We start from the raw sequence: 112,027 nt of genomic DNA, 5'->3' as shown, positions 1-112,027 counted from the left end.
CACCTACGACGCGGCGGGCGAATTCGCCTACCGTGTCGGGCTTCCCGGCAAGAGCGGCGTCGGTGGCGGCATCGTCGCGATCGTCCCCGGCCGGTGCGCGGTCTGCGTGTGGAGCCCGTGCCTGGACGCGCGCGGCAACTCCGTCGCGGGTGTCGCGGCGCTCGACCGGTTCACCACCTTGACCGGCTGGTCGATCTTCTGAGCCTCAGGTACTGGGCGGGCCCATCTCGTGTCCCGGCCGCCCTTCGGTACGCCGTCGCCGTTTGATGCGTTCTTCGTGCAGATGCCGCCGTCCGCCGGTCAGGTCGCCGGTGACGTCCCGCGTCATCCCGCGGAAGGCCGCGTAGTAGCCGTCGTCGTACTCCTCGATCAGCTGGAAGGTCCACCGCTCCGGCAGCACGTTGAGCCCGATCAGCTCGGTCCGGATCCGCTCGGCCCACTCGGCGTGCCCGGCCTTCTCGAGCGCCTCGGCGGCCTCGTCGAGCGCGAAGTCGGCGCTTCCCGTCAGATGATGGAAGGCGTACAGATGCCCTCGTGCCTGTTCGACCGTTTCGAGTGCGGCGACCAGCTTTCCGACGGCGTCGGCGGTCGCGTCGTCAGGTTCCGAACGTGATTCCGGCATGCCGGTGGATTCCCCGGAAACGGCGGTTCCACACCACCCTCACCGGTGACTTTCGACGGCGATCCGGGCGAACGAGCGGATCAGCGGGTTCTCCTGCCCGGTCACCCACGCGACGACCAGCCGGCTCGGCGGCATGTCGGTCAGGGGGACCCAGGTGAGCCCGTCGGGGAGGGTGTGCCCGAGGGGCGCGATCCCGGCCGAACCGTTCCACAGGACGGCCTGGAGACATTCGCTGACCGTGCGCACCACCGGACCGGCGGGCCGCGCGCCGAGGGGCGCGGCCCCGTTCCAGTACTCGCGCCACAGCGGGTCCGTCCCCTCCGGCAACTGGAACCAGGGCCGGTCGGCGACCTCGGCCAGCCGGAGCGAGGCACGACCGGCGAGCGGGTCGCCGGTGCGCAGGACCAGCCCGACCGGGTCGGAGCGCAGGACGCGGACGCTGATCCCGGTTTCGTCGAACGGCGACCGGGTCAGCGCGACGTCGGCCAGTCCGGCGCGCAGGCCGGTGGTGGGATCGGTGAAGTCCGCCTCGCGGAACCGGATCGAGACCTCGGGATGACGACGCCGGAACGCCGCGGCCAGCCGGGTGCCCGCCTCCCCCGCCCCGTCGGCGAGGGTGCCGACGGTGAGCGTCGCGGGCCCCGCGGCCGCCGTCACGCGAGCCCGGGCGCGGTCTGCCTGGTCCAGGAGGGCGCGGGCCTCGGCGTACAGGGTGGTTCCGGCCTCGGTGGGTTCGACGCCGGCGGCCGAGCGGAGCAGCAGGACGACCCCCAGGTCGTTCTCCAGTTGCTGGATCGCGCGGCTCAGCGGCGGCTGGGTCATGTGCAGCCGCGCGGCGGCCCGGCCGAAGTGTCTCTCCTCGGCGACGGTCACGAAGTAGCGCAACAGACGAAGCTCCATCACCAGCGATGATACCCAGCCGGTATCGGGCCTCGAAGATCGGTCTTGGACGACGGACGGAGCGCGGCGCGACAGTGGGGTCATGCCTTTCGAACCACTGACCCACGAGCCCGCCGTCGACCCCGGGCAAGCCCGTGAGATCGCCCGCGACCTCGTGGTGATCCCGAATCTCGGCGTCGACCTCGTCCCCAACATCGGGATCATCGGCGGCGAACACTCGGTGCTCGTCGTCGACACCGGGCTGGGTCCTCGCAACGCCGAGAAGGTGCTCGCCTTCGCGGCCGAATACGCCCGCGGCCGCAAGCTGTACCTGACCACGACGCATTTCCACCCCGAACACGCTTTCGGCGCGCAGGTCTTCGCGGACGAGGCGACCTATCTCGTCAATCGCGCGCAGGCGAGCGACCTCGTCCACAAAGGACCGAGCTATCTCGACATGTTCCGGGGTCTCGGGACACCGGTCGCACGGGCACTGGACGGCGTCACGCTGATCGCCCCGGACGAGATCTACGACGACGCGTACGACCTCGATCTCGGCGGGCGGGTCGTCCGGCTGGAGGCCACCGGGCGCGCCCACAGCAAAGGCGATCAGGTGGTGACGGTGCCCGACGCGGGCGTGCTGTTCACCGGGGACCTGGTCGAGGCGGGCCAGTTCTCGATCTTCCCGTGGTTCCCGCCGTACGACACCGATGTCTCCGGACGGCGCTGGATCCAGGTCCTGCGCCGGCTGGCCGCCACCGGCCCGGACATCGTCGTCCCCGGCCATGGCGACGTCTCCGGACGCCGGATCCTGACCGACGTCCGCGAGTACCTCGAACTGCTGCGCGACGAGACCTGGAAGCGACGAGACTCGGCTCTCCCCGAAGAGACGATCGCCGCGGAGGTCGAAGCGCTGATGATCGAACGCCATCCTGAATGGGAAGGCCGGGACTGGATCACGAAGGGCGTCGGCTGCTTCTGCGCGGACCACTCAGGCCATGAGGCAGCAGGCGCCGGTGAAGCAGCCGAAAGCGCCTCCGCTTGAGGCGTTCTTCCAGTTGTCGAAGTGATCGATGACGACGTCGACCTCGGTCTGTCCGGCCACGGTGACGTCGACACCGGAGTCGGCGAAGAAGCTGCGGATATCGTCGGAAACGACGTTCTTCATGCGAATCTCCCTGAGAACCTGCGGTGTTGGATACCGAAATCGTGCAGGTTCGTCCCCACCCGCCGACAGTGCGAAGCACCACGGACGACGTGTGGCTTTCGTCTGCTCCACTCGTGTCATTCGCATGGCGCGAGTGGAGCAGACTGCCGGGAAAAGTCACTTGAAGATGGCGATGGGATGAACCACGAGTTCACCGGTCTCGGGGTCCCAGTCCTCCACCTTGCCGAGGCACCTGGCCCGGAACGCCCCGGAGGGCACGGAATCCCGCAGATCGCTGGTCAGACAGGTGAACCGGATCCGCCTGCTTCGCTCAGGATCGTCCGGATTTCCGTACGGTGCGAAAAAAACCGTCTCTTCGTCGGTCTGCGACCTCTTGCGGAACAGGCCCTTCACGGAGACGAACGCCTCGACGCCGCGCAGCCGGGTCTTGAGCTGGCGGGTGCTCTCGTGACCGTCGGACCAGCCGAGTTCCTTGACCAGCGCCCGATTGTGGGCCAGCTCCTGCTTCGCGAGATCGACGTAGATGATGTCGTGGTGCTTCTCCAGCACCTTCATCACGATGCCGATCACGGTGATCGGTTCGGCCTTGCGGATGTACCGCCGGAACTCCTCGTCGGTGTCGGTGCGTTCCGATTCCCCTTTCAGCGGACCGAATCCACCCGATCCCCCGAACCGCCGACCCCGGCTCCGCCGCTTCTCCACCTCCTGTTCCAGCGCCTCGTTGTAGCGATGCAGCTGGTAGAGGCCCATCACGGATTTCGTGTGCAGGTAGAAGCCGATGCCCCGGATCATCCCCTGATCACCGTCGGATCGCGCGCGGCGCCAATGCCGGACGAAGACGACCACCGCGACGAGGAAGGCGACGACGGTCAGCACCCAGACCGCGAGCCACATTCCCCAGACTTCCCACCACAGATTATCGGCAGCCACGGATCTCCTTGAAGGCGTCGAGCAGGGACGTCGCGTTCGCGTCGACCATGCGGCCGCCGGTCGCCGCGGCCGCGCGGGCCAGCTCGGCGGGATCGGCCTCGCCGAACCGGATGGTGTACGTGTGCACGCCGGATTCCCTAGGCGCGCGGAGGAATTCGTCGATGCCGGGGCCGGTGTTGCTCTCCCCGTCGGTCATCAGCACGATCGAGACGGCACGATCCGGCTCGGCCCGGCGATCGGCACCGGCCCTCGCGTAGGCCTCGCCGAGCGCCGCCCAGACCGCCGTGCTGCCGTCGAAGTCTTCGGCCGCGACGAACGCCCGCAAGGCGTCGAGATCCTGGGGTCCGTTGACGGTGAACTCCTTGTCCCCCAGTATCTTCCCGCCGAAGCGGAGGACCGTGAGCCGCTCGCCGCGGTAGAACCGGTCGAACCCGCCGTCCGGACCGCCGCTCAACCCGGCGAATGTCGCCCGGAGCGCGGCGATCCTCGCGCCCTTCATGGAACCCGAGAAATCGAGCACGAAGATCACGTGGCCGGGTGCCTTGTCGGCGTAGTCCTCCAGCAGTTCGTCCACGACGGCCGGATCGTCGGGGAAGTACAGCGAGTTCCCGATCGACGCGGGCAGTCTCGGATCGAGCCCCACTTCGCCGGTGATCGGCCGCCGGAGGGTCCTGTCCATCAGTTTCTTCTGTGTCGCGGGACTTTTGACCCACGAGACGAGCTTGTCGTAGGCCTCCCGTTTGGCCGGGTCGAGCAGCAGGATCGGGTAGTCGGCCTGGACGATGCCGTCGCGCGGGTACACCAGTTCGAGCGGCGTCTTGAGCCTGCCGCTCGCGTTGAGGGTGAGCAAAGTGGACTCGTAGCCGATGATCGCGTCGGCGTCCTGGCGTTCGGCGAACCGGTCGACCAGCGCGGCCGAGGTGTCCGCCGTGAGCGTGTGCCCGGTGCGGAAGCCCCGCAGCTTGTCGCATTTCACGTCTTCGAGCCGCAGCGCCGCCCCGGTGCCGGCGGCGGCCGTCGCCACCCCGACGAGCGAGGTGAGCCCGCTGGTCGACTTGGCCGGATCCGCCATCGCGAACCGGAACCGACCGCCCGCCGCCGCGTCCGCCAGATCCGCCCACGACAGCTTCCCGTCCGGCTTGCCGCGGCGCAGTTCCGCCGCCTTGGCCGGGGTCAGCCCGACGACGACCGGGGAGATCATGGTCTTCGTGGCCAGTGGCCGCTCCCCCTTGTCCGCGGCCCGCCGGAAATCGAGCTGGAAGAACCGGTCGGTGGAAAGCCAAGCGAGATCGTGCGAAGCCCGGCCCGGGATCAGGGCCGTGCTTTCGTTGACTGTTCCCTGGAAATCCATCTCCAGTTCGATTCCCGTTTCCTCGCGGAGGTCGTCGAGGATCGTCCCCAGGTCCGCCAGTTCGGGACTGGCCAGCACGCGCAGCTTCACCTTCTCGCCGCCGCTCGTGCAGGCGGCGACCACCAGCAGCAGACAGCACAAGCCCGCGAGAAGCCGCTTCACGGGCAGTCCCCGACGGTCTTGATCATCTGTTCCAGCACCAGGTTGTCCGGCAACGGCGTGGTGCTGTCGTTGTCCGCGACCTCGGGAGCCGTCAACCCCTGTTCGCGGAGGAAGTCGTACAACCGCGCGCTTTTCGTACTGCCGGCGGGGGTCGCGACGCCGAATCCGAGCTCCATCGCGCGCCTCTGGAGATCGGGATCGAACGTGATCAGTTCGCCGAGCCGTTCCGCTTCCGGCTTCAGGGCCAGAAACTGGGGCTTCGTCAGGATGTTGTCCTCCGGGTACAGCAGGACCCGGTCGAGGTCCGGTTGCCCGCTCTGCGCCTTGGCCCGCAGTTGCATGGCGAGGTACTGATGCTCGTAGATGACGACGATCGGTTTGTCGCCCTCGGCGAGGTTCGCATAGGACTCGGACAGGTCGGCCGACGAGAAACCCTGCGCGGCGACGAGCGGTTTGATCCGGTTCGCCAGTGCCTGCGCGGCCGAGAGGTTCGGCGGGCCGGCGGGTGCACCGGCCGGGCGGGGATCGACCACCGGTACCTGGCGGCCGTTCTCCAGGAACGCCAGCAGGACCAGGTACGTCGCGCCCGAATTGGAATCGCAGACGTTCGAGGTCTGGGCCAGCACCCGGTTCCCGTTCGCCGCGCCGAAATCCCGGACGCCCAGTGAGTCCCAGGTCTGTCCCAGCCGCATGGTCTCGATGAATTTCCCGGTGTGCAGCGTGTAGTACAGCGAATCCGGCTGTCCCGCCGGTTTCGAGGCGATCTCCTTGCGTGCCAGCGTTTCCGCGTAACGACGATAGGTCGCGAGGACGATCGGGCTGGTGAACGGCTGCCGCGCACTGCCCGTCCACTGGTCGGCCCTGGCCCGCCGGACGAGACCCGCGGCGGGTTCGCCGGACAGGAACACGAAGTCGAACTGGCTGAGGTCGTGCGTGGCGACGTCCCGTGAGCCCGTCCTGGTCACATGGACCCGGATGTGATGGCGCATCAGGATTTCCTGGATCTTCGGATCCTCGAAGAGATCCGATTTGGAGCCCATCTTGCCGCGCAGGACCAGCGTCTGCTGGAAGGGCACCACGATCGTCCCCGTCAGGAGCAGGACGACCAGCCCGCTCACGGCGAGGGCGAGCGCGGGCCCGAAACCACGGAGAAATCGACGGCGGAGAAAGAACGCCGAAGGTTTTGGTCTGATGGTGAGCTGGGGTTCTTCACGAAGCGAGCTATCGGTGGTCACCGATTTCCTCCCCGAATATCCGGCAAGACCCATTTTACCGGGGACCACCGACGGAAAAGCACGTCTCGATTCGGCTTCGGACCCACCCTCACCAGGCCGGGAAGCCGGACCGGTTAGGCTCTTCGGTGGCGAAAACCGCCATGCACCACGACGCCGGGAGATCTGAACCGCCATGCTGGACCGAGCAGTCATCGACGCCCTCTTCCCCGCCGACCTGCCCGAGCCCGAGCACTGGGAACAGCGTTACCCCGCCCGCGAGCTCCCCGAGGGCGCCAAGGTCACCCGTTTCGGCCCCTCGCCGACCGGGTTCGTCCACATCGGCGGCGTCTACGTCGCCACCATCGACCAGGACGTCGCCCGCCGCAGCGGTGGCCGCTACCTCGTCCGCGTCGAGGACACCGACCGGTCCCGCGAGGTCGAAGGCGCCATCGACCAGTTCGAGCGCGGCTTCGCCTACTTCGGCCTCGCCGCCGACGAGGACATCCACCGCGGCGGCGACTACGGCCCGTACCAGCAGTCCGAGCGCGAGCAGATCTACCTGACCTACGTCCGTCACCTGCTCCGCCTCGGCCGCGCGTACCTCGACTTCGCCACCAAGGACGAGCTGGCGGCGATCACCGCCCGCCAGCAGGCCACGAAGCTGCCGACCGGTTACTACGGCTCGTGGGCCATCTGGCGCGACGCCGACCCGGCGGACGTCCAGGCCAAGCTCGACGCCGGCGACCCGTACGTCGTGCGGTTCCGCGCCCCGGACGACACCGGCGCCCGCGCCCGGTTCACCGACGCCATCCGCGGCCCGCTGGAGGCCGAGGCCAACCGCAACGACGTCGTCATCCTCAAGAGCTCCGACCAGAGCCCGCGGCTGCCGACCTACCACTTCGCGCACGCCGTCGACGATCACCTCATGCGCGTCAACCTGGTGATCCGCGGCGACGAGTGGATCTCGTCCGTGCCGGTGCACCAGCAGCTGTTCGAGGCGCTCGCCTTCGAGCCGATCACCTACGCGCACATCGCGCCGCTGATGAAGCAGGAGGGCGGCAGCAAGCGCAAGCTGTCGAAGCGCAAGGACCCGGAAGCGAGCGTCGACTTCTACATCGAGTCCGGCTACCCGACCAAGGCCGTCCTCTACTACCTGCGCGGCCTCGCCAACGGACGGCTCGCGGAGCTGCCGCTCGACCAGGCCCTCGCCGAGCCGATCAACCTGGACGAATGCGGTGTCGCGGGCCCGCTGGTCGACCTCGTCAAACTCGACGACATCTCGGCCGACCACATCGCCACGCTGTCCGGCGCCGAGATCCTCGCCGAGGTCCGCACCTGGGCGGAGCGTTTCGACCCCGCGCTGCTCGCCGTCCTCGACGCCGAGCCGGACCTGGCGCTCCGGGCACTCGCCGTCGAACGCGACGGTGCCGAGAACCCGCGCAAGGACCTGAAGAAGTGGAGCGAGTTCCGCGCCGTCTACGGCTTCTTCTTCCCGCAGCTGCACGCCGCCGTCGCCGGGCCCGACGACGAACGGATCGCCGCCCTCGGTGTCGACCGCGAGGTCGTCCAGGCCGTCGTGCGGGACTTCGTCGGGAACTACCAGCAGCTCGACGACGGCCAGGAGTGGTTCCAGCAGATCCGCGATGTGGCCGCGAAGCACGGTTTCGCGAAGAACGCCAAGGAACTCAAGAAGAACCCCGAGGGCTTCCCCGGCTCGATCCGCGAGGCTTCGCAGATCATCCGGATCGCGATCACGGGCTCGACCCGGAGCCCGGACCTGCACTCGATCACCCAGGCGCTGGGGCGCGAGGAGACGCTGGGCCGGTTCTCCGGTCTTGTGGGCGAGTGAGTCGTTTCGCCACCTTCGCCGGAGGCCCCGGCGGTGGTGTTGCGAAAGCCACTTTCGCAACGTTGAAGGTTGCGAAAGTGGCTTTCGCAACACCCCGAAACCGGCAGCCTGCTGAAATCCGTGAAGGCCTCCTTTCCTACCCTCAAGGTAGGCAAGGAGGCCTTCACGGACAGCCGTCCTCAGATCACGACGCCCTAGAACTGGTCGTAGAACGCCGTCTTGATCGCCACCACGGCCTTCTCCGTCTCACGGAACCGTTCCCGCGCCTCCTCCGAGTCGAGCAGCTGCACGAGACGCAGCCCGAGCTGATCGGAATGCGTGAGCGAGAGCGGGGACGCGGCGGCCAGCGGGCGGGATTTCGCGTCGTGCACGTGGTGCGGGTAGTAGAAGACGGACTTGTCGCCGAGGACCGGGCCGATCCGGCGCCACAGCTCGCCGTACTCCACGGAGACGAGGACCTCGCCCCAGAAGCGCAGGATCGTCAGCAGTTCGACATCGGCGTGCTTCGAATCGCCCGCCGACGAGATCAGCTCCATGGTGGTGTCGAGGCAGGCCGTCGTGGCCAGTGACCGCCGGGACCGCACCAGCGTTTCGCGCGGGACGCCGAGGGCGAGGATGTCCGTCATCAGGTCCTCGCGGTGCGAAGGCGTGCTGCCGGGCGAAGAGTTGTCCGGGTACTCCTCCCGGACGATGACGCGGGCGATCCGGACGGACTGTTCGTCGGTGAGCAGGTCGATCGCCAGGTCGTACGCCATCGTGAAGGCCAGCGACAGGAAGCGTCGCTGCAGCAGGACGGCCTGCAGGTCCTCCTGCGAGAGTTCGGTGACGCCGCGCAGCGTCGGGTGATTCCGGAACCCGTCGATCAAGCCGTCTTCGAACTCGTCAAGGTCTCGCATCACTACACCTTTTGCTCAGAAACGGATCATGTCGATGCTTCGGTTCCAGTCGCCGAGGTCGACGTCGCGGCCGATGTCCCACAACGTGTCGAGCTCGTGCTGGATCTGCTCGCCGAGCACGGTGTCGTGCGTGCCCTCGATCTCGAACTGCGGCGAATGGATCGCCAGCTGGCCGTGCAGGAACATGCTGACCAGGTAGCGCCCGTCGGCCCGGTACACCGCGACCGAGGCCTGCGAGTTGAACACCCGTACCTTCAGGTTGCCCTGTCGTTTCCCCAGCCGCCCGTGCAGCCGCGAGAGTGTCTCCAGGCAGTTCGTGATCCCCGTGCTCACGAAGGCGTTGCCCGCGCCGTCGGACCGGCCCAGCGCCGCCTCCCGCAACCCCACCAGCATCGAGTTCGGGTGCAGCAACATGATCCGCACTTCGGCCCGGTGTCCGGCGATGGCGGTTTCCAGTTCGTGTTCCAGCAGACCGAGGTTCGGGATCCAGGTGTTCAGGATCGTCACCTGTTTGGCCTTCGCGACGCGGGCGGCGAACGCGTCGTCCGGGAAGCGTTTGTGCACTTCGACCACCCCGCCGTAATGCGTACGGCGGAGGCTCGAGGCGATGGTGTCGATGTCGAGACCGGCGAGGCGATCGCGGATGTCTTCCAAGGCGCGCAACGGGGTCAGCTCGATGAGCAGCACGACGACGACCCCGCTGACCATGATCAGGGTCAGGGTGGTGACGCCTTTCGGCGCTACTTTGTCCAGCCAGCCGAGCTGTTCCGCGATTCCGACCGCGAAGCCGACCACCGCCAACCCGCCGAGACTGAGCAATTCGAGCCAGCGACGCATTCTGCGGAGCATTCACCCTCCGGGATCCGGCAGCCTGTGCCTCATGTTCTCACGATCCGAGAGGTCACTGTGATCGGGGTCACCGCCTTGGCGCAGCAGCGTTTTTCCCGTGAAATCCGCGAAAAGAGCCGAATCCCGCGCAGGAATCCGCAGTCTGACGGCTAACCCCGGCTCACTCGTCGCCCGATTTGTACCTGCGCTGAAGTTCCTCGTCCTGCTCACGCGGCGACTTCTCCACCCAGCGCCCGTGCACGAGATCGTTCTCCGTGTAACCGGCACGCCGCGAGGTCCAGCCCGGCAGCATGACCTTGCGGGTCCCGCCCCTGCCCCGATCGCGCAGATCGGTGAGCACGGCGACACCGATCACCACCAGCAGGACCCCGAGCGCTATCCAGATTCCGACCATGTCCGCTCCCCCGCAGATGAAGTCGTTTCCGCCAGGCTAGCGTGCCGAGGGATGCCGGGACACGGGATTTCCGACGCCGCACCTTCGCCTCCCTTACTCCGTTCGGGCTAGCCCGACGGGCGTAGCCGGTTTCAGCCCCCATGGCGAGGTGACGGCGGCGCCCGCGGTCATAGGGTGACGACGTGCTCGGTGAACGACTCGATTCCTGGCTGCGTGGACACGAGTCGCTGGTCGACGTCCTGATCGCGCTGACGCTCGCGGCCTGCTGCGTCCTTTTAGGACTATTCCTCCGGGCGGAAGCGGCCTATTTCCTGTTTTCCCTGCTCCTTTCGCTTCCGCTCGCCTTGCGGCGGCGCGACGCCGCGGTGTGCGCGGCGCTGGTGCTGGGAGCCGCGGGCGTCCAGTGGCTCGTGATCCGGGACGACGTCGGCGCGCTGCCCGCGGACCTCGCCGTACCGCTGGCGGTGCACGCCGCGGCGGCCTACGGACCACGACGGGCGGGCGGCTGCGCTCTCGCGATCGGCCTCGCCGGTTCCGTGCTGGGCGGGCTGAGCTGGCCGATGCTGCCGTCGTCCGCGACCGCGCACCTGCTCGTCGGCGCCTTCCTGGCCAGCACGGTGGTGGCCGCGTGGGCGACCGGGACCTTGCGCCGGGTGCGGCTTTCCCACCGCGAACAGCAGGCGAGGCTCGCCGTCCTCGCGGAGCGGACCCGCATCGCCCGCGAGATGCACGACATCGTCGCCCATTCGCTCGCGGTCGTGATCGCGCAGGCCGACGGTGGCCGGTACGCGGCGTCGCCCGAGGCCGGGAAGTCGGCGCTGGTCACCATCGGCGAATGCGCCCGGCAGGCGCTGGGCGATCTGCGGCGGGTGCTCGGCGTCCTGCGGGACGGCCGGCCATGACCACGCCGGTCCGTGTCCTGCTGGCCGACGACCAGGCGCTGGTCCGGGCGGGCTTCCGGATGGTCATCGAGTCGCAGGAGGATCTGACCGTGGTCGGCGAGGCGGGTGACGGTCTCGCCGCGTTCGAGCACACCCGGCGCCTGCACCCCGACCTGGTGCTGATGGACGTCCGGATGCCGGTGCTCGACGGCATCGAGGCCACGCGGCGGGTGCTCGCCCTGCCTGACGCGCCGAAGGTCCTCATGCTCACGACGTACGACCTCGACGAGCACGCGCTGGCCGCGATCCGCGCCGGGGCGAGCGGTTTCCTGCTCAAGGACGCCACCCCGGAGGAGCTGCTGGCCGCGATCCGGACGGTGCACGCCGGGGACGCGGTGATCGCCCCCACCACCACCCGCCGGTTGCTGGACCGGCTGGCGCCCCCGCTCGACCCCGACGCGGCCCGGTCGGCGGCGACGCTGACCGGGCGCGAACGGGAGGTGCTGGCCGGGATGGCCCGCGGCTGGTCCAACGCCGAGATCGCGGAGCGGCTGGTGGTCGCGCCGGGAACGGTGAAGACCCACGTGGGCAACATCCTGGCCAAGCTGCGGGTGCGGGACCGGGTGCAGGCGGTGGTGCTCGCCTACGAAGCGGGAGTGGTCCGTCCCGGCGAGCGGTGACGCGCGCAGGTGACGTCGGTCCGGGGCAGGGCTCCCCCGAGAAGGTACGACTCGACGGCTTCGGTGACGCAAGGCGCCGGGTCGAAAAGGTAGACCCCGTGCCGGAAGGCGCCGTCCAGCGTGACCAGGCGCGATCCCGTCAGGGCGCGGCGCAGGGCCAACTGCCCGGCATACGGCGTGACCGGGTCCCCCAAGGCGCCCACGAGCAGCGCGGGACGGTCGTCGCCGATCGGTACGGGTCCTTCCGAGGGCGGGACGGGCCAGAACGCGCAAGGCGTGATGTGCCGCGCCAGCGGGCCGAAGAGGGGCTCACTGGCCCGGTGCGCCTGGATGTCCCGGTAGTAGCTTTCGGGATCGCGGGACGCGGCGCGGTCCGCGCACTGGTTCGCGACCGTGGCGCTGAACCCGAACGACGGCTCGACGTCCGGGTCGGTGTACAGGGACAGCTTCCACTCCTGCGTGGGTGTCGGCGTGACGGCGAGACCGCGGGCGGCGTCACGCAGCACGACGACCTGGGAGCTGAACTCCGCGTAGAACGCGTCGCTGTCGTCGACGGTGAGCAGCAGCCCGGGGATCATCGCCGCGTCGATCCGGTGACGGCCGACGCGGAACGGTTCGCGTGCGGCGGCGCGGGCGATCCGGTCGACCGTGGCCAGGACGTCGTCGGCGGTGGCGCCGAGGTGATAGCGCCCGTCACCGCGGGCGGCCCACTTCGCCCAGTCCCGCAACGCCGCGGCGTCCGCCGGCGCGGTTTCCCGGGTGAGCGCGGGACCCGCGGCTCCGGGAGCGGCGGCGCTGTCGAGCACCATCCGCTCGACGCGCTGCGGGAAGAGCCCGCGGTAGACGGCGCCGAGATGGCTGCCGAAAGACCAGCCAAGGTAAGAGATCTTCGTTTCGCCGAGGGCGGCCCGCACGACGTCCAGGTCACGCGCGATGTCGCGGGTGGACGCGTGTGCGAGGAGGTCACGACGGTCCGCGCATTCGGCCGCGAGTTCCCGCGCGACCGCCACACCGCGTTCGAAGGAGGCCCGGTCCGGACTCGCCAGCTGGGCGCTGTGCAGGTATCGCCCGGTGGGCCAGCCGCATTCCAGCGGTGAGCTGAGCCCGAAGAACCGCGGGTCGATCCCGACCAGGTCGTATCGCGCGGCGAGCGACGGCGCCCCGGACGGGACTTCCGGTGGCAGGCCTTGTGCCAGCAAGGCCACGCCGTCACGGGACGGGCCGGGACCGCCGGTGTTGACCATCAGCGTGCCCAGCCGGCGCGCGGGGCCGGTCGCGGCACGGCGCGCCACGGCCACCGAGAGGGTCCGGCCGCCCGGATCGGCGTGGTCCAGCGGAACGGTGACCTCACCGCAGGTCGCCCCGGCCGCCGCGAGCCGTTGCCCCGTCTCGTCGTCCGGCCCGGTGCGGCAGTCGTGCCAGGCGATCCGCTGTGCCGGGGAAGCCGCGACCGGTTGTCCGGCGCCCGCCAGGAACACGATCACGAGGCCCGCGGCGAGTACTTTCCTTCGCTTGCTCATACCTCGACGCTATGCGCGGCAACTCGCGGAAACCTCTGCTCTCAGGCCGAAATCCGCTCCTCGCGGCTACTCCCGGAGGCATAGACGTCGCTGCCAGGGCTTTTGCGCGTGGCCGCAAAAGTGTCGTCCCGCTCGTCCGCACCGGGCAGGCTTTCCCCGGTACGCGAGGGGGAGAACATGAAGATTCAGCCGAGGAGCGCGGCGCCCAACGGTGTCAAGCCGTGCAGCACCATCGCGCCGTCACGCGAACTGGTGATCAGGCCGGCCTCACGCAGGACGGTGGTGTGGCGCGAAACCGCGGTGGCGGAGATGCCCAGTCTGTCGGCCAGTTCGCCGCCGTGGCAGGAGCCCGCGACGGCGTGCAGCACCGCCGCCCGCGTCCGCCCGAGCAGGACCGCCAGTTCGCGGGAGACCGGCGTGCCTTCACTGTCGTGCGACACCGGGAAGACGACGACCGGATCCAGGTCGTCGTCCACGAGCGCGACCGGGGTGTCCCAGCAGAAGTAGGACGGGACGAGCCGGAGCCCGCGTCCGCGCAGGTACAGATCGCGGTCGATGGGGTACCGGGCGGTCAGCACCGGCGCCTCCCACCGGAAGACCGGGCGGAGCGAGTCGAGGAGACCGAGCGCGCCACCCTCGCCTGCCCGGCGGGAACGCAGCGCCCGGTCGGTGTCGACCCGGGTCCGCACCGCCGACCACTGGGGTACGACCAGTGTGTCGTGCGCGAGACGGAGGGCGTCCGAGACCTGGCGGAGCGCGGCGGGATCGCCCGCGACGACTCCGCTCGTCCACCGCGGAAGCCGTCGATCTCTTTCCAGCAGCGCGATTTCGTGACCGAGGCGCCGCACCGGCGTGCCCAGCAGGGCGTCCAGTCCGGCGGCGAGTCCACCCGCCGATTCGGGCGGGGTAAGGAAATCCGGGAAATACCTGGCGGGCGGGGCGAGCGCCAGGAGGAACCGAAGCGCCCCGCGCGAGCCCTGTTCGTGCACCTCGCGCCGTACGCGGCGCCGCCAGTGCGCGAACACCGGGATTCCGTCCAGGACGAGTTTCTGCAAGGCCAGCACCGTTTCCCACAGCGGATCCGGTGCCGCGGCGACGCGGACGCGTGCGAGGTCCTGGTCGGTGAAGTGAATACGAAGCAAGACGCCTCCCCCACGGAGTCGTCTTTGTCTACCACGAGGAGGGGACCATGAGGAGTTTCGCCGTCAGGAATCTGCGACGGGCAGGGGTCGTGACAGCCGCCGCTTCGATGGCGCTGATGGGACTCACGGGAGTCGCTTCGGCGGCTTCCGGCGAGGCCTACGCGTCCGGGACCGGGGTTTTCGGCTCCGCCAACTGGGTGTGGACCAAGAGCGGGTTCACCACCGCCAACGTCGCGGTGCGGGACACCAAATGCGACGCGCACAAGGTCTTCATCTTCTTCGAGGTGAAGCGGACGACCGGGCAGGTCTACCAGACCAAGCACCGCGAGAACGGCGGCGGTTGCGGAAGCACGGCTTCGTGGAGCGACCTCAGCTACGACGCCGGGTACCACGTCGGCGCCGTCCGCGTGGTGACCTGCGTCGACGGGGGAAACTGTTACCGGAGCGCCTATCAGGACAATCCGCTCACCTGATGAAGGCATGACGGAATCCCCCGGTATCCGCGGATACCGGGGGATTCCGGGGGCGGTCAGCCCCGGGCGTTCGGGTCGATCACGCCGCCGGCCAGCCCGGTCGCGGCGTCGCCGAAGGCACCGGCCGAGTCGACGGCGCCCTGACCGGCCGCGGTGGCCGAGTCGACGGCACCCTGGCCCGCGGCGGTGGCGTTCTCGGCGAGGCCCTGTCCGGTCTCGGCCAGGTCGCCTGCCGACTGGGTGACCTGGTCGGCGGCGCCGGAAAGGTCGACACCGGTCAGTTCGCCGACCTTGTCGCCCGCACCACCCAGCAGCTCGGCGGCCTTTTCCTTCAGCGAGTCGAACAGGCTCATCAGGGGTACTCCTCGGATCGGTCGTGCGGAGGCGGCTGAAAGTTCACCGTACAGGACAAATCGGGCACGGTGCGCGACAGCGGTCACTCCGGACAGGTGAAAACCGAGAAGCGGTCAGAGGCAGGGCGGCTGGTAGCGATCGATCGCGAGGCCACGGAAGTCGATCTTGTTGGGGGTCTTGCCGACGAAGACCAGACCCCGGGCCTCGGTGAGCGCCGAGGCGAAGGAGTAGTTCGGCTTACCCAGCTCGGGCAGCGTCGTCCACGCGTCGGGGGCGAAGCTGAAGAACTTCTTGACCATTTTGCCGCCTGTCGACGGCACCTTGGTCAGCCACTTGTCGCCGCCGCTCCAGTGCGAGGCCGGGCGAAGCTGCACGTAGAGGTCGTCGGTCGCGCTGTAAGTCATCCAGAAACCGGCGGATTTCGTGAGATCGGCCTGCGCCTCGAACTTGTTCCCCAGCCAGACGACGACCACGTGCCATTCGGCGTTGAGGAAGGTCACCTTGGCCGCGTAGCCGCCGCGTTCGCGGACGAGCAGGCTGCCGGTCGCCGGGACCGTGGTGCCCTCACCGGAGGCGAGCCACTGCTGCAACCGGTCTATCGACGGGGTGGCGCATTCGCAGACATGTCTCGACGGGGCCGCGTTCGCGACGGCGCCGGGGCCGATCAGCGAAGCCAGGAGCACCGACGCGATCACCGCGAGCGTACGACTGAAGGGGACTCTGGATCCTCCGCGCATTCCCGGAAGCTAGCACGGCGATCACCGGAAACCCGCTCCACAGCAGGAAAGTACCACACTATGCCCCACTCAGCGGGAACCGTCCTTTGTGGAGCAATACCAGTGGCGCGGGTGGTCCAGGTGGTCGCGAGTGGCGATTCGGGTTCCCTTGAGGGGTAAGGCAAACGTGCCGGGTGGGCGAGTGCGTCCCGAGCGCCACGCTTGGGACGTTCATCGTCTCGAACGTGGCGCTCGAGTCGTACCGCCCTGACGCTCGGTACAGCGCACACGAGCCGGCCGGGCCCGACAGACGCGATCCGCCGCCCTCGCCTCCGAAGTCCGTGAAGGCCTCCTTGAGGGACCCTGGGTCCCTCAAGGAGGCCTTCACGGACTTGCGACAGACGGGCGACGCGCGCCGGCCGGCAGGGCGTCCAGTTCGGCGTCGAACAGCACGGCGGGATCGAACCCCATACCGGCGAAGTGCCCGGCCAGCTCGAGAGACAGCACGCCGTGCAACCGGGTCCAGAACGTGACGGCCCGGCACAGGACGGCGGACGACACCGGCAGCTCGCCCGCCCACGCGCGATGGTCGTCGAGATGCGTCTCGAACGGCGTGACGGACCCGCCTTCCGGAAGAGCGGCGTGGACCTCCACGAGCACGGTCATGATCTCGTTCGAGATCCGGGTGGTGTCGCCCGGCGCGCGGTAGCCGGGGATGGGTGTGCCGTAGAGGAACAGGTAGCGCTGCGGATCCGCCAGCGCCCAGTCCCTGATCGCGTGGGCGACCGCGGACACGCCACCCGGCCCGGCGGCGCACACGACGTCCGCGAGGCTCCGGTACGCGTCGCGGATGAGGTCCGTGATCAGGTCGTCCCGGCTGGGGAAGTACCGGTACAGCGCGGGGCCGCTCATGCCCACGTGTTTGGCGATCGCGTTGAGGGACAACGCGGACACGCCCGTCGTGGCCAGCTGCTCCCACGCGTACCGCTTGATCTCTTCGCACACCTGAGCCCGGTACCGCTCACGCGAGGTCTGCCTGCCCGTGTCCATCGACCACTCCTTCCGGACTCGATGGTTAGAGGTTATCACTTTCCCTATTGACACTCACTCGGTTGTAGTTATAGCTTCTAACTATCGCAAGCAGCACTAACCGAGGAGCAGAACGATGACGGACGACCAGCCCCGCCGCCGCACCGCCGCCCGAGCCGCCGCGCTCGCCCTCCCGCTGGCCCTCGGCCTGCTGGGCGGCGCGGTGACACCCGCCCAGGCCGCCACCGCCCCCGCTCCGCTGTCCTGCCAGGGCAGGACCATCGACACGAAGGCCCCGATCCACTACCGGACCGAGACCCTGATCAACGCTCCCCTGAGCAAGATCTGGCGCTTGCAGACCGACGTCGAGCGCTGGCCGTCCTGGCAGAAGCCGGTGCTGACCAACGAACGCCTGGACCGGGGCCCGCTCCGGAAGGACTCGCGGTTCCGCTGGACCACCCCGGTGCCCGCCACGGCCACGACCCCCGCCACCACGCTGTCGATCACCTCGACCGTCCACCAGATCCAGCGTGGCAAGTGCGTCCGCTGGAGCGGGCCCGCGATCGGTGAGGGCCTCCGCATCGACAACGGGATCCACGTCTGGAACTTCACCGAGGTCAAGGGCGGCGTGCTCGTCCGCACCGAGGAGAACTGGTCCGGCGCCCAGGTCGAGGCGGACGTGCCCACCTCGACGCAGTTCCTCGGCATGGGCCTCGAAGCCTGGCTGAAGGACCTCAAGGCCACCGCCGAATCCCACTGCTGACCGAAACCGAAACCTCAGGAGGAAACTCGATGTCCGCTCAGCCGCTCGCCCGCGAAACCCCCGTCCGCCGCGCCCCGCGGTCCGTCATCATCTCGGCCTGGGCCGTCCCGATCATGGTCCTCGGCCAGTTCGCGATGCTCGCCATCGTCCCGGTCGCCCTCGTGCTGATCGGCACACTGCGCGACGCGCGGCTGAAGGCACTCCGCTGGGGCGCGATCGCGCTCACCGCGGCCTACGCCACGCCCTTGGCGCTCTGGGCGATCGGGCCCGAACGCGCGCAGAGCCTCTCCAAGGACATGCATCCCGTGTTAGCCGCGATCATCGTGGCCGTGGGCGTGACGTTCGCCGTCGCCTACCACGTCCTTCGCCGCAAGAGCCGCTGAACGCCGAGGGCACGCCCGCATCCAGAGGACTAAACGCGGGGCGTGCCGTCGGTGAACGAGGGGATCACGCCGTAGGAGGCCTTCCGCGAGGCGCGGCGCAACGTCGCGAGCACGGCGGGCCCCAGTACCAGGATCGCCACGGCGTTGGTGATCGCGCGGCCGGTGTCCCAGCCCGCCGTCGACGTGAGCAGAGTGAAGACGGCGAACCGGTGCAGGTTCTCCAGCAGCGGCGCGCCGGGAACGTAGGAGATGTGCCCGTCGTGGTACGGCACTTCGGCGTCGGTGATGAACGGCCAGAACCACAGGTTCATCAGGAACCCGAACACGTATGCGACGAAGACGCCGTACACCACCAGCATCGCGATCTCGGCCTTGCCGGTGACGCGGCGCGGAAGCAGTCCCGCGCCCATCCCGATCCACGCCGAGCACATCATCTGGAACGGCAGCCACGGTCCCACCCCGGCGGTCAGCAGCGCCGAAGCGAACAGCGACGTACAGCCCAGCACGAAACCGAATCCGGGCCCGAGCACCCGGCCCGCCAGCACCAGCAGGAAGAACACGGTCTCGATCCCCGCGGTCCCCGCACCGAGCGGGCGCATCGCGGCGTTGACCGCCGAGAGCACGCCGAGCATCGCGAGGGCCTTGGAATCCATGCCCCCTTCGGACATCTCGGCCAGCACGATGACGATCAGGATCGGCAGGATCCCGATGAACACGAACGGCGCGTCCGGGCCGTGCTGCATCGACTGCGGTTCGACCCGGACCAGGAGCGGCCAGATGAACATCATCAGTCCCGCCAGGGACGCGAGGCCGAGCACCGTCGCCGAGCGCGGGCCCAGCCGGACGGCGGGGGCCGTGCTCACGGGACCTCCTGCGGCAGCGCCGAGCGAACCTCGTCGACGGTGAGCCACGGTTCCCCGAGGATCTTCGCGACCTGGGTGGCGAACGCCGGTGAGCCGCCGAGCACCTCGCCGGTCGGGCCGTCCGAAACGACCTCCCCCTCCGCCATCACGAGGACGCGGTGCGCGATCGTCGCGACGAACTCGACGTCGTGGGTGGCCACGACGACCGCCCTGCCCTCGGCGGTCAGCGACGCGATCATCTGCGCCAGCGCGGCCTTCGCGGTGTAGTCGAGACCGCGGGTCGGCTCGTCCAGCAGCATGATCCGCGGGGCGGCCGACAACTGCACGGCGAGCACGAGCGCGAGCCGCTGCCCCTCCGAAAGGTCACGCGGATGCGACGCGGGATCGATGCCAGGCGCGAGCCTGTCGAGCAGGCCGCGGCTGTGCCCCGGCTCCGCTCCCGATTCCGCGTCGGCGGCCTCGCATTCGGCGGCGACGGTCTGGAGATACAGCAGATCGCTCGCGGTCTGCGGCACCATGCCGACGAGTTTCCGCGCCGCGGCGCTGCTCAGCGTCTTCGGATCCTTGCCGCCGACGGTGACCTTGCCGCCCTGCCGGGGGCCGGAACCCTGCACCGCCCACAGCAGCGACGACTTCCCGGAACCGTTGCGTCCCATCATCGCCAGCACCTCGCCGGCGCGCAGGGTCAGGTCGACCTCCCGCACCGCGACCTTCGGCCCGTATCGCACGACGACGCCGGACGCGGTCAGCAGCTCGTCGCCCGTGGTCGTGTCCCGCGCGGGCGGGGTCTCCAGAGTCAACGAAGAGGCGCGACGCCGGGCATCACGGACCGTCATCGGCAGCGGGTCCCAGCCCGCCAGCCGTCCCAAGTGGACGATCGGGGGCGCGATGGGCATGTCCTTCAACACTTCCGGCGGGGTTCCGTCGACCACTCCCCCGGTGCCCGGGACGTGGATCATGCGGTCCGCGAACGGGATCACGCGTTCCATCCGGTGCTCGGCCATCAGGACCGTCGTGCCGAGGTCCTCCACCAGCCGGGCCAGCGTCGCCAGCACTTCCTCGGCGGCGGTCGGGTCCAGCGCCGACGTCGGTTCGTCCAGTACGAGCACCTTGGGATGGGTGGTCAGCACCGAGCCGATCGCCACCCGCTGCTGCTGCCCGCCGGACAGTGTCCGCAACGCGCGCCTGCGCAGTTCCGCGATGCCCAGGAGGTCGAGCGTCTCCTCGACCCGGCGGCGCATCACCTGTGGGTTCAGGCCGAGCTGTTCCATGCCGTACGCGAGTTCGTCCTCGACGGTGTCGGTGACGAAGCCCGCGAGCGGGTCCTGGCCGACGACGCCGACCAGGTGCGCGAACTCGCGCGGCGGCCGGGAGCGCGTCGTGACGCCGTCGACGGAGACCGTCCCTTCGAGGTGGCCGCCGGTGAAATGCGGGACGAGACCGTTGATCGTGCCGAGCAACGTCGACTTGCCCGCGCCGGTCTGGCCCGCGAACAGCACGAGTTCGCCCTCACCGATGGACAGCGTCACATCGGACAGCACGGGCTCGGAGCGGCCGTGGTAGGTGAAGGAAACGTGGTCGAGTTCGATCATGCGGTGGCTTCTTTTCCGGGCGCTGCTTCTTCGAGTGCGGCGTAAGGGGGCTCGGGGACCGGGGTCAGGAAAGCGGGCAGGACGCCGATGAGCACCGCGAACAGCGGTCCCCACGAAAGCGGTGGCCAGGACAGGTTGATCAGCGACGGGTTCATGTTCATCGGATTCACCTCCGACGTCGTGAACAGCAGCGCCGCGACGGCGATCCCGCTCACGGCGACGACGATCTCCGGCAGATGCCAGCGGTCGGGCCGGTACCGGGTGCGCTGGACCCGCTTGCCCGCCGACCAGAAGCCGACCAGCCCTACAACGAGCCCCGCGGAAAGCACCGGTGCGGCGAGATAGCGCGGCGTCGAACCGTCCAAAGTGGCGTAAACACCGACGCAGACGCCGATCAGGCCGACGATCATCAGCGTTCCCGTGATCAGCCTGGCCCGCGCTTCGACCAGTCCCGCGCGGCCGTAGCCCCGCGAGTCCATCGACGCGGCGAGCTGCAGCGAACGGGAAAGCGCGTCCTCCAGTACCGGGATGAGCACGGTGTGGAGGGCTTTCACCTTCTTCTTGCCCGATCCGCCGCGCAGTTTGCGGGCGCGCCGGACCCGCAGCACGCTTTCGGCCAGCTGCGGGAACACGGACAGCGCGACGATCACCGCGGTGCCCACTTCGTACAACGCCGGCGGCATCGCCTTGAGCAGCCGTTTCGGGTTCGCGAGCGCGTTGGCCGCGCCGAGGCAGATCACCATCGTCGCCAGCCGCATCCCGTCGTAAAGCCCGCCCAGCAACGATTCCGCGGACACGTCGCCGAAGAGGCGGATACCCGCCGCCCATTCCGGCAGCGGGATTTCGGGCAGCCGCAGGATGATCGTGGACCCCTCGGCGCCGCCGAACACGACACGGAAGAACACGCGGATCAAGACGATGAACGCGCCGAGGTACAGGTAGAGCCGGAAAGCCAGCGCCCATGGCGCCTCGCTGCGCCGGGCCACGACGACGTAACCCGCGACCGCCACGATGGTCAGCAGCAGCCACGGGTTCGTCGTGCGGGTCGCCGCGACGGCGAGCCCCAGCGCCCACACCCACCAGGCGGCCGGATGCAGGTCGCGCGGCAGGAAGTAGGACGTCATCAAGCTCCTTGTGCGCGTTTGCGTCTGCGTGCCACCAGGAATCCTGCCACGCACAACGCCAGCACCGCGGCACCGGCCGCCCAGGGCGCCCAGTCGCTGGCGCCGGACTCGCGCTCGATCGCCGCGTTGACGTCCTCGGCGTTCTCACCGCCGGTGAACGCGACGTTCAGCGACGGGTCCTGTGCCTTCGGCCTCGCCGACGCGCTCGGACGCGGCTTGGGCGGCGGCAGGGCTCCGGAACTCGGGCCCGCGACCGGCGCCTCCCCGGGCTGGACTTCTTCCGTCGCTTGAGGACCGTCGCCGTCCTGCTGTCCGTTCCCCGTCTGCGGTCGCTGCTGCTGCCGCTCGTTGGGATCGTCGGTGACGGGCTTGGCCTCCTCGCGCGGCACGCACGGCCGGCCCTCGGTGCCCGGCCGTACGGCGGAGATCCGCGGCACCGGGTTGGACTGGGCGGTGGCGTTCAGGGAGAACGACCAGCCCTCGAAGCCGCCCGGGATGAAGTCGCGGTTCTTGATGCCCCACTGGCTGTAGTCCCACGCGCAGTTGTTCGAGGCGTGCCAATAGGACCAGTAGGCCTGCGCCGGGGGCGTGTCGACACACAGCTCGCGGTACTTCTCGCGGCCGGAGATCGGGATGTTCTCGGTCGCCGACGGGCGGTTCTCGACCCGGCAGATGAACGACTCGCCCCAGCGCTGCACCCCGGCGATCTGGAAACCGGCGCCCTTCAGCGCGTCCAGTCCGGTGCCGCGGGTGGTCTGGGGATTGCAGCGCACGATGGTCGTGCCGCCGAGTTTCTGGAAGTCGACGACGACGGTGACCCCGGTGGCGTCCTTGCAGAACCCGGGATACCCCTTGCTCTGATCGACCGCGTGCGCGGACGGCGCCGTGGCGGCGATCAGGAAGATCGCCGCCACCACTCCGAAGAGCCTTTTCACGGGATGGCCGGGTTCCTCGGCGTGACACCGGGAACCGGGTTGGTCGTCGCGGACTTGTTCAGTGAGAACGACCAGCCCTCGAAGCCGCCGGGAACGACGTTGCGGTTCAGCGCGCCGTAGCTGCTGTAGGTCCAGGTGGTGCCGGAACCGTCGGCGTGCCAGTAACCCCAGTACGCGCCGGCGGGCGGGGTGTTGACGCACGGCTCCTTGTAGTTCGGGTTGCTCGACAGCGGGATGGTCTCCGTCGCGGCCGGGCGGCCTTCCAGGCGGCAGACGAAACCGAGGCCCCAGCGGGCGGTCCCGGCGACCGCGATCCCCGCGTCCTGCAACGCCTTGATGCCGGTGCGGGCGGTGCCCGGGCTCGCGTTGGGCGAGCAACGGGTGATCGTCGGCGCGGCGGTGCCGCCGTTGCCGTCCAGCTCCTGGAAGTCGACGACGACGGTCGTGCCGGTGAGCGCGTCGCTCCCGGTGCAGATCCCGTCGTAGCCCTTGGTGGTGTCGACCGCGTTCGCGGGTGCGGCGGAAAGCCCGATCAGTCCGATGAGGACGGTCGCGACGGTGAGCAGTTTTCTCATGGTGTAGCCCCCTTTGTCTTGATGAACCGGCGAAGCAGGAAGAGGAGCGCGATCGCGGCGGCCAGCAGGATCCCGGCCAGTCCGACGAGTCCCCAGATCAGCCAAGTGGGCTGAGCGGGCTGGGCGGCGGCCGCTTGCAGCTGTGTTCCGGCGACGGCGTCGGCGACGGTCGTCTCCGAGAGCGGCAGCCGGATCGCGGGCGACAGCGGCGAATCCGCGGCGGTGAGCCAAGACCGGCCGGCGACCCCTTGCGCGGCGGCGAGGCTCGTCGGGAAGTCGGTCTTCCCGTCGCTCGCCGCGACGCTCCCCTTGACGAAACCGCCGTCGGCCTGGACCAGTTTGCCCAGCGACCGCGCGGTTCCGCTCGCGTCGAGGCCGGCGATCTGCCGCGCGGCGGCGACGGCGGCGCTGAGCGCGACGTCCGGTTCACCCGCCTCACCGGTCACCATGCCCTCGCCGGTCGGCCGGACGCCGAGCGCGCCCACCGCCGAGACGAACGCCGACACGCGCCGCTCGGTCCAGCCGTCGGGCCGTTTGGTCGACGGCGCGGCGTCGGTGTGCGGGCGGGCGGCCAGCGCGGTGACCGCGGCGGCCGTCGCACCGAGGTCGCCGGAGCCGCACTGCGCGGTGTCGAGGTGTTTCGGGAAGGTCCCGTCGGAGCACTGGCGCGAAAGGAGCAGTTCGACCGCGGGGCCGGGATCGGCGGCGGTGGCGAGAACCGCCCACGCGTGCCGTTCGACGGTCTCGTCGGCATCGGCGAAGGACCCGACGTCGGTGAACTTGCCGTCCGCGTCACGCAGCTTCACCAGGTCGGCGCGCAACTGACCGGCGACGTCCGCCTTCGCGAACTCGGCGACGAGCACGAGCTTCGCGAGAGGTTCAGCGTAGGAGGCTCCAGCCTGCTCGTACGGCGCGCCATGGGCGTAGGCCTGCACGGCTTCCGGCGTCAGCAGGAACTTCGACGCGCGAGCGACCGTGTCCGGCTGTTCGTCCAGTGCCCGCAGGGCCAGCACCAGGTCGGCGGTGGCGTCGTAGTCGACGTAGGTCTTGCCGTCCTCGGTGACCTCGACGTGGTCGCCGCCGACGAGCCGGTTCGTCAGGTACGCGCCGAGCCGGGAAGCGGCGGGGGCCGTGCCCGGGAGCGCGACCGGCGTCGAGATCGCGGTCGGCGGCGGGACCCGGGCGCCGGTCGACGCCCTCGGGGTGACGGTCTTCTTGGGCTTCGTGGTCTTCGGTGCGGGGGTCTTCGGAGCGGGCTGATCCGGCTTGGCCGCGGGCGGGGTGCTCGTCACGGTGACCGTGCTCGGCGTGGGCGGGCCGGCCGACGGCGACGAAGACGTGCCCGGCGTCGGCGTCACCGACGTCGTCGTCGTGGTCGTCGTGGTCGTCGTGGTCGTCGTCGTGGTGCTGGTCGCCGGTTCGCTCGTGGTCGAGGTGGGGGTGCTCGTGGGCGAACCCGTTTCGGACGACGACGTGGTCGTGGTGGTGGTCGGTGTTTCCGAGACGCTGCTGGTCGGCGGCTGTCCGCCGCCCTTGGCGAGCGAGTAGAAACCGACCTGCGACAACCCGAGCGACGCCTGGGCGCTCGCGCGGATCCAGGTGTCGAGCCCGCTGATGCCCGAAGTGCGCGCGGCCTCGTAGGAAGCGGGGTTGTAGGCGATCGCGCCGAGGTCGCCCGCGAGCCTGTTGCCGGAGTCGGCCGCGGCGTTCGCCTGCGCGGACTTGAGGTACCGCACGCCCTTGTCCACCGCCGCGTCCGCGCCGCCCGCGTCGGCGAGCCCTTGCAGGATCATGCCGGTGCTGTTGGTGTTCGGCGCTTCGGTGCCGACACCGCCACCCCAGCCGCCGCCCGGGGTCTGGTTCGCTTTGATCCACGAGACGGCCTTGGCGATCGGGGTGTCGAGCCCGGCCGCTCCCGCCTTCTTCGCGGCCAGCATCGCCGAGAGCGCGATGCCGGTGGCGTCGCCGTCGGTCGGTGAGAGGTCGAACGGTTTGCCCTCGTCGCAGGTCGAGATCTTGTGCCCGTCCGGCGTGACGTGGTCGCCGGTCTCCGTCGTCGGGATGTAGGCGAACATGACCCGGAAGTAGCCCTCGGAGCACTGCTGGCTCACCAGTTTGTCGATGGCGAGCTGGTCGTTCTCGCCCACCGCGGCGAGCCCGATCACGCCGAGCGACTGGCCGAACATGTTGGCGTTGTTGATCACGTCGCCGGTGATGTCGGGTTTCTTCGTGTAGTCGCTGATCCGGCCCTTGTCGGGGCCGTTGCGCATGATCGCGTTCTTGGTCTCGGCGACCAGGTCGTACCCGTCGAAGTTCCGCGGGTTCCGGCCGGAGACCTCGGCGGCGACGAGGGTCTTGGCCGTGGCGCCGCCGACGATGACGTTGTCGAATCCGGCGCCGGGGATGAACCCGTCCCAGGTGAAGTAGTCGGTGGCGTGGCCCTGGTCGTCGAGGAACTTGATGATCGGCTCGGCCTTCGCGCCGTCACCGGACGCGTACATCGCGAAGACCGCGTCGATCATCAGGCCGTGGTCCGGCAGTGTGCCGCCGTTGGGGTTCTCGAGCGTGCCGTCCGGCCTCAGCTTCGTCGCGAGCCAGCGGGAGTTCGATTTCGCCGCGTCAGGGTCGTTCGCGGCCGTCGCCGTCCCGGTGAGCAGCGCGGCGACGACGCCGACACTGACGGCGAAGGCCAGGGCGGCCAGAGACCCGCGGCGCATGACTCCTCCTTGCGGCATGACGGAGGACAGGCGCGGGACGCCGCAGTCACCCCTGTTTATCGCGACAGTGGTTCGGACTTCTGGTTGGTTCATCCGCCCGTGCGGTACCCCGGCTCGCCCCGCTGGAGGGCCCACGGTTGCGCGACAGCGCCGGATTTCGACCGGCTTCCCCGTCACGGGCGGCGGTATTCGGTTGTCGAGCCCGCCGAGGTTAACACCCGATTACCTCCGGCAGGCACCGCTGACCAGGTCGGTTGCCAGGATCACATCGCCACTCGCGCCCGGCGGTACCCCGGCGCCCGTCCGGGATGAGAGTCTTCGGGTCGTCCGATTCAGCGCGGTCGTGGGGGAAGTCCGGTGAGAGTCCGGCGCTGTCCCGCAACGGTATGCCCTCCAGGCGAGCCCGGTCACCCACGTCGCGCGGTGTCACCGACTCCTGTCGAGGAAATGCGGGAAAGGGTTCTCATGAGACGTTTGGTCCTCGCTGTCGCCGTGCTGTGCGGCATCGGTCTGGTCGCCGCCCCGGTGGCGAACGCGGCCACCCCGAACAAGGCGGACGCCGCCGCGGGCTGGCTCGCCAGGCAGCTGACCGACGGGGAAAGGTTCGAGGCCGACTTCGGCGGCCAGAAGTTCCCCGACCAGGGCTTGACGATCGACGCGATCTTCGCGTTCGCCGCCGCCGGCGTGTCCGACACCAACGCGGGCAAGGCGATCACCTGGCTGGCGAAGCCGGAGATCACCACCGGCTACGTCGGCAGCGGCGCCGAGGCTTACGCGGGCGCGCACGCCAAACTGCTGCTCGCCGCGCAGATCCGGGGCAAGAACCCGGCGTCGTTCGGCGGCGTCGACCTGAAGGCGGGCCTGCTCTCGCTGCTCACGCCGTCCGGCCGGTTCTCCGACCGCTCCGAATACGGCGACTACTCCAACGCCTTCTCGCAGTCGCTCGCGCTGCTGGCGCTGGACCGCACTCCGGCGGGCGCGCCCGCGTCGGCCGTGACGTTCCTGGCGGGCACCCAGTGCGCGGACGGCGGTTTCCCGCTGAACTTCGGCGAAGCGACGTGCGCGAGCGACGTCGACTCGACCGCGATGGTCGTGCAGGCCCTGCGCGCCACCGGTGACGCGGTGAACGCCAAGGAAGGCACGTCCTGGCTGGTCACCAAGCAGCACGCGAACGGCGGCTTCGGGGTCGGCACGAACGCGCCGAACTCCAACAGCACCGGTCTCGCCGCCGAAGCGCTGGCCGGTCACCGTCCCGCCGCCGCGGTCAAGGCGCGGGAATTCCTGCGGTCGCTGCAAACCGGCTGCACCGGCGCCGAGGCGGACCGCGGCGCGATCGCCTACGACGCCACCGGCCTCAACCCGGCGACCGCCCCGCGCGCGACCGCGCAGGCGATCCTCGGCCTGGCCAGGGTTCCGCTGAGCGACCTGCACGGCGGCGGCCGTCCGCAGGCCCCGGTGCTCGCCTGCCCGTGACGTGACCAAGTCCGTGAAGGCCTCCTTGAGGGACTCTGGGTCCCTCAAGGAGGCCTTCACGGACAGGACCCTGCGGATACCTCAGGCGCGGAGCGGCTCGATGGTCTTCGCCAGTTTGTCGAGACTCTCCAAGGTCTCCGCTTCGGGCAGCGTCGGCAGGATGAGGGAGACTTCGTCGACCCCGGCCTCGACGAGACCTCGCAGCAGATCGGGATCGGCGGGCGCGCCGAACACGCTGATCCGGACGTCTTCACGGCCCTGGCCGGCGAGCCACGACCGGACGCGGCGCAATTCCTCCGGCGGCGTCGCGGCATGCGGCAGCCAGCCGTCGGCGTGCTCGGCGAGCCGTTTGAGCCCGGCCGGGCCCTGGCCCGCGACGTAGATCGGCGGATGCGGTTTCCGCACCGGCTTCGGCCAGGAGTAGACCGGGTCGAAGTCGACGTGCTTTCCGTGGAACTCCGCCTCGTCCTGGGTCCAGATCGCCTTGAGCGCCTGGAGTTGCTCGGTCAGCAGCGCGCCCCGCGTCCGCGGGTCGACACCGTGGTTGCGCATCTCCTCGATGTTCCAGCCCGCCCCGACGCCGAAGACCACCCGCCCGTCGGAGAGCAGGTCGAGGCTGGCGATCTCCTTGGCCGTGTAGAACAGATCGCGCTGGATCATCAGGGCGACCGCGGTGCCGAGCCGGAGTTTCGAGGTGACCGTCGCGGCCGCGGCGAGCGCCACGAACGGATCGAGGTTGCGGAGGGCGCCCCGCGGCAGCTCACCGCCGGGGTACGGGCTCTCCCTGCTGACCGGGATGTGGGAGTGTTCGGGGAGGTAGAGGGAGTCGAAGCCCTTCTCCTCCAAGGCGGCGGCCAGCACGTGCGGCCGGATTCCTTCGTCTGTCACTGCGGTCGCGATACCGAAGTCCATGTTCGACACGACTACCGCGGGCGGCCGGGTATTCCCGTGACGAGCGCGCCGAGCAACGTCGACGCCGCGTCGAGATCGGGCGTCCGGGAGGCGAGGACGTCCGAATACAGGAACGCCTCCCCCAACCGGACGATCGCGTAACAGAGACTGTCCAGACCGACCGCGGGCACGAAACCGCCGTCGTCGACGTCGCGGCGCAGCAGCTCGACATGCGCCGCGATCACCCTCGGCTGGACGCGGCCGTCCGGATCGGTGAGCAGCCGGATCGCCAGCACCGGCTCGTCGTCGAGGAAACGGCGGAACCCGGCGCTCGCGGCGAGCACCGACCGGTACTCGCGCATGATCGCGAGACAGCGCAGTTCGCCCGCCGCGTTGCGCACCGCGTCGCCCTCTTCGCGCTCCCAGCTGCGTTTCGCGGCCGCCAGGGTGCGCTCGGACAGGTAGTGGAGAGCGTCGCCGAGCAGGTCTTCCCGGTTCCCGACGCGGCGGAACAACGTGCTGCGCGAGATGCCCATGTCCTGTGCGAAGGCGGAGGTGTCGACGCGGACACCCCGCTCGATCCACCGCGCCGCACTGCGGATCATGTCCTCGACTGAGGGGTTCACGACCGCAGATCGTACGAGTACGGGAAAGCCCCCTCGCACGCGCCAGGGGGCCTCCGCCTAAGTCAGAACCGACGATCAGGCGGGCAGCACGCGGCCCCGCACCTCACCGAACCCGATCCGCGCGCCGTTCGCGCCGGGCGCGGTCCCGGTGATCACGACCTCGTCGCCGTCCAGCAGGAAGCTGCGCTCCTCCCCCTTGACCGTGAGCGGTTCCCTTCCACCCCAGGACAATTCGAGGAACGCGCCACGCTGGTTCTTCTCCGGTCCGGAGATCGTGCCGGAGCCGTAGAGATCCCCCGTGCGCGACGACGCGCCGTTGACCGTCAGGTGCGCGAGCATCTGGGCAGGCGACCAGTACATCTCGCGGAAAGGCGGGCGGCTGACCTCCTCGCCGTTCCATTCGACGACCAGATCGATGTCGAGCCCCCACGGCGAGCTTTCGCGCAGGTACGGCAGCGGCTGCGGATCGATCTGCCCAGGCAGCGGGATCCGCGCGGCCTCCAGCGCCAGGATCGGGACCACCCAAGGGGAGATCGAGGTCGCGAAGCTCTTGCCGAGGTGCGGGCCCAGCGGGACGTACTCCCACGCCTGGATGTCGCGGGCCGACCAGTCGTTGAGCAGGACCGCGCCGAAAACGTGGCGGGGGAAGGCATCCGGGGTGATCGGGGTGTTCAGCGGGGTTCCGGCACCGACGATGAACCCCATCTCGGCCTCGATGTCCAGCCGCGCACTGGGCCCGAACACCGGCGCCGCGTCGGCCGGGGCCTTGCGCTGGCCACTCGGGCGCACGATGTCCGTACCGGAGACCAGGACCGTGCCGGACCGGCCGTGGTAGCCGACCGGGAGGTGCTTCCAGTTGGGCAGCAACGGTTCCGCGTCCGGACGGAAAAGCCTGCCGACGTTCGACGCGTGGTGCTCGGAAGCGTAGAAGTCGACGTAGTCCGCGACCTCGATCGGCAGCCGCAGGGTCACCCGTCCGACGGGGTGGACCGCGCCGTTGGGGACCTCACCGGTGACCAGGTCGCGGATCCGCGCCCGGACCTCCACCCAGCGGTCGTATCCCTGCGCCATGAACGGGTTCAGCGACGGCGCGGCGAAGACGTCGTCGCCGAGCGCCGCGGCCAGGTCGAGGACGGAATCCCCGACCCGCACGCCGACACGCGGGGAACCGCCGTCGACGGAGAACACGCCGTACGGCAGGTTTTCGAGCCCGAACAACGAGCCTGCGGGGATGTCGATCGTGGTCATGCCTCTCCTCGGGGCGCCTCGAGCAGGCCGAGTCCGGCCAGTTCGGTCAGGGGGTCGGTGATGCTGCAGGTGCCGAACGACGTGAAGCCCGCGCGGGCCGCGACGGCGCGCTCCGGCTCCAGCCCGCGCAGTCGTCCGGCGACGACGGCACCGTCCCGTTCGGCGAGCGCGGCTTCCGCGTCGCCACCGGTGAGGACGGCGTCGGTGGCGAGCATCAGGTTCAGGAAGCCGTGCTGTTCGAAGCCGGTCTCCGGGTCGGTGTTGCGGAGCGCGTGGTGCAGCCCGGCGGTGGCCTTGAACGGAACACCCGCTTCGACGGCCGCCCGCACCGCGGCCGCGAGTTCGGCTTCGTCCGGGTACAGGTCCGCCCGGACGCCACCGGTGCGGAACTTCGCGCGGTGGCCGGTGCCGGACAGGGCGGTCAGCAGCGGGACGCGCCGGTCGTCGCGCGGGATCTCGACGAAAACCGGTGCGGTGACCGCGGAAATCGCGGCGAGCAGCTCGTCCGGCCCTATCCCGTCCGGGACCGCGATCTCGAGCGCGTCGAGTTTCACCGGCAGCCCGGCGACGGCTTCGAGCACGCCGTCGAGCTGAGCGGGTCCACCGGGCAGGGTCACCGCGACCGGCAGCGGGACTTCCCGGTCGCCGAGCACCCCGGCGAGTTCGCCGAGCGCGGTGGCGGCGACCACCAGCGGTCCGACGAGGCCCGCGTACCAGGCGGAGACGTGGTCGTCGTGCGCCACGACGGCGTCCGGCAGCGGGGCCAGCCCCGGTGGGAACACCGCGGCGTCGTCGCACAGCCCGGCGAAGAGCGCGGGAATCCGTCCGCCGTCCACCATGGTCTCCTCCTCGCCGATTTAGTTCACACTTTGACTACCCATCGGGCAGCGTAGTCCGGTCTTCCGGGCGACGGGAAGGGCTACTTTCGGCTCCGGGTGCCGAACTCGGCGCGGCTCGTGATCAGCTTGCCCAGCAGCATCACGAGGATGCGCTGTTCGGTCTCGGTCAGCGCGTTCGTCCAGCCGAATTCGCGTTCGTTGTGCTCGCGGAAGACCGAGACCATCTCCTCGTGCCCCGCCTCGGTCAGTGACAGCTGCACCGAACGGCCGTCCCGCTCGTCCGGCACCCGGTGCAGCATCCCGTCCGCGACCAGCGTCTTGACCAGGTTCGACACCGCCGCCCGGCTCATCCCGGTCAGCCGGGCCGCGCTCGTCGGCTCGAGCGGACCGGCGAGCCAGACCACGAACAGCAGCCGGAACGCCGACCACGACCGGCCACGCGGCCGGTGCACCGCGGCTTCGAGGTCGTAGGTCACCAGGTCCGAGGCGCGATTGAGGGTCAGCAGCACCTCGGTCGCCAGCTGGTGCCGGAAGCCGTACTCCTGCGCGAGCCGCCGGTTCGCCAGCGCCACGAACGACCAGAAGTCCCGCCCGGCCGCGTCCACGTCCTCCATCGCCGAACACTAACCCGGCATCTCGAAAATGGTCAAAGTCTGAACTATCTCGGGGAAGGGTGCGGTGCCAGCTCGGCCACGCGCGTGTCGTCCATTCAGTCACGCGTGTCGTCCGTTGGATCACGTGTGTCGTCCACCGACATCCTGGACATTCCTCCAGGCCGAGTCCACGATGATGGACACTCCTCCATGGCGAGCGGCCAGTCATCACCGGTTTGCTGAAGGCATGAGCAGAACGGAAGTACCACCGGGGACCGCGAAAGCCGTCCGGGTGGCGGCCGGCGACCTGGTCCGGGTGATCGACGTCGAAGGCGGCCAGGTCGGCGACGTGTTCGCGTTCACCGGCAGCGGGACGGAACTCGCCGAGCACCACAGCGCCGCGCACACCCGCGCCGCGAACGACAGGCTGTTCCCCGCCGTCGGCGAGTCCTTCGTGACCGACCGGCGCCGTCCGATCCTGACCCTGGTCGAGGACACCTCCCCCGGCGAGCACGACATGCTCATCCCGGCCTGCGACCCGGCCCGGTACGAAGCGCTGGGCGCCCCGGATCACCGGTCCTGCGCCACGAACCTGCGCGAGGCGCTGGGCGAGGCCGGGCTGAGCTTCACGGGACCGGCCCCGCAGCCGATCAACGTCTTCATGCGCATCCCGGTCGGCGAGGACGGCCGGCTGAGCTGGCTGACCGCGTCCTCGCGCCCCGGCGACGCGGTGACCCTGCGCGCCGAACTGGACTGCGTCGTCGTGGTCTCAGCCTGCCCGCAGGATCTCGTGTCCATCAGCGACGCCGGGCTCTCCCCGCTCGCCATCGAAACCATCCACAATGGAGGATCACGATCATGACCACCACCGTCGGCCACGCCCACCCCGCGCTGGCCCCGACCACGCTCGGCGGTCTCGCGCTGCGCAACCGTTACGCCGTCGCCCCCATGACCCGGGTCTCGGCCGCCCCCGACGGCACGCCGACCGGCGAAATGGCCGACTACTACGCCGAATTCGCCCGCGGCGGGTTCGGGCTCGTCATCAGCGAGGGCACCTACCCCGACACGGCGGCCAGCCAGGGGTACCTCAACCAGCCGGGCCTCGCGCGGGACGAGCACGTCGCGGGCTGGCGCGTGGTCACCGCCGGAGTGCGCGCGGCGGGCGGCCGGATGATCGCGCAGCTCATGCACGCCGGGGCGATCTCCCAAGGGAATCCGCACCAGGGCCACACCGTCGGCCCTTCGGCCGTCCAGCCGCGCGGGGAGATGATGCCCGCGTACGGCGGTTCCGGGCCGTGGTCCGTACCCCGGGAACTGACCGTCGCCGAGATCGACGGCATCGTCGACGGTTTCGCCGCGGCGGCCCGGCGTGCCCGTGAGGCCGGGTTCGACGGCGTCGAAGTGCACGCGGCCAACGGGTATCTGCTCGACCAGTTCCTCACCGACTACACCAACCGGCGCACCGACTCCTACGGCGGACCGGTCGACGGCCGGATCCGGCTGACCGCCCGCGTCGTGACCGCCGTCGCCGAGGCCGTGCCGGAGCTGGTGACCGGAGTGCGGCTGTCGCAGACGAAGGTCAACGACTTCACCTATCGCTGGCCCGGTGGCCGCGACGACGCCGAGGTGATCTTCGCCGCGGTCGCCGAGGCTGGGGCGGACTACCTCCACATCGCCAGCGAGGGGCGGAACTGGCTCGAGACGGCGAAACTCGCCGACGGCGGCACCATCACCGCCCTCGCCCGGCAGGTCACCGGCCTCCCGGTGATCGCCAACGGCGGCATGCACGACCTCGCCCAGGCGCGGGAGGTGCTCGCCGGGGAGCACGCCGACGTGCTTTCGATCGGGCACGGCGCGCTGGCCAACCCGGATCTGCCCGCCCGCGTCGCCGCGGCGGAACCCCTGGCCGAGTTCGACCGCGCGATGGTCTCCCCGACGGTCACGGTGGCGAACACGCGCCGCTGGCGGGAGAGTCGGCAAGCGTGACCGAATCAAGCTGGCACGGCGGCGCGGCCGCGGTGGCGACCCTGACCTTCGACGTGGACGCGGAATCCCCGATCCTCGCGCACGGAAGGGGTTACGCCGACCACCTGTCGACCATGTCCCATCAGGCGTACGGGCCGAAGGTCGGGGTGCCGCGCATCCTCGGCCTGCTCGACGAACTGGCCGTGCCCGCGACGTTCTTCGTGCCGGGCTGGGTCGCCGAACAGCGGCCCGGCCTGGCCGCCGCGATCGTGGAACGGGGGCACGAGGTGGCCCACCACTCCTACAGCCACCGGCCGCCGACCACGATGACCGCCGCCGAGCAGCGAGCCGATTTCGAACGGGGCATGGCGGTCTTCGCGAGCCAGGGCATCGAGATCAGCGGGCATCGCGCGGCGGGCTGGGAGTCCACTTGGGACACTCCGGCGCTGGTGGCGGAACACGGGCTGAGCTACGACTCGTCGCTGATGGCCGACGACCGGCCCTACCTGATCGAGACCGGGGCGGGGCGGATCGCCGAACTTCCGGTGCACTGGTCGCTCGACGACTGGGAGCAGTACGCGTTCCTGCCCTCGCCACAGATCGGATCGGTGATCACCTCGCCGGTCCGGGTGCTGGAGATGTGGCGCGCGGAGCTGGACGCGATGCGCCGGTATCGCTGCCTGTTCAACCTGTGCCTGCACCCGTTCCTGTCGGGCAGGCCGGGACGGCTGGAGGCGGTGCGCGCGCTCGTCGAGTTCGGGCTGGGCCTCGGCGACGTCCGGTTCGCCCGGTGCCGGGACGTGGCGGCCGCGGCACTGGCCGACCCCGCCCTGCCCGCGGAACCGTTGCGGCGTCTCGAAGTCGACCCGGCGGTCTATCCGGACTGAGCGGCTTCCAGTGCCAGGAAGAGGTCGACCCGGTCGGCGGTGCGGCCGACGTCGCGGCCGGTCAGCTCGGTGACCTTGGCCAGCCGGTTGCGCAAGGTGTTGACGTGCACGAACAGGGCCGCGGCGGTGGCCGCCCACTGACCGTCGTGGTCGAGGAACGCCCGCAGGGTCGTCTCCAGGTCGCCGTCGCGGACGCGGTCGTGCTCGCGCAGCGGGCCGAGCAGGACGTCGGCGAACGTGTGCCGCCACTGCTCGTCGTGCGACTCCAGCAGGAGCCGGTAGCTGCCCAGCTCGGCGAAACTCGCCGCCACCGGCCCGCCCCGCCTGCCGCGGAGCACGCGGCAGGCTTCGCGGCTGCGCGACAACGGCTCGCGCAGTCCGGCGGCGCCGGGTACGGGATCGGCCAGCCCGACGACCACGCGCCCGCCGGAGAACCGGTGCGACACGGCCGCCGCCAGCCGGGGCGCGAACGCGGCGGGCGACTGCCTCCCCGAACGGAAGGGCAGCACCGCCACGACGTCCCGGCTGCCCGCCGCCACGACCGCGGGCAACCCGTCCGCCAGCAGGAAATCCGTGACGGCCTCCGCCATCCCCGGCAGGGTCGCGGTGGCGTCGTCACCGGCGAACGCCAGCGCGATCACGGCCAGCGGCCCGTCCGGGTCGACCCCGAACGCGCGCAGCCTGCCGGGCACCTCCGCGACGCGCTGCGCGCCGGAGAGCACCATGTCCAGCAGTTCGACGGCGAACCGCATCTCGATGGCCTGCACCGCCTGATGCCGGGCCACTTCGAGGCTGAGGTAGCGGGCGGTCTGCTCCAGCGCGTCCCGCTCGTCCCGGGTCAGTTCGGCGACGGGACGCAGGCACAGCAGCGCGGCGTCCGCGTCGCCGATCGCGCCGACCGGGTACAGCGCCGCCCGCGTCCCCGCACCGAGATCCGCCTCCAGCGGCGGCGGACGCCGGGTCAGGGCCTCCGCCGCGGCGCGCGTCTGCCCGGCGTCCAGCCCGGCGCCGGCGGACGCCAGCTCCCGGCCCATCCGGTCCACGACCGCGAGCGGCAGCTCGTGCTCACGGCGCAGGACCTCCAGCACCCCGGAAGCGCCCGCACCTTTCGAAAGCGCCGAGGTCAGCTCGTCTCCCCGGCGCACCAACGACATCAGCGCGTTCTGCCGGTCGGCGGCCTGGATGGCCGCCGCCGCACGGGTGACCGCCGTGAACGGCACCGCCACCGAGATCTCCAGCAGCGGCACCCCGGCTTCGCGGCACGCCTCGGCGAGCGCCGGAGGTGTGTCACGTTGTTCCACGCGCAGCCCGAAGATGATCCCGGCGGCTCCCGCGCGGACCACTCGTGCGACGAAGTCCGCGGGCCCGGTGCGGTCGAGCCACAGGCCGTTGGTCAGCACGACCTCGTGCTCCCGCACGTACGGCCCGGGGTCGGGCAGCTCGGTGTTGTGCACCCACAGCACCTGTCCGGCCAGCGCTCCGTCGCGGCCGGGGACGACCACCCGCAGTTCGAGATCCGGGTCCGCGACCAGCGCCGCCAAGGTCAGCATGACTGTGAATATATCCAGCCACCGACGGCCTTTATGGACGATCGGCCATTTCATCGGTTTTTCATGCTGCCTGGTTAGCGTCCCCTCGAAGACACTTCGGGATTCGAGGAGAACCACCGTGACGGCAGTTTCGCGCACGATCGCCGGGCGCTACACCCTGCTCGAGAAGCTGGGTGGCGACGGGACGGCCGTGCTGTGGCGCGGCGAGGACGGGCAGGAAGGCCGTCAGGTCGCGATCAGGGAACTGCCGTTGCCCGCGCACGAACCCGCCCTCGCGGAGCGGCTTCAGCGTGAAGCCCAGGTCGTGGTGGACCACCCGTCGGTGGTGCCCGTCCACGATGTCGTGATCGCGGACGGCACGGCGTTCCTCGTGATGGACCTGGTGGACGCGCGCACCTTGGAGGACCTGGCGTCCGCCGGGCCGCTCCCGCCGCGGCTGGTGGCCGAAATCGGCAGGCAGGTGCTCGGCGCGCTCGCCGCCGCCCACGCGGCGGGCGTCGTGCACGGGGACGTGCGCCCCGCGAACATCCTGGTGTCCGACGACGGCACGGCGCGGCTGACCGGCTTCGGGATCGCCCAGGCCCTCGACCCGACGGGTTCCCCTGCTTTCCTTGCCCCGGAAAGGATCGCGGGGCACGAAGGCACTCCCCACTCCGATCTCTGGTCGCTCGGCGTGACCCTGCTCAGCGCGGCCGAGGGCGCGACCTTCTTCCAGCGGGCGAACGTCGCGGCCACGCTGTACGCCGTCGTCAACGAGCAGCCGCCCTTCACCCGGACATCCGGGCCGCTCGCCGACGTCCTCCGCGGCCTGCTGGCGAAGGCGCCGAGTGCGCGGATGCTGCCGGATCACGCGATTCCGATGCTGGCGCTGGCCGCGAACGGCGCCGAAGCCCCGGTGCCGATCCTGCCCGCGCCGCCGCGTCCCGGAGTGAGCGCGCCGTCGGTGTTCGCGATCCTGGCGGGGGTGGCGGGGATGGTGCTCGGATTCGCGCTGCTCACGAACGCGATGGTGATGCACCAGGCGTACTACTTCTTCGACTTCTCGGATTTGTCGATCATGGTGGGAGACCTCGGTTTGATCCTCGCCGGAGTGGCCGCGGTCGCGGGTGGCGCGAGCCTGCTCGCCAGGGTCCAGGCAGGACAGATCATGCTCAGCGTCTCCGGGCTGCTGACACTGATCTCGTTCGGTCTGCTGACCGTCATCGGTGAAGACCGGATCCACCTCGGCCTCGCGATTCAGCCGGGTTTCACCATCGATCTCCTGCTCCTCCTCTTCGCCGCCGCCCTGACGATCGCCGTCTGGTTCGTCCCGGCCAGGCGCACTGCTGTGGGCTGATCCGCTCACAGCAGAGAAACCGGCGAAGAGCCGCACCCCGGCGGCATCGTCGGGGCATGACCGACAACGAGAAACAGCCACTCTTCGACCAACGGCTACGGGAACGGTTCTTCAGCCAGCGTGTGCTGGTCCTCGACGGCGCGCTCGACGACGACAACGGGACGGTGCTCACCACCCAGCTGCTGTCACTGGCGAGCGAGGACCCCCGCAAGGACATCGCGTTGTGGATCCACTCGCCGGGCGGTTCGGTCCCTTCGATGCTGGCCATCCGCGACGTGATGCGGCTCGTGCCGTGCGACGTCGCCACACTCGCGCTGGGACTGGCGTGCAGCGCCGGGCAGTTCCTGCTTTCCGCGGGCACGCCGGGCAAACGGTTCGCCCTGCCGCACGCGCGGATCCTGATGCACCAGGGGTCGGCGGGCATCGGCGGCTCGGCCGTCGAGGTGGAGGTGCAGGCGGACGACCTGCGCTACACGCGGGACACGGTGCTCGGCCTGATCGCCGACGACACCGGGCAGCCCATCGACCGGATCTTCGCCGATTCCCTCCACGATCGCTGGTTCACCACCGGGCAGGCGCGGGAATACGGCTTCATCGACCACATCGTCGAAAGCCTCGACCAGGTCGTCCCCGTCCGCACCCACAGACTCGGCCTCGGCTCGGAAAGGGGTGCCGGCGCATGAGCACCTACACCATCCCCAACGTCATCTCCCGCAGTCCCGCGGGCGAGCGGATCATGGACGTCTACTCGCATCTGCTGTCGGAGCGGATCATCTACCTCGGCACCGCGATCGACTCCGGCGTGGCGAACGCGCTGATCACCCAGCTGCTCTACCTGGAGGCGGACAACCCGGAGCAGGAGATCAACCTCTACATCAACACCGAGGGCGGCGACCCGTCGGCGATGCTCGCGCTGTACGACACGATGCGCTTCATCAAGGCGCCGGTGGCGACGACCTGCGTCGGCCAGGCCGTCGCGGCGGGCGCGATCCTGCTGGCCGCGGGCGAGGCCGGGCACCGGTTCGTGCTGCCCCACACCCGCGTGGTGCTGCACCAGCCCGCGGCGCAGGGCCGCGGCACCATTCCGGACCTCATCCTCCAGGCCGACGAGGTCGTGCGGGTGCGGACGCAACTCGAGGAGATCCTGTCGTCCCACACCGGCCGTGCCGTCGCGGATCTGCGGGAGGACACCGACCGGGACCGTGTGTTCGACGCGGCGGGCGCCGTCGCCTACGGGCTCGCGGACCGGGTGCTCGACATCCGGAACTAGGCGGCCATGAGCAGAGGTCCGGATGGGCGGCGGCCGACCGCGAGGCCCGTGCTGCCGCCCCGCCGGACCGTGCCCGCGATACCGAAGAGGAGGTCCGCCAGGTCTATCCCGAGCGCGCCGGTCACCGCGGCGATCATCTCGCTGGACGGCTCCTTGCGGCCGCGCTCGATCTCCGAGAGGTACTGCGGCGAGATCCCGGCGCGTTCCGCGACGTCGACGAGACGGCCACCCTGGCCCTCCCGCGCGGCGCGCAGGCTCTGGCCCAGCACGTCACGCCACAGCGGTTCGGGTTCGCGATCCGCTGTGGAGACTCGCTTCTGGTGGAAAGGGAGGATGTCCGCCATACGCTCATCGTGACATCGGGCCGGGGCCCGCGTGCTCCGTTCCGCTCAAGGCGAAACCCGGAACGCGCGCCGGTACGCGCCCGGTGTCGTCCCGACCTGATCGCGGAAGCGTCGGCGGAGGTTGACGGCCGAGGTGAGGCCGACGCGGGTCGCGATCACCTCCACCGGCAGTCCGGTCTCCTCCAGCAGGGTGCGTGCCTCGGTCACCCGGCGGGTCAGCAGCCACGCCCCCGGCGTGGTGCCGAGCCGTTCGGCGAAGCGCCGGGCCAGCGTGCGTGGTGAGACGTTGAGGTGCGCGGCCAGGTCGCCTACCGACAACGGGGTCCCGAGCCGTCCGCCGGCCCAGGCGAGGAGGCCGTCCAGTTCGTCGTCGGGCGGCGGGACCGGGACGAACTGTGCCTGGCCGCCGTCGCGATGCGGCGGCATCACCATGTGCCGGGCGACGAGGGCGGCGTGCGCGGCCCCGTGGTCGCGCCGGACGAGGTGCAGGCAGAGGTCGATCCCCGCGCCCGCCCCGGCGCTCGTGGCGACGTCGCCGTGGTCGACGTAGAGCACGTCCGGTTCGACGTCTATCAGGGGAATTCCTCTTGCAGTTGGGCGGCACGCGCCCAGTGCGTGGTCGCCGACCTGCCATCGAGCAGCCCGGTGCGGGCCAGCGCGAAAACGCCGGAACAGATCGTGACGAGGCGCGCTCCCCTGGCGTGCGCGCGGAGAAGCGCCCGGCGGACGGCAGGCGACAACGGCGCGTCCACCGGCGACCAGCCCGGGATGAGCACGGTGTCCGCGTCCGCGAGCGCGGAAAGGCCTCGTGTCACGGACATCGCGTATCCGGCGGTGGTCGGGACCGGGCCGGGTTTCTCCGTGCAGACGTCGAATTCGTAGTACCGCGGCACCCCGGCCCGCTCCGTGCCGAAGACCTCGGCGGCTATACCGAGTTCGAACGTCGACTGCACCGGCCGCACGAGGGCCGTCACGCGATGCATGGCAAGAAAGTACCCCATGATGTCTTCCTGGACACTGTCCGGCGACCCGATGATCACGGCAGCATGAACTCATGCACCCCGAGATCCTCGCCCAAGAGGGCTACACTTCCGTGTCCGTCAAGGAATCCCCCGTCCGCGAGCTCTTCCCCGGCATCCGGCTTCGTCCACTGTGGACAGGCACGGACGGCGCGCACGCGAACGTGCTGGAGATGGATCCCGGCACCTCGTGGCCGCGCCGCGACGTCCACGAACCGGGTTCCGAGGAGGTGTTCGTCGTCTCCGGCACGTTCAACGACGGCGCGCGCGACTATCCGGCGGGGACCTTCCTGCACGCCCCGGCCGGTTCGTGGCACGTGCCCGCGTCGGCGACCGGATGCACGCTCTTCGTCTTCTACCCCGAGGGCTGATCCGGGGTCACTCGACGACCGACAATCCGCTCTCCGCCGCGAGGATCCCCGCGATCGAAACGGCTTGTTCGGCGGTGATCTTCGCGCCGCGAAGAGTGAGCAGGCCCCGGACGCCGGACAACCGGGAACCGCGCAGATCGCAGCCCGCCGCGCCGGTCGCCGCGAATTCCGTTTCGGTGAAGTCGCAGTCCACAAAGGTCAGTCGCGACAGATCGCCGGAGAACACCGTCTCGCGGAACGAACATCCGGAGAACACGGCCGCACCCTTCACCCGCTCGACGGTCAGCGAGGCATAGTCGAACCGTGCGTTCTCGACGTACAGGTCGGAGGCGGACGCGATCGACACCCCCAGCCCGATCGCGCGACAGCGAAGGACTTCGACGCGTCGTGCCGAGAGTTCGCGGATGGCCGCGTTGGAGAGGTCGACGCCTTCGAGGACGACGTCGGACAGCGTCAGCCTGTCGAGCCGGGCGTTGGCCAGGCTCACTTCCGAGACCAGGGAACGCGCGATCTCGCCGCCGCCGCGGACCCCGTCCTGATCGCCGCCTTCTAGTTGGACCGCGTCGAAATCGAAGTCGCCGTCGAACACGGCCGGTTCGACGGCGAGGTCCTCCCGCTCGACCGAAGGGCGGCGCACCTTGACGCCGTCGAAATCGCGGAACTCCATGATCCGGACGGTACCGCAGGGCCCGCATCGGTCCGGGTGGTCGTGAGTGGTAAATGACGTTCTAACGTCATTTACCACTCACGACCACCCGGCGCCGCGGTCACGAACACTTCCGGTCAACCGGTCCGCCCGGCACCACGCTGGTAGATTCCGGTATCGGGGTTGAGCCGCCAGCCCTTGTTGGCAGCCCCCTGAGCAGGAGCATTGATGACGACCGATGTCGCGCGGCCCCTCCACCGCTCTTCCGGAGACGGGTGGACGCTGGAGACCTACGACTCCGACGAGGTCACCGTGTACGCGATGACCGGCGAGTTCGATTTCGCCGTGTCCGCCAAGCTCCGTCAACTGCTCGAAGAGCATCCGCCGTCGTCCGGGCTGGCCGTCGCGGACATGACCGAGGTCCGGTTCTGCGATTCGAGCTGCTTGCAGGTCCTCCTCCGCCTCGCGCAGCGCCTGCGCGAGAGTGACGGCCGGTTCGCCATCGCCACCTCGGTCCACGCCGTCGTCCGGCCGGTCACCCTGCTGCGCCTCGAGGACCTCATGCCGGTCCATCCGACCGTCGAAGCCGCGCGCACCGAACTGGCCCGGCGCTCATGACCTCTTCCGACGCCACGGTCCGGCAGGACACCCGGATCAGCGAATTCGGCATGGCCGATGGCCTCAACGGCCTCGCCGAGGTGCGCGCCTGGACGCGGACCACGCTGAGCGGGCTGCCCGCCGACACGATCGCGGACGTCGTGATGGTCGTGGACGAACTCAGCTCGAACGCGCTCCGGCACGCGCGGGCCCCGTACCTGGTCCGGTTGCGGCGTTCCGGGGACAGCCTCCGCGTCGAGGTCGAGGACGGGGCGTCCGCCACACCGGCCCGGCCGGGTCCGCCGACCGGCACCGGCGGCCACGGGCTCACGCTCGTCGCCCTGTCCACCACGGCGTGGGGCCAGACGGCCCGCCCGGACGGCAAGACGGTGTGGGCGGAGTTCGAGCTCGGGACCGCCGATGACTGAGCCGGTGATCGCCGCTCCGGCCTCGACCGGGCGAAGCTGGGAGACGGCGCCCTCACCCGCCCTGGTCGTCGACATCGACGGCGTCGTGCGTGACCTCAACGACGCCGCCCGCGCGATGTTCCCCGAGGTCCGGCCCGGCCTGCCACTGCGGCACGGGACGCCCGCTTGGCTGGCGGAGGCCCGCACGGACGGGATCGTCCGCGGTGTCGTCGGCGACCGTGCCTGGGCCGCGTCCCCGGTACCGCACGACGGCGTCGTCACCTGGTGGCTGGCCGACGAGAGCGACGCCGAAGCCGCGCACGAACTGCTGCGGCGGGAACGGCGGCGCGTCGCGTTCCTCACCGATGCCTCGGCGGCGCTGCTGAGCTCGCTCAACGTCGAACGCTGCATCGAAGTCGCCGCGCGGCTGGCGGCCGAGCACCTGGCCGGGGCAGCGGTGGTGCTGGCCCCGCCGGTCCAGGGCGGTCATCCGGCGGCATCGTGCGTCCGCGGTGAGGCCGTGACCCTGTCCAGGCTGAAGATCGACCCCGCCGACCTCCCGGGCCTGGACGAGGCACTGCGCGGTTTCCCGCCGGTTCCGTCGCGCTGGCTCGACCCCGGCACCGCGCCGTCGTGGATCCTGCCCGCCGGCTTCGGCCCGGCGACGTCGATCGTCGTGACGCCCCTGCCGGGACACGGTGTGCCCGCCGGGGCGCTGATCCTGCTGCGCACCGGCGACCAGGCCGCGTTCACCGAGCAGGAAGAGATCTTCGCGCGGCTGTTCGCGGCCCGCGCGGGCGCCGCGATCTCGGCGGCGCGGATGTTCGCCCACCAGGCGTCGACGAGCGAGACGCTCATGCGCGAGCTGCTCCCGCCGCGGCTGGAGCAGCTCGGTGGCGTCGAGTTCGCCGGGCGCTACCGGCCCGCGCAGGACGAGGACCGGATCGGCGGCGACTTCTACGACGTCCATTCCGCCGTCGACACCGCCGGGGGCGAGTCGCTGGCCGTCCTCGGCGACGTCTGCGGGAAGGGGCTCGACGCCGCCGTCCTGACCGGGAAGATCCGGACGACACTGCGCGCGCTGCTGCCGATGGCCGAAGACCACCATCGGCTGCTCAGCCTGCTGAACACGTCGCTGGTGAGCCGCGACGACGGCCGGTTCGTCACGCTCGCGCTGGCGTCGGCCCGCCGGGACGGCGACGCGGTGCGGCTGCGCGTCACCTGCGCCGGGCATCCGCCGCCGCTGGTCGTCCGCTCCGACGGCATCGTCGAAGAGGTCGACACCGGCGGCAACCTGATCGGCGTGCTCCCCGAGATCCGGACGTCGACGGAGGAGGTCCTCCTCGCGCCCGGCGAGAGCTGCCTGATGTACACGGACGGCATCGTGGAAGCCAAGGGCGGCCCGCTCGGCGACGAGATGTTCGGTGAGGAACGGCTGCACACGGCCCTGTCCGAATGCGCGGACCTGGCGGCCGACGCGGTCGCCGAACACGTGCAGATGCTGGCCGCGCAGTGGGTCGGCCCGCGGCCGCACGACGACATGGCGGTGCTGGTGATCACCGCGCCGCGGAGCCCGCGGAGGCCTGGGACCCCGTGACCTCCGAGTACTTCGAGCAGCTGTGGCAGGCGGTGACCGCCGGGGACGAGTACGCCGCCGGAGACGTCGTGGTCTCGGCGCTCGGCGCGGGTATCGACGCGGAGAGCGTGCTGCTGGACGTGATCGGCGGCGTGCAGCACAAGGTCGGCCTGGAATGGGCGGCGAACCGGATCACCGTGGCGCAGGAACACGCCGCGACCGCGATCAACGACCGGGTGCTCGCCGCTCTCGGCTACGTGCTCCCCCGGCCGCGAGCGAACCGAAGCCGCGTCGCGGTGGCGTGCGTCGACGGCGAATGGCACGCCATGCCCGCCCGGCTGCTGGCCGAAGTGCTGAAGTTACGCGGCTTCCGCGTCGACTACCTCGGTGCGCAGGTGCCCGCGCCGCATCTGGTCGCGCATCTGCACCGCACCGGGCCTGACACGGTGGCGCTGTCGGCGTCGCTGGCCACTCGCCTGCCCGCCGCGCACGCGACGATCACGGCCTGCCAGGCGGCCGCGACCCCGGTCATCGCGGGCGGCGCGGCGTTCGGGCCGGACGGCCGGTACGCGCGGCTGCTCGGGGCGGACGCCTGGGCGCCGGAGGCACGGGCGGCGGCGGATTTCCTGACCTCTCCCCTGCCCCGTCCCCGGGCCGGGCATCAGCCCCTCGACGACCTCCCGCATCTGGCCGACCAGGAGTACACCCTCGTTTCCCGGACTTCGAGCCGGCTGGTGAAGAACGTCATGGCGGGCCTGGAAGACCGCGTCCCGTCGATGCGCGAGTACACCCTCCGCCAGCGTCAGCACGCCGCGGAGGACATCGCCCACATCGTCGAATACCTGGCGGTTTCGCTGTACGTCAGCGACGAGGAACTGTTCACCGGCTTCCTGACCTGGACCGCGGAGATCCTGACGGCTCGTCAGGTTCCGGCCGGTTCGCTGCTGCCGGCGCTGGACCTCCTGCGCGGGCAGCTGCGCGACTTCCCGCGTTCGCAGGCGATGCTCGACACCGCGTACACCCGGTTGAGCGACACTCTCACGCAGTAGAAAAGGGGCCCGCCCGAAGGCGAGCCCCTTTTCATCGCGAGGTCAGTCCCGGACACCCTTCACGGCGTCCTTGATCTTCTCGCCCGCCTGCTTGACGTTGGCCTTGCCCTGCTCGGCCTTGCCTTCGGCCTGCCACTGCTCGTTGTCCGTGGCGTTGCCGACGGCTTCCTTGGCCTTGCCCTTGAGTTCGTCGAGCTTGTTCTCGGTTTTGTCGTTCATCAGGGCCTCCATTCCTTGTCCGCTGCCCTCCGGTTACCCGGCGCGGCGCCCCGGAAACGGCGGATCCGCTGTGTCACCCGACACGTTTGAACCGGTCAGGTCGAGTTCCGCCCACACGGTCTTGCCGTCCTCGCGGAGATCCTGGCCCCACGCCGCGGCGCAGGCGTCGATGAGGGAAAGGCCCCGGCCGCCGGTCTCCGAGGGCGGGCGCGGGGTCGCGGGCGTCCTGCCGGCGTCGTCGACCTCGATGCGCAGGCGGCCGGGCCGCCGCAGCAGGCGCACCTGCCGGGCCCGCTCACCGTGCCGCAGGGCGTTGGACACCAGTTCGTCCAGTACCAGGATCACGTCCGTGAGACCCGCTTCGGTGACGTCGCCCAGTTCCGCTCGCGCCCAGGCGCGGACCCGGGCCAGTTCGCCCAGGTCGCCGCCCACGTCCAAGGCCAGGACGTCGACCTCGCGGCCGGCGGGCGCGGCCTGATCGGTGGACACGGGGACCTCCAGGTACTCGACGGCCCGTCGAGGGCTCGCGTGGCTCTAGTACCCCGAATGCCCCGGACTTTAACGAGCAACCTGTCACCGCTCGCCACCGGTATGACCACAGGGGTAGACCGTTTCCGCGACGACGACCTCGCAGGCCGGGCAGTTGGTCACCGGCCGCTCACGGCGGCCCCAGAACGGATGGGTGGCCCCGCAGAGCGCGGTGACCGGGTCACCGAGGCCGGGGTCCGGGTTGCAGACGGGGCAGTAGGCGTGTGCCGCCCGCTCGATTTCGGCTGTCATCGTTCGCCTCCGCGTGTAGGCCGTTATACATGCTTTCGACCCTGTTCAGCGTACGGCGTCACTTGTTCCGCGTTTTCCGGTTTGCCCGCCCCCGAATCCGCTCGCCACCGAGACCGCCACTTGAAGTAATTCGCATCACCGCATATTTCGATCGATTGACAGAATCGATTAATCGGGTTTCTCACGCAATTACCTCGCCATTACCACTACATTTACTTGCTGGTCTTTTCGAGTGATCAATACTCATGATCACCTTCGAGGAAAGACAGGTGGCACGCGGTGCCGCTAGCATTGCGAACGTTCCCGGACAGACTAGGCACGCCCTGTTCGCGCTGTCTGCCTCATTCACGACTTTAGTCGGGAGGTCGCGAGCGTGCGCTCGCCACGAAAAGCCAACGGAAACGGCGTCGAAAACCACCACATCGAAGGCGCGGCGACCACCGCCCTGCTGCGCCTCGGCCGTTATTTGACCCGCGCGGAGAGTTCGGCGGATCTGCACTCGGTACATCTGACCGGAGGCCGGGAAGGCGACGCCTTCTACCGGGATCGCTGGAGTCACGACAAGGTCGTCCCATCGACGCACGGCGTGAACTGCACGGGTTCCTGCCGCTGGAACGTGTATGTCTCCGACGGGATCATCACCTGGGAGAGCCAGGATCCGGATTATCCCTCCGTCGGCCCCGACAAGCCGGAGTACGAACCGCGCGGATGCCCGCGCGGCGCCTCTTTTTCGTGGTATTCCTATTCCCCGACCCGGGTACGTTTTCCGTATGCGCGAGGCGTACTGGTCGAAATGTACCGGGAGGCGCTGAAACAGTACGGCGATCCGGTCGTCGCCTGGGCTTCGGTGATGGACGACCCGATGAAGAGACTGGCCTATCAGCGCGCCCGCGGAAAAGGCGGATTGGTCCGGGTCAGCTGGGACGAGGCAGCGGAAATCGCCGCCGCCGCGCATGTGCACGCCATTTCCCGGTACGGCCCGGACCGGGTCGCCGGCTTTTCGCCGATTCCGGCGATGTCGATGGTCTCGCACGCGATCGGCTCCCGGTTCATGGCGCTGATCGGCGCCCCGATGCTCTCCTTCTACGACTGGTACGCCGATCTGCCGGTGGCTTCGCCGCAGGTGTTCGGCGACCAGACCGACGTTCCCGAATCCGCGGACTGGTGGGACGCCGCGTACCTGATGATGTGGGGCTCGAACGTCCCGGTGACCAGGACCCCGGACGCGCACTGGATGGCCGAGGCACGGTACCGGGGCCAGAAGGTCGTCGTGGTCTCCCCCGACTACGCCGACAACACCAAGTTCGCCGACGAATGGCTGGCCCCGCATCCCGGCACCGACGCCGCGCTCGCGATGGCCATGGGGCACGTCATCCTCCGCGAGTTCTTCGCCGAACGGCAGGTGCCGTACTTCACCGACTACGTCCGCCGCTTCACCGATCTCCCCTTCCTGGTCACGCTGACCGAACGCGACGGCGCGTACGTCCCGTCGAAGTTCCTCACCGCCGCCGACCTCGGTGACGAAGGAGCCGAGACCCAGTGGAAGACCGTCCTGGTCGACGACCGCACCGGGGAACCGGTCGTGCCCAACGGTTCCGTCGGCTTCCGCTGGAACGAACACGACCAGGGCCGCTGGAACCTCGAACTCGGCGACGTCGTGCCGCGGCTGAGCCTGCTCGCCGACCCCGGTCACGAAGGCGTCGAGGTGCTGCTTCCGCGCTTCGACGCGGACGGCGTCCTGCGGCGCGGAGTGCCCGCCGTCGAACAGGACGGGCGGCTGGTCACCACCGTGTTCGACCTGCTGATGGCGCAGTACGGCGTCCGGCGCGGCGACCTGCCCGGCCGGTGGCCGTCCGGCTACGACGACCCGGCGGAACCGTGCACCCCGGCGTGGCAGCAGGAGATCACGTCGGTCCCGGCCGAGCGGGTCACCCGGATCGCCAGGGAGTTCGCCGAGACCGCGGAGGCCTCCCGCGGCCGCTGCATGATCCTGATGGGCGCGGGAACCAACCACTGGTTCCACTCCGACACCATCTACCGGTCCTTCCTCGCGTTGCTCACGATGACCGGCTGCCAGGGCCGCAACGGCGGCGGCTGGGCCCACTACGTCGGACAGGAGAAGGTGCGGCCGCTGACCGGGCACCAGACCCTGGCCGGCGCGATGGACTGGATGCGGCCCGCCCGGCAGATGATCGGGACCGCCTACTGGTACCTGCACACCGGCCAATGGCGCTACGACGCGCTGCGCAACGACGAGCTGGCCTCCCCGCTGGCGCCCGGAAAACTCGCCGGGACGAGCGCCGCGGACACGCTCGCGCAGTCGGCGCGGCTGGGCTGGATGCCGTCGTTCCCCACCTTCGACCGCAATCCGCTCGACCTGGTCGACGAGGCCGACGAAGCCGGGGTCGATCCCGTCCGCCACGTCACCGCACGACTACGCGAAGGCAAGCTGGGGTTCGCGGCCGAGGATCCGGACGCGCCCGGGAACTGGCCGCGGGTGCTCACGGTGTGGCGGTCCAACCTGCTCGGCTCCTCGGCCAAGGGGCACGAGTACTTCCTGCGCCATCTGCTCGGCACCGACGCGAACCTGCGCGGCGAAGAGGCGCCGCCGGACGCGCGGCCGAAAACCGTGAAATGGCACGACACCGCCCCCGCCGGCAAATTGGATCTTATGCTGGCAATCGATTACCGCATGACCAGCACCACCTTGTTCGCGGATCTCGTGCTGCCCGCCGCGACCTGGTACGAGAAGCACGATCTCTCGTCGACGGACATGCATCCCTTCGTGCATTCCTTCAACGCCGCCGTCGATCCACCGTGGCAGACCCGCACCGATTTCGAGGCCTTCCACACGATCGCGAAGCGGTTCAGCGAACTCGCCGAACGGCATCTCGGCGTGCGCAAGGATCTCGTCGCCACCCCGATGACGCACGACACTCCCAGCGAGACGGCGCAGCCGGGTGGGGTCGTCCGTGACTGGCGCGACGGCGACGTCGAGCCGATTCCGGGCGTCACCATGCCGAAGCTGACCGTCGTCGAGCGCGATTACCCCGCCGTGGCGGCGAAACTGGCCACGCTCGGCCCGCTGCTGGAGAAGCTGGGCGCCACCAGCAAGGGCCTGACCTACGACGTCGGCGAGGAAGTGAACTGGCTGCGCGCGAAGAACGGCGTCGCGACGACCGGAGCCGGTCAGGGCCAGGCGTTGATCGACACCGACATCAAGGCCGCGGACGCCGTGCTCGCCCTGTCCGGCACCACCAACGGGCGGCTGGCGACCCAAGGCTTCCGCGAACTCGAGAAACGGGTCGGCACCGAGCTGGCGCATCTTTCCGCCGAACACGAAGGCAAGAAGATCACCTTCGCCGACACCCGGTCGCGTCCGGCGCCGGTGATCACCAGTCCGGAGTGGTCCGGCAGCGAGAGCGGCGGACGGCGTTACTCGGCGTTCGTGATCAACGTCGAACACGCCAAACCGTGGCACACCCTCACCGGTCGTCAGCACTTCTTCCTCGACCACGACTGGATGCACGAACTCGGCGAGGCCCTGCCGGTCTACCGGCCGCCGCTGGGCTCGCAGCACCTCACCGGCGGCTCAGGAGACGCGGCCGAGGTCACCGTGCGCTATCTGACCCCGCACAGCAAATGGTCGATCCATTCGACCTACCAGGACAACCTGCACATGCTCACGCTCTCCCGCGGCGGGCAGGGCATCTGGATGAGCCCGTCCGACGCCGAAGCCATCGGCGCGAAGGACAACGACTGGATCCAGGCGGTGAACCGCAACGGTGTGGTGGTGGCCCGCGCGATCGTCTCCCATCGGATGCCGGCGGGCACCGTTTTCCTTTACCACGCCCAGGATCGAACGGTGAACGTGCCGCGCAGCGAGGCAGGAGGCAAACGCGGCGGCACGCACAACTCGCTGACCCGGCTGCTGGTCAAACCCACCCATCTCATCGGCGGCTACGCCCAGCTTTCCTTCGGGTTCAACTACCTGGGCCCCACCGGCAACCAGCGCGACGAGGTCACCGTGATCCGCCGCCGTTCCCAGGAGGTGCGTTACTGATGCGGGTCATGGCACAGCTGGCCATGGTGATGAACCTCGACAAGTGCATCGGCTGCCACACCTGTTCGGTGACCTGCAAGCAGGCCTGGACCAACCGGACGGGTACCGAGTACGCGTGGTTCAACAACGTGGAAACCCGTCCGGGGCAAGGATATCCGCGTCGCTACGAGGACCAGGAACGCTGGAAGGGCGGCTGGGAGCGGGCGGCCAAGGGCAGGCTGCGCCTGCGCGCGGGCGGGCGGCTGACCAAGCTCACGAAGCTGTTCGCCAACCCGGAACTCCCGGAGATCGCCGACTACTACGAGCCGTGGACCTACGACTACGCCACCCTCATCGAGGCCCCGCTCGGCGACGACGTGCCCACCGCAGCGCCGCGGTCGGCCCTCACCGGCGAAGCCACCCAGCCCACCTGGGGGCCGAACTGGGACGACGACCTCGGCGGCTCCACCGAACACGGCGTCAAGGACCCGATCGCCGAGAAGCTGCGCGACGAACTGGGAATCCAGATCAAGTTCGAATTCGAGCAGAGCTTCATGTTCTACCTGCCGCGGATCTGCGAACACTGTCTCAATCCGTCCTGTGTGGCCAGTTGCCCGTCCGGCGCGATGTACAAACGCGAGGAGGACGGGATCGTGCTGGTCGACCAGGACCAGTGCCGCGGCTGGCGGATGTGCGTCACCGGCTGCCCGTACAAGAAGGTCTACTTCAACCACAAGACCGGCAAGGCCGAGAAGTGCACCTTCTGCTACCCCCGGGTGGAAGCCGGGCAGCCGACGGTGTGCGCGGAAACCTGCGTCGGACGGCTGCGCTACATCGGCGTCCTGCTCTACGACGCCGACAAGGTCACCGAGGCCGCGTCCGTCGCCGACGAGCACGACCTCTATCCCGCGCAGCTCGACCTGCTGCTCGATCCGCACGACCCCGCCGTGATCCGCGCGGCCGAGGCGGCCGGCATTCCGCACGACTGGCTCACCGCGGCGCGGCGTTCGCCGGTGTACCAGCTGATCCACGACTATCGGCTGGCACTGCCGCTGCATCCGGAATACCGCACGATGCCGATGGTCTGGTACATCCCGCCGTTGTCGCCGGTGGTCGACGCGGTCAGCGGCAGCGGTCACGACGGCGAACACCGCGACAACCTGTTCGGCGCCATCGACGCCCTGCGGATCCCCGTCGAGTACCTGGCCGAGCTGTTCACCGCCGGGGACACCGTGCCGGTGCGGCGATCCCTGCGACGGCTGGCGGCGATGCGGTCCTACATGCGGGCGGTGAATCTCGGGCAGGAGACCGACGAGGACATCCCCGCCTCCGTCGGGCTGACCGGCGAGCAGATCTTCGCCATGCACCGGCTGCTCGCGCTGGCCAAGTACGACGAACGCTATGTCATCCCCACCGCGGGCGTCGGGCAGGCGCACGACCTGGAGGGCATCGCCACCCAGTGCAGCCTCGACGTCGACGGCGGGCCCGGGATGGGCGGCGGGGAGTCCACAGTGGACTTGGTCAGCTGGGACGACGGCGCCCGCCCGGACGCGCTGTTCCCGACCCTGCGGGGGCGGAGCCGGTGAAACTCCTCCGTTCCCGGCCCGCCGCCACCCGTGATCACGCGGTACTGCGCCAGATCGCCGGATGGTGCCTGCAATATCCCGACGAAGCCGTCCTCGGCAAGGTCGGCCTGCTGCGCGCCTGTCTCGACGAGATCACCGGCCCTGGCCACGACGAACTTTCCCGAACCGTGGCCTACCTCGAAAACGGCGATCCCAGAGAGCTGGCCTCACACTACATCGAGGTCTTCGACCGGAAACCCCGCCGGACACTGCACCTGAGCTGGTTCCTCGACGGAGACACCCGTCGTCGTGGCGAGACGCTGGCCGCGCTGCGCCGGTTCTACCGCACCCACGGATTCGCCCCCGCCGAAAACGAACTGCCGGACTTCCTGCCGGTGATCCTGGAGTTCGCCGCCGCGGCCGGCTCCGACGCGGCCGGGCAGGTGCTCGCCCGCTTCCATCCGGCATTGGATCTCCTGCACCGCAACCTGTCCACTATGGACACCCCGTATCGCGACGCCGTCACCGCGGTGCTGGCGACCCTGCCCGCCACCCCCGCACCGCTGCCCGCCGAACCTCCGGCCGAACTGGTCGGCCTCGACCCCTTCCCCACCGGCGCCGGAGGTGGCCGATGAGTTCCGGACTGGATCTGCTGTTGTGGGGCGCCGCGCCCTACGCGTCGATCGCGCTGCTGGTCTTCGGCACGATCTGGCGGTACCGCCACGACAAGTTCGGCTGGACGACCCGGTCGAGCCAGCTCCACGAATCCCGGCTTCTGCGGGTGGCCAGCCCCGTGTTCCACATCGGACTGCTGATGGTGATCGGCGGCCACGTGCTCGGCCTGTTCGTGCCGAAGGGCGTCACCGAGTTCGCCGGGCTCGACGAACACGGCTACCACCTGATCTCGTTCGGGATGGGCAGCGTCGCCGGGCTGGCCGCGATCGGCGGGCTCGGTCTCCTGCTGTGGCGGCGGATCCGAGTGCCTGCCGTGCGCGGCGCCACGTCGGTCAGCGACAAGTTCATGTACGTGGTACTCGTGCTGGTGATGCTCGCCGGACTGGCGAACACGCTGGTGGACAACGGGATCCGTGGCGGATACGACTACCGTGAGACCGTCTCGCCCTGGATTCGCGGCATCCTGCTCCTCGATCCCCAGCCGGAACTGATGGCGTCGGCACCGCTGGACTACCGGCTGCACACCGCGCTGGCCATGGTGCTGTTCGCGCTGTGGCCGTTTTCCCGCCTGGTGCACGCTTTCAGCGCGCCGGTGCGGTATCTGCTCCGCCCGTACGTGGTCTATCGGCGCCGCGCTCCCGGCAGCGTCGGTACCCGGGACCCGCGCCGCGGCTGGGAATGACCCGCGCCCGCCGCGCCGCCTACGTCGCGCTGAGCTCGTTCGGCTGCATCGTGTTCATCGGCCTCTGCGCGATCCTGTCCGGCGCTCCCCTGTTGTTCCCTTCGCTCGGGCCCACCGCGTTCCTCGTCTTCGCGACCCCGCAGGCGCCCGGCGCGAGCCCGCGGAACACGGTGTTCGGCCACCTGGCCGGTGTCCTCGCCGGGCTCACCGGCCTCGCCGCCACCGGACTGCTCACCGCCGCCCCGGACCTGACGCATCCCTCGTGGCCCAGGATCGGGGCGGCCGCGATCGCGCTGGGTCTCACGTGCGCCGCGATGGCCGCGCTGGACATCCCTCATCCGCCCGCCGGTGCCACCACGTTGATCATCGCGCTCGGTCTCCTGCACACCGTCCCGCAGGTGATCGCGGTCCTGGTCGGTGTGGTCCTCATCGCCTTGCTGGCGGTGCTGATCAACAAGCTGTTCGGTGTGCCCTATCCCTGGTGGCGTTTCCTGGAGGAGGCACGATCTCCCGTGGCTTCGCGCCGATAGGTGTAGACGACAAGTCCGTCATTCAGCTTGGCCACCTTGTCGTACAACGCACGGGCCGGGGAATCGCTCAGCGTGTTCCAATAGAGCCGGGGAAAGCCGTTCCGCTCGGCGTCTCGCGCCACCCACTCGATCATCGCTGTCGCGACGCCTCGCCGCCTGACCTCCGCGTCCACGAACAGGTCCGCCAGATAGCACCTCGCGTTTCCCCAGATTCCCGCGTGGAAGACGTAATGCGCGATCCCGACCATGGTCCCGTCCAGCCGGGCGCCGATCCCGATCGCCCGCTCCCCGCCGTCGAGCAGGCGCCGCCAGGTCCGCTCGTAGGCGTCATCGCCACGCTCGACCCCGCCGTGGGCGTCGTGGCCACGGGCCAGTACTTCCCAGCGGGTGCGGTCGGATCCGGTCAGGAAGCTGATCTCCACCATGGCGACATCCTGCCCGAGACACCCGGATCCTTCACGTATCCAGAGTGACCGGCCGTCCCCCGATCGTGGAGCGCCACCGCCCTGAATGGCCGCTATCCCGCCCCCGCGCCCGGTTCTATCGTTCGGACGCATGGCAAGCGACTTGCAGCGGCGCAAGATCTCGGGGGTTTTCGCCGCGATGGACGTCGACGGCGACGGTTTCCTTCAGGAGTACGACTTCCAGGCGCTGGCCGACCGTTGGGCCAGGCGGCGCGGACCGGGTGACGCCCAGTCCCTGACCGGCATCATGCTGAGCTGGTGGACGACGTTGCTCGCGGCGTCGGACATCGACCGCGACGACAAGGTCACCCTCGACGAGGTCCTGCTGGTGGTGGACAAGCTGCCGGCCATGCCCGAAGCCGTGACCGCGACCGCCGACGCGATGTTCGAAGCCATCGACGAGAACCGGGACGGCATGATCTCCGCGGCGGAGTACCGCCAGCTGATCGAGGTCTGGAACGGCCGCCCCACCGACACCGACGCCACGTTCCCGCTGCTGGACTCCGACGGCGACGGAATGCTGTCGCGGGACGAATTCGCCGCGCTGTGGCTGGAGTTCTGGGCGGGTGACGACGCGGAGGCGCCGGGCACGCTCGTCTTCGGGCCGCTCGCCGCCTGACGCGCGCCCGGTTCGCGGCTTTCGGGCCGAACCGGCGTCCATACGGGCCATACCGCGCCACGTATGCCCTCGCGGCCACCCTGTCCGGCACAGGATGGCAGGCGTGGACGAGGTGACCGAGCGGATCCTGGAGCGTGTCACCGGCGCGGGCGCGCCCTGCGTCTGGGTGACCGGGCCGGCGGGCGTCGGCCGGACCACGCTGCTCGCCCGGCTGTCCGAGCGGCTTTCCGCTTCGGGGCGGGCGGTTTCGACCGTGCGCTTCACGCCCGACGGCGATCTCGCGCCCGGTGGCAATCCGTGGCCTTCCCTGGCGGCGGACGACCGGCACGTCCTGATGATCGACGACACCCAGTGGATGGGTTCCGACTCCCTCGCCGTCCTGGAAGCGTTGGTCCGGAGCCTGGACGGGGCGTCCACGCGGGTGGTCTGCACGGCTCGCACCCCGGTCCGGGACGCGGCCGAAAGAGTCGCCACCGTACGGCGGCTGCGGGCCGACGGCCTGGTGGATCCGATGCGCCTGCTGCCGTTGAAGGCGGAGGAGATCACGCGGGCTGTCGTCGAAGCACTCGGCGCCGTTCCCAGCACGTTGCTGCGGGACCGGCTGCACGAACTGAGCCGGGGCGTGCCCGCCGCGCTGCGCCAGGCGCTGGACCTGCTGCGCGCGCAGGGCGCGATCCGGATCGTCGACCGGCGCGCGTATCTCGTCCCCGGCACCACGGTGCCGCTGCGGTCCGTACACCTGGATCCCGAGCGGCTCGCGGTCGCGAAGGCGGCCGCCGTCCTGCATCCGCTCGGCGAGGCGATGCCGTCGCTGATCAGCGAACTGCTGGCCAAGGATCTCGCGGAAACCCTTGCGACGCTGGAGAATCTGCGTGCCGACGGGGTACTGCACCGCGGCCGCGGCTGGCGGTTCACCGTGCCGGTGGTGGCCTACACGCTGATCGCCGAACTCGGCCCCTTCGAGCGACGCCGGTTCTCCGCGGCCGCCGTCACCGCGTTGTGGAACGGGACCGCGCACACGTCCGCCCCGTACTACCTTCCCGACCGGATCGCCGAGGCGGGCAAGCTGATCGATCCGCGGCGCGCGCTCGCCGAACTGCTCGACAACGCGGCGTTCCTGCCCGACGGCCAGACCACCCGCGGCGCGCGATGGCTGCGTGCCGCCGTCGAACTGACCGAAGACCGGCCGCAACGAGCGAGGGTGACCCTCCTCCACACGATGTGGTGCCATCTGAACGGCGACCACGAACAGAGTCTCGCGGGGACACGGCAACTGCTCGAGGAGTTCCCCGACCGTCTTTCCGCCGACGCCGCGCAGGAAGCGCAGTCGATCGCCGTCTGCGCGCTGCACAACTCCGGCAACACGGCCGAGCTGGCGAGGATCGCCATGAACCCGCCGGAATGGTCGGTGGCGTCGAGCGCGATCGCGCTGAGCCTGCTGGACCGGTGGGCGGAAGCGGCCGAACTGCTGGCGGAGAACGATTCCTGGCGCACCGAGTCGACGGTTTCCGCGATGCTGGGCGAACTCTTCGGCGGTCTCGCCGAACTCTGGGCCGGCCGCTCCGCGCGGTTCGGCGCGAATCTGACCGAACGCGAGCGGTGGCCGTTGAGGACGGCGAGGCGGCACCGGAACGACCAGATCACCTCGTACGTCTCCGCGTTGCTGGTGCTGGGTGAACGCGCACGTGCGGAAAAGCTGCTCTCCGACGAGTCGTTCCCCGAGACCGGCCTGCGCGACAGCGAACGGTCGATGCTCGCGGCGATGCGCGGCGAACCCTCGCGCGCCGTCGACTTCGCCCATCGCAGCGTCGCCGACCGGTCCCGGCGCGGTTACGACACCGGCTCGGCGGCGATGCACCTGTCGACCGTGTCGGTCCTGCTGTCACAGGGACGGCTCAGCGCGGCGCGGGAACTGCTGACCGCCGCCCGCGCCACCGCGCCGATGCTGGCGCATCTGCTCGACATCGCCGAGGCCCGGGTCGACATGGCGCTCGGCGAGACCGACCGCGCCGCCCGGCGCCTGCACGCGGCCACCTGCGGCCTCGCCGTCGGCACGGACATCGCCTGGGCGGATCTCGCCGAACTGGCGTTGCGGCGGAACGACCGGGCGGGGGCGAAGAAGGCGCTCGACGCGCTGGAGGACCTCGCCGCCGCGATGCCGACCGGCCGGGTGCTGCTGCACCGTCATCTGGTCCGGGCCTGCCTCGGCCAGGAGCCCGCCGCCGAATGCCTCTGGCTGGCCCGCGAACGCGACCAGCCGCACGAACTGGCGGTCGCGGCCGAACGCCTGGTCCGCCACGGCGCGACGGATCCCAAGGTGCTCACCGAGGTGTACGAGGTGCTCGGCTCGCTCGACGCGCTGCTGCACCGCGCCCGGGTGCGGGGCCTGATGCGGAAGAACGGGATCGAGATCCCCGGCGGCCAGGAGGAGACGGTCGCCGAGAACGAGCACCTGCTGGCGCTCCTGGCGGGCGAAGGGCTGACGAACGAACAGCTGGCGACGGCGTTGCAGACGAGCCAGAAGAGCGTGGAGGGGCGGTTGAGCCTGCTGTTCACGCGGACCGGCTACCGCTCCCGGATCGAACTGGCCACGGCACTGCTGAACGGCCGATACGCCTCGTGAACGCGCCCGGCCTCCGGGTCGCCGTCTACACGGCCGACCCCCTGACCAGGGCAGGCCTGGTCGGCATGCTGACGCAGGCCGCGGCACTCGACGTCGTCCCGTCCGGTGGCCGAGGCGCGGACGTGCTGGTGGCCGCCGAAGACCCGCTCGACCACGAACTCCCGGTGCTCCGGCTCGCGGTGTCGGAACAGGGCTCCCTGCCCGGCGTCCTGATCGCCGGGCCGCTCCCGCCGTCCGGCCACCGCTCGGCCGCGACCGCCGGGGTGCGCAGCCTGCTGCCGCACCGGGCGGTCCGGCCGGAACGGCTGATCGCGGAGGTCACGGCCGCGCGGTCGGCCGTCGAGACCTCGGCCGGGCTGCTGGCCGCCGGATACGACGGGCTGGTGGGCGGCCCGGCGCGGTCGTCGCGGTTCCACGACCGCGAGATCCGAGTGCTGAGGCTGATCGCGGAGGGCAAGGACACCGCGGAGATCGGCGAGGTGATGGGCTACTCCCAGCGCACCATCAAGAACATCCTGCACCACGCGCAGCGGCGGCTGGCGCTGCGGAACCGGGCACAGGCGGTGGCCGAAGCCATCCGGTCCGGCCTGATCTGAGCGCGAGCGGTCGTGATGCCAAGTCCGTGAAGGCCTCCTTGAGGGACTCTGGGTCCCTCAAGGAGGCCTTCACGGACCGCTGGGGTCAATGCGGAACCGGGATGAAGGGGACTTTCGCCGCATCGGACACGGGGAGGGTTCCCTTCGCGTCGTGCCTGGCGGCCACCGGGGCGTGACTCGTGTGATCAGAAACGGATCTCACGTGCTTGGGGGCGGAACTCGCGTGACTGGAGGCGGAACTCGGGTGTGCGGCGTCTGATCACACGAGATCCGTCTCTGATCACACGAGATCCGCCCCCAAGCACGCGAGATCGCCCCCAACGCGCGTGAAGGCCCCCTTCCCTCGGCTGAGCCGAGGGAAGGGGGCCTTCACGCGCGCCCGGGAAAGCTAGATGACGCCCGCCCGTACGGCGTAGGCGACGGCGTGCGGCCGGTTCTTCAGCTTCAGCCGTCCGGTGATGCCCTGGATGATGTGCTTCACGCTGCGTTCCGAGTAGCTGAGTTCACCGGCGATCTCGACGGTGTCCTTGCCCTCGGCCATCAGCCGCAGCACGTCGATCTCCCGCGTGGTGAGCCCGGCGGTGTTGACGCCCATCGGATCGAGCACCTCGCGCTGCAGCCGTTCGACGTGCTTGAGCAGTTCGCCGAGCAGGCTCGGCGGGAGCACGCCGCCGCCGGTGGCCGCGGCGCGGACCGCGTGCGCCAGGCGTTCACCGGTCGTCGCCGAGCGCGGCAGGACCGCCACCACCCGGCATTCGATCGCGGGCACGAGTTCCGCCTCGCTGATCTGGCTCACCACGAGCACCACCGGCTTGCCGTCCTCGGCGGCCAGCCTTCGCAGCCAAAGCACGGTCTCAGGCGTCAGCCATTCGGCGGCGAACACCAGTACGTCGGTCTCGGCGCGCTGATCCCAGTCCCGGATGTCGATCCCCTGCTGCGTGCCCAGCTGACTGGCCAGGCCGGCCGTGGTGATCGGATCGGGCGCGTGCACCGCCACGGTGATCTGTCGGGTTTCCGTGTCCACCTCTGTCCCCTCCGCTTGATCCGCGGCCCCAGTCGGATGGGACACAGTCTGCGAAGGAGCTCTTCACGAACTCTCCACGAGTTCTCAACGAGGCGTGAAGGACTTCGTGGCCTGCTGAAACGCCTCCACGTACTTGGGAAGCTCGTCGAGGATGTCACGGAGCCTGTCCTCGGGTCCGGTGTAGTCCGGGTCGGCGAGCAGGGCGTAGCCGTAGGCCAGAGTCCGCCGAAGCTCGGCGATGCGCGCTTCGGCCTCGTCGGCGTCGAGCACCAGCCTGCCGTCGTGGGCGAGACCGAGCAGGACGTCCCCGGCGAACTGTTCATGATCCTGGCTCACTGTCACAGCATGCAGAGCCGCGCATGCCACGACCAGCGTCAGCCGACACTTTGCCCCTGCGAACGGGTGGCTTTGCCCGGTCGTCCCTCACCTGTCCACGCCCTGAAAACCACATGAACGGGCACCAAACCTCGACCCTGTTCACGGACGTGAAGACCGCTGAACCGAACTACCCTGGCAAAACCCGAGAATGTCTCATAACAGACGGACAAAACCCACACGGCGGCTGCCCGATTGATTGCGAAACCCACATCGGCGCCACTAGGATTTCGCCGAGCAGGACGCTCTTCGGCAGTCGGACGCACAGGCGGCAGGTCATGGACGAGGTTCCCTCGCTGACGGTGCGGCTCCTGGGCGGTTCCCCCGCCCGGCACGGCGACGGCGAGATAGCCCTGGGTCCCGCTCAGCGGCAAGCGGTCTTCGCCGCGCTCGCCCTGCACGCCGGCCGGTTCGTCTCCCGCAAGGAGATCATCGACGCCGTCTGGGGCGAGCGGCCCCCGGACAGCGCCACCGGCATCGTCTACACCTACGTCTCCGCGCTGCGCCGCGCGCTGGAGCCGGTGGGCGAACCGCTCGTCGCCACCCGCGCCGGTTACAGCCTCGATCTGCCGAGGCAGCAGGTCGACGTCCACGTCTTCGAGGCCGAGCTGGAACGGGCCCGCGCGCACCGGCTCGCCGGCGAGCACCGGCGGGAACTGGAGTCGCTGCGTTCCGCGCTCGGGCAGTGGCGGGGTTCCGCGCTGAACGGGATCCCCGGTCCGTTCGCCGAGACCCAGCGCGCCCGGCTGAACGAACTCCGCATGAGCGCGCTCGAACGCCAGGCCGAGGTCGCGCTGCACCTGGGCGGCTACCGCGAACTCGTGGGCGAACTGGCCGTGCTGGTCGAACGCCATCCGTTGCGCGAAGGCCTGCACCGCATGCTGATCACCGCGTTGTTCCGGTCCGGCAGGCAGGCCGAGGCGCTGGCCGCGTTCGACCGCGCCCGCGAGACGATCATCGAGCAGTCCGGCCTCGAACCCGGCCCGGAACTGCTGGCCCTGCGGCAGCGGGTCCTGGACGACGATCCGACGCTGCACCACCAGGACCAGCTGGAACACCACCGGCCGACGCAGGCCCAGCCCGAACGGCCGTCCGCGTTCGTCGGCCGCGAGTACGAACTGGGCCGGGTCCGTCAGCACCTGTCCGCCCTGCTGGACGAAGGCCGCGGCGGGACGATGTGGCTGGACGGCGAGGCGGGCAGCGGCAAGACCGCGCTCCTGGCGGAAGCCCTCGCGACGGCGAGAAGCCGCACACGCTGGGTCGAGGCCGACGAGTTGACCGGCGCGGTCCCGCTGAGCCTCATCGCCGACGCCCTCGGAGGCGAAGCGCTGGAGGATCTCGGCAAAACGGTCACCGAACTGTGTGAAGACGGACCCCGGGTGCTCGTCTTCGAAGATCTGCACTGGGCCGACGAGGAAAGCCTGCTCGCCTGGCAGCGGCTCCACCGGTTCACCACCCACCTGCCGCTGCTGCTGATCGGCTCGGCCCGCCCGCTCCCCCACCGCCGCACGCTCGACGTCCTCCGCTCGCGGCTCGACGGCGAGATCGTCTCGCTCCCGCCGTTCGACGGCCCGGCCGTCGCCGCGCTCGCCGAGGAGACCCTGGCCAGGGATCCCGGCGAGGACTTCCTCGGATTCGCCGCCGAGTACACCGCCGGGAACGCCGGCTACCTGACCGAGGTGTTCGCCGAGTTCGCCGACGGCCGCGAGCCGAGCACCGCGCCGCACAGCCGGGCCGCCGCCGCGGTGGAAGATCATCTCGCCACGCTTTCCGTGGCGTGCAAGCGAACGCTGACCTCCGCCGCGTTGCTCGGCTCGTCGTTCACGGTCGCCGATCTGGCGGGCGTCACCGGCCGCGAACTACGGGCGCTCATCGAAGCGGTCGAGGAGGCACTCGCCGCGCGCGTGCTGGAGACCGAGGGAGACCGCCTGCGCTTCCGGGTCCCCCTGGTGCGCGCGGTGTTCGCCGCGAACACCCCGCCCGCCATCCGCGCCGTGCTGCACCAGGAGATAGCCGCGACCATGGCGGGCTCCGGCGCGCCCGCGGACCGGGTCGCCGAGCAACTGCTCCAGGTCGGTGACGAACTGACGGCGCGCTGGATCCCGCAATGGCTGCTCGACAACGTCCGCGCGTTGTCCACCGGTCCCGCCGTCGAACTGCTCCATCTGCTTTCGCACCAACAGAATCTCACCGAGGAACAGCATCAGAGCCTGACCGGCGAACTCGCCGCGCTGCTGCTGCCCGAAGCGGACACGCCCGCCACCTGGCAGGCCGACCGTGCCCTGGGGGCGGCGCAGCCGTGGTGCGCGCCGCTGCACGCGTTCACGCGTCCCGCCGTGCCGCCGCAGCGCGACGCGATTTGAAGTACGCCCGGGGTGCGCAACCGAACTGATCCGGGCACGTCCTAAACTGCGGGGCACGGTAGTGATCCGGCCACTTTCGGTGAGGACAGAAATGGAGCCGGTGTGACCAACGGGCTGCGCGTCGAGCTGCTCGGGCCTCCTCGTGCCTGGCTCGAAGACGTCGAGCTGAAGCTCGGGCCCGCCCGTCAGCGCGCGGTCTTCGCCACCTTGGCGGCACGCTGCGGCCAGTCCGTCTCGCTCGGCGAACTGATCTCCGACGTCTGGGGCGAGTCGGCGCCCGCGAGCGCCACCGGCAGTGTCCACACTTACGTCTCAGGCCTGCGCGGCGCGATCCGCAAGGCGGGCGGCGACGCGCACGAGGTGCTGCACTCGTCCGGATCGAGCTACGTGCTGCGGCTGGACCGCGAGGCGCTCGACGTCCGCCGGTTCGAACAGGAAGCCACCACGGCCCGGCGGCTCCTCGCGCACGCGGATCAGCGTGGCGCGGCCGCCCGGCTCACCGCCGCCCTCGGTCTTTGGCGCGGTGAGGCGTATTCCGGCGTACCCGGCCCGTTCGCCGAGGCCGAACGCGTCCGGCTCGCCGAACTCCAGCTGACCGCCACCGAGCTGCGGGCCACCGCGCTGCTCGGCCTCGGCGACCATCGCGAACTGGTGGCCGAGCTGACCGCGCTGGTGCAGCAGCACCCGTTGCGGGAGTCGCTGCACGAGACGCTCATGCGCGCCCTGCACGCCAGTGGGCGCCAGACCGAGGCGCTGACCGCCTACCGCGATGCCCGGCGCGTGCTGCGGGACGAACTCGGCGTCGAGCCCGGCGCCCCCCTGAGGGACCTGCACCAGCGGATCCTGGACGGCAGCGAGAAACCTGTCACCGGATCGAAACCGGTACCGGTGCGGATCGTGCCGCCGCCGGTGGCCAAGGCGATCGAACGCGGCGGCCAGGGCAGCCTGCCCGGCCGGACCCGGCAGGTCGAGCGGCTGAACGGCTTCGTCACCGACGTGCTCGCCGGCCGCGGCCGTCCGGTCTGGCTCGAAGGCGAACCCGGTATCGGCAAATCGGAACTGCTGATCGCCGGGCTGGCGAACGCCGCGGCACGCGGCTGCCAGCTCGCCTGGACCGCGGCCGACGAACTCCAGCAACGGTTCCCGCTCCAGGTGATCATGGAGTGCCTCGGCGTGCACCACGGCGCGGCGGATCCGGCCAAGGCCAAGCTCGCCGGCGAACTGCACGCCGAACCCGCGCACGGGAACTGGGGCCCCGCCGACCCGATCCTGTCCACTGTGGACAAACTGCTGGCACTGGTCGACGAGACCTGCGCGGCCGGCCCGCTGGTCCTGGTGATCGACGACCTCCACTGGGCCGACGAGGCCAGTGTCCTGCTGTGGCAGCGCCTCGCCGCCGCCACCCGCCAGCTGCCGCTGCTGCTGGTCGCCGCCACCCGCACCGGGCACGGCCGCCGCGACCTGGCCCAGCTGCGTCGCGGGGTCGAGGCGAGGGACGGCGAGCTCATGCCGGTCGAGGTGCTGACCGACGACGAGATCGCCTCCGTGTTCGAGGTGATCCTCGCCGCGAAACTCGGGCCCAGCCTGCGGCCGCTGGTCCGGCGCGCGGCCGGGAATCCGCTCTACGCCAGGGAAATCGCGAACGATCTGGTCCGCACCGGCTCGCTGCGGATCAAGGCGGGCGTGGCCGAGGTGACGCTCGACGGCACCGAGAACGCGCCGCGGTCGCTGCTCGCGGCGGTGGGCCGCACCCTGGAGACCCTCGACCCGGCCACGACCGAGATCCTGCGCACCGCGTCGCTGCTGGGCGCGGAGTTCGCCGTCGAGGATCTCGCCGCGCTGGCGGGCAAGAGCCCCTTGGAGGTCCTTCAGGAACTGGAACCGGCCACCACCGCGGGCGTGATCGAGTACGCGGGCGACAAACTCGCCTTCCACCATCCGTTCCAGCGGCAGGCGCTCTACGGCGGCATCGCCGAACCGGTCCGCGCCGCGCTGCACCGGCGCGCCGCCGAGTCGCTCGCACGCGCCGGCGCGCCGATCAAGCGGGTCGCCGAGCAACTGGCGGCGGGGCCGGTGCCGTACGACCCGTGGCTGGTCGAGTGGCTCACCGCCAACCACATCGCGGTCTCCAACCGCGCCCCCCACATCGCGGCCGACCTCCTGCGCGGCGCGCTCGACAGCACCGTTCCCACCCGCGAGCAGCGGGAGACGCTGATCGCCGCGCTCGTGCGCGTGCTGTTCCGGCTCGAAAAGGATCCCGAGGCCGAAGCCGAGCAGGCGGTGAAGACGGTCGCAGGCAAGGCGGATCTGGCGCAGATGCGGCACGTCCTCGCCGCGCTGCGTTACCGCCGGGGCGACACGCCCGGCGCGATCGAGGCGCTCGCCGACACCGCGGACGACCCGTCGATGCCGGAGCTGTGGCGCACCAGCACCCGGACGCTGCTCGCCAACTTCCGGCGCGGCACCCTCGACGATCTCGGCGAGACCGAACGGATCGCGCGCGGCCTGCACGCCGAGGCCGTCGAGAAGGGCGAGCGGTATCCCGCCGCGCACGCGCAGCAGACGCTGTGGCTCGTGCACTCGATCCGCCGTGAGCACGACCGGGCGCTGACCGCGGTCGACGCCGCGCTCGAGACCACCGGCGACGAGGCCGACCTGGCGACGCTGCGCTTCGACCTGCTCGACAACCGCCTCTTCACCTTGCAGAACCTCGACCGGCTCGACGAGGCCGACGCCACGCTGCACGCCGGGTACGAGACGGCGGCGCGGCACGGCCTGCCGACCGGTCCGCAGGTCTCGGCGGCCGTGCACTACTACTGGACCGGCCGCTGGGACGAGGCGCTGGCCGAACTGGACTCGGTCACCGAGGACGGTCCGGCGATCACCTTCTACGGGGTCCGCGAGCCGGGCGCCGCCGCCCTGCTGCTGCACGGGGTCGCCGCGCTCATCGCGGGACACCGCGACGAACGCGTCTCCGTCCGCAACCATCTGGAGGCGGCCGAGGCGCACTCGCCGTCGAACTCGTCCGAACGCGAAAGCTGCGACTTCTACCTCGCGGCGATGGCGATGGCCGCGGAACAACGCGGCAGGCTCGACGACGCGCTGCGCCTGGTCGCGCCGGTGCTGAAGCCCGACTACGCCCGGATGATGCTGCGCCACCAATGGCTTCCCGACGTCGTCCGCGTCGCGCTCGCGGCTGGGAACGAGGCCGTCGCGAGGGAAGCGCTCGCCGTCTGCGACGAAGAGGCGAACCTGGAGACCGTTCCCGCCAGGGCCACCGCGGCCGCCGCCCGGTGCCGGGCGCTGATCGACGGCGACCCCGAAGGTGTGCTGGCCGCGGCCGACCACTACCGCGAGGTCCGCCGCCCGATCGAACTCGCGTCCGCCCTGGAGGACGCCGCCGAACTGCTCGGCCGCGCCGGATACCTCGAAGCGGCCACCCGCTCGCTCACCGAGGCGTGCGAGGTGCTCGGGCCGGTCGGCGCCACCTGGAGCATCCGCCGGGCGGAGAACAGGCTGCGCCGCTACGGTGTGCTGAGCCGTGCCGAGCGGGGTCCCCGGCACGCCGGGGCGCTGTCGCCGCTGGAACTGCGGGTCGCACGGCTGGTGGCGGCGAAGATGTCCAATCCGGAGATCGCCGCGGAGCTGAGCCTGCCGAGGAGGACGGTGCAGTCGCTGGTGTCCCGGGTGCTGACCAAACTGCACGCCGATTCGCGGCTGACCGTCGGCGATCAGCTGCCGAGACGGCTCGCGTGACCGTGACCATCCCCGCCCGACCGAGGAGAACCATGACCCGCATGCCGGCCGCGTTGACGGCCCTCGTGCTGCTGCTCGCCGGTTGTTCCGGCGGTTCCGAACCCGGCGGGCCGATCAAGCTCACCGTCGCGACCTTCGGCGAGTTCGGTTACGAGAAACTCTTCGACGACTACGAGAAGGCGCATCCCGGGATCACCGTCGAGGGCCGGGTCGCCGACTTCGAGACACACCACCGGCAGCTGGCCACCGGCCTCGGCGCCGGACGCGGCGGCGCGGACGTGGTGGCCATCGAGGAGCAGTACCTCCCCAAGTTCCGCCAGTCGACGGACAAGTTCAGCGATCTGTCCGAGTTCGGCGCGCAGGGCCTGAAGGAGAACTGGCCGAGCTGGAAATGGGACCAGGGCACCGCGGACGACGGGAAGTTCGTGATGGGCCTCGGGACCGACATGGGCAGCCTCGCCCTCTGCTACCGCCGTGACCTGTTCGCGAACGCCGGACTGCCGACCGACCGCGACCAGGTGGCCGCGCTGTGGCCGACCTGGGACAAGTTCGCCGAAACCGGCGAGAAGTTCAGCTCGCGGTCGCCAGGGGTCAAGTTCGCCGATTCGGCGGGCACCGTCTACACGGCGATGCTCAACCAGGCGCAGGAGAACTACTTCGCCAAGGACGACACGTTCATCGCCGACCGGAACCCGAACGTGCGCAAGGCCTTCGACCTCGCGGGCGGGATGGCGCTGAAGAAGGAGACGGCGGCGGTCACCACCTTCACGCAGCCGTGGACGGTGGCCATCAAGCAGAGCCGGTTCGCAGCGATCACGTGTCCCGCCTGGATGCTGACCCAGATCCAGGAGGCGGGCGGCCCGGAACTGGCCGGCAAATGGGACGTCACCTCGGTGCCTGGCGGGGCGGGCAACTGGGGTGGGTCGTTCCTGACCGTCCCGAAGCAGGGCGCGCACCGCAGGGAGGCCTACGACCTCGCCGTCTGGCTGACCGCGCCCGAGCAGCAGAAGCGGATCTTCCTGGAAAGCGGGCTGCTGCCGAGCGCGCTGGGCGCCTACCAGGATCCCGCCGTGCTGTCCCACACCAGCGACTACTTCAGCGGCGCGCCGATCGGCAAGATCTTCGCCGCGTCCGCCGAGGCCCTGCGGCCGAACTACCGCGGGCTGCGTGACGGCGAGGTGCGGCCCGTGTACGGGCACGCGCTCGGCCGTGTCGAAGAAGGGAAGCAATCGCTCGACCAGGCCTGGAGCCAGGCCTCGACCGAAGGCCGCGCCGCGGCCGCCAACTGAGTGGGGACGGCGTGACACGCAGTTTTCCGGCCGGGTTCCGCTGGGGCACGGCCACGGCGGCGTACCAGATCGAGGGTTCGACGACGGCGGACGGGCGCGGACCGTCCATTTGGGACACTTTCACCGCGCGACCGGGCACGGTGCTCGACGGCGCCACCGGTGACCCGGCCTGCGACCACTACCGGCGTTATCGCGAGGACGTCGCGCTGCTGAGCGGACTCGGTGTGCCGTACTACCGTTTCTCCGTCGCGTGGTCGCGGGTCATGCCGGACGGCCGCACGATCGAACCGCGCGGGCTGGCCTTCTACGATCGACTCGTCGACACGTTGCTGGAGCACGGGATCACCCCGATGGTCACGCTCTACCACTGGGACCTTCCGGAGGCGCTGCAGCAGGAAGGCGGCTGGCCCAACCGCGATCTCGCGGGCCTGTTCGCCGACTACGCGCTGACCGTCCACAAAGTACTCGGCGACCGCGTCCGGCAGTGGACCACGATCAACGAGCCGTTCTGCGCCGCCTTCATCGGCTACGGCAACGGCGACCACGCTCCGGGTCTTCAGGACGAGGGCGCGGCGCTCGTCGCCGGGCACAACCTCCTGCTCGCGCACGGCCAGGCCGCGCAAGCGCTGCGGGCGAACGGTGGCGAGCAGGAAGTGTCCATCGTGCTCAACTTCGCCCCGGTGCTCACCGACGTGGACGACGCCGAGCACCGTGAGGCCGCGCGCAAATTCGACTTCCTGCACAACCGGTTCTTCCTCGACCCGCTGCTCGGCCGCGGCTACCCGTCCGAACTGCTGGCGGATCTGGCGCATCTCGGCACCCTCGAACCGGCCATCGCCGACGGCGACCTGGAAATCATCGCGCAGCCGCTGGACGTCCTGGGCGTCAACTACTACGCCCCCGCCCGCGCCGTCCCGCTCGACGACCCCGAGGCCGACAGCAACTGCCCGCTGCCCGGCCTGCGCGGGATGGACGTCACGCCGCCCCGCGGTGACCTGACCTCGCTCGGCTGGGAGCAGCGGCCGGAGTCGTTCACCGATCTGCTGCTGTGGCTCCACGACCACTGCCCCGGCCTGCCGCTCGTCATCGCCGAGAACGGCGCCGCCTTCGTGGACGAGGTCGTCGACGGGCGGGTGCGGGACGCGAACCGCGTGCGGTACTTCGCCGAACACCTCGCCGCCGTGCACGACGCGATCGAACGCGGTGCCGACATCCGCGGCTACATGGCCTGGTCGCTGCTGGACAATTTCGAGTGGGCCATGGGGTACACGCAGCGGTTCGGCCTCGTGCACGTCGATTTCGAAACCCAGGAGCGGGTGCTCAAGGACAGCGCGCGGTTCTACGCGGACGTGGTGGCGCGCAACGGGCTTTAGCGGTTGCGGCCGATCCGGTCGACGCCGTCGTCGCCGGAGAACGGCGACGCTCTCCGGCCCCGGTGCCAAGTCCGTGAAGGCCTCCTTGAGGGACCCTGGGTCCTTCAAGGAGGCCTTCACGGACCGGTGTTCGTCAGCGATCAGCCCGGTGAAGGGGACTTTCCCCTCATCGCACGAGCGGAGAGTCCCTGTCATCCGCGTCATCCGTCCTAGTGAGCGGCGGAGTCCCCGAAGCGTTGTGAAAGCCACTTCCGCAACCTTCAACGTTGCGGAAGTGGCTTTCACAACACTCGAGGTCGGCGTTCGGGCGAGCGAATGAACCCGCCACATTTGCTCTTCTCCTCAATAGAACCCCGAAGAAGCAGTCGCGCTAAAACGGCGCCGCGACCACGGCCGTCAAGCCCGTGGCGCGCCCCGCATCACACCGTCGACCACCTTCCTGGCCAGCAGGATGAACAGCACGATGACCGGCAGCACACCGATCGACGCCGCGGTGAGCATCAGCGAGTAGTCGGTGAAGTAGCCGCTGGCCAGCCGCGACAACGCCACCTGGACGGTCGGATGCGCGTTGGGGTCGAGCACGATCAGCGGCCAGAAGAAGTCGTTCCACGCGGTCATGAACGTCAGCATCGCGAGCACGGCGGCCTGGGGACGGATGGCGGGCAGGGCGACGTTCCAGAACAGCCGCGCCGGTGAACAGCCGTCGACGCGTCCGGCGTCGAGCAGTTCGCCGGGGATCACCTCCTCGCACGCCTGCCGCATCCAGAACACGCTGAACGCGCCGACCAGCCCCGGCACGATCACCGCCTCCAGCCGGCCGTACCAGCCGAGTTCGCCGACCACCAGGTACAGCGGGATGACACCGAGCTGGGCGGGCACCATGGCGGTGCCGATGACGACCAGGAAGAGCGAGTCGCGGCCGGGGAACCGCAGCCGCGCGAACGCGAATCCGGCCATGCTGGAGAGCAGCACGTTCGACACGGTCACCGTGCCGGCGACGATCAGCGAGTTCTGCATCGCCAGCCAGAAGTCCACCGTGTCGAAGACCCTGCCCACGTTCTCGACCAGATTGCCGCCGGGCAGCAGCGGCGGGGTGGTCTCGCCGAGGGCGGAATTGTCCTTGGAGGACACCACGAACGACCAGTACAGCGGGAAGATCGACGCGATGCCGACGGCGAGCAGCAGCCCGTAGACGACGAATCCGGTCCTTTGCCTTGCCGCCACGCCTCACTCACCGCCCCGGATCCGGCGCACGAGCGAGAAGTTGACCAGCGCGAACCCCGCCGAGAACAGGAAGAGCAGCCATGCGATGGCCGCCGCGTATCCGGCGTCGAACTCGCCGAAACCCTTCTCGTACAGGTACATGGCCAGCGTCTGGAACTGCCGGTCGGCGCCCCCGGTCCCGGCGGTGCCGGAGTCGTCGAACAGCTGCGGTTCGGCGAACAGCTGCAGCCCGCCGATGGTCGAGACGACGACGGTGAAGGCGATCGTCGGCCGGATCGCGGGCACGGTGATCGACCAGAAGGTCCGCCAGCGGGAGGCGCCGTCGAGCATGGCGGCGTCGTAGCGCTCCTGCGGAACGGACTGCATGGCCGCGAGGTAGAGCAGCGCGTTGTAGCCGGTCCAGCGCCACATCACCATCGCGCTCACCGCGACGTGCGAGGCGAACCGGTCCGATCGCCAGTCCACCGGATCGAGACCGACCAGGCCCAGCGCCCAGTTGACGACGCCGTAGTCCTCGGCGAAGAGCTGACTGAACACCAGCGCCACCGCGACCACCGAGACGACGTTGGGCAGCAGCACGCTGGCCCGCCACAGCGTCCGCGCACGCAACGGGCGGTCGAGCAGCGCGGCGAGCCCGAGCGCGGCCAGCAGCTGGGGAACGGTCGACAGGACGAAGATGCTGACCGTGTTGAAGAGCGCGTTGTAGAAATGCGGGTCCTGGAGCAGGACGGCGAAGTTGCCGAGCCCGGCGAACCCGGTGTCGCCGTTGACCAGATGCCAATGGTGCAGCGCCACCCATGCCGTGTAGAGCAGCGGGAAGAGACCGAAAACGCCGAAAAGCACGTAGAACGGCGCGGTCATCAGGTATCCGGCGAGCCGCTCGCCCGTCCGCCTCAAACGGCGATCACCTTGACGCCGGTCCGGGTGATCTCGTCGGCCATCCGGTGATCGATGCCGGTGTCGGTGATCAGGGTGTCGACGTCCTCGAGCTCGCCGAAGCGGGCGAAGTGGTCGTTGCCGACCTTGGTGTGGTCGGCCAGCAGCACCGAGCGCCGCGCGGACGCGAGGGCCGCGCGCTTCACCATCGCCTCGGCGGTGTCCGGCGTGGTGAGCCCCCGCTCGACGGAAAGACCGTTGGTGCCGATGAAGGCGACGTCGACGTAGGTGTCCTTGAGGGCGTTGAGCGCCCAGCTGTCGACCGAGGCCAGGGTGGGCCCGCACAGCCGTCCGCCGACCAGCATCACCGTGATGCCGGGCCGGTTGGCGAGCGCGAACGCGTTGGGCAGCGAAGGGGTGACCACGGTCAGTTCCCGGTCGGCCGGGATCAGGTGCGCGAGCCGTCCCACGGTGGTGCCCGCGTCCAGCAGGATCGCGCCCTCGGCGGGGACCTGCTCCAGCGCGGCCAGGGCGATTCGGTCCTTTTCCGCGGTCATCACCGCGTCGCGGGCTTCGAGCCCCGGCTCGACACCCAGCCGTTCCACCGGGATCGCGCCACCGTGCACCCGGCGCACCACGCCGCTGCGCTCCAGCGCCGTCAGGTCGCGGCGGACGGTCTCGCTGGTGATCTCGAAGGCCGCCGCGAGCGTCGCCACGTCGACACGGCCGTTCTGCCGGGCCTGCTTGAGAATGGCGCGCTGCCGCTCTTCGGCGTACAACGGTCACCTCCTGCCCTGGCGGATGAGCGGTCATGGCGACAATAGTTGCTTTCTCTCCGGTCCGACAACGGAACCCACGGGAAACCGAAGCCGCTTTCGGCGCTCTGTCCAATGAGGACATTAGCCGGGGTGGACTTTCGCCGGGCACTGCCCGAATCGACGGCGAGGCTGCCCTTTTGAGCAGTGTTCGCGACCAGGAGACCTCCTCGGCCCCGCCCTTCGGCGAACGGCGGATTTACAACGTTGTATCAACGATGTAAATCTGGTCGGACCGGGTCAGGAAAGGGGAAACCCCATGTCAGTCCCCCGCCGCAACTTCCTCAAAGCCACCGTCGCGACCGGTCTGGCCGCCGGCATCGGAGCCCAGGCCACGCAGGCCACCGCCGAAGCCGCGACCGCCGCCGTCTCGCCCTATGTCGCCAACCGGGCGCCACTGCTGCCCGCTCCCCTGCTGCGGCTCCCACCCGGCTCCGCGAGGGCCGGCGGCTGGCTGGCCACCCAGCTCCGCAAACAGCTCGACGGGCTCAACGGCCGATACCAGGAGGTGTCGCACTACCTCGCGTTCGACAACACCGGCTGGACACGCCCCGCGCTGAAAGGCTGGGAGGAGGTGCCGTACTGGCTGCGCGGGTACGGCGACCTCGGCTACGTCACCGGCGACGCCCGCGTCCTGGCCGACACGCGCCGCTGGATCGACGCCGTCCTCGCCACCCAGGCCCCGGACGGCTACTTCGGACCGTCCGAACTGCGCACCCGGCAATCCGGTCACGCGGATCTGTGGCCGCACATGCCGATGCTGCACGCGCTGCGCTCGTACGAGGAGTACACAAAGGACACTCGCGTCGTCCCGTTCCTCAGCCGGTACTTCCGGTTCATGGCGGCACAACCGACGTCCGTGTACACCGACGGCTGGGGGCACACCCGCTGGGCCGACACGATCGACGTCGTCCACTGGCTCTACAACCGCACCGGCGAGGCGTTCCTGCTCGACCTGGTCCGCACCATCCACCGGCACTCGGCGAACTGGGTGGACAACCTGCCGACCGGGCACAACGTCAACATCACCCAGGGCTTCCGCGAACCGGGCCAGTTCTGGGTCCTCTCCGGCGATCCCGCGCACCGCGCGAGCGCCTACGCGAACTACGACCGGATCCAGGGCCGCTACGGCCAGTTCCCGGGTGGCGGCTTCGCCGGTGACGAGAACGTCCGGCCCGGCTACGACGACCCGAGGCAGGGCTTCGAAACCTGCGGGATCGTCGAGTACATGATGAGCCACGAGATCCTCGCCAGGGCCACCGGCGATCCCGTCTGGGCCGACCGCGTCGAGGAACTCGCGTTCAACCTGCTTCCGGCCGCGCTGGACCCGGCCGGGCGGAGCATCCACTACGTGACGTCCGCGAACGGGATCCAGCTCGACAGGCGGCCGAAGTCGTTGAGCCAGTTCGACAACGACTTCGCCATGCAGGCCTACGAACCGGGCATCGACAATTACCGCTGCTGCCCGCACAACTACGGGATGGGCTGGCCGTACTACGTCGAGGAGATGTGGCAGGCCACGGCGGGCGGCGGTCTCTGCGCGATGCTGTACGGCGCGTCCACGGTGACCGCGAAGGTCGCGGGCGGCACCTCGGTGACCGTCACCCAAGCGACTACCTACCCGTTCTCGGACACCATCACCTTCACCTTCTCGCTGCCGAAACCGACGGAATTCCCTTTCCAGGTCAGGATCCCCGGCTGGTGCCCGGCCCCGGCGCTGTCGGTCAACGGCGGCGCGGTCGCGGTGAGCAGCGGCCCGCGCTACGAAACCGTCCGCCGGGTCTGGCGCACCGGCGACCGCGTCACCCTGCGGCTGCCGATGACCACCCGCACGCGGACCTGGGCACGCAACCACGACTCCGTCTCGGTCGACCGCGGACCACTGACGTACTCCCTCGCGATCCAGGAGAACTGGAGCCGGGTCGCGGGCGACGAGCAATGGCCGGTCCACGAGGTCCGACCCGGATCGGCGTGGAACTACGGCCTGGTGCCGCAGGCCGCGTTCACCGTCGTCACGACGGGCGGGAACCCGCTCGACCCGTTCACCCCGGCGAACAGCCCGGTCCGGCTCACCGCCGACGCCCAGCGCATCGACGGGTGGCAGGCGGGCGAGCAGGACGTGATCGACGAACTGGCCGACAGCCCGGTCGCCGTGAACACCCCGGTCCAGCGCGTCACCCTGATCCCGATGGGCGCGGCGCGGCTGCGGGTGACGTCGTTCCCGACGACCGGCGGTTCGCGGCCCTGGCGGTCCGGCTGGACCAGGATCGAGAACCGCAACTCCGGCAAGCTCCTCGCCGTCGACCGGATGTCCACCGCGGACTCCGCGCAGGTCGTCCAGTTCCACGACAACGGCACCGCGGACCATCTGTGGCGGCTGCTGGACAACGGCGACGGCTGGTTCCGCGTCAAGAACCGCAACTCCGGCAAGGTCCTCGGCGTCGATCTGATGTCGACGGCGAACTCGGCGCGGGTCGTGCAGTTCGACGACAACGGCACGGCGGACCACCTGTGGCGCTTCCTGGACAACGGGGACGGCTGGTTCCGGCTGCAGAACCTCAATTCCGGCAAGGTCCTCGGCGTGGACCTGATGTCCACGGCGGATTCGGCGATCGTCGTCCAGTTCGACGACAACGGGACCGCCGACCACCTGTGGCGCCTGCTGGACTGACCCGCTATTCCTTCGGGAGGCTCCTGCTCGCGGCGTCCGCGATCTTCCGCACGATGAGCGGCTGCCCGTCCGGCGACTTCACCGTCGGGTTGACCGAGTACGCCACGACCCTGGACAGGTTCTGGGTGGCGAAGATCCCGCTCGCGTAGCCGTACCGGCTGCCGGTCTTCCCCCAGACGGTGATCCCGTTCAGCTCCAGCTTCATCAAGCCCTGGCTGTAGCTCGCCGGACCGCTGCCGTCGAACATGGGCACCTGGGGAACGGCGAACAGCCGCGGCATCATGGCGGGGCCGATCAGCCGGCCCTGGAACAGGCCGGTGATGAACTCGCCGAGGTCCTCGGCCGTGGAGATGATCGCGCCGGCCGCACCGGGGATGGACTGGTTCATCTCGGTGACGTCGACGAGTTTCCCGTCCACGTCCAGGTAACCGCGGGCGGCCGGGTTCGGCAGGCGCGGGTCGTCCTCCGGGTAGTAGGTGCGCCAGAGGCCGAGCGGGACGGTGATGCGATCGCGCAGGTTGCGCGCGTAGGACTGTCCCGTCACCGTTTCGACGAGCATCCCCGCGGTGACGTACGCGGTGTTCGTGTACTTCTGCGCCGTGCCGGGCCGGAAGTCGATCGGGTGGCGCAGCGCGGTGTCCACGACCTGGCGCGGGCTCCAGTGCTCGTAGCGGTGCGCGAGGATCCACTCCGGATCGTAGAGACCGGGGATGTCCACCGACGGCAGCCCGGAGGTGTGGTCGAGCAGGGTGCGCACCGGCACCGGCGGATAGTCCGCCGGGAGCACCCCGGGCAGATACCGCTGGACCGGCTGTTCGAGGTCGATCCGGTGTTCCTGCGCCAGTTGCAGCACCATGACCGCGGTGTAGACCTTGGTCGTGCTGCCGATCCGGAAGAACCCGTCCGGCCGGACCGGGGCGTGCGTGCGGACGTCGGACACCCCGGAGGTGCCGGACCAGGACCCCGAGTCGCCGGTGACCCGGACCAGCGCGCCCGTCGTTTCCTTGTCCGGCAGGCCCGCGATCGCCGCCGACAACGCGGCGGGGTCGGGCTTTCCGAGGTCGGACGCCGCGGCGGCCGGCACCGAGGTGAAGGCCGCCGCGACGGCGACAACTGCTGCTGTGACAATCACTCGTTTCATGTCACACATGATGTCCACCCGGGACGGCGGGGACATCGGGGAAACCCCTGGGATCAGAAGATCAGGGTCACTCCACGGTGACGGACTTCGCGAGGTTCCGGGGCTTGTCGATGTCGTGGCCGAGGATCAGCGCGGCGTGGTAGGCCAGCAGCTGCAGCGGGATCGTGAGCAGGATCGGGTCGAGTTCCGGCTCCGAACGCGGAACCACGAACCGCGGCACGTCGAGATCGCCGAAGTCCACGGTGTCGTGCGTGATCGCCAGGACCTGTCCCTTGCGCGCCTTGATCTGCTGCATCGCGGCGAGGTTGCGGTCGGCGAGGTCGTCGGACGGCACGATCGCGACCGTCGGCAGCGCCTCGTCGATCAGCGCGAGCGGGCCGTGCTTGAGTTCCGAGGTCTGGTACGCCTCCGCGTGGCGGTACGAGATCTCCTTGAACTTCTGCGCGCCCTCCCGCGCCACCGGGAAGCCCCGGACGCGGCCGATGAAGAACAGGCTCCGCGCGTCCGCGCAGATCTTCGCGTGCTCGGCGATCTGGGACTCCGCCTCGACGATGGCGGCGACCTGCGCGGGCAGGGCCCGCAGCGCCGCGACGATCCGCTGTCCGTCCGCGTTGGACAGATCGCGGACCCGGCCCAGCGCCAGCGCGATCATCGCGAAGCCGACGGCCATGTTGGTGAGCGCCTTGGTCGACGCGACGGCGATCTCCGGACCGGCGTGCAGGTACAGGCCGCCGTCGCAGGCCCGCGCGATCGTCGAGCCGACGACGTTGACGAGGCCGACCACGCGGCCGCCCTTGCGCTTGACCTCTTCGACGGCGAACGCGGTGTCCGCGGTCTCGCCGGACTGGCTGACCGCGATGTAGAGCGTGTCCGCTTCGATGATGGGGTTGCGGTAGCGGAACTCGGACGCGGCCTCCGCGTCGGCCGGGACCCGCGCCAGGTCCTCGATCATGGTCGCGCCGATCTGGCCCGCGTAGTACGCCGAGCCGCAGCCGAGGATCTTCACCCTCGCGAAACCGCGCAGATCACGCGGGGTCAGGTTCAGACCGTCCAAACGGGACACTCCGAACCGGTCGTCGAGCCTGCCCCGGATCATGCGCTCCAGGCATTCCGGCTGCTCCTGGATCTCCTTGTACATGTAGTGCTGGTGACCGCCGAGGTCCAGGTCGTCGGCCTGGATGTCGATCGCGGTCGCGGCCTTGCCGGTGTCGCTCTCGTCGACGGTGAAGGTGCGGTAGCCCGTGGCCGAGACGCTGGCGAACTCGCCGTCGTCGAGGTGCACCACCTGCGAGGTGTGCCGGACCAGCGCGGACAGGTCGCTGGCCACGAACATCTCCCGGTCGCCGACGCCGATGATCAGCGGCGAACCGTTCCGCGCGACCACGACGCGGTCGGGGCGCTCGGTGTCGGTGACCGCGATCGCGTAGGTCCCGGTGACGCGGGAAACGGCTTCGACGACGGCGTCTTCGAGGGTCTTCGCGTTCGACCTCGCGATGAGGTGGGCGAGCACCTCGGTGTCGGTCTCGGAGGTCAGCGTCACCCCGGCCTGGCCGAGTTGCTCGCGCAGGGCGTCGGCGTTGTCGATGATCCCGTTGTGCACCACGGAGATCCGGCCGTCCTCGGAGACGTGCGGATGCGCGTTCGCCTCGGTCGCCGGGCCGTGCGTCGCCCACCTGGTGTGCCCGATGCCGACCTTGCCCGCGAGCCGCTTCGGCAGGGCCGCGGTCAGGTTCCGCACCCGCCCGACGATCCGGTGCACCTGGGCGCCTTTACCGCCCAGGACGGAGATCCCGGCGGAGTCGTAGCCGCGGTACTCCAGCCGCGTCAGCCCCTCGATCAGGATCGGGGCGGCGTTCTGGCCGCCGATGTAGCCGACGATTCCGCACATGACGAGTCAACCTCACAAAGAAAACGGACGGGATACGCGAAGACCGGGCGTTCCGTCAGCCGTAGACGATGCGGCGCAGTTGCCGCTCGGACAGGTCGGGAGGCGCGACGAGACGACGGCTCAGCTCCGCGGCGACGAGCGGGAAGATCTCGGGGTTCTTCCTGCCCTCGGCCTGCAACTGGGCGTGCCTCGACCGGACGTACTGCTCGACCGGCTGCCGGTAGAACGCCAGGACGTCCTCGACCACGCGGGCGGCGATGGCCGTCGACAGACCCGTCGACAAGGCCACCTGCTCGACGATGTCCGCGTCCTCCACTGGACCCATCATGCACATCGAGCCCTCGAAGCGCCAGTTCTTGCCCGAAATCGGGCAAGAACTGCTAGTTGTGCGAAGTCAGGATCGACCTAACCAGGCCGGTGACCAGATCCGCCCGCTCCGCCATGAACTCGACCAGCAGGTACTCGTGATCCGCGTGGGCACCACCCCCGACAGCGCCCAGCCCGTCGAGGGTCGGGACGCCGATCGCGGCCGTGAGATTTCCGTCGCTCCCGCCTCCGACGGCCGCGCCATCGACCCCGGGCAGCAGCCGTTCCGCGACGGCGAAGAGGTCCGCGGCGGCGGATTCGGGCATCGGAGGCCGGTGGATCCCGCCTCGCAGCTCGATTTCCGCCCCGTCGAGACGCGGGGTCAGCGCGGCGAACCCGGCCTCGACGCGCTCCTTCTCCTCAGTGGACTCGACCCGGACGTCGACCACGACGGTCGCGGACGCGGGCACGACGTTGCTCGCGGTTCCCGCCGAAGCGACGGTCGGCGTGACGCTGGTCCCGGCCTCGGGCCGGTCGAGCTCGACGATGGCGAGCACCTGATGCGCGGCTTCGGTGAGCGCGTTGACCCCGGCCTCCGGTTCGAGGCCGGCGTGCGACGCCCGGCCGGTGATGACGACCTCGAAGGTGCCGCATCCCTTGCGGCCGATCTTGAGACCGCCGCCGTCGGCCGCGCCCTCGAACACGAGCACCGCGCCGCACGCGCGGGCGCGATCCTCGATCAGCGCCCGGGACGCGTGCGACCCCGTTTCCTCGTCGGCGGTCACCAGGATCTCGACGCCGGTCAGGTCGTCGAGCGCCGCCAGGCCGTGGATCGCCTGCACCAGTCCGCCGAGCATGTCGAACACACCGGGGCCGGTCACCCGGCCGTCGCGCACCGCGAACGGACGCCGGGCCAGCGTGCCGATCGGGAACACGGTGTCGTGGTGCCCCAGGATCAGCACGCGGGGCTCACCGCCGCCGGACCACCGGACATGCGGCCCCGCGGCGCTTTCCACCAGGGTCGCCGTCCCGCCCAGACGGGACTCGATGATGGTGGCCACCGCCCGGGCCGACGCCGTCAGCGCCTCGATGTCACCCGAAGGCGACTCGATTTCGACGAGCGTCCTGAGGTCTTCGATCATCGCGTCGACAGTCATGCGGACACTTTCTCAGGCGACTCCGGCGGGGACGGTCTCGTCCTCGCTCAAGCGTTCCGTCTTGGTCCAGCTGTTGCGGCGGGCCAGCACGCGGAACAGCGCCCGCCAGGTCGCGATCACGCCGAGCACCAGGAATCCCGGATAGAGGAGGCCCGCGAGCAGGCACCGGTGCAGCGGTTCCTCACCGAGCCGCAGCCGGTGCACGACGGCCCACACCAGACCGGGCACCAGCAGCACGACCACGCCGAGCAGGGCCGCGCCCGGCAAGGCCGACGGCGGCGCGATCAACCCGCCCAGCGTGACACCCGACCAGGAAGCGACCAATGTGCCCACGAACAACAGGGAAACCACCAAGGACAACGGCACCGTCAACCACGGTGTCACGAGATAGGCGAGGAAGTCCAAAAGACCGATACTGCCCACATGCCGCGATGCCAGCAATTTTCGCAAATGCCTCGCGCATTGCAGATTTCCCTGCGCCCATCGGGTGCGTTGCCGTAACAACCTCGGCAGATCGACGAGGCCTTGCTGGGTCACCCAGGCCGATTTCACATAACGCATCCGGATACCCGCGACGTGCAGCCTCAGCCCGAGTTCGAGATCCTCGACAAGACAGTCCGACCACGGCGCGGGATCGAAGCGGCGCAGCACCCCGAGTCTCGAGAATTGCCCGTTTCCGCCCATTCCGACACTGCCCGCGAGATCGCGCAGGCTTTGCGACGCGTCGGCGACCGCGCCGAACTCCAAATCCTGCAGCAAAGCGAGCACGCTGCGCCGGTTGTGAATACGCACCCGGCATTGCACGGCACCGACCCCGCGGTCGCCGAACACGTCGGCCACCTCGCGCAGCATGCCGGGGCTGCCCCGGCCGTCACCGTCGATGATGCCGACGATCGTCTTCGGCACGCTTCCCTCGGCTTCGCACAACCGGAGGATGTAGCGGTAGCCGGCGTTCAACGCCTCACCCTTGCCCTGCCGGGCCTGCGGGAGCTCGCGGCGCAGGACGTGCAGGCGCGGATCCGTCACCTCGCGGAGGACGTCCGGCGTGCCGTCGTCCGAGCCGTCGTCGATGACCAGGACGCGCACCGGGTTTCGTTCCGTGCCAAGCGAAAGCGCGTTTCGGACGGTGTTTCCGACCACGCGCTCCTCGTTGAGCGCCGGGATGACGATCCAGAACTCCAGCCCCTCGCCGCGTGCGGCCGCCGACCGGCGCGGACGTCCGGTGCGCCACGCGAACGCCGCGAGCAGGATGTTGTGCGCCGGCCACCACAGAAGCAACAACGTCATGGTCGCGGCGAAGGCGGGATTGGTCATCGGCGGGTGGTTCAGTCCTTCAGGCGAAGGTGCAGCGAACGCGCCATGAGCAGCAAGGCGACCGTCCCGATCACCATCGCGAGCACGGTGCTCACCGTCGCGCCTGCCATCGTCGCGCCGATTCCGAGCGCGGAAACCTTGACCGGGCCCACCGGCACCATCGACATGTCTTTCCTTCGGACAGGGGGCGCCACAAACATCTACTCACAGTTTTCATACCGTGAGTACGGGGTCACCCAGGGAAGCGATATTCAGCCTTTCGGGTGGGTACAGTACCCCGTCTGTGTTAACGTTCGCGGGCGACGATCCCCCGTAAAGGTGACCATCAGCTAGTGATCCTCGCCTCACCTACCACTCTTTCGTGACTTCAACGACGAATTCACGCCGTACCTCAGCGCGAACCGGAAGAAGGACCAGGTGCGTAACGCACAGAACGAGACCGACGTCATGCCCGAAATCTGGCTGGTCGCCGGAACCCGCCCGGAAGCCGTGAAACTCGCTCCGGTGGCCAGGGCATTGACGTCCGCGGGCCGGATGCGGCCCGTGGTCGTCGCCACGGGGCAGCATCCGGAAATGGTCGGCCAAGCCTTGGCGACCTTCGGCTTGACGGCGGATGAAAACCTGACCCTGAACAGGCGAACGGGTTCCCAGCCGGAACTCCTGTCCGGCCTTCTCACCGGTCTCGAAGAAGTAGCGGATCGGCGCCCGCCCGCCGCCGTGGTCGTCCAGGGCGACACCACGACCACCTTGGCCGGGGCGCTCGCCGCGTTCTGGCGCCGCGTCCCCGTCGTGCACCTCGAAGCGGGGCTCCGCTCGTTCGACCTGGGCGCGCCGTTTCCCGAGGAGCTCAACCGGAAACTGGTGAGCCAGACGGCCGCGCTCCACCTGGCACCGACCCCCGACGCTGCCGCGAACCTGCGCGCCGAAGGGGTGCCGGAGCAGAACGTGCTCGTCGCGGGGAACACCGTCGTCGACGCGATCCTCACGGTGACGGACAAATCCACCACGGTGCACAACCCGGAATTGGCGACACTGCTCGAAAACGCGACCCGCGGCGCGGTCAAACTGATGCTGGTCACCCTTCACCGCCGCGAATCCTGGGGCGAGCCGATGCGCCGAGTGCTGCGCGCGGTGACGGAACTGATGGCCGCGGATCCGGAACTGCGGGTGGTGCTTCCCGCGCATCCGAACCCGGAGGTGCGGAGCCTGGTCCGCGAGGAACTGGCGGGCACACCGGGCGCGCTGATCACCGGCCCCCTGCCCTATCCCGAACTGGCCGCGACGCTGGCCGCCAGCACGCTCGTGCTCTCCGATTCCGGTGGCATCCAGGAAGAAGCCCCGACTTTCGGTGTCCCGGTCCTGGTGCTCCGTGACGTCACCGAGCGCATGGAGGCCGTGAACGCCGGCTGTGCCCTGCTCGTCGGCACCGACCGCGACAAGATCGTCTCCACGGCGAAGGAACTGCTGAGCGACCCGGCGGCGCGCACGCGGATGATGAGCAGCGGCAACCCCTTCGGCGACGGCGTCGCCGCCGAGCGGACCGAGCAGGCGCTCGCGTATCTGCTGGGCCTGGCCCCGGACCTGCCCGCCCCGTTCCGGCCCGCCGACGCGAGCGAACTGGCCGAGGTCTGACCCGATGACGAAGGACAAGGGCGGGCAGCGGTTCCGCTTGCCCGCTTGGTTTCGGCTCGCCGTCGTCGCGGTCGTCGCCGTCACCGTCGCCGTGGTCGTGCTCGTCCAGGTCACCGAGGCGGATCCGGTCACGGCCTCGCCGCCCGCCACGCCGGTGCCGCTCGCCGGCCGCCTTCCCGAGGCGGCCAAGGCGGGAATGCCCGGTCCCGGCGGCGACCCGGACCGCAAGACCCTCGTGCTCTACGACGACGGACGCAAGAAGGACGGGACCACGTCCCCGCCCGAAGAGGTCCGGACGGCCGAGGCGTACGCGATGTTCACCGCGAACCTCGTTTCCCGCGGCACCGCCTGGACGATGCAGCCCGCCGCCGACTACCGGGCCCGGCAGGCGAACGACTTCCAGGCCGTCGTCTATCTCGGCTCGGTCTCCGACGCGGCGCTGCCGAAGGCGTTCCTCGAGGACGTCACGGCGGCTCGGATCCCCGTGGTCTGGATCGGGGCCAACATCTGGCAACTGCGCGCCATCCCCGGCTGGCGTGCGGAGGGTTACCGCGACGACAACCCCACCACGGTCACCTACAAGGGCACTCCGCTGCGCCGCGATCCCCGTTCGGGCACCGGGGTCGTCGCGATCGACGTCCGGGACTCGACGAAAGTCCAGATCCTGGCCGAAGCGAGCGCTCCGGGCGGCACGCCGTCACCCTGGGCAGTCCATTCAGGACAGTTGACGTACGTGGCCGAAGTTCCTTACGCGTACGCCGAAGCGCAGGACCGCTACCTCGCCGCGGCCGACATCCTGCTGGGTGTCCTGTCGCCGCAGGCGCCGAACCGGCACCGCGCGCTGATCCGGCTCGAAGACGTCGGCCCGCGCACCAAACCCGAAGAACTCCGCCGGGTCACGGACTTCCTCATCCGCGAGAAGATCCCGTTCTCCCTCGCGGTCTACCCGTACTACTCGGATCCCCAGGGCCGGGCCAACGACGGCGAGCCGACGTCCGCGCGGCTGGTGGACTCGCCGGATCTGGTCGACGTGCTCAAGGAATCCGTCCAGGCGGGCGCGACGCTGGTCATGCACGGCTACAGTCACCAAAGCGACAACGGCCCGAACCCGTACGACGGGGTGAGCGCGAGCGACTTCGAGTTCTACAAGTCCAGCGTCGACGGCGACGGCGTCGTGCGCATGGACGGACCGATGCCCGAGGACTCGGTGCGCTGGTTCGACGGCCGCATCGCGACCGGGCTCGGGGAATTCAAGCGGGTGGGCCTCCCGGAACCGACGATGTTCGAGTTCCCGCACTACGGCGGTTCCGCCGTGGACTACCAGCGGACCACCGAACTCTTCCAGGCCCGCTACGACCGCGGCAGCTACTACGCGGGTTTCTGCCCCGGCGGCCGCTGCGGGTCGACGGCCACGGCGACGACGGAACAGGTGTACGGCCAGTTCTTCCCGTACCCGGTGCGTGACGTCTACGGCGCGAACGTCGTCCCCGAGAACATCGGCAACGTGGCACCCGTCGCGTTCAACCAGCATGCCTCCCGCACCGCCGTGGACATGCTCGCCGACGCCCAGAGCGCGCTCGTCGTCCGCGACAACGTCGCGAGCTTCTTCTACCACCCGTTCCTCGGCGAGGGTGGCCTGCGGGACCTGGTGAACTCGTTGCGGGCACTGGGGTACCGCTTCGCCGCACCGGCGGAAATCCTCGGCGACTGAGCCGGAGCTGTGCCGCGCCCGGGTACAGAAGGCGGTGTCGCGAAAGCCACTTTCGGGACACCAGGTGCCGCGAAAGTGGCTTTCGCGACACACGAGGCTCGGGGACGGGCGCCTGGCAGGGGCACCACGCGCGACTTCCCGCCACCGCGTTTCCGCGCCTCCGACTGGGCGAGAACGGGTTGCGAAAGCCACGTTCGCAACGTTGAAGGTTGCGAACGTGGCTTTCGCGACACGCCCTCCCCAGACCACGCCGGACCGCGACGGGTCAAGCGGGTCGTGAGTGGTAAGTGTCGTTAGAACGGCACTTACCACTCACGACCACCCCGACCGACTCGCCACAGGACACCTCCGGCTGAGCATAGGATCGGGGTCATGCTCGAGAACCTGCTCACGCCGGAGACCAGGACCGATCCGTACCCGTTCTACCGTCAGGTCTTCGACCGCGGCCCGGTGTTCGAGGCCGCCGACCGGTTCTTCGTGGTGAGCGGGTTCGAGGAGGCGTCCGCGCTGCTGAAGAACCCCGCGTTCGGGCATTCCGAACCGGAGGTGCTGCCGGATCCGCACGAGAACGAGCCGGTGGACGACCAGGGCCGGGTGGTCCGGTCGTTCCTCGCGCTCGACCCGCCCGATCACACGCGGCTGCGACGCCTGGTGTCCAAGGCGTTCACGCCGAGGATGGTCGAACAGCTCGCCCCGCGGGTCGAAGAGCTGGCGAAGGAACTGGTCTTCAAAGCGCTCGAAATGGGCGAATTCGACCTGATGACCGAGGTCGCGAAGCCGCTGCCGGTCGTCGTGATCAGCGAGCTGCTCGGGGTTCCGCTGGCCGACCGCGACCGCTTCGAGGGCTGGTCGGACGCCATGGGGCGCGCGCTCGACCCGGCGTTCCTGATCGCGAAGGAGACCTTCGCCGCGGCCGTCGCCGCCCGCCGCGAGTTCGTCGCCTACTTCCGTGAGCTGGCGAAGGAACGCCGGAAGCGGCCGACCGGCGACCTGTTCTCCGACCTGGTTTCGGTGTCCGACGAGGGCGACAGGCTCAGCGAGGGCGAGCTGGTGATCACCGCGATGCTCCTGCTGGTCGCCGGGCACGAGACGACGACCAACCTGATCGGCAACGGGGTCCTCGCCCTGCTGGACAACCCGGAGCAGCACCGGAAACTGGCCGAGGACCACTCGAAGGTCCCGAACGCGGTCGAAGAGATGCTCCGGTTCGACTCCCCCGTCCAGCTGACCATGCGGATCGCCTTGCGGGACACGACCATCGGCGGCCTGTCCGTCGGCGAGGGCGCTCAGGCGATCGTGTTGCTGGGGGCGGCCAACCGCGACCCGCGCGCGTACGAGCGGCCGGACAGCTTCGACGTCGACCGTCCCTCGCCGAGGCATCTCGCGCTGGGACAGGGCATCCACTTCTGTCTCGGCGCCCCGCTGGCGCGGTTGGAAGGCCGGACCCTGTTCGAAACGCTGCTCGGTACCGGCCGCGCCTTCCGGCGGACGGCCGATCCGGTCTGGGTGAAGCAGGTGACGCTGCGCGGGATGGAAAGCCTGCGGCTCGAATTCGCCTGACGGGGCGGAAAGTCCGGTTCTCGACCTTTGACGGTTGCCGACCGGCGCCGGACTGCGCATGCTTTGCGCCAACCCGGCGTCGGTGGGGGTGCCATGTACCAGGAACGCGAGGAGCCCAGCGTACGGCGAACGGTGCCGGACGCGGTCAGGTCCGGACCATTCCATCGTGCGCTTTCCGAAGCGGTGGAGCACCGCGGGCTTTCCCTGTCCCGTATCCGCGCGCATCTGGCGGCACGCGGTGTCCCCGTGGCCGAATCGACCTTGAGCTACTGGCAGCGCGGGCTCCGGCATCCGTCGACGCCACGCTCGCTCGACGTCGTCCGCGCGCTCGAAGCGGTGCTGGGGCTGCCGCCGGACAGCCTGGTCGTGCTGATCGGCCCGCAGCGGCGGTCAGGGGGCGACGACCGCCGACCCTCGGTGGCGGAACTGCGGCAGAGCTGGGCCGAAACCTGCTCGCTGATGGACGAACTGAGCGAATCACCCGGCGCGGTGGGAAACGCGAAACTCGACGTGGTGACCGTCGTCGACGTGCTGACCATGACCGGGCAAGGCCGGGCCTCGGAGATCACCTCGACCATGGTGGTGCGGGCGCGAGAGCCCGGCGCGGACGGCTTCGTGGTGACTCATCAGGACGAAGACGGCACCGACATGGAAGCCACGACGGTCGTCGCCACCGAGGGCTGCCGGAGAGGCAGGGTGCGCCGGAGCACCACGTCACCGGGGATGGTGTTCGAGCTCCTCTTCGACCGCAGCCTGGCCGAAGGAGAAACGCACACCTTCGCGTTCACCTTGCGCCTGGCCGCTTCGGTCCGGGCCACCTGTTTCCACCGGACGGTGCGGGCCCGCATGTCGGCGTACCTGCTCCGGATGCGCTTCGACCCCGCCTCGATCCCGGCCCGCTGTGTCAAAACCGTGCGGGAGCGCGAAGAACTGGCTCCCGTGGTCAGCGAGCCGCTGCATCCCGGCCCGGGTGCGACGGTCAGCGCCTACTTCGAGGACCTCGATGTCGGGATCGCGGGGATCGACCTCATCTGGGAGTGAGACGGCGTTTCCGCCACACCGTGACCAGCACGAGCCCGATCCCGGCGACGCCGGCGGCGATCAACCCGGCCAAGATCGACACAGGTATGCCGGTGTCGACGGCCGCGGGCGGGGCGGCCTGCGCGAAGCCGATCCCGCCGTCGCGCTGGTAGTCGGATCCCGGCAGCTTGTCGGCGTAGCGACCGTGGACGTTCCGCTGGTACTCGGAAAGCGGGAGGAGCTTGCCCACCGGCGACTGCGGCAGGCTCGCTTGCAGCAGCACCACGCCGTCGGGGCGCAGTTCGTACCAGCCGTTGATCTGGGGTTCGTTGAGCAGCACCGAACCGGGCCGGAGCCGCGCGCTCAGGGACTCTTCGTCGTTCCCGGAGAACACGCTCGCGGCGACCCACTTCCCCGGGCCTTCCGGCATCGCCTGCAAGGTCGCCTTCTGACCGGAATCGGCGGTGGCCGTCACGGCGACGGACCTCAGCACGCCCGCCGGCGCGCCCGCGATGCCCCTGACGAAATCGGGATTGAGGGTGTAGACCGGGAAACCCTTCTCCCCCATGGTGATCCGTTGCGGTTCGATGTGGTCGACCTGCCGGAAGTTCGATCTCGCGAGCCCGATCGCGTCAGGCTGCGCTGCGACGCTCACGGCGGCCGCGAGATCGCCGGCCGAGGGCGCGACGACGTTCTCGCTCGCCGAAGCGGGCAGCGTGGCGGGGAGCAGCGTCGCGACGGCGACCGCGAGACATCCGGAGAACTTCCGGCAGATCGTGTTCATGACCGCGTCTCAGCCCTTCCGGATGTTGACGATGGTGTCGTTCCAGCGGAACTGGCCGTTGCTGCGGTACTGGTTGTAGTTCCAGGTCTGGTAGCGCTGGTACGTCGGCCACGGGTCACCGACCATGATCGACTGGTTCGCCGAGTCGTAGCCGTAGATCACCTCGGCGTGGCCGCCTCCCGAGGTCCAGTAGATCCCCGTCAGGTTCAGGATCCCGGAGTCGACCTGGCTGACGACCGAGTTGAAGCTGATCGGCCCGCCCGCGTCCTGCGCGGAGAAACCGGTGCCGCGGAAACCGCGGACGATCTCGGGGATCTGGGCCGCCTGGTTCGGGCAGTACCCGGCCGAGGTGCCCTTGCCCGCGGCGCAGAACTGGGCCTGCGTGGCGGTGCCGCCCTGCGACCGCTCGATGCTCGAACCGTCCGCGGCCCAGCACCACTGGTTCTGCTGCTGGACCTGCTGGGTGTAGTTCAGCTGCTTGGAAGCGAGCGTCGACGCGACCGTGAGCGCGTTCCCCGCGACCGGTGCGACCTCGCGGACCTGGGTGTGGGTCTGGGTCTTGATCAGGCCGGTGGGGCGGTCCCCGGCGTCGCCGGGCTGCGCGAGGGCGGTGGCGGGCAGCATGCTCAGCGCGAAGACGGCGGCTCCGGTGGCCAGTACGGCCCTCGAAAGGCTCTTCACAGATGTCTCCTTTGACACGGGGATGGGGAGATCAACCGTGCGCCGCGCCGGCTCCGGGGACAACGCCCTCACCGGACGCGAAGGAACCCCTGTGATCGTTCACAGATCCGAGGCGCGCTCGTGAGCCAGGAAACACCGGGTCCGCAGACGGCGGCACGTGGCCGCCGCGCAAGATTCACGGACCCTTCACAAGGACTGTGAATCCGGCACCGTTCAGGTCCTCGGGGTCGCGAGTGTGGTGGGCTTGCCGCGGCCTCGCAAGGTGACGGCCTCCGTCGCCTTCCAGTGTCCGGCTTCGGCCTCGTCCGCCGACTCGATCGCCGTCCACGAAGCGAGCAGCCGCGCTTCGACGTTCTTCGCCAGTTCGGTCAGCCGGGCGGCTTCGTTGACCGGATCGCCGATCACCGTGTACTCGAACCGCCGTAGGTCGCCGACGTTCCCGGCGACCACCTCGCCGGTCGCCACGCCGATCCCGGCCGGGCATTCCGGCACCTCCGCCGCCAGCCTGCGCGCGATCGCCCGGCCCGCGGACAACGCGAGGGTCGCATGGTCCTCCAGCCGCGCCGGCGCGCCGAAGATCGCGAGCGCGGCGTCGCCGACGAACTTGTTGACCAGCCCGTGGTTGTGGTCGACCTCGTCGACCACCACCGCGAAGAACCGGTTGAGCAGCCCGACGACCTCCTCGGGCGGACGGCTCGCGGCCAGCGCGGTCGAGCCGATCAGGTCGACGAACAGCACCGAAACCGTCCGCACGGTGCCGCCGAGTTCGGCGGTGGTGGTGCGCATCGCCTCGCTCGCGACGTCCTCGCCGACGTGCCTGCCGAACAGATCCCGCAAACGTTCGCGTTCGGCGAGACCGGCGGCCATCCCGTTGAAGCCCGCCTGCAGCAGGCCGAGTTCGGTGCCGTCGTAGACCGGGATCTCCACGGCGAAGTCACCGGCCCGGACCCGGCCCAGCGCGTGCTGCACCGACCGGATCGGGTTCACCACGGCGCGGGCGGTGAACACGGTCACCAGCAGGCCGAAGCACAGCACCACCAGCCCCAGCACGATCACGGAGACGGCGAGTTTCGTGGTCGACACGTCGCCGCGCACCCACGCCAGGATCGCCGTGACCACCAGCCCGGCCACTGGCACCCCGGTGCCGAGGCACCAGAACAGCAACATCCGCAGGTTGACCCCGCCGCTGAGCCGCCGCGCGGGCGAGGTGCCCGCCAAGGCCAAGGCCGCGTACGGCCGCAGGATGAATTCGCTCGCGAGGTAGGCGATCGCGCAGACGACCACTCCCGCGAACGCGACGACGAGCAGTTCGGTCAGCACGACCCGCGGCTGCACCAGTGCGGCCAGCGCGCCGAACACGACGGTCGCGACGCCCCACAGCACGGCTTGGACCAGCGTCAGGCGCAACGGCACCCGCAGGCTGGCGGCGCGTTCGGCGTCGGTCGGCGTCCGGCCTTCGGCCGCCCAGCGCAACGTCCGCAGCGCACCGCGGGTGCCCCACAACGCGCCCACGACGACGGCGGAGACCACGTAGACGGGGACCGCGATCGCGGTCACCCGGACGAGATCGCCGGACATGCCGGGAGCGGGCATGAGCAGCGCCGCCAGCCCGACCACGACCAGCGCGCCGATCACATTGGTCGCGATCAGCGTGCCGGTGAGCAGCCCTTGGACGCGGCGGCGCAGCACGGCCGTGTCCTGATCGAGCGGACCGAGCAGCCAGGAGCCGAACGGGCCTTGCCCGCGGCCCCGGACAGAGGAGTCGTTGTCTGGTCGCACCCGTTCCCGCCGTTCACCCGGTTTGAGTGAACGACTGTACACCGAACTCTTCGCGTTTCGTCCTCTGGATGCGGTCGTTGCGTGTGCAAGGACCGCATCCAGAGGACTGATCGCGGGGCGTCAGCCGACGTGGATACCCGGGCGCAGCGCCGGGTCACGCTCGCTGGTGCGGATGATCTCCCGGACCACCGGGGCGGTGTCCCCGTGCCCGAGGATCAGGTAGCGGAACAGATGCCCGAGCGGGTTGCCCTCGCTCCATTCGAAATGACACTGGGGCCGCACGCCGGTGTTGTCCCGCAAGGCGAGCAGGATGGCGGCGATCGAGTTCGGGACCGCGGGGCTTTCCGCGCGGAGCACGCGGAAACCCTCGATCTCGACACCGCGGACCTTCAGCACGTCGCTGAATCCGGACGGGTCGATGACGTCGATTTCGAGGAACAGGACGTCGGCGGCGCCCGGCACCGGGTTCAGGCCGCGCTGTTCGGCCTCCTTCGCCCGGTACTCGTCGCCGTCCCCGGCCTGGCGGCGGTTCGCGATGATGGTCAGCGCGCCGTCGTAAGCGATCGAGTCGGTGAGGAAACGGCGAGCGGGCTCGTCGAACTCGATGTGCTCCACCCGCAGTTCCGTGGTGCGGCTGACCCGCGAAACCAGCGAAACGACGATGATGCCGAGAATGAAGAACGCGGAAATGGTGAGACCGTCGGGCTTCTCGATGACGTTCTCCACCAAGGCGTAGATCAGGATCAGGGTCAGCACGGCGAACGCGATCGCGGCCTTGCGCTGACGCTTCTTCGCCGCGGAGATGGCCACGGCGACCGACGCGGACACCATCATCGCGAGGATCCCGGTGGCGTACGCCCCGGCCTGCGCGTTGACGTCGGCGTTGAAGATGATCGTCACGAGGATGCAGATCGCGGTGTAGACGAGCACCACCGGACGCACGGCGCGGGCCCAGTCCGGGGCCATCCCGTAGGCGGGCAGGTACCGCGGCACGATGTTGATCAGCCCGGCCATCGCCGACGCCCCGGCGAACCACAGGATCAGGATGCTGCTGATGTCGTAGGCGGTGCCGACCCACTCGCCGAGCAGTTCGTGCGCGAGGTACGCCAGCGCCCGGCCGTTCGCCTCGCCGCCCGGTTTGAACTTGTCCGCCGGGATCAGGACCGTGGTGACGAAACTGGTCGCGATCAGGTACACGGACATGATCAGCGCGGCGACGGTGAGCAGTTTGCGGGTGTTGCGGATCCGGTTCGCCAGCTTCTGCTCGGCGTTCTCGCCCTTGGCCGCGACGAGCGGCATCATGCTCACACCGGTCTCGAAACCGGACAATCCGAGCACCAGCAAGGGGAACGCCAGGATCGCCGGTCCGACGACACCGCCGAATCCGCCTCCGCCGGAGGTGAGCGCGTCGGTCCAGCGGTCGAGCGCGGCGGGCTCGGAGATCACCTCGCCGGCCCCGGCGACCACGACCACGGCGTTCAGCAGCAGGAACACCGCCACCAGCGGGATCGCGACCCCGACCGCCTCGCTGAACCCGAGCAGGAACACCCCGCCGAGGATCAGCAGCAGGATCACCGTGATCAGCACCGCGTGCCCGTGCAGGAAGGACGGCACGTGCGGGTTCTCCAGCGCGTGCACCGTGGCGTCGGCCGAGGACAGCGTGATGGTGATGATCCACGACGTCGCCACGAACCCGAGCAACACGAGGACGAACAGCTTGCCGCGCCAGAACGGCAGCAGGTTTTCGAGCATCGCGACCGACCCCTGGCCGTGCGGGCTCTCCTTCGCCACACGCCGGTACATCGGCAGCATGCCGAGCAGCGTGAGCGCGACGATCAGCAACGTCGCCAGCGGTGAGAGCGCGCCGGCGGCCAAGGCCGCGATGCCGGGCAAATACGACAAAGTGGAGAAGTAGTCCACGCCGGTGAGGCACATGACCTTCCACCACGACTGCGGGGTGGCGTGCTCCTCATGGCTTTCCGGCCCCACCGGCTGGACGCGGTGCTCCATCAGCCACCGGCCGACCTTGCTCGACGGCGCCGCCTGCCGGACCGGGCTGTCCACCCGTTCCGGAACGACGGATTCCGGTACCTCGGTCATGCCGTTTCCTCCCCGACTTTCGTGTGCGGGGCACAGCATGCCCGAACCGTTCAGTGGAACGGATCCGGCACGCCGTTCGATCAGCGGACGGTGCCGGAGCCCACCAGCGTGGTGGCGTCGAGTTCGGTGACACCCTCGGCGCTCAACGATTCGAGGTAGCGCTCGCGGACCCGCTCGACGACATCGGGTTCGAGACCGTCGACGATGCCCCGGAAGCCGGAACCGATGACCACCAGCCACGCCACTTCGGGCGTCATCGTCAGTCGCAGTTCGTTGACCTCGACGTCCACATCGGACAGACCCCGGCCGGAAAGCCATTCGGCGTACGGGCCGGCCTGGTTGATCCGGTCGATCAGGCCGGGCTCCCGCTCCGGCGGCGGTTCGGAATCGGTCACCGCGACCATAGCCCGCCCGGCATGACGACCGGCCGTCACCATGGCCCCTTCCCGCCAGATGGTGAACACCGCCCGCCCACCAGGACGGGCCCGGCTGATCAGCCGTTCGGTCCCGGCCGTCATGTCGGGGAAGAAGAAAATGCCGAGCGCGGACAACACGGCGTCGTAACCGCCGGTTTCCCAAGCCGTCGCGTCGGCTTCCCGCGCGCGCAACTGCGGCAGGTCCGCCGAGAGCCGGCGCAACTCGCCGATCATCGGGCCGGAAAGATCGATCGCGTCCACCAGGCCACCGGCCCCGACCGCCCGCGCCGCGGGAAGCGCCGAAGCCCCGGTGCCGCAGCAGGCGTCGAGGACCCGGGATCCTTCACCGAGCCCGGCGGCCGCCACCGTGGCCGCGCCGATCGGCTCCCACAGATGACGCCCCAGTGCGGTGAAATCGGCGGCGGCGGCGTCGAAAGCACGCTGCGTGCCCACCTTGCGAGAAGACATGCCGCGACGATATCCGTTTCCCGCCCCGCGCGTCGTGAGAAAGCACCTACGCCGATCGGAGGCCGGAGGGGCACCCGGCCGGCGGGCGATTCGCGGGCGGATCCGGCCCTAGCGTGGTCGTCATGAGGAAAATCCTGCTCGGCGCAGTCATCGTCCTGGGCATGATCGCCGCCCCGGCTTCCGCGAGCGCGCTGGAGACCAAGGAGTTCGTGGGCCACGGTGCCAGCAGGTTCGGCTTCGCGCTCCTCTATGCCCGCCAGGACGCCAGGGCCCAGGCGGATCGGGCCGGATTCAAGGACTGTGAGGAGTACGACAAGCTCGTCCTGTCTCCGTACGACGCGACGGTCTTCTGGCGCTGCACCCGCTGAGACCAATCCGGGGCGCCCCGGGCTCCGAATGTGGGACATGGACCAAGGAGACCTCGCCCCGGACTTCACCCTGCCCGACGACACCGGCAAGGACCGCACACTGTCGGACTTCCTGTCCACCGGCCCTGTCGTGCTGTTCTTCTATCCGGCCGCGATGACCGGTGGCTGCACCGCCGAAAGCTGCCACTTCCGCGACATGGCCGCGGAATTCGGGGAAGTCGGCGCCCACCGCGTCGGGATCAGCCCGGACGGCGTCACCAAACAGCGCGAATTCTCCAGTCTGCACGGCTTCGACTACCCGTTGCTGTCCGATGTGGACGGTGCTGTCGCGAAGCAGTTCGGCGTCTGGCGGCGGTTCAGCCCGCTGCACGCCAAGCGGCACACCTTCGTGATCGGCACCGACCGCAAGATCCTCGCGGTGATCAAGAGCGAGCTGAAGTTCGACGTCCACGCCGACAAGGCGCTCGCGGCCCTGCGGGAACGCATCTCCTCGTGAGCGGCCGCCCGGACCGACTCGGTACCTGCGCTTGCCCTCCCGCGGTACATGAAGGCCCCCTTCCTTGCGCCTGGCGCTAGGAAGGGGGCCTTCATGTACCCGGCGAGGCGTGAAGGTCGAGTTTCCTCGGCTGAGCCGCGTGAAGGGGGCCTTCACGCGCAGCCGCTGTGACTGTTGGTGCGCCTGGGGCGAACGTGGCGGTCCTGAAGCCCGTGCGAGAACAGGCGGCTACCGCCTACCCAGTGGCGTCCGCGGAGCAGAGATAGAGGTGGTGGGTCCCCTCGAAAAGTGCCCGCGAGCGGGCCTCGATGCCCTCGTCCCGGGCGGCGAGCGCGGAAGCGACGTCCTCCAGCCGCCGCGATCGCCGCAACTCCGGCATCAGCGTGCGCAGGGGCTCGACGCGGTATCCGGCCAGCCGCAGCTGGTGCACGATCCGCGCGTCCCGCACCTGCGACGGCGTGTACCGCCGCGTCCCCCGCGGATCGCGGTCGGGCACGACGAGCCGTTCCGCGTCCCAGTGCCGCAGCGTCGAGGGACGCACGCCGAGCGCCGACGCGAGTTCGGAAACGCTCATCGCGTCCGAGCCGCGCACGTCCTCGATCGGTTCGCGGGAGATCACCCGGACGGCTTCCCTGGTCTCTCGGAGGTCCGCGCGTTCGGCGTCGAGCCCGGCGTGGGCGGCGTCGAGCAGCGCGAGTACCTCGGGGAGCGGGTCCCGGTGCACGGCCTGGACGATCTTCTTGGCCTCGACAGGCCCTACGCCGGCGGCGAGCGCGCGATAGGCCAGCGCGGACCGGAGGTGGATCTCCCCGTAGTTCCGGTAGCCCGACGCCGTCCGCGTCGCCGCCGGGAGTACGCCGTCGCGTTCCAGGTTGCGCACCTGCTGGACGGAGTATCCCGCCCGCCTCGCGATCTCCGCAGTTTTGAGACTTGCCATCATCACTCCCACGAAAACCTCGTCGAACCCTCCACAAGCACTTTAATGCGACGCTTGAGCACATGACCACCGAAGAGATCATCGGCCTCATAGCGGGCCTCGACGGCGTCCTGGCCCTCACCCCCTCGGCAGGCGACGACTGGCCGGAGCTCAGCTGGGGCGACGCGTTCTTCTACTACTCCCCCGACGGCGTCGTCCCGACGAACGTCCAGCCCTTCGCGACGATCGTGACCAAGAACTACCCCGGCGACGAGACCTCGCGCCTGGACCGGCCGGACACGTTCCGCGTCAACATCCACGCCGGGAAGGAGGAGTTCGCCAAGCGGCTCGGCCGGGCGCCCCGGGAAGCGGCCGGAACCGACGTCGATCCCGGCGTCGAGGACACCGTGATCGCCCATCCCGTGTACGGGTCCGCCGGCTGGCTGGCGATCGTCAATCCGGGGTCGAAGACCGAAGCGGCCACCCGCGAACTGCTCGAGACGGCATACGGGCTGGCCCGCGCGCGGTACGAACGGCGGGCGGAATCCTCGCGCGATCAGTGAAACCCCAAAACTTGTATCGTGGGGCGAGTGGGCCGCAACCTCCGAACCGGCGAACGGCTGAGGCCGGTCGATCTGGCGCGTGAGCACGGTCTGTCCACACAGGCCGTCCGCAACTACGAGGCGGACGGCATCCTCCCCGCCGCCGAACGCAGCCCGCACGGCTACCGCACCTACACGTCACTGCACGCGCGAGCCTTGCGGGCCTTCCTGGCCCTGGTACCCGGACACGGCCACGCGACGGCGGTGTCGATCATGGCGGCGGTCAACCGGGGCGCGGTCGAGGAGGCGCTGCGGCTCGTCGACGAAAGCCACGCGCAGCTGCTCGAAGACCGCCGCACCCTCCAGGCCGTCACGGCCGCGCTCCGCGACCTCGAGCCCGTGCCGCAGGAGCGGGGCGACCTGTTCGTCGGCCCGCTGTCCCGGAAACTCGGCGTCCGGCCCGCCACCCTGCGCAAATGGGAACTCGCCGGCCTGCTCCGGCCCGAACGCGATCCGCGGACGGGTTATCGCGTCTACAGCGCGGCAGACGTCCGCGACGCCAAGCTGACCCATCAGCTCAGGCGGGGCGGCTATCTCCTGGAGCGGATCGCACCGCTGATCGAGCAGGTCCGGTCCGCCGGTGGCGTCGTGCCGCTCGAATCGACCTTGCGCGACTGGCATTCCCGGCTCTCGGCCCGAGGCCGCGCGATGCTGTCGGGCGCCGCCGCTCTCGACGCCTATCTCGACAGCACGAACGCTGACACTTTTGGGACAATGACACTTCCGCGCAATTGAAAGCGCAGGCAATTCGCGTTTTCCGCATACGAAAGTAGTACCGCGATCACGGAACCTACTTTCGGCGCTACGAAGGGATAGGCGCGCGCTCGTAACGTGCGTCACGTCGAGATGAACCGCCCGGTCCCTGCCTTTAGTACATATTCCGGCGGTTCGTCATTCCCTCCTTATCGAAGGAATTCGCATGCGTATTCGCGGACCCGTCATGCTCACTCTGCTGAGTGTCTGTGCCGGAATCGGTGCCTTGGCCGTCCCGGCGACCGCCGCACCGGCCAACGCTTACGACCAGACGATGCTGGAGACCCTCGCCGCCCAGCTCCGGGTCAGCCCGCTGCAGGCCGCGCAGAAGCTGGACCATGAGAAGAACCTGATCTCGTCGCTGGAGAGCATCAGAACGCGGGGCCTGCACACCGACGGCGCGTACTTCGACGACGCCGGCGCCCTCGTGGTGAACGCCGCCGACGCCGGGTCCGCCCAGGCGATCCGGTCGGCCGGGCTGACGCCGCGTGTCGGCGCCCGCGGCGAGAACGCGCTGAACACCCTGGCCGACACCGTCGGCAAGGTGATCGGCGGCGATGTCGGCCAGGTGCAGTCGTGGGGTCCGGAACTCGCGGCCGACCAGGTCGTCGTCACCGTGCAGCCGGGTGCCGACGGCGCCCTCGTCCGGCGGCTTTCGGCGCTGCCCGGCGTCGCCGTCCGGACCGGTGTCGCCAACGGCAACACCACCCAGGCCGATGTCATCCCCGGCCAGATCATGGACCTCGACCCGGGCACCAACTGCTCGCTCGGCTTCCCCGGCACCACCAGTGACGGCGACAACGTGCTGCTCACCGCCGGGCACTGCGTCGAGGGCAACCCGGACATCCTGAACCGCAACGGCGTCCACATCGGACGCGGTGTCGCCACCGAGTTCCCGTCGGTCGACATGGGCCTGATGGACATCGACGACGAGGACACCGGCCGCGGCTACGTGGACACCCGCAAGGGCACCACGGTGAACATCACCGGCAGCTCGAAGGCCCCGGTCGGCACCACGCTGTGCAAGGCGGGCAACACCACCGGCTGGACCTGCGGCAAGATCACCGCCTACAACCAGACCGTGCGCTACAGCGGGGAAAGCGTCGCCACCACCGGGCTGGCCAAGTCGACCGTCTGCACCGAAGGCGGGGACAGCGGCGGCGCCTACATCGCGGGCAACACCGCGCAGGGCATGACCTCCGGCGGTCCCAACGACGGCCACGACTGCGGCTGGAACCAGGGTTCCAACGCGACCGGCTCGTACTCCTACTACCAGCCCGTCGTGGACGCGGCGAACAACTACGGGGTCACGCTGACCCGTTCCTGACACGGGAACAGTCGTGAGTGGTAAGTGCCGTTAGAACGACACTTACCACTCACGACCACCGCGACCCACCGCCTGCCCGCCACCTCCGGTTGCCTGCTTCGCGCGCGCCCCCGCGAACGGTCGTCACGCCGGGGACGCGATCCCGCGGAACGCGTTGTGAAAGCCACTTTCGCAACCTTGAGGGTTGCGAAAGTGGCTTTCACAACGCTGTCTCCCGTCAGACCACCCGGACCAATGCCTAAGCGCTCAGGATCTGCTCCCGCAGGATGTCCGCGTGGCCGCCGTGCTGGGCGAGCTCGCGCAGCATGTGCAGGTACACCCAGCGCAACGGAAGCGGGCCGCGCCGGTTGCCGCGGACCAGGTCGTCCAGTTCGAGGTTCGACGCCGCCTCGCGTGACGCCTCGCAGGTTTCGCGGTACGCCTGCCGCACGGAGGCGATCGTGTCCTCTTCGTCGAGGACGAACGATTCGTCCGGCGTGTCGGGGATCCCGATCTCGGCGCGCGAGCGGCAGGTGACGGCCTCGTCGAACCACACCTTCTCCACGAAGGTCGCGTGCTTCACGAGCCCGAGCAGGGTCGTCCGGGAGGGCACGAGCGACCGCCGCGCCTGTTCCTCGGTCAGTCCCTCCAGGCAGGAGTCGAGGACGCGGCGATGCTCGTCGAGGAACACGTCGAACTGTTCGCGGAGGGGACGGTTGAGGACGTCCAAAGTGGGCATGGAAGGTGAGGACACGAGCGAAGCATGGCAAGACCGTCGAGCACCGGCAACCTACTTCAGGAACCCGACCAGCTCCGCGCTCACGAACTCCGGATTCTCCTCGGCCAGCCAATGCCCGGCCCGCGGCACGTCGACGGCGCGGGCGAGATCGGCGACGCGGGGCGCCAGCGTGGCCTTCTGCGGTTCGAGGAGTCCTTCGGCGGTCATCAGCAGAGTGGGCGTGGTGATGGGCTTCGCGCCGACGTTCGCAGCCGCGTCCTGGCCGAGTGTGCGGTAGAGCTCGAAGCCGCCGTGCAGGACCTCCGGCCTGGTGTAGGTGCGGGCGTACTCGTCGATCTCGGCGTCGTCGAAGGGCGGCGGCGCCCCGGGCCCGCCGAAGGCCGTTCCCGAGTAGGCGACCTGGGGATAGAACAGGGAGAGATACTCGCGGACGTCGTCGCCGACGACGGCTTCGGGAACCGTCTTCTGCGAGTGGAAGGCGATGTGCCAGCTCAGGTTCCGGTAGGCCGTCGCGTCGAGCGCGGGACCCGGTAGCGGAAGGTCGAGATAGGCGAGTTTGGCGATATCGCCGGGGAACTGCGCGGCGTACTGGAACGCGACGGCGGCGCCGAGATCGTGTCCGGCGATCCGGGCGTCGCGCAGGCCCAGCTTTCCGGCGACGAGCCCGTGCACGTAGCGGGCGAGGGTCGCTTTGTCGTAGCCGGGCGGAGATCCGGTGCTGTCGCCGAGTCCGGGAAGGTCGAGCGCGTACACCGTGAAGTGTTCGGCCAGCGCGGGCATGACGCGGTGCCAGCCGTACCAGGTCTGCGGCCAGCCGTGCAGCAGGACGAGCGGCGCTCCCTTCCCGCCGGTGACGTAGTGCATCTTCACCCCGTCGACGTCGGCGAACTCGTGCCGGAACGTTTGCGCGAAAGCCGGGTCGCCGCGGGTGACGTTCTCGTAGGCCGGGGCGGACGGCGGTGACGCGCAGGCCGTCAGCAGGGCGAGGGCCGCGACGAACGCGGCGGCTCGGTGGAACATGGAGATCTCCCTTTCAGCGCCCGGTGGCGCCGTCGATCAGTTCGCGCAGGATGTCGGCGTGTCCCGCGTGCCGTGCGGTTTCTTCGATCAGGTGGGTCAGCGTCCAGCGCCGTGATCCCCGGCGGGGCCCCTTCGCGGCGAGGTCGTCCCAGGACGCGATCTCGGCGTTCGCTTCGTCGATGGTTTCCTGGTAGGCGGCGAGAATCGACGCCGTCGTGTCGCCGGTGGCCGGATGGAACGTCGCTTTCCAGTCGGCGACGTGGTGCCCGAGCAGCCAGTGCCGTTCCACCTGCGTCAGGTGCTTGACCAGGCCCAGCAGGTTCGTGCCGGAGGGCACGCCGGGGGTCCGTGCCAGGTCCGCCGGCACCCCGTCGGCCTTGGCCACCACAGCGGAGCGCAGGTAGTCGAGGAAACCGGCGAGCACGTCCTTCTCACCTGCTCCGGTGGAAGGTGGCCCGGCGTCGCGTTTGCGGCTCACCGCTCTGCCCGCCGGAGCACCAGGATGTGGTCGACGACGGTCGCGGTCTCACCCGCCGGGCCGGTGGCCTCCCGTTCGTCGGCGTCCGCACGGTCGATCGACCATTCCGCCGGGTCGAGTCCGAGCCCGGCCGCCACTTCGAGCGGAGTGGGGAATCGGGCGTCCTGGTCCCACGACCACGGTGCGGCGGAGCCGTGATCGACGACGATCAGCCGTCCGCCGGGTTTCACGGCGTTCGCGGCGGTCCGCAGCACGCGGGCCCGGTCCAGTGCGAACGGCGTGTGGAAGTACAGCGCGGACACCAGGTCGAAGGTGCCGCCGGGGAAGTCTTCGGCCAGGTCGACGCGGAGCGCCGTGATCGGCTCGCCGCGTGTCCGCAGCGAGCGCACGGCAGCGCCGGAGATGTCGACAGCGGTCACCCGCCAGCCTCGGCCTGCCAGCCAGAGCGCGTCTCCCCCGCCACCGCAGCCGAGATCGAGCGCCGTGCCCGGGGTCAGCGGGCCGGCGATCTCGGCCAGTCTCGTGTTCACCTTCGGCGTTCCGGCCGATCGCCGTTCGTGGAGCCCGTCCCAGAATTCCGTCGCGTTCATGGTCACCACCTTCGCCTCGGACACGGCGAGTTGGCACGAAAACTTGCCGACCTGGCAAGATCGACGGCATGGACGAGACGGACGAGGTGCTGGACGCCGTCGGCCCCCGGTTACGCGCCCTGCGCAAGCACCGGGGCCTGACCCTGGCCGAGTTGTCGGCGTCGACCGGGATCTCGGAAAGCACCTTGTCGCGGCTGGAAAGCGGCGGGCGCCGCCCCACGCTGGAACTGCTGCTGCCGTTGGCCCGCGTGCACGGCGTGCCGCTCGACGACCTCGTCGGCGCGCCCCGCACCGGCGACCCGCGGATCCATCTGCGGCCGATTCACCGCCACGGCATGACCTTCTTGCCGCTCACCCGGCGCGCCGGTGGCGTGCAGGCGTTCAAGATGCTGATCCCCGGCCGCGACGAACCGGCGGAACCCACGCCGCAGACCCACGGCGGCTACGAATGGGTGTACGTCCTCAATGGACGGTTGAGGCTGGTGGTCGGCGACCGGGACCTGGTCCTGCCGCCCGGTGAGGCCGCCGAGTTCGACACCGCGCTGCCGCATTGGCTCGGTTCCGCCGACGGGCACGCCGTCGAGACCTTGGTCCTTTTCGGACCGCAGGGTGAACGCGCTCATATCCGCCCTCGTTAAAGCCAATCGTGTTCGCGGGCGTACCGGGCCGCCTCGTGCCGGGTCTGGGTCTGCGTCTTCTGCATGGCGTTCGAGAGGTAGTTCCGCACCGTGCCCTGCGCGAGGTGGAGCTGGCCGGCGATCTCGGCGACGGAGTAGCCCTCGCCGGTCACCCGCAGCACTTCCAGCTCCCGCTCGGTGAGCGGGCAGTCGTCGACGACGGCGAGCGCGGAGACGTCCGGGTCGATCCAGCGTTTGCCCTGGTGCAGGGCGGCGATGACGGACGTGATGTGCGACGGTTCGGCCGCCTTGCTGACGAAGCCCTGGACACCGAGTTTGAGGGCTTTGCGCAGCACCCCGGGTTTCGCGTGCCGGGTCAGCATGAGGATGACCTGGTTCGGCCTGGTGCGGCGGATCTCCGCGACCGCGCCGAGCCCGTCCACACCGGGCATTTCGAGGTCGATGACGAGGACGTCGGGCTCGTGCCGCAGGGTGGCCTCGACGGCCTCCTCGCCGTTCTCCGCTTCCGCCAGGACGGTGATCTCGCCCTCGAGCGGGAGCAGCGCGGCCATCGCCTTGCGGAGGAGGGCTTCGTCGTCGGCGAGCACCACCGTGGTCATCGCTTCCCCAGTACTTCGGAACGCCTGCCCGGGAAGGACGCGGCCGTCACGAACTGTCCGTCTTCCTGTTCCACCGTCAGTTCGCCGCCGTCGGCGACGACACGTTGTTCGAGCGCGGCCAGCCCGCGCAGTTCCGGCAGCGGTGCGCGCTGGGCGCCGTCGTTGACGATGCTGATGCTCCATTCCGACAGGGTGATCCGCACCCGGGTCGCCTGCGCGTGGCGCAGGATGTTGGTCGTGGTCTCGCGCAGGACCTGGCCGAGCAGCCTGCCCGCCTCCGAGTCGACGTCCGCCTCCCGGTTTACGCGCACGCGGATCCCCGCGGCCTCGAACAGGTTCCTCGCGTTCTCCAGTTCGGCGGAGAGGTTGAGCTCACGCTGGGCATAGGCGAGTTCCTTCGTCTGGGTGATCGTGTCGGCCACGAGCGCGTGGATCTCCCCCAGTTCCTGTTTGGCCCGCTCGGCGTCGATGTCCACCAGTTTCTTGGCGAGCGCGGTCTTCAGCTTCACCACGTGCAGCGTGTGGCCCTGGATGTCGTGGAGATCGCTGGCGAACCGGACGCGTTCGCGGATCACGGCGAGTTCCGCCTCCCGTTCGCGCGACTCTTCGAGTTCCTCGACGACGTCGTAGAACCGCTTGTTGGGGAACATGAGGCCGACCACGATCGCGGTGATCCCGGCGGGGACGAAGACGAACCGGATCAGCTCTCCGGAGACGTCGTCGTGGGCGACGAGCAGCCTCAGCGCACCCACCCCCGCGACGTACGCGGGGAGCGCGAAAGCGGCAGCGATCCGGTGCCGGGGCAACTGGGGAACGACGAAGGAACCCACGAGCAGGATTCCGAAGAACGCCGAACCACCGCCGACCACCAGTACGGAGAACGGCCACACGGCCGCGGTGACGGCCAGGCACGGGATCGCGACCCGCATGACCTCGCCCGACGCCCAGCGCACGAAGGCGACCCCGGCCGCCAGCACACTCACGCTCAAGATGACCGCGTGCCACCAGGTCCGCGCGTCCGAAGCCACCACGATCACCCCGGCGACGGCGAACAGCGGGAGGAACATGGTGAGGTTGAGCCTGCGCAGCTTTCCTCGTGCCGGCTCGGTGTCCACATCAGACATGGTCCCAGTATCGGCCCTCCGCCACGACCGGCAACAGTGACACCACGTCATGGGTTCATCATGACGTGGCCGCACTGGCCGGTACGGGCGCGAGCGGTTGAGATCAAGGCATGACTTCGACAGCAGTGATCGACGTGGACCGGTTGAACCTGAAGTACGGCGACTTCCATGCCGTGAAGGATCTGTCCTTCCAGGTGGGGCGGGGCGAGTTCTATGCCCTGCTCGGCACAAACGGGGCCGGGAAGACCTCGACCCTGGAAACCCTTGAGGGACACCGAAACCCGACCTCGGGCACGGTGCGGGTGCTGGGGAAGAGTCCTCGGGACCGCGCCGCCGTCCGGCCCAAGATGGGCATCATGTTGCAGGAGAGCGGCTTCTCACCGGACCTGACGGTGAAGGAGTCGATCCACCTGATCGGGGCGCTGACCCGGCGCACCGACCGGCTCGAACGCGTGCTCGGCGTCGTGGATCTGACCCGCAAAGCCACCACCAAGGTGTCACAACTTTCCGGTGGCGAAAAGCGGCGGCTCGACTTCGCGACCGCGGTGTACGGCTCGCCGGAGCTGGTGTTCCTCGACGAGCCGACGACCGGTCTGGACATCCAATCGCGGGACGCGCTGTGGGACGCCGTCGACAAGTTGCGCGAGGACGGTTCCACGATCGTGCTCACCACGCATTACCTGGAAGAGGCGCAGCAGCGCGCCGACCGCATCGGCCTGATGCACCGGGGGACCTTCCACCAGGAGGGCACGGTCTCCGAGCTGACGCGGACGCTGCCCGCGGTGATCCGGTTCACCCTCCCGCTCTCGGCTCCCGCGCTGCCGTTGCAGGGCAGGCGTGAACACGACGGGAAGTTCGTCATCGAGACCTTCGGTCTGCAGAAGGACCTGCACCTCCTGCTGCGGTGGGCACAGGACAACGCGATCGAGCTGCTGGACCTCGAAGCGGGCCCGACCCGGCTCGACGACGTGTTCCGCGCCATCGACAACGACTAGACCTCTCACTCCACAAAGGACTCAAACCATGCTCTCCATAGCCCGCAGTGAACTGATCCAGATCTTCCGGAACCGCTCGGTCCTGATCACCAGTTTCGTGATGCCCCTCGCCATCTCCGCGTTCTTCGTCTACCAGCACGATCTCTTCGCCAAGATCGGCAGCCTCGGCTACGTCGCGGCGATCGTGATGTTCACCGTATGCGCGTTCGGCCTCTACACCAGCTCGGTGACCACGCTGGCCTCGCGACGGCAGAACCTGTTCCTCAAGCGGCTGCGCTCCACCGCGGCCGGTGACTCGTCCATCCTGATCGGGCTCGTGCTGCCCGTCACCGTCATCTCACTCGTCCAGGTGGCCGTGATCATGATCGTGCTGGGCGTGGTCGCCGGAACACCCGCGAACGTCGCCCTGCTGGTGGTGGCCGTGCTCGCCACCGTCGCCATGATGATCGGTCTCGGCCTGGCCACCGCCGGCCTGACCAACTCCCCCGAGCACGCCCAGGTCACCACCCTGCCGGTCAGCCTCGGTGTCATCGCCGTGGCCAGCTGGGTCGGCCTCTCCGGCACCGACGACCTGGCGCTGCTCAAGCGGCTGCTGCCCGGGGGCTCGGCCACCGAACTCGCCGTCAACGCCTGGAACGGCGGCGTCGCCGTCGGCGATTCGCTGCTCCTGCTCGCCCCGACGCTGGCGTGGGTATTCGTCGCCGTCGTCCTGGCTTCCCGGATGTTCCGCTGGGAACCGCGCCGCTGACCATCCGAAGTGGACTCTTCCGGGCCTGGTCACCGGCGAGCGGTCGCCTCGCGATCTCGACCGTCGGGCACTGGGCTCGTGAGCGGTTCACCGGCCCGCTTCTTCGGAGCTTTGCGGCGGTCCAGCACGAAGTCCGCGAGCACCAGCAGGAGCAGCGGACCCAACCAGGGCCCGATGCCCAGGGCGCTGTACTTCATGAGGACCTCGCTGCCGCCGAAGGTGGTGTCGATCTGCGGCGTCAGCGCGATCGTGGCCACGATGTTGATCACCCGGCTCAGCACGATCGACATCGCGAGCGCGAAGCTGCGGGACATCCACCGGCGGTGATCGGCGAACCGGCGCCGGCGCGCCATGTGCAGTCCGATGACCGTGACCGCGATCCACAGCACCGAGCCGACCAGGTTGGCCACCCGCACGGACGGGCCCACTGCGGTGTGCCAGCCGATGTACAGCCCCACCACCCCGGCGGGGAGGGCTCCGGCGAAGACGTAGATCCGCCCGGTGATCCGGTGTCCGCGCCGGTACTTGGCCCGGAACGCGGGCCAGACCTGGAAGCAGGCGGTCACCATGGCGACCGTGCCGAAGAGCACGTGCGCGACGAGCATCGGGTAGTAGAGGTCGTTGCCCGGCGGCGGTTCGAGCCGCGACCGGGCCGGGTCGAAGGTCAGGTATGGCGGCACGGAGAAGACCAGGAAAATGCCCGCCACCAGCATCAACGGCACTATCCAGGGGCGCCGCCACCAGCGGGGCGCGGTCGACGAGGTCATGGTGATCCGTTCGGGAGGAGACGTTCAGAAACTATGTACACCATACACATGAATGTACGTCATACAGAGTTTTAGGATGAGCAGATGGCGACACGTGACAACAAGGGCCCGGATCTCCAGCGCAGCCTCGCGTTGCTGTGGGCGGGGCGCACTCCCGGCAGGCGCGGGCCGCGGGCCCAGCTCACCGTGGATCGCATCGCGCGGGCCGCGATCCAGGTCGCGGACACCGACGGCCTGGACGCGCTCTCCATGCAGCGGGTCGCCACCGAGCTCGGCTACTCGACGATGTCGATCTACAACCACATCGCGAGCAAGGACCTGCTCCTGGAGGTGATGGCCGACGTCGCGGCCGCGAAACCACCCGAACTCGACGACGCGGCGGACTTCCGCGAGGCCGTCCATCGGTGGGTCGGCGCTCTCTGGGCGGGCTTCCGGGAACGTCCCTGGCTGCTGCGCGTCCCGCTCGACCACTCCCCGATCGGTCCCAACCACCTCGCCTGGATGGACCGCCTGCTCCGCCCCCTGCTCAAAGCCGGGCTCGCCCCCGCCGAGGCGAGGGCCGCCGCCCTGCACCTGACCGCCGTCGTCCGCGGCACGGCGCAGATCAGCCTGGACATGGACAGCGCGTACAAGACCGACGGCGGGCTCCCGCACACCGAAACCGAACTGTCGCGGGCACTGACGGACCTCGTCGACCCCGAGAACTACCCGGCGCTGGCGGCCGTCCACGCGGCGGAAGCCACTGTCCACTCAGGACGAAAGGAGGCCGTGGACGGGGCGCTGCCCGCCGAACTCGGCTTCGGGGTGGACCGGTTCCTGGACGGCATCGACGCCTGGGTCACGAAGCGGGCCTGACCCCGCGGGTCAAGTGGGTCGTGAGTGGCGATTCGGGCTAGGGCTGACCATGTCGTGCTCGGCTGTTCGTGCGTCGGTCCGGGAGGTGAGTGTCTCGTGCGCCTCGCCCGGGACGCTCAACGTCTCATGCGTGGCGCTCGCGACCTCGACACGCGTCGAGGCCCGGTCACGAGCGTGTCGTCCCTCCAATCACCCGTGTCGTCCGTCTGATCACCCGTGCCGTCCGACCAGTCACGCGGCGGTGAGGCGTCGATGAGCGTGGTCGTGAGTGGTGATTCGGTTCTCTGGAGCGGTAAGGCATACGTGCCAAACGGCTCTCTGCCAGGCCCCCGCGAAGCCCCCAATGCCACATTCGGGACGCTCAGCGTCCCCAATGCCACATTGGGGACATCAGCCCTGAGCCGTGACGCAAAGCGCCCCGGGCCGGAACCGGGCAAGCGGTTCCGGCCCGGGCGACCCCCAGTCTCACTCAGGCTCAGCGGTCACGTTCCTTGGCGAACAAGGACTTCGACCAGAGGTACCCGACCGTCGAGAGCACGACGCACCAGCCGACCGCGAACCAGCCGCTGTCGCCGATCGGGGTGCCGAGCAGCAGTCCCCGGATGGTCTCGATGACCGGTGTGAACGGCTGGTAGTCGGCGAACCAGCGCAGCCAGGCGGGCATGGAGTCCGTCGGCACGAACCCGCTGCCGAGGAACGGCAGCAGCATGAAGATCATAGGTGTGTTGCTGGCCGTCTCCACGCTCTTCGCCGCCAGGCCCAGCGCCACCGAAAGCCAGGTGAGCGCGATGGTCAGCAGCAACAGCACGCCGACCACGGCGAACCACTCGCCGACGCCGGCCGTCGGCGAGAAGCCGACGAGCAGCGTGACCCCGAAGACCACGGCGAGGGCGAACGCCGTCTGGATGAACGCGCCGATGACGTGCCCGGTCAGGACCGAGGCCTTGCTGATCGCCATCGTGCGGAACCGGGCGATGATGCCCTCGGTCATGTCCGTCGCCACGGAGATCGCGGTGCCGAGTGCGGCACTGCACACGGTCACGAGCAGGATGGCGGGCGTGACGTAGCCGACGTACTCGGCTCTGCCGCCCCCACCGCCGAGCCCGTTCCCGAGCGTCCCGCCGAAGACGTAGACGAACAGCAGCAGGAACACGATCGGCTGGCCGATCAGCATGATGGTGAGTGACGGATACCGTTGCATGTGCCGGATGTTGCGGCGCAGCATGGTCGCCGAGTCGCGCATCGAAAGGGACAGGGTGCTCATCGGGCCATCTCCTTGGTCGCTTCGGTCCGGTGACCGGTGAGGCTGAGGAACACGTCGTCGAGGTCCGGGGTGTGCACGGTGAGGCTGTCGACGGCGACCGCCTCGGCGTCGAGCCGGTCCAGCACCGCGCGGAGGGCGGTGACGGTGCCGTCGGTCGGCACGCGGAGCACCAGGGCCTCTTCGTCCGAAGTGGACACTCGAAGCGCACGGGTCGCGTCGCGCAACGCGATGGTGTCGGGGAACTTCAGCTGCATGTGCCCGCCGGGCACGCGCCGCTTCAGTTCGTCGGGTGTGCCCAGCGCGACGATCCGGCCGCCGTCGAGTACCGCGACGCGGTCGGCGAGCTGATCGGCCTCCTCCAGGTACTGCGTGGTGAGGAAGATCGTCACCCCACTGTGGACGAGGTCCCGGATGATCTCCCACATCGTGCGGCGGCTGCGCGGGTCGAGACCGGTGGTCGGTTCGTCGAGGAAGATGACCTTGGGATCGCCGATCAGCGTCATCGCCAGATCGAGCTTGCGGCGCATGCCACCCGAGAAGGTGGCCGGCGTCTTCTTGGCGGCGTCGGTCAGTTCGAACCGCTCCAGGAGTTCGGCGGCACGCTTGCGCCCCGCGCGGCGTGGCAGATGGTGCAGATCCGCCATGAGGAACAGGTTCTCCTCACCGGTGAGCAGGTTGTCGACGGCGGAGAACTGGCCGGTGACGCCGATGGCGGCGCGGACGCCGTCCGGATCGGTGGCCAGGTCGGCTCCCGCGACGGTCGCGCCACCGGCGTCCGGACCGACCAAAGTGGACAGGATGTTGACCGTGGTGGTCTTGCCCGCGCCGTTCGGGCCGAGCAGCGAGAAGACGGTGCCGGTCGGGACGTGCAGGTCGATACCGTCCAGGACGACCTTGTCGCCGTAGGACTTGCGCAGTCCGGTCGCGGAGATTGCCGGGTGTCTCATGTGGATTCCCCTGGGGTGTGAGAAGTCGCGGATCAGGAACGGTGAACGATGATGTCGCCGACGGCGGTCCCGGCGTGGACTTCGAGCTTGTCGGTCGTGTCACCGGGCGCGCCGGCGGCGGTCATGTCGTTGATGACGCGGCCGAAGCGGGTGTTCACGTCGAGCCAGGCCGCGCTGCCCTCGCGGACGCCGACCTCGATGCTCCCCATCGACGTGTCGAGGGTGAGCGTGCCCCTGGCCGCGTCGAGCACGCGGACGGAACCGTTGGCGGTCTTGGCTTCGACACCGCTCTCGGCCTTGTCGACGGTGATGTCTCCGTTGGCCGAGCGGAGGCGGATCGAGTCACCGGCCGTCCCGATCGTGGTGGATCCGTTGGAGTTCTTGACCACCGCGGTGCCCGTGATCGTGCCGACCTCCACCCGGCCGGAACTCGTGCTGATGTCGGCGTCGCCGTCGACGTGCCCGACGACGATGCTCCCGGACGCGGAGCGCAGTTTCACCTCGCCGGCGTGGTCGAGCCGGATGTGCCCGGTCCCGGACTTGTAGCTGCACGAACCGATCCGCCCGGTCACCGTCAGATCGCCGAGGCCGGTGCTCCCCTGCACCCGGGAGCCGGCGGGCAGTTCGATGGTCACGTCGATCGACCTCGTCCGGTGGGAGAAGTCGAGCAGGCGCATCTTCGGCGCGCGGACCGTCAGCGTGCCGCCGGAGAACTCGACGACGGTCCGCTTGGCGGCCGCGACGTCGGAGTCGTTGTTCGCGTCCATCGGAGCGACTTCGACGACCGTTTCGGCGCGGTCCCCGGCGACGATGCGGACGGTGCCGACGACCGGTTCGAGGTCGGCGACGATGGGTTCCGGAGTGGCGAAAGAAGGCATGGTTGTCCCCTGAAAGGTGGTGTGTTGGGTGTTTGTGCTGGTCTGCGGGGTCTAGGCCCTAGCTGACCCAGCCGGTGTACCGCTGCGTGCCGGGAAGACCGCCGCCCGGCGTGCCGTGCGGAGTGGCCGGTTCCGACGGTCGCAACGCGGCGGACGCGGCCCGCACGAGCCACGCGTTGACCGAACGGCCCTGCGCGGCCGCGGCCTCCTCGACTCGTGCCTTGAGCTGTTCCGGCAACCGGAAGTTGATGCGGGCCGTGGCCCCTTCCTCGTCCGGAATCGGGGGCAGTGGCGGCATCGGCGGCGCCGGAGGCTCCGGCACCGATGCCGCCCCGGGCCCGGCCTGGCCGACCGCGGGAAGCGTGACGGCGAAGCTGGCTTCCCCGGCACGAAGCCGGACCTCGACCGAACCGGGCGCGAGGTCCCGGGTGATCTCGTCCGACGCGGCGGACAACGCGTCCAGCAGCGCGAGACGGATGGCCGACGCGAGCGGCGCGGTCAGTCGTTCGGCGAGAGCGCTCGCCTCGGCTCCCCCCGCCTCGGCGGCGACGGCGAGCTCCCGGCGAACGTTGTCCACAAAGGGCGTCAAATCCATGATGCCATCATGGCACCACGATGGTGCCATTGCAAGGACAAAGTGGTGCCAAGCGGCGCCAAAGTGGCGTTTGCACAGCTCGAAGGCACTTTATTCGAATCATCGGACCAGCGGATGCCCCTTCGGCCAGTCTCGGCTGGCGGGGGAAGCAGGACACGGCCGAACGCGTTGCCGGGCCGTTCGCGGCGGGCGAGAATCGCCACGAGCCGCGCGGAAGAGGGAGCGACCCACCGTCGGGTGTGGGGGTCACCCAGGCGGGCCGCTACCCGATCTCCACCGTACAAGAGGTCGGCGCGCTCGCGCGGGCAACGCTTTTTGTCCTTGCGGCTCTTGACAAACCGAAGATCCACAGTGGACTGAATGGCGTCCGCGGCAGAAGAGGAACACATGCAAGCAGTTCGGGTGAGGGTCTGCGCCCTGGACCCCATCACGAAGGCCGGAATGGCCGACCTCCTCGACACCCGGGCGGCCGTGCGCGTGGTCGATGACCGGACACGGGAAGAAACGGACGTCGTCGTCGCCGCCTTCGAACGGTTTTCGCCCGACGCGGTCACCGCGTTGCGTGCGGTCACCGCCGAACTCGGCAAGCCGATCGTGCTGGTGACCGACCGGATCGAGGAGGGCGGGCTCGCGGCCGCCGTGGCGTGCCGGGTGGTCGCCATCCTGCCGAGGTCCGCGGCGACCGACGCGCGCGTGGCCGACAGCGTCCGCGTCGCCGCGTCGGGAAGCGCGACCCCGCCCCCCGATCTGCTCGACCGGCTGGCCGAACACGCCGAGCGGCTCCACCGCGAGATGCTCGCGCCGAGCGGGCCCGCCGGTGCCGCGCTCTCCTCGCGGGAGATCGACGTCCTGCGCCTGATGGCCGACGGGCTCGACACGGGTGAGATCGCCACCGAACTCTCCTATTCGGAACGCACGGTGAAGAACATCATCTACGCCGTCACCGACCGGCTACGGCTGCGGAACCGGTCGCACGCCGTGGCTTACGCGATCCGTGAGGGAGTCATCTGAAGGCGGTCGTCAGATGAGGCCTTCGCGGAGCGCGTAGGCGACGACGTGCGTGCGGTTGCGCAGACCGAACCGGCTGAGCAGACCGTGCAGGATGTTCTTCACGGTCCGGTCGGAGTAGGCCACCCGCCGGGCGATCTCGCCGGTGTCGAAGCCGTCCGCGAGCAGCCGGAGCACTTCGGTCTCCCGCGGCGAAAGGCCGCTGAGGGTCAGCTCGCGCGGCTCGAGAACTTCCTTGTGCAGCCGCGAAATCCCGCGCAGCAGGCTGCCGAGCTGATCGGCGGGCAGATCACCCCGGCCCGCGTGGGCGTCGGTGACGGCGCGCCGCAGCCGTGCGGGCGTGGCCTCGGCGCGGTCGACGACGACGGCGAGCCCGCGTTCCACCGCGGCCCACAGTTCCGCCTGATTGGGCTGATCCGCGACCAGCACCAGCCGGGCCGGTCCGGCCGGGATCCGGCGCGGTTCGGTTCCCGCGACCGCGACGAGGACGTCGGCCTGCTCCGGATCGTCCCGCAGGATGATGCCGGGGCCGTCGCCGAGCGCGCTGCGCAGGCCCGCCCGGACGAGCGGGTCACCGGCGTGCACGGCGACCCGGATCTCCCCGCGTTCCTGGGTCCTGGCCATCGGCCGGACGGGTGTCGTCATGGTCGTCGACATGCTTTCCAGGTAACCGGCCCCGGAGAAGGCGGGACAAGCGGAACCAGGGGGCAGCTTTTCCTCGGCCGAAGCCTGCCGGTTGAATGGACAGCGGTGGAACCGGTGGAAGCGCCTGAGACGCGGTCGGTGTTCGGCAAGCTGTTGCTCGAACACCGCCGGGCCGCGGGCTGGACACAGGGGCGGCTGGCCGAGGCTTCGGGGATCAGCGTCCGGGCCCTGCGCGAGCTGGAACGCGGCCGCGCGCGAGCCGCCCAGCAGCGCTCCGCCGAAGTGCTGGCGGACGCGCTCGGCCTGACCGGCCGCGACCGGGAGTTCTTCCTGACCGTCGCCAAACAGGGACGACGCCGGAATCCGGCGCTGGCCGCGCAGGTCGCGGCGACCTGCGCGCTGCCCGCGCCGCTGGCGGATCTGTCCGGCAGGGAAAGCGAACTGGAGCAGCTGTCCGCCAAGGTCGCCGAAGGTGGCGGCGTGATCGCGATCGTCGGGCAGGCCGGGGTCGGGAAGACCGCGCTCGCGGTGACCGCGGCGGACCGGTGGCGCCCGGATTTCCCGGACGGCGGCTACGCGGTGGACCTGCGCGGGATGGACGACGAACCGCTGAGCGCCGGGGCCGCGCTCGATCGGCTGCTGCGCGCGCTGGACGTCGCGCCGGGGCAGGTCCCCGCCGCCGAAAGCGAACGGTCGGCGTTGCTGCGGATGCTGCTCGCAGACCGGAAAGTGCTGCTGCTGCTCGACAACGCCGCCGACGAGGCGCAGGTCCGGCCGCTGCTGGCCGCCGGGCCGGACAGTCTCACCCTGATCACCTGCCGTCGCACGCTCGCCGGCCTCGAAGGCGCCCGCTGGCTGGGGCTCGAACCGCTTTCCGACGGCGGCGCGACCGGGCTGCTCGCCAAGATCGTCGGCGCCGACCGGGTGCGCGCGGAACCGGCCGCCGCGCGGGAACTCGTCGAGCTGTGCGGGTACTTGCCGCTCGCGGTCCGGATCGCGGGCAACCGGCTCGCGACCCGGCCGCAGTGGTCCCTGGCCCATCTGGCCGACCGGCTGCGCGACGAAAGCACCCGGCTGCGGGCACTCGCGGTGGGCGATCTCCAGCTGCGGTCGGCGTTCGACCTCTCGTATCGCGCGGTTTCGGCGGGCGCGCGCCGGCTGTTCCGGCGGCTGGCGACCGTGCCGGGCGCCGACTTCGGCGCCGAACTCGCGGGTGTCGTTTCCGGCGTCTCCCAGGGCGACGTCCACGAGCATCTCGACGAACTCGTCGACGCCAGCCTGCTGCAGACGACGGCCGAACCGGAACGTCACCAGTTCCACGACCTGATCCGCCTGTTCGCCGAGGAACGGTTCGACGCGGAGGAGGATTCGGCCACGCGGGAAATCGTGCTCGCCCACCTGCTCGACAAGGCGACCGAAGCGGCCAAGTTGTTCTATCCCAAGGCACCGGAGACCGGGCGGTTCGGCTCGCGGGACGAGCTCGCCCGCTGGCTGGACGTCGAAGGCACGAACTGGGTCGCCGCGCATCGGCTGGCGGCGCGGCGGGGCTGGCACCGGGAAGTCCGCGACCTCGCCGTCGCGCTGCACTGGTATTCCGACGGGCGCAGTGCCCAGAAGCCGTGGCTGGAGATCTTCTCGCTCGGCGCGGCGGCGGCGAGCGCGCTGGGCGACGCCGGGGCCGAGGCGAAACTGCTCAACTTCGTCGGCTGGGCCAGCAGTGTCTGTTCCGGTGACGACAAAGGCGCCGTGATGACGCACCGCCGCGCGCTGGACATCGCGGTCCGGATCGGTGACCGCGTCGAGCAGACCTGGGCGTCCATCTACCTCGGCCAGGTGCTGCGGCTGATCGGCGAGAGCGACGAAGCGTTCGAGTTCGCGAAGCGCGGGTACGAGCTGGCGGACGAACTGCCGTTCTGGGACGGACAGACCACGGCGCGGAACATGTACGGGCGCGCGCTGCTCAACGCCGGACGGCACGCCGAGGCGCTCGCCGTGCACCGGGCCGTGCTCTCCGACGCCGAACGGCTGGCGAGCGACACGTATCCCGGTTTCCACCAGCTGCTGCAGACCCTGACCCTGCGCGCCATCGGTGACGTTCTCGGTGCACTCGCCGAATGGCGGGAAGCGGCGAGCCACTACCGCACCAGCCGATGGCTCGCGTGGGAAGGCGGTTTCGACGGGCTGGAGGTGATCAGCGCGATCCGCGAGGGACGGGCATGGCGGGAAGCCGGGGCCTTCGAAGAGGCCAGGGAGTGCCTCACCCTGGCCGTGGAGCTCTCCACCGCGCCGTCGTTCAACGCCTGGAGGGAACAGGCTTCGGCCGAGTTGGCACTGCTGCCCGGGTGAGGCGCCGGTCCAGGTGGTCGTGAGTGGCGATTCGTGTTCTATTGAGGGGTAAGGCAAATGTGGCCGACCTCGGGTGTTGCGAAA

109 protein-coding genes, 1 pseudogene and 2 riboswitches (1 of these 112 running past the window's edge) are annotated in these 112,027 nt (G+C 69.8%); of the genes and pseudogenes, 48 read left to right on the top strand and 62 right to left on the bottom strand.

The features are described 5' to 3' along the window. Positions 1-202, top strand: partial view of a glutaminase gene (locus B0293_RS16010; RefSeq protein ID WP_005159466.1) — the final stretch only. Its footprint begins 704 nt before the window's first position; 202 of the gene's 906 nt are visible here — the last part of the coding sequence; the start codon falls outside the window, past its left edge; it ends in the stop codon at positions 200-202. Positions 203-205: 3 nt separating this feature from the next. Here B0293_RS16010 and B0293_RS16005 read toward each other — a convergent pair whose 3' ends face one another. Together B0293_RS16005 and B0293_RS16000 are read right to left on the bottom strand one after the other, a co-directional pair. Beyond that, complete coding sequence (locus B0293_RS16005; RefSeq protein WP_005159467.1) at positions 206-622, bottom strand: hypothetical protein; 417 nt, start codon at positions 620-622, stop codon at positions 206-208. 39 nt (positions 623-661) lie between these two features. Further along, complete coding sequence (locus B0293_RS16000; RefSeq protein WP_039918612.1) at positions 662-1,522, bottom strand: LysR family transcriptional regulator; 861 nt, start codon at positions 1,520-1,522, stop codon at positions 662-664. Positions 1,523-1,604: 82 nt separating this feature from the next. Here B0293_RS16000 and B0293_RS15995 point away from each other — a divergent pair, with 82 nt between their 5' ends. Beyond that, a complete protein-coding gene (locus B0293_RS15995; RefSeq protein ID WP_005159469.1) occupies positions 1,605-2,546 on the top strand; it encodes an MBL fold metallo-hydrolase in 942 nt (313 codons plus the stop codon). Here B0293_RS15995 and B0293_RS43710 read toward each other — a convergent pair. The 4 genes from B0293_RS43710 to B0293_RS15980 form a co-directional block, all read right to left on the bottom strand. Beyond that, entirely contained in the window at positions 2,493-2,669 is a 177-nt protein-coding gene (locus B0293_RS43710; RefSeq protein WP_167334554.1) for a hypothetical protein, read from the bottom strand. The two genes, B0293_RS15995 and B0293_RS43710, sit on opposite strands and share 54 nt — an antisense overlap. Before the next feature lie 156 nt (positions 2,670-2,825). Beyond that, positions 2,826-3,599 carry a hypothetical protein gene (locus B0293_RS15990; protein WP_005159470.1) on the bottom strand — a complete coding sequence of 258 codons (774 nt, stop codon included), beginning with the start codon at positions 3,597-3,599 and terminating at the stop codon, positions 2,826-2,828. After that, a complete protein-coding gene (locus tag B0293_RS15985) occupies positions 3,586-5,112 on the bottom strand; it encodes a vWA domain-containing protein (RefSeq protein WP_005159471.1) in 1,527 nt (508 codons plus the stop codon). Before B0293_RS15985 ends, B0293_RS15990 begins: the two co-directional genes overlap by 14 nt. Then, positions 5,109-6,347, bottom strand: a complete 1,239-nt coding sequence (locus tag B0293_RS15980; protein WP_005159473.1) for a substrate-binding domain-containing protein — start codon at positions 6,345-6,347, stop codon at positions 5,109-5,111. The genes B0293_RS15985 and B0293_RS15980 overlap by 4 nt, the downstream gene beginning before the upstream one ends. 172 nt (positions 6,348-6,519) lie before the next feature. Here B0293_RS15980 and B0293_RS15975 point away from each other — a divergent pair, with 172 nt between their 5' ends. Further along, positions 6,520-8,175 (top strand): glutamate--tRNA ligase, encoded by a 1,656-nt coding sequence (locus B0293_RS15975; protein ID WP_005159475.1) that lies wholly within the window; start codon positions 6,520-6,522, stop codon positions 8,173-8,175. A 194-nt stretch (positions 8,176-8,369) separates the two neighbouring features. Here the strand turns inward: B0293_RS15975 and B0293_RS15970 are convergent, their stop codons facing one another. The 3 genes from B0293_RS15970 to B0293_RS15960 form a co-directional block, all read right to left on the bottom strand. Then, on the bottom strand, positions 8,370-9,071 hold the full coding sequence (locus tag B0293_RS15970; RefSeq protein ID WP_005159476.1) for a hypothetical protein: 702 nt from the start codon (positions 9,069-9,071) through the stop codon (positions 8,370-8,372). 15 nt (positions 9,072-9,086) lie between these two features. After that, positions 9,087-9,920, bottom strand: a complete 834-nt coding sequence (locus tag B0293_RS15965) for a hypothetical protein (protein WP_245191980.1) — start codon at positions 9,918-9,920, stop codon at positions 9,087-9,089. A 160-nt stretch (positions 9,921-10,080) separates the two neighbouring features. Further along, positions 10,081-10,314 (bottom strand): hypothetical protein, encoded by a 234-nt coding sequence (locus tag B0293_RS15960; RefSeq protein WP_005159482.1) that lies wholly within the window; start codon positions 10,312-10,314, stop codon positions 10,081-10,083. 182 nt (positions 10,315-10,496) lie between these two features. Between B0293_RS15960 and B0293_RS15955 the strand changes: the two genes are divergently transcribed. Together B0293_RS15955 and B0293_RS15950 are read left to right on the top strand one after the other, a co-directional pair. Then, entirely contained in the window at positions 10,497-11,216 is a 720-nt protein-coding gene (locus tag B0293_RS15955; protein ID WP_005159488.1) for a DUF7134 domain-containing protein, read from the top strand. Continuing rightward, on the top strand, positions 11,213-11,875 hold the full coding sequence (locus B0293_RS15950; protein WP_005159490.1) for a response regulator: 663 nt from the start codon (positions 11,213-11,215) through the stop codon (positions 11,873-11,875). The genes B0293_RS15955 and B0293_RS15950 overlap by 4 nt, the downstream gene beginning before the upstream one ends. Here the strand turns inward: B0293_RS15950 and B0293_RS15945 are convergent. Both B0293_RS15945 and B0293_RS15940 read right to left on the bottom strand, forming a co-directional pair. Then, positions 11,839-13,395, bottom strand: coding sequence for an alpha/beta hydrolase (locus B0293_RS15945; RefSeq protein ID WP_005159493.1), 1,557 nt, complete (start codon positions 13,393-13,395; stop codon positions 11,839-11,841). The two genes, B0293_RS15950 and B0293_RS15945, sit on opposite strands and share 37 nt — an antisense overlap. A gap of 185 nt (positions 13,396-13,580) precedes the next feature. Further along, on the bottom strand, positions 13,581-14,537 hold the full coding sequence (locus B0293_RS15940) for an ArsR/SmtB family transcription factor (protein WP_005159497.1): 957 nt from the start codon (positions 14,535-14,537) through the stop codon (positions 13,581-13,583). A 47-nt stretch (positions 14,538-14,584) separates the two neighbouring features. Here B0293_RS15940 and B0293_RS15935 point away from each other — a divergent pair, with 47 nt between their 5' ends. After that, positions 14,585-15,010, top strand: a complete 426-nt coding sequence (locus B0293_RS15935; protein WP_005159501.1) for a hypothetical protein — start codon at positions 14,585-14,587, stop codon at positions 15,008-15,010. 56 nt (positions 15,011-15,066) lie between these two features. Here the strand turns inward: B0293_RS15935 and B0293_RS15930 are convergent, their stop codons facing one another. The 3 genes from B0293_RS15930 to B0293_RS15920 all read right to left on the bottom strand — a co-directional run bounded on the left by B0293_RS15930 (position 15,067) and on the right by B0293_RS15920 (position 17,130). Further along, positions 15,067-15,363, bottom strand: coding sequence for a hypothetical protein (locus B0293_RS15930; RefSeq protein ID WP_005159517.1), 297 nt, complete (start codon positions 15,361-15,363; stop codon positions 15,067-15,069). Positions 15,364-15,477: 114 nt separating this feature from the next. Beyond that, on the bottom strand, positions 15,478-16,059 hold the full coding sequence (locus B0293_RS15925; RefSeq protein ID WP_005159519.1) for a hypothetical protein: 582 nt from the start codon (positions 16,057-16,059) through the stop codon (positions 15,478-15,480). Positions 16,060-16,464: 405 nt separating this feature from the next. After that, positions 16,465-17,130 carry a TetR/AcrR family transcriptional regulator gene (locus tag B0293_RS15920; RefSeq protein WP_005159527.1) on the bottom strand — a complete coding sequence of 222 codons (666 nt, stop codon included), beginning with the start codon at positions 17,128-17,130 and terminating at the stop codon, positions 16,465-16,467. A gap of 115 nt (positions 17,131-17,245) precedes the next feature. Between B0293_RS15920 and B0293_RS15915 the strand changes: the two genes are divergently transcribed. Both B0293_RS15915 and B0293_RS15910 read left to right on the top strand, forming a co-directional pair. Beyond that, complete coding sequence (locus tag B0293_RS15915) at positions 17,246-17,872, top strand: SRPBCC family protein (protein WP_005159529.1); 627 nt, start codon at positions 17,246-17,248, stop codon at positions 17,870-17,872. A gap of 29 nt (positions 17,873-17,901) precedes the next feature. Next, positions 17,902-18,255, top strand: coding sequence for a hypothetical protein (locus tag B0293_RS15910; protein WP_005159533.1), 354 nt, complete (start codon positions 17,902-17,904; stop codon positions 18,253-18,255). 29 nt (positions 18,256-18,284) lie between these two features. Here the strand turns inward: B0293_RS15910 and B0293_RS15905 are convergent, their stop codons facing one another. From B0293_RS15905 to B0293_RS15880, 6 genes are read right to left on the bottom strand one after another with little or no spacing between them, the layout of a single operon-like run. Then, positions 18,285-19,118, bottom strand: coding sequence for an ECF transporter S component (locus B0293_RS15905; protein WP_005159536.1), 834 nt, complete (start codon positions 19,116-19,118; stop codon positions 18,285-18,287). Further along, a complete protein-coding gene (locus B0293_RS15900; RefSeq protein ID WP_005159543.1) occupies positions 19,115-20,710 on the bottom strand; it encodes an ABC transporter ATP-binding protein in 1,596 nt (531 codons plus the stop codon). The genes B0293_RS15905 and B0293_RS15900 overlap by 4 nt, the downstream gene beginning before the upstream one ends. Beyond that, on the bottom strand, positions 20,707-21,834 hold the full coding sequence (locus B0293_RS15895) for an energy-coupling factor transporter transmembrane component T (protein ID WP_039918621.1): 1,128 nt from the start codon (positions 21,832-21,834) through the stop codon (positions 20,707-20,709). The genes B0293_RS15900 and B0293_RS15895 overlap by 4 nt, the downstream gene beginning before the upstream one ends. Then, complete coding sequence (locus B0293_RS15890; protein WP_005159545.1) at positions 21,834-22,769, bottom strand: hypothetical protein; 936 nt, start codon at positions 22,767-22,769, stop codon at positions 21,834-21,836. The genes B0293_RS15895 and B0293_RS15890 overlap by 1 nt, the downstream gene beginning before the upstream one ends. Then, positions 22,766-23,344, bottom strand: a complete 579-nt coding sequence (locus tag B0293_RS15885; RefSeq protein WP_005159548.1) for a hypothetical protein — start codon at positions 23,342-23,344, stop codon at positions 22,766-22,768. The genes B0293_RS15890 and B0293_RS15885 overlap by 4 nt, the downstream gene beginning before the upstream one ends. Further along, the gene (locus B0293_RS15880) at positions 23,341-26,061 is read right to left on the bottom strand and encodes a hypothetical protein (RefSeq protein ID WP_005159551.1); all 2,721 of its coding nucleotides are present in this window, start codon (positions 26,059-26,061) and stop codon (positions 23,341-23,343) included. The genes B0293_RS15885 and B0293_RS15880 overlap by 4 nt, the downstream gene beginning before the upstream one ends. An 81-nt stretch (positions 26,062-26,142) precedes the next feature. Then, positions 26,143-26,257, bottom strand: a riboswitch (cobalamin riboswitch). A 110-nt stretch (positions 26,258-26,367) separates the two neighbouring features. Continuing rightward, a riboswitch (cobalamin riboswitch) is annotated at positions 26,368-26,494 on the top strand. Between the two features lie 32 nt (positions 26,495-26,526). Here B0293_RS15880 and B0293_RS15875 point away from each other — a divergent pair. After that, positions 26,527-27,534 (top strand): prenyltransferase/squalene oxidase repeat-containing protein, encoded by a 1,008-nt coding sequence (locus B0293_RS15875; protein ID WP_039918624.1) that lies wholly within the window; start codon positions 26,527-26,529, stop codon positions 27,532-27,534. A gap of 81 nt (positions 27,535-27,615) precedes the next feature. On the opposite strand, the gene B0293_RS15870 is transcribed toward B0293_RS15875, so the two are convergent. From B0293_RS15870 to B0293_RS15850, 5 genes are all read right to left on the bottom strand, one after another. Next, a complete protein-coding gene (locus B0293_RS15870; RefSeq protein ID WP_039918674.1) occupies positions 27,616-28,446 on the bottom strand; it encodes an LLM class F420-dependent oxidoreductase in 831 nt (276 codons plus the stop codon). An 11-nt stretch (positions 28,447-28,457) separates the two neighbouring features. Then, positions 28,458-29,051: a QsdR family transcriptional regulator gene (locus B0293_RS15865; RefSeq protein WP_005159566.1), complete on the bottom strand. Its 594-nt coding sequence runs from the start codon at positions 29,049-29,051 to the stop codon at positions 28,458-28,460. A gap of 75 nt (positions 29,052-29,126) precedes the next feature. Further along, positions 29,127-30,299: a fumarylacetoacetase gene (gene fahA, locus B0293_RS15860; protein ID WP_005159567.1), complete on the bottom strand. Its 1,173-nt coding sequence runs from the start codon at positions 30,297-30,299 to the stop codon at positions 29,127-29,129. Then, the gene (locus tag B0293_RS15855) at positions 30,296-31,138 is read right to left on the bottom strand and encodes a hypothetical protein (protein WP_039918629.1); all 843 of its coding nucleotides are present in this window, start codon (positions 31,136-31,138) and stop codon (positions 30,296-30,298) included. The genes fahA and B0293_RS15855 overlap by 4 nt, the downstream gene beginning before the upstream one ends. An 80-nt stretch (positions 31,139-31,218) precedes the next feature. Continuing rightward, positions 31,219-31,752, bottom strand: a complete 534-nt coding sequence (locus B0293_RS15850; RefSeq protein ID WP_039918632.1) for a MarR family winged helix-turn-helix transcriptional regulator — start codon at positions 31,750-31,752, stop codon at positions 31,219-31,221. Between the two features lie 226 nt (positions 31,753-31,978). Here B0293_RS15850 and B0293_RS15845 point away from each other — a divergent pair, with 226 nt between their 5' ends. Genes B0293_RS15845 through B0293_RS15835 form a run of 3 tightly spaced genes read left to right on the top strand, consistent with a single transcriptional unit; the run spans position 31,979 to position 34,583 of the window. Beyond that, entirely contained in the window at positions 31,979-32,593 is a 615-nt protein-coding gene (locus tag B0293_RS15845; RefSeq protein ID WP_005159581.1) for a DUF1989 domain-containing protein, read from the top strand. Further along, complete coding sequence (locus B0293_RS15840) at positions 32,590-33,717, top strand: oxidoreductase (RefSeq protein ID WP_005159583.1); 1,128 nt, start codon at positions 32,590-32,592, stop codon at positions 33,715-33,717. The genes B0293_RS15845 and B0293_RS15840 overlap by 4 nt, the downstream gene beginning before the upstream one ends. Then, positions 33,714-34,583: a polysaccharide deacetylase family protein gene (locus B0293_RS15835; RefSeq protein WP_005159585.1), complete on the top strand. Its 870-nt coding sequence runs from the start codon at positions 33,714-33,716 to the stop codon at positions 34,581-34,583. Before B0293_RS15840 ends, B0293_RS15835 begins: the two co-directional genes overlap by 4 nt. On the opposite strand, the gene B0293_RS15830 is transcribed toward B0293_RS15835, so the two are convergent. Continuing rightward, positions 34,571-36,133, bottom strand: coding sequence for a PucR family transcriptional regulator (locus tag B0293_RS15830; RefSeq protein ID WP_005159588.1), 1,563 nt, complete (start codon positions 36,131-36,133; stop codon positions 34,571-34,573). The genes B0293_RS15835 and B0293_RS15830 overlap by 13 nt on opposite strands. A 118-nt stretch (positions 36,134-36,251) precedes the next feature. Between B0293_RS15830 and B0293_RS15825 the strand changes: the two genes are divergently transcribed. The 3 genes from B0293_RS15825 to B0293_RS15815 are packed head-to-tail and all read left to right on the top strand — an operon-like array spanning position 36,252 to position 38,739. Next, complete coding sequence (locus tag B0293_RS15825) at positions 36,252-37,469, top strand: serine/threonine-protein kinase (protein WP_005159590.1); 1,218 nt, start codon at positions 36,252-36,254, stop codon at positions 37,467-37,469. Positions 37,470-37,525: 56 nt separating this feature from the next. Beyond that, positions 37,526-38,152, top strand: a complete 627-nt coding sequence (locus B0293_RS15820; RefSeq protein ID WP_005159593.1) for a ClpP family protease — start codon at positions 37,526-37,528, stop codon at positions 38,150-38,152. Then, entirely contained in the window at positions 38,149-38,739 is a 591-nt protein-coding gene (locus tag B0293_RS15815; RefSeq protein WP_039918635.1) for a ClpP family protease, read from the top strand. The genes B0293_RS15820 and B0293_RS15815 overlap by 4 nt, the downstream gene beginning before the upstream one ends. Here B0293_RS15815 and B0293_RS15810 read toward each other — a convergent pair. Together B0293_RS15810 and B0293_RS15805 are read right to left on the bottom strand one after the other, a co-directional pair. Continuing rightward, a complete protein-coding gene (locus tag B0293_RS15810; protein ID WP_005159600.1) occupies positions 38,736-39,083 on the bottom strand; it encodes a helix-turn-helix domain-containing protein in 348 nt (115 codons plus the stop codon). The two genes, B0293_RS15815 and B0293_RS15810, sit on opposite strands and share 4 nt — an antisense overlap. Before the next feature lie 45 nt (positions 39,084-39,128). Continuing rightward, positions 39,129-40,066 (bottom strand): annotated as a pseudogene (locus B0293_RS15805) (GlxA family transcriptional regulator). A 71-nt stretch (positions 40,067-40,137) separates the two neighbouring features. On the opposite strand from B0293_RS15805, the gene B0293_RS15800 reads away from it, so the two are divergent. Continuing rightward, positions 40,138-40,473, top strand: coding sequence for a cupin domain-containing protein (locus B0293_RS15800; protein WP_005159608.1), 336 nt, complete (start codon positions 40,138-40,140; stop codon positions 40,471-40,473). Positions 40,474-40,480: 7 nt separating this feature from the next. Here the strand turns inward: B0293_RS15800 and B0293_RS15795 are convergent, their stop codons facing one another. Beyond that, on the bottom strand, positions 40,481-41,140 hold the full coding sequence (locus B0293_RS15795; protein WP_005159610.1) for a pentapeptide repeat-containing protein: 660 nt from the start codon (positions 41,138-41,140) through the stop codon (positions 40,481-40,483). 207 nt (positions 41,141-41,347) lie between these two features. On the opposite strand from B0293_RS15795, the gene B0293_RS15790 reads away from it, so the two are divergent. From B0293_RS15790 to B0293_RS15775, 4 genes are read left to right on the top strand one after another with little or no spacing between them, the layout of a single operon-like run. Next, entirely contained in the window at positions 41,348-41,737 is a 390-nt protein-coding gene (locus B0293_RS15790; protein ID WP_005159613.1) for an STAS domain-containing protein, read from the top strand. Further along, positions 41,734-42,144 (top strand): ATP-binding protein, encoded by a 411-nt coding sequence (locus B0293_RS15785; protein ID WP_005159616.1) that lies wholly within the window; start codon positions 41,734-41,736, stop codon positions 42,142-42,144. The genes B0293_RS15790 and B0293_RS15785 overlap by 4 nt, the downstream gene beginning before the upstream one ends. After that, positions 42,137-43,720, top strand: a complete 1,584-nt coding sequence (locus tag B0293_RS15780) for a PP2C family protein-serine/threonine phosphatase (RefSeq protein WP_039918637.1) — start codon at positions 42,137-42,139, stop codon at positions 43,718-43,720. Before B0293_RS15785 ends, B0293_RS15780 begins: the two co-directional genes overlap by 8 nt. Then, positions 43,717-44,748, top strand: a complete 1,032-nt coding sequence (locus tag B0293_RS15775) for a cobalamin B12-binding domain-containing protein (RefSeq protein ID WP_005159620.1) — start codon at positions 43,717-43,719, stop codon at positions 44,746-44,748. The genes B0293_RS15780 and B0293_RS15775 overlap by 4 nt, the downstream gene beginning before the upstream one ends. Before the next feature lie 42 nt (positions 44,749-44,790). Here B0293_RS15775 and B0293_RS15770 read toward each other — a convergent pair whose 3' ends face one another. From B0293_RS15770 to B0293_RS15760, 3 genes are all read right to left on the bottom strand, one after another. Then, positions 44,791-44,967, bottom strand: a complete 177-nt coding sequence (locus tag B0293_RS15770; protein WP_005159623.1) for a CsbD family protein — start codon at positions 44,965-44,967, stop codon at positions 44,791-44,793. 33 nt (positions 44,968-45,000) lie between these two features. Beyond that, entirely contained in the window at positions 45,001-45,456 is a 456-nt protein-coding gene (locus B0293_RS15765; protein WP_005159626.1) for an ATP-binding protein, read from the bottom strand. Positions 45,457-45,540: 84 nt separating this feature from the next. Next, complete coding sequence (locus tag B0293_RS15760) at positions 45,541-45,747, bottom strand: hypothetical protein (RefSeq protein ID WP_005159629.1); 207 nt, start codon at positions 45,745-45,747, stop codon at positions 45,541-45,543. A gap of 373 nt (positions 45,748-46,120) precedes the next feature. On the opposite strand from B0293_RS15760, the gene B0293_RS15755 reads away from it, so the two are divergent. From B0293_RS15755 to B0293_RS15735, 5 genes are read left to right on the top strand one after another with little or no spacing between them, the layout of a single operon-like run. Continuing rightward, positions 46,121-49,810, top strand: a complete 3,690-nt coding sequence (locus tag B0293_RS15755; RefSeq protein ID WP_005159635.1) for a nitrate reductase subunit alpha — start codon at positions 46,121-46,123, stop codon at positions 49,808-49,810. Next, on the top strand, positions 49,810-51,375 hold the full coding sequence (gene narH / locus B0293_RS15750; RefSeq protein ID WP_005159637.1) for a nitrate reductase subunit beta: 1,566 nt from the start codon (positions 49,810-49,812) through the stop codon (positions 51,373-51,375). The genes B0293_RS15755 and narH overlap by 1 nt, the downstream gene beginning before the upstream one ends. Further along, entirely contained in the window at positions 51,372-51,989 is a 618-nt protein-coding gene (narJ, locus tag B0293_RS15745) for a nitrate reductase molybdenum cofactor assembly chaperone (RefSeq protein ID WP_005159639.1), read from the top strand. The genes narH and narJ overlap by 4 nt, the downstream gene beginning before the upstream one ends. Next, entirely contained in the window at positions 51,986-52,711 is a 726-nt protein-coding gene (narI, locus tag B0293_RS15740) for a respiratory nitrate reductase subunit gamma (protein ID WP_005159641.1), read from the top strand. Before narJ ends, narI begins: the two co-directional genes overlap by 4 nt. After that, positions 52,708-53,241: an HPP family protein gene (locus B0293_RS15735; protein ID WP_005159644.1), complete on the top strand. Its 534-nt coding sequence runs from the start codon at positions 52,708-52,710 to the stop codon at positions 53,239-53,241. The genes narI and B0293_RS15735 overlap by 4 nt, the downstream gene beginning before the upstream one ends. Here the strand turns inward: B0293_RS15735 and B0293_RS15730 are convergent. Next, complete coding sequence (locus tag B0293_RS15730; RefSeq protein ID WP_039918640.1) at positions 53,184-53,666, bottom strand: GNAT family N-acetyltransferase; 483 nt, start codon at positions 53,664-53,666, stop codon at positions 53,184-53,186. The two genes, B0293_RS15735 and B0293_RS15730, sit on opposite strands and share 58 nt — an antisense overlap. A 130-nt stretch (positions 53,667-53,796) precedes the next feature. On the opposite strand from B0293_RS15730, the gene B0293_RS15725 reads away from it, so the two are divergent. The 3 genes from B0293_RS15725 to B0293_RS15715 all read left to right on the top strand — a co-directional run bounded on the left by B0293_RS15725 (position 53,797) and on the right by B0293_RS15715 (position 57,543). Continuing rightward, positions 53,797-54,324 carry an EF-hand domain-containing protein gene (locus tag B0293_RS15725; protein WP_209437301.1) on the top strand — a complete coding sequence of 176 codons (528 nt, stop codon included), beginning with the start codon at positions 53,797-53,799 and terminating at the stop codon, positions 54,322-54,324. A 94-nt stretch (positions 54,325-54,418) separates the two neighbouring features. After that, positions 54,419-56,947 (top strand): ATP-binding protein, encoded by a 2,529-nt coding sequence (locus B0293_RS15720; protein WP_245191982.1) that lies wholly within the window; start codon positions 54,419-54,421, stop codon positions 56,945-56,947. Then, a complete protein-coding gene (locus B0293_RS15715) occupies positions 56,944-57,543 on the top strand; it encodes a helix-turn-helix transcriptional regulator (protein ID WP_005159651.1) in 600 nt (199 codons plus the stop codon). Before B0293_RS15720 ends, B0293_RS15715 begins: the two co-directional genes overlap by 4 nt. 388 nt (positions 57,544-57,931) lie before the next feature. Here B0293_RS15715 and B0293_RS15710 read toward each other — a convergent pair whose 3' ends face one another. Both B0293_RS15710 and B0293_RS15705 read right to left on the bottom strand, forming a co-directional pair. Continuing rightward, positions 57,932-58,567, bottom strand: a complete 636-nt coding sequence (locus B0293_RS15710) for a helix-turn-helix transcriptional regulator (protein ID WP_005164996.1) — start codon at positions 58,565-58,567, stop codon at positions 57,932-57,934. A gap of 84 nt (positions 58,568-58,651) precedes the next feature. Next, positions 58,652-58,903: a hypothetical protein gene (locus tag B0293_RS15705; protein ID WP_005164998.1), complete on the bottom strand. Its 252-nt coding sequence runs from the start codon at positions 58,901-58,903 to the stop codon at positions 58,652-58,654. A gap of 317 nt (positions 58,904-59,220) precedes the next feature. On the opposite strand from B0293_RS15705, the gene B0293_RS15700 reads away from it, so the two are divergent. From B0293_RS15700 to B0293_RS15685, 4 genes are all read left to right on the top strand, one after another. Beyond that, a complete protein-coding gene (locus B0293_RS15700; protein ID WP_005165002.1) occupies positions 59,221-61,305 on the top strand; it encodes a BTAD domain-containing putative transcriptional regulator in 2,085 nt (694 codons plus the stop codon). Positions 61,306-61,407: 102 nt separating this feature from the next. Beyond that, entirely contained in the window at positions 61,408-65,061 is a 3,654-nt protein-coding gene (locus B0293_RS15695; protein WP_005165003.1) for a BTAD domain-containing putative transcriptional regulator, read from the top strand. Between the two features lie 32 nt (positions 65,062-65,093). Next, positions 65,094-66,350, top strand: coding sequence for an ABC transporter substrate-binding protein (locus B0293_RS15690; protein WP_005165004.1), 1,257 nt, complete (start codon positions 65,094-65,096; stop codon positions 66,348-66,350). An 11-nt stretch (positions 66,351-66,361) separates the two neighbouring features. Continuing rightward, complete coding sequence (locus tag B0293_RS15685; protein WP_005165006.1) at positions 66,362-67,723, top strand: GH1 family beta-glucosidase; 1,362 nt, start codon at positions 66,362-66,364, stop codon at positions 67,721-67,723. 396 nt (positions 67,724-68,119) lie between these two features. Here the strand turns inward: B0293_RS15685 and B0293_RS15680 are convergent, their stop codons facing one another. The 3 genes from B0293_RS15680 to B0293_RS15670 are packed head-to-tail and all read right to left on the bottom strand — an operon-like array spanning position 68,120 to position 70,602. Beyond that, positions 68,120-68,947 (bottom strand): carbohydrate ABC transporter permease, encoded by an 828-nt coding sequence (locus B0293_RS15680; RefSeq protein WP_005156746.1) that lies wholly within the window; start codon positions 68,945-68,947, stop codon positions 68,120-68,122. A 3-nt stretch (positions 68,948-68,950) separates the two neighbouring features. Then, positions 68,951-69,844, bottom strand: a complete 894-nt coding sequence (locus B0293_RS15675; protein WP_005156744.1) for a carbohydrate ABC transporter permease — start codon at positions 69,842-69,844, stop codon at positions 68,951-68,953. Continuing rightward, positions 69,841-70,602, bottom strand: coding sequence for a DeoR/GlpR family DNA-binding transcription regulator (locus B0293_RS15670; RefSeq protein ID WP_005156742.1), 762 nt, complete (start codon positions 70,600-70,602; stop codon positions 69,841-69,843). The genes B0293_RS15675 and B0293_RS15670 overlap by 4 nt, the downstream gene beginning before the upstream one ends. A 295-nt stretch (positions 70,603-70,897) precedes the next feature. Here B0293_RS15670 and B0293_RS15665 point away from each other — a divergent pair, with 295 nt between their 5' ends. After that, positions 70,898-73,309, top strand: a complete 2,412-nt coding sequence (locus B0293_RS15665; RefSeq protein WP_005156738.1) for a beta-L-arabinofuranosidase domain-containing protein — start codon at positions 70,898-70,900, stop codon at positions 73,307-73,309. Positions 73,310-73,313: 4 nt separating this feature from the next. Here the strand turns inward: B0293_RS15665 and B0293_RS15660 are convergent, their stop codons facing one another. From B0293_RS15660 to B0293_RS43705, 6 genes are all read right to left on the bottom strand, one after another. Beyond that, on the bottom strand, positions 73,314-74,450 hold the full coding sequence (locus B0293_RS15660) for a serine hydrolase domain-containing protein (RefSeq protein ID WP_039917779.1): 1,137 nt from the start codon (positions 74,448-74,450) through the stop codon (positions 73,314-73,316). A 67-nt stretch (positions 74,451-74,517) separates the two neighbouring features. Next, a complete protein-coding gene (gene glmS, locus B0293_RS15655) occupies positions 74,518-76,338 on the bottom strand; it encodes a glutamine--fructose-6-phosphate transaminase (isomerizing) (RefSeq protein WP_005156733.1) in 1,821 nt (606 codons plus the stop codon). Positions 76,339-76,393: 55 nt separating this feature from the next. Continuing rightward, a complete protein-coding gene (locus B0293_RS15650) occupies positions 76,394-76,666 on the bottom strand; it encodes a hypothetical protein (RefSeq protein WP_039917776.1) in 273 nt (90 codons plus the stop codon). A gap of 52 nt (positions 76,667-76,718) precedes the next feature. Beyond that, on the bottom strand, positions 76,719-77,801 hold the full coding sequence (locus B0293_RS15645; protein WP_005156727.1) for a M20 family metallopeptidase: 1,083 nt from the start codon (positions 77,799-77,801) through the stop codon (positions 76,719-76,721). A 12-nt stretch (positions 77,802-77,813) separates the two neighbouring features. After that, on the bottom strand, positions 77,814-79,115 hold the full coding sequence (locus B0293_RS15640) for a glycosyltransferase family 2 protein (RefSeq protein WP_005156724.1): 1,302 nt from the start codon (positions 79,113-79,115) through the stop codon (positions 77,814-77,816). Between the two features lie 11 nt (positions 79,116-79,126). Beyond that, on the bottom strand, positions 79,127-79,282 hold the full coding sequence (locus B0293_RS43705; protein WP_005156722.1) for a hypothetical protein: 156 nt from the start codon (positions 79,280-79,282) through the stop codon (positions 79,127-79,129). 250 nt (positions 79,283-79,532) lie between these two features. Between B0293_RS43705 and wecB the strand changes: the two genes are divergently transcribed. The 4 genes from wecB to B0293_RS15620 all read left to right on the top strand — a co-directional run bounded on the left by wecB (position 79,533) and on the right by B0293_RS15620 (position 85,059). Next, positions 79,533-80,747: a non-hydrolyzing UDP-N-acetylglucosamine 2-epimerase gene (gene wecB, locus B0293_RS15635; RefSeq protein WP_005156714.1), complete on the top strand. Its 1,215-nt coding sequence runs from the start codon at positions 79,533-79,535 to the stop codon at positions 80,745-80,747. A gap of 4 nt (positions 80,748-80,751) precedes the next feature. After that, positions 80,752-82,458: a DUF2334 domain-containing protein gene (locus tag B0293_RS15630; RefSeq protein WP_005156710.1), complete on the top strand. Its 1,707-nt coding sequence runs from the start codon at positions 80,752-80,754 to the stop codon at positions 82,456-82,458. A 372-nt stretch (positions 82,459-82,830) separates the two neighbouring features. Further along, the gene (locus tag B0293_RS15625) at positions 82,831-84,018 is read left to right on the top strand and encodes a cytochrome P450 (RefSeq protein ID WP_005156708.1); all 1,188 of its coding nucleotides are present in this window, start codon (positions 82,831-82,833) and stop codon (positions 84,016-84,018) included. Between the two features lie 246 nt (positions 84,019-84,264). Continuing rightward, positions 84,265-85,059 (top strand): XRE family transcriptional regulator, encoded by a 795-nt coding sequence (locus B0293_RS15620; RefSeq protein WP_245820092.1) that lies wholly within the window; start codon positions 84,265-84,267, stop codon positions 85,057-85,059. Here B0293_RS15620 and B0293_RS15615 read toward each other — a convergent pair. From B0293_RS15615 to B0293_RS15595, 5 genes are all read right to left on the bottom strand, one after another. Beyond that, positions 85,046-85,822 carry a hypothetical protein gene (locus B0293_RS15615; protein ID WP_005156699.1) on the bottom strand — a complete coding sequence of 259 codons (777 nt, stop codon included), beginning with the start codon at positions 85,820-85,822 and terminating at the stop codon, positions 85,046-85,048. The two genes, B0293_RS15620 and B0293_RS15615, sit on opposite strands and share 14 nt — an antisense overlap. A gap of 9 nt (positions 85,823-85,831) precedes the next feature. After that, positions 85,832-86,503, bottom strand: coding sequence for a papain-like cysteine protease family protein (locus B0293_RS15610; protein ID WP_005156698.1), 672 nt, complete (start codon positions 86,501-86,503; stop codon positions 85,832-85,834). 213 nt (positions 86,504-86,716) lie between these two features. Further along, complete coding sequence (locus tag B0293_RS15605) at positions 86,717-88,282, bottom strand: adenylate/guanylate cyclase domain-containing protein (RefSeq protein ID WP_039917770.1); 1,566 nt, start codon at positions 88,280-88,282, stop codon at positions 86,717-86,719. A 120-nt stretch (positions 88,283-88,402) separates the two neighbouring features. Beyond that, positions 88,403-90,382 carry an APC family permease gene (locus B0293_RS15600; RefSeq protein WP_005156696.1) on the bottom strand — a complete coding sequence of 660 codons (1,980 nt, stop codon included), beginning with the start codon at positions 90,380-90,382 and terminating at the stop codon, positions 88,403-88,405. Between the two features lie 80 nt (positions 90,383-90,462). Next, positions 90,463-91,266: a class I SAM-dependent methyltransferase gene (locus B0293_RS15595; protein ID WP_005156695.1), complete on the bottom strand. Its 804-nt coding sequence runs from the start codon at positions 91,264-91,266 to the stop codon at positions 90,463-90,465. Positions 91,267-91,388: 122 nt separating this feature from the next. Here B0293_RS15595 and B0293_RS15590 point away from each other — a divergent pair, with 122 nt between their 5' ends. Then, the gene (locus B0293_RS15590; RefSeq protein ID WP_039917767.1) at positions 91,389-91,634 is read left to right on the top strand and encodes a hypothetical protein; all 246 of its coding nucleotides are present in this window, start codon (positions 91,389-91,391) and stop codon (positions 91,632-91,634) included. Between the two features lie 37 nt (positions 91,635-91,671). Continuing rightward, on the top strand, positions 91,672-92,130 hold the full coding sequence (locus B0293_RS15585) for a peroxiredoxin (protein WP_005156689.1): 459 nt from the start codon (positions 91,672-91,674) through the stop codon (positions 92,128-92,130). Positions 92,131-92,365: 235 nt separating this feature from the next. On the opposite strand, the gene B0293_RS15580 is transcribed toward B0293_RS15585, so the two are convergent. Further along, the gene (locus B0293_RS15580; protein WP_039917764.1) at positions 92,366-93,067 is read right to left on the bottom strand and encodes a MerR family transcriptional regulator; all 702 of its coding nucleotides are present in this window, start codon (positions 93,065-93,067) and stop codon (positions 92,366-92,368) included. Between the two features lie 62 nt (positions 93,068-93,129). Here B0293_RS15580 and B0293_RS15575 point away from each other — a divergent pair, with 62 nt between their 5' ends. From B0293_RS15575 to B0293_RS15565, 3 genes are all read left to right on the top strand, one after another. Further along, the gene (locus B0293_RS15575) at positions 93,130-93,609 is read left to right on the top strand and encodes a DUF6194 family protein (protein WP_005156685.1); all 480 of its coding nucleotides are present in this window, start codon (positions 93,130-93,132) and stop codon (positions 93,607-93,609) included. Positions 93,610-93,636: 27 nt separating this feature from the next. Continuing rightward, a complete protein-coding gene (locus tag B0293_RS15570) occupies positions 93,637-94,383 on the top strand; it encodes a TioE family transcriptional regulator (protein WP_005156682.1) in 747 nt (248 codons plus the stop codon). A gap of 184 nt (positions 94,384-94,567) precedes the next feature. Next, the gene (locus B0293_RS15565) at positions 94,568-95,728 is read left to right on the top strand and encodes a S1 family peptidase (protein WP_005156679.1); all 1,161 of its coding nucleotides are present in this window, start codon (positions 94,568-94,570) and stop codon (positions 95,726-95,728) included. Between the two features lie 238 nt (positions 95,729-95,966). On the opposite strand, the gene B0293_RS15560 is transcribed toward B0293_RS15565, so the two are convergent. Genes B0293_RS15560 through B0293_RS15545 form a run of 4 tightly spaced genes read right to left on the bottom strand, consistent with a single transcriptional unit; the run spans position 95,967 to position 98,534 of the window. Beyond that, entirely contained in the window at positions 95,967-96,446 is a 480-nt protein-coding gene (locus B0293_RS15560; RefSeq protein WP_005156674.1) for a DinB family protein, read from the bottom strand. Between the two features lie 51 nt (positions 96,447-96,497). Further along, positions 96,498-97,466: an alpha/beta fold hydrolase gene (locus tag B0293_RS15555; RefSeq protein WP_005156669.1), complete on the bottom strand. Its 969-nt coding sequence runs from the start codon at positions 97,464-97,466 to the stop codon at positions 96,498-96,500. Positions 97,467-97,479: 13 nt separating this feature from the next. Continuing rightward, positions 97,480-97,944, bottom strand: coding sequence for a DinB family protein (locus B0293_RS15550; RefSeq protein ID WP_005156668.1), 465 nt, complete (start codon positions 97,942-97,944; stop codon positions 97,480-97,482). Then, positions 97,941-98,534, bottom strand: a complete 594-nt coding sequence (locus tag B0293_RS15545; protein ID WP_209437280.1) for a class I SAM-dependent methyltransferase — start codon at positions 98,532-98,534, stop codon at positions 97,941-97,943. The genes B0293_RS15550 and B0293_RS15545 overlap by 4 nt, the downstream gene beginning before the upstream one ends. Before the next feature lie 68 nt (positions 98,535-98,602). Between B0293_RS15545 and B0293_RS15540 the strand changes: the two genes are divergently transcribed. Further along, entirely contained in the window at positions 98,603-99,172 is a 570-nt protein-coding gene (locus B0293_RS15540; protein WP_005156664.1) for a helix-turn-helix domain-containing protein, read from the top strand. On the opposite strand, the gene B0293_RS15535 is transcribed toward B0293_RS15540, so the two are convergent. Together B0293_RS15535 and B0293_RS15530 are read right to left on the bottom strand one after the other, a co-directional pair. Further along, positions 99,169-99,771: a response regulator transcription factor gene (locus B0293_RS15535; RefSeq protein WP_005156662.1), complete on the bottom strand. Its 603-nt coding sequence runs from the start codon at positions 99,769-99,771 to the stop codon at positions 99,169-99,171. The genes B0293_RS15540 and B0293_RS15535 overlap by 4 nt on opposite strands. Next, a complete protein-coding gene (locus B0293_RS15530) occupies positions 99,768-100,886 on the bottom strand; it encodes a sensor histidine kinase (protein ID WP_005156661.1) in 1,119 nt (372 codons plus the stop codon). The genes B0293_RS15535 and B0293_RS15530 overlap by 4 nt, the downstream gene beginning before the upstream one ends. A 119-nt stretch (positions 100,887-101,005) precedes the next feature. Between B0293_RS15530 and B0293_RS15525 the strand changes: the two genes are divergently transcribed. Together B0293_RS15525 and B0293_RS15520 are read left to right on the top strand one after the other, a co-directional pair. Continuing rightward, a complete protein-coding gene (locus tag B0293_RS15525; protein WP_039917730.1) occupies positions 101,006-101,890 on the top strand; it encodes an ABC transporter ATP-binding protein in 885 nt (294 codons plus the stop codon). 28 nt (positions 101,891-101,918) lie between these two features. Beyond that, positions 101,919-102,638 (top strand): ABC transporter permease, encoded by a 720-nt coding sequence (locus tag B0293_RS15520; protein WP_005156656.1) that lies wholly within the window; start codon positions 101,919-101,921, stop codon positions 102,636-102,638. A 29-nt stretch (positions 102,639-102,667) separates the two neighbouring features. Here B0293_RS15520 and B0293_RS15515 read toward each other — a convergent pair whose 3' ends face one another. After that, on the bottom strand, positions 102,668-103,405 hold the full coding sequence (locus tag B0293_RS15515; RefSeq protein WP_063936636.1) for a DUF2306 domain-containing protein: 738 nt from the start codon (positions 103,403-103,405) through the stop codon (positions 102,668-102,670). An 84-nt stretch (positions 103,406-103,489) separates the two neighbouring features. On the opposite strand from B0293_RS15515, the gene B0293_RS15510 reads away from it, so the two are divergent. After that, positions 103,490-104,260 carry a TetR/AcrR family transcriptional regulator gene (locus tag B0293_RS15510; protein ID WP_005156641.1) on the top strand — a complete coding sequence of 257 codons (771 nt, stop codon included), beginning with the start codon at positions 103,490-103,492 and terminating at the stop codon, positions 104,258-104,260. A gap of 475 nt (positions 104,261-104,735) precedes the next feature. Here B0293_RS15510 and B0293_RS15505 read toward each other — a convergent pair whose 3' ends face one another. The 4 genes from B0293_RS15505 to B0293_RS15490 are packed head-to-tail and all read right to left on the bottom strand — an operon-like array spanning position 104,736 to position 107,944. Beyond that, positions 104,736-105,524: an ABC transporter permease gene (locus B0293_RS15505; RefSeq protein ID WP_005156636.1), complete on the bottom strand. Its 789-nt coding sequence runs from the start codon at positions 105,522-105,524 to the stop codon at positions 104,736-104,738. Continuing rightward, a complete protein-coding gene (locus B0293_RS15500; protein WP_005156633.1) occupies positions 105,521-106,471 on the bottom strand; it encodes a daunorubicin resistance protein DrrA family ABC transporter ATP-binding protein in 951 nt (316 codons plus the stop codon). The genes B0293_RS15505 and B0293_RS15500 overlap by 4 nt, the downstream gene beginning before the upstream one ends. A gap of 32 nt (positions 106,472-106,503) precedes the next feature. Then, a complete protein-coding gene (locus tag B0293_RS15495) occupies positions 106,504-107,349 on the bottom strand; it encodes a DUF4097 family beta strand repeat-containing protein (protein WP_005156629.1) in 846 nt (281 codons plus the stop codon). 58 nt (positions 107,350-107,407) lie between these two features. Then, positions 107,408-107,944, bottom strand: a complete 537-nt coding sequence (locus tag B0293_RS15490) for a toxin-antitoxin system HicB family antitoxin (RefSeq protein WP_039917727.1) — start codon at positions 107,942-107,944, stop codon at positions 107,408-107,410. Positions 107,945-108,385: 441 nt separating this feature from the next. Between B0293_RS15490 and B0293_RS15485 the strand changes: the two genes are divergently transcribed. After that, positions 108,386-108,955 (top strand): helix-turn-helix transcriptional regulator, encoded by a 570-nt coding sequence (locus B0293_RS15485; protein ID WP_005156624.1) that lies wholly within the window; start codon positions 108,386-108,388, stop codon positions 108,953-108,955. Between the two features lie 9 nt (positions 108,956-108,964). Here B0293_RS15485 and B0293_RS15480 read toward each other — a convergent pair whose 3' ends face one another. Then, positions 108,965-109,609, bottom strand: coding sequence for a helix-turn-helix transcriptional regulator (locus B0293_RS15480; RefSeq protein ID WP_005156623.1), 645 nt, complete (start codon positions 109,607-109,609; stop codon positions 108,965-108,967). Positions 109,610-109,702: 93 nt separating this feature from the next. On the opposite strand from B0293_RS15480, the gene B0293_RS15475 reads away from it, so the two are divergent. After that, on the top strand, positions 109,703-111,943 hold the full coding sequence (locus B0293_RS15475) for an ATP-binding protein (RefSeq protein WP_005156622.1): 2,241 nt from the start codon (positions 109,703-109,705) through the stop codon (positions 111,941-111,943). Positions 111,944-112,027: the final 84 nt, after the last annotated feature.

The organism is Amycolatopsis azurea DSM 43854 (genome assembly GCF_001995215.1).
GTDB classification, from domain to species: domain Bacteria; phylum Actinomycetota; class Actinomycetes; order Mycobacteriales; family Pseudonocardiaceae; genus Amycolatopsis; species Amycolatopsis azurea.
This window is presented reverse-complemented; position numbering and strand designations above follow the sequence as displayed.

Bases quoted from the DNA above. Each gene is read 5' to 3' on its own strand.
- B0293_RS15650 (WP_039917776.1), bottom strand. From the start codon at position 76,666: ATGATGGGTCCAGTGGAGGACGCGGACATCGTCGAGCAGGTGGCCTTG.
- B0293_RS15950 (WP_005159490.1), top strand. From the start codon at position 11,213: ATGACCACGCCGGTCCGTGTCCTGCTGGCCGACGACCAGGCGCTGGTC.
- B0293_RS43710 (WP_167334554.1), bottom strand. From the start codon at position 2,669: ATGAAGAACGTCGTTTCCGACGATATCCGCAGCTTCTTCGCCGACTCC.
- B0293_RS15875 (WP_039918624.1), top strand. From the start codon at position 26,527: ATGAGACGTTTGGTCCTCGCTGTCGCCGTGCTGTGCGGCATCGGTCTG.
- B0293_RS15725 (WP_209437301.1), top strand. From the start codon at position 53,797: ATGGCAAGCGACTTGCAGCGGCGCAAGATCTCGGGGGTTTTCGCCGCG.
- B0293_RS15760 (WP_005159629.1), bottom strand. From the start codon at position 45,747: ATGACAGCCGAAATCGAGCGGGCGGCACACGCCTACTGCCCCGTCTGC.
- B0293_RS15535 (WP_005156662.1), bottom strand. From the start codon at position 99,771: ATGACCACGGTGGTGCTCGCCGACGACGAAGCCCTCCTCCGCAAGGCG.
- B0293_RS15555 (WP_005156669.1), bottom strand. From the start codon at position 97,466: ATGTTCCACCGAGCCGCCGCGTTCGTCGCGGCCCTCGCCCTGCTGACG.
- B0293_RS15960 (WP_005159482.1), bottom strand. From the start codon at position 10,314: ATGGTCGGAATCTGGATAGCGCTCGGGGTCCTGCTGGTGGTGATCGGT.
- B0293_RS15575 (WP_005156685.1), top strand. From the start codon at position 93,130: ATGACCACCGAAGAGATCATCGGCCTCATAGCGGGCCTCGACGGCGTC.
- B0293_RS15735 (WP_005159644.1), top strand. From the start codon at position 52,708: ATGACCCGCGCCCGCCGCGCCGCCTACGTCGCGCTGAGCTCGTTCGGC.
- B0293_RS15510 (WP_005156641.1), top strand. From the start codon at position 103,490: ATGGCGACACGTGACAACAAGGGCCCGGATCTCCAGCGCAGCCTCGCG.
- B0293_RS15520 (WP_005156656.1), top strand. From the start codon at position 101,919: ATGCTCTCCATAGCCCGCAGTGAACTGATCCAGATCTTCCGGAACCGC.
- B0293_RS15500 (WP_005156633.1), bottom strand. From the start codon at position 106,471: ATGAGACACCCGGCAATCTCCGCGACCGGACTGCGCAAGTCCTACGGC.
- B0293_RS15600 (WP_005156696.1), bottom strand. From the start codon at position 90,382: ATGACCGAGGTACCGGAATCCGTCGTTCCGGAACGGGTGGACAGCCCG.
- B0293_RS15900 (WP_005159543.1), bottom strand. From the start codon at position 20,710: ATGATCGAACTCGACCACGTTTCCTTCACCTACCACGGCCGCTCCGAG.
- B0293_RS16000 (WP_039918612.1), bottom strand. From the start codon at position 1,522: ATGGAGCTTCGTCTGTTGCGCTACTTCGTGACCGTCGCCGAGGAGAGA.
- B0293_RS15795 (WP_005159610.1), bottom strand. From the start codon at position 41,140: ATGGAGTTCCGCGATTTCGACGGCGTCAAGGTGCGCCGCCCTTCGGTC.
- narI (WP_005159641.1), top strand. From the start codon at position 51,986: ATGAGTTCCGGACTGGATCTGCTGTTGTGGGGCGCCGCGCCCTACGCG.
- B0293_RS15815 (WP_039918635.1), top strand. From the start codon at position 38,149: ATGAGCACCTACACCATCCCCAACGTCATCTCCCGCAGTCCCGCGGGC.
- B0293_RS15480 (WP_005156623.1), bottom strand. From the start codon at position 109,609: ATGTCGACGACCATGACGACACCCGTCCGGCCGATGGCCAGGACCCAG.
- B0293_RS15525 (WP_039917730.1), top strand. From the start codon at position 101,006: ATGACTTCGACAGCAGTGATCGACGTGGACCGGTTGAACCTGAAGTAC.
- B0293_RS15580 (WP_039917764.1), bottom strand. From the start codon at position 93,067: ATGGCAAGTCTCAAAACTGCGGAGATCGCGAGGCGGGCGGGATACTCC.
- B0293_RS15590 (WP_039917767.1), top strand. From the start codon at position 91,389: ATGAGGAAAATCCTGCTCGGCGCAGTCATCGTCCTGGGCATGATCGCC.
- B0293_RS43705 (WP_005156722.1), bottom strand. From the start codon at position 79,282: ATGTCGATGGTGCCGGTGGGCCCGGTCAAGGTTTCCGCGCTCGGAATC.
- B0293_RS15850 (WP_039918632.1), bottom strand. From the start codon at position 31,752: ATGGAGGACGTGGACGCGGCCGGGCGGGACTTCTGGTCGTTCGTGGCG.
- B0293_RS15895 (WP_039918621.1), bottom strand. From the start codon at position 21,834: ATGACGTCCTACTTCCTGCCGCGCGACCTGCATCCGGCCGCCTGGTGG.
- B0293_RS15935 (WP_005159501.1), top strand. From the start codon at position 14,585: ATGAGGAGTTTCGCCGTCAGGAATCTGCGACGGGCAGGGGTCGTGACA.
- B0293_RS15630 (WP_005156710.1), top strand. From the start codon at position 80,752: ATGACGAAGGACAAGGGCGGGCAGCGGTTCCGCTTGCCCGCTTGGTTT.
- B0293_RS15790 (WP_005159613.1), top strand. From the start codon at position 41,348: ATGACGACCGATGTCGCGCGGCCCCTCCACCGCTCTTCCGGAGACGGG.
- B0293_RS15665 (WP_005156738.1), top strand. From the start codon at position 70,898: ATGTCAGTCCCCCGCCGCAACTTCCTCAAAGCCACCGTCGCGACCGGT.
- B0293_RS15855 (WP_039918629.1), bottom strand. From the start codon at position 31,138: ATGGTGGACGGCGGACGGATTCCCGCGCTCTTCGCCGGGCTGTGCGAC.
- glmS (WP_005156733.1), bottom strand. From the start codon at position 76,338: ATGTGCGGAATCGTCGGCTACATCGGCGGCCAGAACGCCGCCCCGATC.
- B0293_RS15690 (WP_005165004.1), top strand. From the start codon at position 65,094: ATGACCCGCATGCCGGCCGCGTTGACGGCCCTCGTGCTGCTGCTCGCC.
- B0293_RS15560 (WP_005156674.1), bottom strand. From the start codon at position 96,446: ATGCCCACTTTGGACGTCCTCAACCGTCCCCTCCGCGAACAGTTCGAC.
- B0293_RS15810 (WP_005159600.1), bottom strand. From the start codon at position 39,083: ATGGCGGACATCCTCCCTTTCCACCAGAAGCGAGTCTCCACAGCGGAT.
- B0293_RS15920 (WP_005159527.1), bottom strand. From the start codon at position 17,130: ATGGACACGGGCAGGCAGACCTCGCGTGAGCGGTACCGGGCTCAGGTG.
- B0293_RS15730 (WP_039918640.1), bottom strand. From the start codon at position 53,666: ATGGTGGAGATCAGCTTCCTGACCGGATCCGACCGCACCCGCTGGGAA.
- B0293_RS15930 (WP_005159517.1), bottom strand. From the start codon at position 15,363: ATGAGCCTGTTCGACTCGCTGAAGGAAAAGGCCGCCGAGCTGCTGGGT.
- B0293_RS15645 (WP_005156727.1), bottom strand. From the start codon at position 77,801: ATGACTGTCGACGCGATGATCGAAGACCTCAGGACGCTCGTCGAAATC.
- B0293_RS15840 (WP_005159583.1), top strand. From the start codon at position 32,590: ATGACCACCACCGTCGGCCACGCCCACCCCGCGCTGGCCCCGACCACG.
- B0293_RS15700 (WP_005165002.1), top strand. From the start codon at position 59,221: ATGGACGAGGTTCCCTCGCTGACGGTGCGGCTCCTGGGCGGTTCCCCC.
- B0293_RS15585 (WP_005156689.1), top strand. From the start codon at position 91,672: ATGGACCAAGGAGACCTCGCCCCGGACTTCACCCTGCCCGACGACACC.
- B0293_RS15515 (WP_063936636.1), bottom strand. From the start codon at position 103,405: ATGACCTCGTCGACCGCGCCCCGCTGGTGGCGGCGCCCCTGGATAGTG.
- B0293_RS15820 (WP_005159593.1), top strand. From the start codon at position 37,526: ATGACCGACAACGAGAAACAGCCACTCTTCGACCAACGGCTACGGGAA.
- B0293_RS15995 (WP_005159469.1), top strand. From the start codon at position 1,605: ATGCCTTTCGAACCACTGACCCACGAGCCCGCCGTCGACCCCGGGCAA.
- B0293_RS15490 (WP_039917727.1), bottom strand. From the start codon at position 107,944: ATGGATTTGACGCCCTTTGTGGACAACGTTCGCCGGGAGCTCGCCGTC.
- B0293_RS15565 (WP_005156679.1), top strand. From the start codon at position 94,568: ATGCGTATTCGCGGACCCGTCATGCTCACTCTGCTGAGTGTCTGTGCC.
- B0293_RS15910 (WP_005159533.1), top strand. From the start codon at position 17,902: ATGTCCGCTCAGCCGCTCGCCCGCGAAACCCCCGTCCGCCGCGCCCCG.
- B0293_RS15660 (WP_039917779.1), bottom strand. From the start codon at position 74,450: ATGAAACGAGTGATTGTCACAGCAGCAGTTGTCGCCGTCGCGGCGGCC.
- B0293_RS15485 (WP_005156624.1), top strand. From the start codon at position 108,386: ATGGCCGACCTCCTCGACACCCGGGCGGCCGTGCGCGTGGTCGATGAC.
- B0293_RS15625 (WP_005156708.1), top strand. From the start codon at position 82,831: ATGCTCGAGAACCTGCTCACGCCGGAGACCAGGACCGATCCGTACCCG.
- B0293_RS15880 (WP_005159551.1), bottom strand. From the start codon at position 26,061: ATGCGCCGCGGGTCTCTGGCCGCCCTGGCCTTCGCCGTCAGTGTCGGC.
- B0293_RS15800 (WP_005159608.1), top strand. From the start codon at position 40,138: ATGCACCCCGAGATCCTCGCCCAAGAGGGCTACACTTCCGTGTCCGTC.
- B0293_RS15885 (WP_005159548.1), bottom strand. From the start codon at position 23,344: ATGAGAAAACTGCTCACCGTCGCGACCGTCCTCATCGGACTGATCGGG.
- B0293_RS15945 (WP_005159493.1), bottom strand. From the start codon at position 13,395: ATGAGCAAGCGAAGGAAAGTACTCGCCGCGGGCCTCGTGATCGTGTTC.
- B0293_RS15770 (WP_005159623.1), bottom strand. From the start codon at position 44,967: ATGAACGACAAAACCGAGAACAAGCTCGACGAACTCAAGGGCAAGGCC.
- fahA (WP_005159567.1), bottom strand. From the start codon at position 30,299: ATGACCACGATCGACATCCCCGCAGGCTCGTTGTTCGGGCTCGAAAAC.
- B0293_RS15505 (WP_005156636.1), bottom strand. From the start codon at position 105,524: ATGAGCACCCTGTCCCTTTCGATGCGCGACTCGGCGACCATGCTGCGC.
- B0293_RS15830 (WP_005159588.1), bottom strand. From the start codon at position 36,133: ATGCTGACCTTGGCGGCGCTGGTCGCGGACCCGGATCTCGAACTGCGG.
- B0293_RS15640 (WP_005156724.1), bottom strand. From the start codon at position 79,115: ATGACCAATCCCGCCTTCGCCGCGACCATGACGTTGTTGCTTCTGTGG.
- narH (WP_005159637.1), top strand. From the start codon at position 49,810: ATGCGGGTCATGGCACAGCTGGCCATGGTGATGAACCTCGACAAGTGC.
- B0293_RS15870 (WP_039918674.1), bottom strand. From the start codon at position 28,446: ATGGACTTCGGTATCGCGACCGCAGTGACAGACGAAGGAATCCGGCCG.
- B0293_RS15595 (WP_005156695.1), bottom strand. From the start codon at position 91,266: ATGTCTTCTCGCAAGGTGGGCACGCAGCGTGCTTTCGACGCCGCCGCC.
- B0293_RS15845 (WP_005159581.1), top strand. From the start codon at position 31,979: ATGAGCAGAACGGAAGTACCACCGGGGACCGCGAAAGCCGTCCGGGTG.
- B0293_RS15975 (WP_005159475.1), top strand. From the start codon at position 6,520: ATGCTGGACCGAGCAGTCATCGACGCCCTCTTCCCCGCCGACCTGCCC.
- B0293_RS15545 (WP_209437280.1), bottom strand. From the start codon at position 98,534: ATGAACGCGACGGAATTCTGGGACGGGCTCCACGAACGGCGATCGGCC.
- B0293_RS15970 (WP_005159476.1), bottom strand. From the start codon at position 9,071: ATGCGAGACCTTGACGAGTTCGAAGACGGCTTGATCGACGGGTTCCGG.
- B0293_RS15780 (WP_039918637.1), top strand. From the start codon at position 42,137: ATGACTGAGCCGGTGATCGCCGCTCCGGCCTCGACCGGGCGAAGCTGG.
- B0293_RS15965 (WP_245191980.1), bottom strand. From the start codon at position 9,920: ATGCTCCGCAGAATGCGTCGCTGGCTCGAATTGCTCAGTCTCGGCGGG.
- B0293_RS15615 (WP_005156699.1), bottom strand. From the start codon at position 85,822: ATGAACACGATCTGCCGGAAGTTCTCCGGATGTCTCGCGGTCGCCGTC.
- B0293_RS15720 (WP_245191982.1), top strand. From the start codon at position 54,419: ATGGCAGGCGTGGACGAGGTGACCGAGCGGATCCTGGAGCGTGTCACC.
- B0293_RS16005 (WP_005159467.1), bottom strand. From the start codon at position 622: ATGCCGGAATCACGTTCGGAACCTGACGACGCGACCGCCGACGCCGTC.
- B0293_RS15540 (WP_005156664.1), top strand. From the start codon at position 98,603: ATGGACGAGACGGACGAGGTGCTGGACGCCGTCGGCCCCCGGTTACGC.
- B0293_RS15785 (WP_005159616.1), top strand. From the start codon at position 41,734: ATGACCTCTTCCGACGCCACGGTCCGGCAGGACACCCGGATCAGCGAA.
- B0293_RS15915 (WP_005159529.1), top strand. From the start codon at position 17,246: ATGACGGACGACCAGCCCCGCCGCCGCACCGCCGCCCGAGCCGCCGCG.
- B0293_RS15495 (WP_005156629.1), bottom strand. From the start codon at position 107,349: ATGCCTTCTTTCGCCACTCCGGAACCCATCGTCGCCGACCTCGAACCG.